The organism is Marinobacter lacisalsi (assembly GCF_042651045.1).
Lineage (GTDB): Bacteria > Pseudomonadota > Gammaproteobacteria > Pseudomonadales > Oleiphilaceae > Marinobacter > Marinobacter lacisalsi.
The window spans coordinates 55,426-136,908 of sequence record NZ_JBHSDI010000063.1 but is presented as its reverse complement, the minus strand read 5'-3'; the positions used below and the strand labels follow the sequence as shown (position 1 = coordinate 136,908).

70 protein-coding genes, 1 tRNA gene and 1 pseudogene (1 of these 72 only partly in view) are annotated in these 81,483 nt (G+C 59.6%); 24 read left to right on the top strand and 48 right to left on the bottom strand.

Annotated features, from left to right (window positions below; all coding sequences use genetic code 11):
• Nucleotides 1-226 precede the first annotated feature (226 nt).
• A complete protein-coding gene (locus ACFOZ5_RS19035) occupies nucleotides 227-922 on the top strand; it encodes a TetR/AcrR family transcriptional regulator (protein ID WP_379890338.1) in 696 nt (231 codons plus the stop codon).
• 82 nt (nucleotides 923-1,004) lie between these two features.
• Here the strand turns inward: ACFOZ5_RS19035 and ACFOZ5_RS19030 are convergent, their stop codons facing one another.
• From ACFOZ5_RS19030 to ACFOZ5_RS19020, 3 genes are all read right to left on the bottom strand, one after another.
• Nucleotides 1,005-2,186 carry a TAXI family TRAP transporter solute-binding subunit gene (locus ACFOZ5_RS19030; protein WP_379890336.1) on the bottom strand — a complete coding sequence of 394 codons (1,182 nt, stop codon included), beginning with the start codon at nucleotides 2,184-2,186 and terminating at the stop codon, nucleotides 1,005-1,007.
• 82 nt (nucleotides 2,187-2,268) lie between these two features.
• Nucleotides 2,269-4,197 (bottom strand): TRAP transporter permease, encoded by a 1,929-nt coding sequence (locus ACFOZ5_RS19025; RefSeq protein ID WP_379890334.1) that lies wholly within the window; start codon nucleotides 4,195-4,197, stop codon nucleotides 2,269-2,271.
• Between the two features lie 93 nt (nucleotides 4,198-4,290).
• Nucleotides 4,291-5,493 carry a TAXI family TRAP transporter solute-binding subunit gene (locus ACFOZ5_RS19020; protein WP_379890332.1) on the bottom strand — a complete coding sequence of 401 codons (1,203 nt, stop codon included), beginning with the start codon at nucleotides 5,491-5,493 and terminating at the stop codon, nucleotides 4,291-4,293.
• A gap of 324 nt (nucleotides 5,494-5,817) precedes the next feature.
• On the opposite strand from ACFOZ5_RS19020, the gene ACFOZ5_RS19015 reads away from it, so the two are divergent.
• Both ACFOZ5_RS19015 and ACFOZ5_RS19010 read left to right on the top strand, forming a co-directional pair.
• Complete coding sequence (locus tag ACFOZ5_RS19015; protein ID WP_379890330.1) at nucleotides 5,818-7,542, top strand: class I adenylate-forming enzyme family protein; 1,725 nt, start codon at nucleotides 5,818-5,820, stop codon at nucleotides 7,540-7,542.
• 107 nt (nucleotides 7,543-7,649) lie between these two features.
• Nucleotides 7,650-8,894 carry an acyl-CoA dehydrogenase family protein gene (locus ACFOZ5_RS19010; RefSeq protein WP_379890346.1) on the top strand — a complete coding sequence of 415 codons (1,245 nt, stop codon included), beginning with the start codon at nucleotides 7,650-7,652 and terminating at the stop codon, nucleotides 8,892-8,894.
• Nucleotides 8,895-8,932: 38 nt separating this feature from the next.
• Here ACFOZ5_RS19010 and ACFOZ5_RS19005 read toward each other — a convergent pair whose 3' ends face one another.
• The 4 genes from ACFOZ5_RS19005 to ACFOZ5_RS18990 all read right to left on the bottom strand — a co-directional run bounded on the left by ACFOZ5_RS19005 (nucleotide 8,933) and on the right by ACFOZ5_RS18990 (nucleotide 13,224).
• On the bottom strand, nucleotides 8,933-9,532 hold the full coding sequence (locus ACFOZ5_RS19005) for a cytochrome b/b6 domain-containing protein (RefSeq protein WP_379890328.1): 600 nt from the start codon (nucleotides 9,530-9,532) through the stop codon (nucleotides 8,933-8,935).
• Nucleotides 9,529-11,133 (bottom strand): tetrathionate reductase family octaheme c-type cytochrome, encoded by a 1,605-nt coding sequence (locus tag ACFOZ5_RS19000; protein ID WP_379890326.1) that lies wholly within the window; start codon nucleotides 11,131-11,133, stop codon nucleotides 9,529-9,531. The genes ACFOZ5_RS19005 and ACFOZ5_RS19000 overlap by 4 nt, the downstream gene beginning before the upstream one ends.
• 111 nt (nucleotides 11,134-11,244) lie before the next feature.
• Nucleotides 11,245-12,459 (bottom strand): TsoY family (seleno)protein, encoded by a 1,215-nt coding sequence (locus tag ACFOZ5_RS18995; protein ID WP_379890324.1) that lies wholly within the window; start codon nucleotides 12,457-12,459, stop codon nucleotides 11,245-11,247.
• Nucleotides 12,460-12,489: 30 nt separating this feature from the next.
• Nucleotides 12,490-13,224, bottom strand: coding sequence for a ZIP family metal transporter (locus tag ACFOZ5_RS18990; protein WP_379890322.1), 735 nt, complete (start codon nucleotides 13,222-13,224; stop codon nucleotides 12,490-12,492).
• 295 nt (nucleotides 13,225-13,519) lie between these two features.
• Between ACFOZ5_RS18990 and ACFOZ5_RS18985 the strand changes: the two genes are divergently transcribed.
• Together ACFOZ5_RS18985 and ACFOZ5_RS18980 are read left to right on the top strand one after the other, a co-directional pair.
• Nucleotides 13,520-14,173 (top strand): peroxiredoxin, encoded by a 654-nt coding sequence (locus ACFOZ5_RS18985; protein ID WP_379890320.1) that lies wholly within the window; start codon nucleotides 13,520-13,522, stop codon nucleotides 14,171-14,173.
• Between the two features lie 100 nt (nucleotides 14,174-14,273).
• Nucleotides 14,274-14,654, top strand: a complete 381-nt coding sequence (locus ACFOZ5_RS18980) for a rhodanese-like domain-containing protein (protein WP_379890318.1) — start codon at nucleotides 14,274-14,276, stop codon at nucleotides 14,652-14,654.
• 54 nt (nucleotides 14,655-14,708) lie between these two features.
• On the opposite strand, the gene ACFOZ5_RS18975 is transcribed toward ACFOZ5_RS18980, so the two are convergent.
• Genes ACFOZ5_RS18975 through ACFOZ5_RS18960 form a run of 4 tightly spaced genes read right to left on the bottom strand, consistent with a single transcriptional unit; the run spans nucleotide 14,709 to nucleotide 19,014 of the window.
• Nucleotides 14,709-15,341: a tetratricopeptide repeat protein gene (locus ACFOZ5_RS18975; RefSeq protein WP_379890315.1), complete on the bottom strand. Its 633-nt coding sequence runs from the start codon at nucleotides 15,339-15,341 to the stop codon at nucleotides 14,709-14,711.
• Nucleotides 15,338-16,120, bottom strand: coding sequence for an SDR family oxidoreductase (locus ACFOZ5_RS18970; protein ID WP_379890312.1), 783 nt, complete (start codon nucleotides 16,118-16,120; stop codon nucleotides 15,338-15,340). The genes ACFOZ5_RS18975 and ACFOZ5_RS18970 overlap by 4 nt, the downstream gene beginning before the upstream one ends.
• The gene (locus tag ACFOZ5_RS18965) at nucleotides 16,107-18,311 is read right to left on the bottom strand and encodes an AMP-binding protein (protein ID WP_379890310.1); all 2,205 of its coding nucleotides are present in this window, start codon (nucleotides 18,309-18,311) and stop codon (nucleotides 16,107-16,109) included. Before ACFOZ5_RS18965 ends, ACFOZ5_RS18970 begins: the two co-directional genes overlap by 14 nt.
• Entirely contained in the window at nucleotides 18,295-19,014 is a 720-nt protein-coding gene (locus ACFOZ5_RS18960; protein ID WP_379890307.1) for a thermostable hemolysin, read from the bottom strand. The genes ACFOZ5_RS18965 and ACFOZ5_RS18960 overlap by 17 nt, the downstream gene beginning before the upstream one ends.
• A gap of 137 nt (nucleotides 19,015-19,151) precedes the next feature.
• Between ACFOZ5_RS18960 and ACFOZ5_RS18955 the strand changes: the two genes are divergently transcribed.
• Together ACFOZ5_RS18955 and ACFOZ5_RS18950 are read left to right on the top strand one after the other, a co-directional pair.
• A complete protein-coding gene (locus tag ACFOZ5_RS18955; protein WP_379890304.1) occupies nucleotides 19,152-19,844 on the top strand; it encodes a response regulator transcription factor in 693 nt (230 codons plus the stop codon).
• Nucleotides 19,835-21,229, top strand: coding sequence for an ATP-binding protein (locus tag ACFOZ5_RS18950; protein ID WP_379890302.1), 1,395 nt, complete (start codon nucleotides 19,835-19,837; stop codon nucleotides 21,227-21,229). The genes ACFOZ5_RS18955 and ACFOZ5_RS18950 overlap by 10 nt, the downstream gene beginning before the upstream one ends.
• A gap of 12 nt (nucleotides 21,230-21,241) precedes the next feature.
• Here ACFOZ5_RS18950 and ACFOZ5_RS18945 read toward each other — a convergent pair whose 3' ends face one another.
• Together ACFOZ5_RS18945 and djlA are read right to left on the bottom strand one after the other, a co-directional pair.
• The gene (locus ACFOZ5_RS18945; protein WP_379890300.1) at nucleotides 21,242-22,456 is read right to left on the bottom strand and encodes an MFS transporter; all 1,215 of its coding nucleotides are present in this window, start codon (nucleotides 22,454-22,456) and stop codon (nucleotides 21,242-21,244) included.
• Nucleotides 22,449-23,222: a co-chaperone DjlA gene (gene djlA, locus ACFOZ5_RS18940; RefSeq protein WP_379890298.1), complete on the bottom strand. Its 774-nt coding sequence runs from the start codon at nucleotides 23,220-23,222 to the stop codon at nucleotides 22,449-22,451. The genes ACFOZ5_RS18945 and djlA overlap by 8 nt, the downstream gene beginning before the upstream one ends.
• A gap of 157 nt (nucleotides 23,223-23,379) precedes the next feature.
• Here djlA and ACFOZ5_RS18935 point away from each other — a divergent pair, with 157 nt between their 5' ends.
• On the top strand, nucleotides 23,380-24,399 hold the full coding sequence (locus tag ACFOZ5_RS18935) for a CNNM domain-containing protein (protein ID WP_379890296.1): 1,020 nt from the start codon (nucleotides 23,380-23,382) through the stop codon (nucleotides 24,397-24,399).
• Nucleotides 24,400-24,535: 136 nt separating this feature from the next.
• On the opposite strand, the gene ACFOZ5_RS18930 is transcribed toward ACFOZ5_RS18935, so the two are convergent.
• The 24 genes from ACFOZ5_RS18930 to ACFOZ5_RS18815 form a co-directional block, all read right to left on the bottom strand.
• Nucleotides 24,536-25,141, bottom strand: coding sequence for a DUF938 domain-containing protein (locus ACFOZ5_RS18930; RefSeq protein ID WP_379890294.1), 606 nt, complete (start codon nucleotides 25,139-25,141; stop codon nucleotides 24,536-24,538).
• A 90-nt stretch (nucleotides 25,142-25,231) separates the two neighbouring features.
• Nucleotides 25,232-25,669: a hypothetical protein gene (locus ACFOZ5_RS18925; RefSeq protein WP_379890292.1), complete on the bottom strand. Its 438-nt coding sequence runs from the start codon at nucleotides 25,667-25,669 to the stop codon at nucleotides 25,232-25,234.
• Nucleotides 25,670-25,859: 190 nt separating this feature from the next.
• Nucleotides 25,860-26,225 carry a MerR family transcriptional regulator gene (locus ACFOZ5_RS18920; protein WP_379890289.1) on the bottom strand — a complete coding sequence of 122 codons (366 nt, stop codon included), beginning with the start codon at nucleotides 26,223-26,225 and terminating at the stop codon, nucleotides 25,860-25,862.
• Complete coding sequence (gene ihfA, locus ACFOZ5_RS18915; protein ID WP_328188909.1) at nucleotides 26,209-26,508, bottom strand: integration host factor subunit alpha; 300 nt, start codon at nucleotides 26,506-26,508, stop codon at nucleotides 26,209-26,211. Before ihfA ends, ACFOZ5_RS18920 begins: the two co-directional genes overlap by 17 nt.
• Nucleotides 26,509-26,510: 2 nt before the next feature.
• Nucleotides 26,511-28,883, bottom strand: a complete 2,373-nt coding sequence (pheT, locus tag ACFOZ5_RS18910; protein WP_379890287.1) for a phenylalanine--tRNA ligase subunit beta — start codon at nucleotides 28,881-28,883, stop codon at nucleotides 26,511-26,513.
• Between the two features lie 48 nt (nucleotides 28,884-28,931).
• A complete protein-coding gene (gene pheS / locus ACFOZ5_RS18905; protein WP_379890285.1) occupies nucleotides 28,932-29,930 on the bottom strand; it encodes a phenylalanine--tRNA ligase subunit alpha in 999 nt (332 codons plus the stop codon).
• A gap of 268 nt (nucleotides 29,931-30,198) precedes the next feature.
• On the bottom strand, nucleotides 30,199-30,552 hold the full coding sequence (gene rplT, locus ACFOZ5_RS18900) for a 50S ribosomal protein L20 (protein ID WP_379890282.1): 354 nt from the start codon (nucleotides 30,550-30,552) through the stop codon (nucleotides 30,199-30,201).
• Between the two features lie 30 nt (nucleotides 30,553-30,582).
• Nucleotides 30,583-30,774 carry a 50S ribosomal protein L35 gene (gene rpmI / locus ACFOZ5_RS18895; protein WP_379890280.1) on the bottom strand — a complete coding sequence of 64 codons (192 nt, stop codon included), beginning with the start codon at nucleotides 30,772-30,774 and terminating at the stop codon, nucleotides 30,583-30,585.
• A gap of 93 nt (nucleotides 30,775-30,867) precedes the next feature.
• Complete coding sequence (infC, locus tag ACFOZ5_RS18890) at nucleotides 30,868-31,413, bottom strand: translation initiation factor IF-3 (RefSeq protein WP_379890344.1); 546 nt, start codon at nucleotides 31,411-31,413, stop codon at nucleotides 30,868-30,870.
• A complete protein-coding gene (thrS, locus tag ACFOZ5_RS18885; protein ID WP_379890278.1) occupies nucleotides 31,410-33,335 on the bottom strand; it encodes a threonine--tRNA ligase in 1,926 nt (641 codons plus the stop codon). The genes infC and thrS overlap by 4 nt, the downstream gene beginning before the upstream one ends.
• A gap of 110 nt (nucleotides 33,336-33,445) precedes the next feature.
• Complete coding sequence (locus ACFOZ5_RS18880; RefSeq protein ID WP_379890275.1) at nucleotides 33,446-36,064, bottom strand: TRAP transporter permease; 2,619 nt, start codon at nucleotides 36,062-36,064, stop codon at nucleotides 33,446-33,448.
• 88 nt (nucleotides 36,065-36,152) lie between these two features.
• Nucleotides 36,153-37,145 carry a TAXI family TRAP transporter solute-binding subunit gene (locus ACFOZ5_RS18875; protein WP_379890273.1) on the bottom strand — a complete coding sequence of 331 codons (993 nt, stop codon included), beginning with the start codon at nucleotides 37,143-37,145 and terminating at the stop codon, nucleotides 36,153-36,155.
• Nucleotides 37,146-37,350: 205 nt separating this feature from the next.
• A complete protein-coding gene (pepN, locus tag ACFOZ5_RS18870) occupies nucleotides 37,351-39,990 on the bottom strand; it encodes an aminopeptidase N (protein WP_379890271.1) in 2,640 nt (879 codons plus the stop codon).
• Nucleotides 39,991-39,997: 7 nt separating this feature from the next.
• Nucleotides 39,998-40,798 carry a DUF2797 domain-containing protein gene (locus ACFOZ5_RS18865; RefSeq protein ID WP_379890342.1) on the bottom strand — a complete coding sequence of 267 codons (801 nt, stop codon included), beginning with the start codon at nucleotides 40,796-40,798 and terminating at the stop codon, nucleotides 39,998-40,000.
• 46 nt (nucleotides 40,799-40,844) lie between these two features.
• Nucleotides 40,845-41,096 (bottom strand): YeaC family protein, encoded by a 252-nt coding sequence (locus ACFOZ5_RS18860; protein WP_379890269.1) that lies wholly within the window; start codon nucleotides 41,094-41,096, stop codon nucleotides 40,845-40,847.
• Nucleotides 41,097-41,262: 166 nt separating this feature from the next.
• Nucleotides 41,263-42,126, bottom strand: coding sequence for a rhomboid family intramembrane serine protease (locus tag ACFOZ5_RS18855; protein WP_379890266.1), 864 nt, complete (start codon nucleotides 42,124-42,126; stop codon nucleotides 41,263-41,265).
• A gap of 5 nt (nucleotides 42,127-42,131) precedes the next feature.
• Nucleotides 42,132-43,142, bottom strand: a complete 1,011-nt coding sequence (locus tag ACFOZ5_RS18850; RefSeq protein WP_379890263.1) for a metallophosphoesterase — start codon at nucleotides 43,140-43,142, stop codon at nucleotides 42,132-42,134.
• 2 nt (nucleotides 43,143-43,144) lie between these two features.
• On the bottom strand, nucleotides 43,145-44,029 hold the full coding sequence (locus ACFOZ5_RS18845) for an NAD(+) kinase (protein ID WP_379890262.1): 885 nt from the start codon (nucleotides 44,027-44,029) through the stop codon (nucleotides 43,145-43,147).
• 90 nt (nucleotides 44,030-44,119) lie between these two features.
• Nucleotides 44,120-45,388 carry a DNA repair protein gene (locus ACFOZ5_RS18840; protein ID WP_379890260.1) on the bottom strand — a complete coding sequence of 423 codons (1,269 nt, stop codon included), beginning with the start codon at nucleotides 45,386-45,388 and terminating at the stop codon, nucleotides 44,120-44,122.
• A gap of 214 nt (nucleotides 45,389-45,602) precedes the next feature.
• Complete coding sequence (locus ACFOZ5_RS18835; RefSeq protein ID WP_379890257.1) at nucleotides 45,603-47,669, bottom strand: oxidoreductase; 2,067 nt, start codon at nucleotides 47,667-47,669, stop codon at nucleotides 45,603-45,605.
• 419 nt (nucleotides 47,670-48,088) lie between these two features.
• Nucleotides 48,089-48,165, bottom strand: a tRNA-Asp gene (locus tag ACFOZ5_RS18830).
• A 197-nt stretch (nucleotides 48,166-48,362) separates the two neighbouring features.
• Nucleotides 48,363-49,964 carry an ATP-binding response regulator gene (locus ACFOZ5_RS18825; RefSeq protein ID WP_379890255.1) on the bottom strand — a complete coding sequence of 534 codons (1,602 nt, stop codon included), beginning with the start codon at nucleotides 49,962-49,964 and terminating at the stop codon, nucleotides 48,363-48,365.
• Nucleotides 49,965-50,008: 44 nt separating this feature from the next.
• Nucleotides 50,009-50,635 (bottom strand): response regulator FixJ, encoded by a 627-nt coding sequence (gene fixJ, locus ACFOZ5_RS18820; RefSeq protein ID WP_379890252.1) that lies wholly within the window; start codon nucleotides 50,633-50,635, stop codon nucleotides 50,009-50,011.
• A gap of 84 nt (nucleotides 50,636-50,719) precedes the next feature.
• On the bottom strand, nucleotides 50,720-53,131 hold the full coding sequence (locus ACFOZ5_RS18815) for a Lon protease family protein (RefSeq protein ID WP_379890249.1): 2,412 nt from the start codon (nucleotides 53,129-53,131) through the stop codon (nucleotides 50,720-50,722).
• Between the two features lie 273 nt (nucleotides 53,132-53,404).
• Here ACFOZ5_RS18815 and ACFOZ5_RS18810 point away from each other — a divergent pair, with 273 nt between their 5' ends.
• A complete protein-coding gene (locus tag ACFOZ5_RS18810) occupies nucleotides 53,405-53,689 on the top strand; it encodes a hypothetical protein (protein ID WP_379890247.1) in 285 nt (94 codons plus the stop codon).
• Between the two features lie 41 nt (nucleotides 53,690-53,730).
• Here the strand turns inward: ACFOZ5_RS18810 and ACFOZ5_RS18805 are convergent, their stop codons facing one another.
• The 3 genes from ACFOZ5_RS18805 to ACFOZ5_RS18795 form a co-directional block, all read right to left on the bottom strand.
• Entirely contained in the window at nucleotides 53,731-54,201 is a 471-nt protein-coding gene (locus tag ACFOZ5_RS18805; RefSeq protein WP_379890245.1) for a flavodoxin family protein, read from the bottom strand.
• A 21-nt stretch (nucleotides 54,202-54,222) separates the two neighbouring features.
• The gene (gene recA / locus ACFOZ5_RS18800) at nucleotides 54,223-55,269 is read right to left on the bottom strand and encodes a recombinase RecA (protein ID WP_379890243.1); all 1,047 of its coding nucleotides are present in this window, start codon (nucleotides 55,267-55,269) and stop codon (nucleotides 54,223-54,225) included.
• Between the two features lie 126 nt (nucleotides 55,270-55,395).
• Nucleotides 55,396-55,893 carry a CinA family protein gene (locus ACFOZ5_RS18795; protein WP_379890241.1) on the bottom strand — a complete coding sequence of 166 codons (498 nt, stop codon included), beginning with the start codon at nucleotides 55,891-55,893 and terminating at the stop codon, nucleotides 55,396-55,398.
• Nucleotides 55,894-56,049: 156 nt separating this feature from the next.
• Here ACFOZ5_RS18795 and mutS point away from each other — a divergent pair, with 156 nt between their 5' ends.
• The gene (gene mutS, locus ACFOZ5_RS18790; protein ID WP_379890239.1) at nucleotides 56,050-58,671 is read left to right on the top strand and encodes a DNA mismatch repair protein MutS; all 2,622 of its coding nucleotides are present in this window, start codon (nucleotides 56,050-56,052) and stop codon (nucleotides 58,669-58,671) included.
• A gap of 212 nt (nucleotides 58,672-58,883) precedes the next feature.
• Entirely contained in the window at nucleotides 58,884-59,207 is a 324-nt protein-coding gene (gene fdxA, locus ACFOZ5_RS18785) for a ferredoxin FdxA (protein WP_379890237.1), read from the top strand.
• 103 nt (nucleotides 59,208-59,310) lie between these two features.
• Here the strand turns inward: fdxA and ACFOZ5_RS18780 are convergent, their stop codons facing one another.
• Nucleotides 59,311-60,255 carry a DegV family protein gene (locus tag ACFOZ5_RS18780; protein WP_379890235.1) on the bottom strand — a complete coding sequence of 315 codons (945 nt, stop codon included), beginning with the start codon at nucleotides 60,253-60,255 and terminating at the stop codon, nucleotides 59,311-59,313.
• A gap of 268 nt (nucleotides 60,256-60,523) precedes the next feature.
• On the opposite strand from ACFOZ5_RS18780, the gene ACFOZ5_RS18775 reads away from it, so the two are divergent.
• The 4 genes from ACFOZ5_RS18775 to ACFOZ5_RS18760 all read left to right on the top strand — a co-directional run bounded on the left by ACFOZ5_RS18775 (nucleotide 60,524) and on the right by ACFOZ5_RS18760 (nucleotide 64,858).
• On the top strand, nucleotides 60,524-61,705 hold the full coding sequence (locus ACFOZ5_RS18775) for a BaiN/RdsA family NAD(P)/FAD-dependent oxidoreductase (RefSeq protein WP_379890233.1): 1,182 nt from the start codon (nucleotides 60,524-60,526) through the stop codon (nucleotides 61,703-61,705).
• Between the two features lie 214 nt (nucleotides 61,706-61,919).
• Nucleotides 61,920-62,744, top strand: a complete 825-nt coding sequence (locus tag ACFOZ5_RS18770) for an alpha/beta hydrolase family protein (RefSeq protein WP_379890231.1) — start codon at nucleotides 61,920-61,922, stop codon at nucleotides 62,742-62,744.
• Nucleotides 62,745-62,927: 183 nt separating this feature from the next.
• Nucleotides 62,928-63,992, top strand: a complete 1,065-nt coding sequence (locus ACFOZ5_RS18765) for an AraC family transcriptional regulator (protein ID WP_379890229.1) — start codon at nucleotides 62,928-62,930, stop codon at nucleotides 63,990-63,992.
• Nucleotides 63,989-64,858 carry a lipase secretion chaperone gene (locus tag ACFOZ5_RS18760; protein ID WP_379890227.1) on the top strand — a complete coding sequence of 290 codons (870 nt, stop codon included), beginning with the start codon at nucleotides 63,989-63,991 and terminating at the stop codon, nucleotides 64,856-64,858. Before ACFOZ5_RS18765 ends, ACFOZ5_RS18760 begins: the two co-directional genes overlap by 4 nt.
• Before the next feature lie 72 nt (nucleotides 64,859-64,930).
• Here the strand turns inward: ACFOZ5_RS18760 and ACFOZ5_RS18755 are convergent, their stop codons facing one another.
• Complete coding sequence (locus ACFOZ5_RS18755; protein ID WP_379890225.1) at nucleotides 64,931-68,005, bottom strand: efflux RND transporter permease subunit; 3,075 nt, start codon at nucleotides 68,003-68,005, stop codon at nucleotides 64,931-64,933.
• A 3-nt stretch (nucleotides 68,006-68,008) separates the two neighbouring features.
• Complete coding sequence (locus tag ACFOZ5_RS18750) at nucleotides 68,009-69,088, bottom strand: efflux RND transporter periplasmic adaptor subunit (RefSeq protein WP_379890223.1); 1,080 nt, start codon at nucleotides 69,086-69,088, stop codon at nucleotides 68,009-68,011.
• A gap of 267 nt (nucleotides 69,089-69,355) precedes the next feature.
• On the opposite strand from ACFOZ5_RS18750, the gene ACFOZ5_RS18745 reads away from it, so the two are divergent.
• Nucleotides 69,356-70,657, top strand: a complete 1,302-nt coding sequence (locus ACFOZ5_RS18745) for a nitrate- and nitrite sensing domain-containing protein (RefSeq protein ID WP_379890221.1) — start codon at nucleotides 69,356-69,358, stop codon at nucleotides 70,655-70,657.
• Nucleotides 70,658-70,743: 86 nt separating this feature from the next.
• Here the strand turns inward: ACFOZ5_RS18745 and ACFOZ5_RS18740 are convergent, their stop codons facing one another.
• Both ACFOZ5_RS18740 and ACFOZ5_RS18735 read right to left on the bottom strand, forming a co-directional pair.
• Nucleotides 70,744-71,814: a proline racemase family protein gene (locus ACFOZ5_RS18740; protein ID WP_379890219.1), complete on the bottom strand. Its 1,071-nt coding sequence runs from the start codon at nucleotides 71,812-71,814 to the stop codon at nucleotides 70,744-70,746.
• A 186-nt stretch (nucleotides 71,815-72,000) separates the two neighbouring features.
• Nucleotides 72,001-72,219, bottom strand: a pseudogene (locus tag ACFOZ5_RS18735) (AI-2E family transporter); the annotation flags it as partial.
• A 156-nt stretch (nucleotides 72,220-72,375) separates the two neighbouring features.
• Here ACFOZ5_RS18735 and ACFOZ5_RS18730 point away from each other — a divergent pair.
• The 4 genes from ACFOZ5_RS18730 (at nucleotide 72,376) to ACFOZ5_RS18715 (ending at nucleotide 75,892) form a co-directional block, all read left to right on the top strand.
• Entirely contained in the window at nucleotides 72,376-72,819 is a 444-nt protein-coding gene (locus ACFOZ5_RS18730; protein WP_379890217.1) for an SRPBCC family protein, read from the top strand.
• A gap of 98 nt (nucleotides 72,820-72,917) precedes the next feature.
• The gene (locus ACFOZ5_RS18725) at nucleotides 72,918-73,718 is read left to right on the top strand and encodes an MBL fold metallo-hydrolase (RefSeq protein WP_379890216.1); all 801 of its coding nucleotides are present in this window, start codon (nucleotides 72,918-72,920) and stop codon (nucleotides 73,716-73,718) included.
• Nucleotides 73,719-73,950: 232 nt separating this feature from the next.
• Nucleotides 73,951-75,057 carry a GGDEF domain-containing protein gene (locus ACFOZ5_RS18720; protein ID WP_379890214.1) on the top strand — a complete coding sequence of 369 codons (1,107 nt, stop codon included), beginning with the start codon at nucleotides 73,951-73,953 and terminating at the stop codon, nucleotides 75,055-75,057.
• Nucleotides 75,058-75,175: 118 nt separating this feature from the next.
• Nucleotides 75,176-75,892 carry a YebC/PmpR family DNA-binding transcriptional regulator gene (locus tag ACFOZ5_RS18715; RefSeq protein WP_379890212.1) on the top strand — a complete coding sequence of 239 codons (717 nt, stop codon included), beginning with the start codon at nucleotides 75,176-75,178 and terminating at the stop codon, nucleotides 75,890-75,892.
• 330 nt (nucleotides 75,893-76,222) lie between these two features.
• Here the strand turns inward: ACFOZ5_RS18715 and ACFOZ5_RS18710 are convergent, their stop codons facing one another.
• On the bottom strand, nucleotides 76,223-77,248 hold the full coding sequence (locus tag ACFOZ5_RS18710; protein WP_379890210.1) for an NADP-dependent oxidoreductase: 1,026 nt from the start codon (nucleotides 77,246-77,248) through the stop codon (nucleotides 76,223-76,225).
• A gap of 265 nt (nucleotides 77,249-77,513) precedes the next feature.
• Here ACFOZ5_RS18710 and ACFOZ5_RS18705 point away from each other — a divergent pair, with 265 nt between their 5' ends.
• From ACFOZ5_RS18705 to ACFOZ5_RS18695, 3 genes are all read left to right on the top strand, one after another.
• A complete protein-coding gene (locus ACFOZ5_RS18705; protein ID WP_379890209.1) occupies nucleotides 77,514-78,335 on the top strand; it encodes a hypothetical protein in 822 nt (273 codons plus the stop codon).
• A 91-nt stretch (nucleotides 78,336-78,426) separates the two neighbouring features.
• On the top strand, nucleotides 78,427-79,026 hold the full coding sequence (locus ACFOZ5_RS18700) for a TetR/AcrR family transcriptional regulator (RefSeq protein ID WP_379890207.1): 600 nt from the start codon (nucleotides 78,427-78,429) through the stop codon (nucleotides 79,024-79,026).
• Nucleotides 79,027-79,142: 116 nt separating this feature from the next.
• Nucleotides 79,143-80,030: a VOC family protein gene (locus tag ACFOZ5_RS18695; protein WP_379890206.1), complete on the top strand. Its 888-nt coding sequence runs from the start codon at nucleotides 79,143-79,145 to the stop codon at nucleotides 80,028-80,030.
• Between the two features lie 10 nt (nucleotides 80,031-80,040).
• On the opposite strand, the gene ACFOZ5_RS18690 is transcribed toward ACFOZ5_RS18695, so the two are convergent.
• Together ACFOZ5_RS18690 and ACFOZ5_RS18685 are read right to left on the bottom strand one after the other, a co-directional pair.
• Nucleotides 80,041-80,409, bottom strand: coding sequence for a YidH family protein (locus tag ACFOZ5_RS18690; protein ID WP_379890205.1), 369 nt, complete (start codon nucleotides 80,407-80,409; stop codon nucleotides 80,041-80,043).
• A gap of 8 nt (nucleotides 80,410-80,417) precedes the next feature.
• Nucleotides 80,418-80,789, bottom strand: coding sequence for a VOC family protein (locus ACFOZ5_RS18685; RefSeq protein ID WP_379890204.1), 372 nt, complete (start codon nucleotides 80,787-80,789; stop codon nucleotides 80,418-80,420).
• A gap of 79 nt (nucleotides 80,790-80,868) precedes the next feature.
• Here ACFOZ5_RS18685 and ACFOZ5_RS18680 point away from each other — a divergent pair, with 79 nt between their 5' ends.
• Nucleotides 80,869-81,483, top strand: the 5' portion of a protein-coding gene (locus tag ACFOZ5_RS18680; protein WP_379890202.1) for a phospholipase D family protein. 828 nt of this gene lie beyond the right edge of the window; 615 of the gene's 1,443 nt are visible here — the first part of the coding sequence; its start codon is at nucleotides 80,869-80,871; the stop codon falls past the right edge of the window.

Sequence of the window (81,483 nt, the reverse complement as noted above, 5' to 3'; positions counted from 1 at the left end):
TTAAAGCCCAGGTTGTAATCACGCTGCGTGCGCTTCTTCCGGGTGGGAGTATCGTTGCCCATCTGCTCATTCTCCAGATGACAACGTATTTCAGGACGGGACAGAAAATCAAAAAAGGCCAACCTTTCGGGGTTGGCCTTTTTTGGTTTCGGGGGTGCCGCCTGTGGTAAGCTGACACTTGTCAGGATTTGAAAGTGCTCACCAAAATTACCGCTACAGGCAGCCAATGAATAATAAAAAAACCGACAAGCATGCCATCAGGAAACTCCCGGAAGAACTGGTCGAAGCCCCGGTCGACGGCATCCAGAACACGTCACTGGTAGAACAGCGTCGTGACCAGATCTGCGACGCCGCCCTTGAGCTTTTCCTGCAGAAGGGTTTCGCCTCTACCACGATTCGCGACATCTGTGCCCGCTCCGGGGTCAACCAGGCCAGCATCTACGACTACATTGCCAACAAGAACGACATCCTGCGGCGGCTGCTGAACAAGCTCTGGTTTCGCTCCGGGGCACCAAACCTGGATGAGTTACTGGAAAACCAGCCGGAAAGCGCCACCTTTGAACAGCTGGTCGCGCTCTATCTGACAGAATCCTGGAGCAAGAAGCGCAAGGGCACCCTGCTTGCCTACCGAACCGTGCCTCACTTGCAGAAGGCAGACCGCAAAGCCATGCGACGGCGGGATGAAATGGTCATCCACGCGCTTGCCGACAAGCTACGCATACGTACGGCGCTGCCGGCGGACGACTACCGTGTTGACGTGATTGCCAACCTGATTATCTATCTGGCCGGCTTTGGCCCCATGCGGGACTGGCTTCATCAGGACCTGACCCAGGAGCAGATCGTCAGTGCCGTGGCGGCGGGCGTCAATGCGATGGTCGAACAACTGGCCAGTTCTAACACGGAGGGCGCTTCGTCGACGTAGCGGGGTAGCTTGGCGGGCGGGGAAACGAAATGGGGCCGCTGCGAACCCCCGCCCAGAGGCGGAGGCTCGCGACACTACCGACTTAAAGCCGGGAACTGAAGCCTTCCAGACCTTCCGTGTGCCTATTGAAGATTGCCATGAACTCTTCATTGTCGGCATCAGGAACAATCCTCTTGTCCCTGGCTTCTTCCAGGGCCGCCTTGCGGGCCTCGATCCACCGATCCATTTTCTCGATGGATGCCTGGTTGGCCGCTTCGTCCTCTTCCGTCCATTCGCCGATTTCTTTCAGGTAGCGGACGGTACCTTCATGCACAGGAACGGATGACCGGTCCATATAATCCCTGAACACATCGAGACTCATGCGGGTTGCCAGCGGATGGGTACCCTTATAATCGTCATAGGACTCATGGAACCACTTGGCCAGGGTGTAGGCGAAGTCCGCATCGGCATCAGCCGGTGATGCGTAGATGAAGTTGGAGGTCAGACCATCCACCCCCTTGGCCGTGGAAACCCCGAAGGTGATTTCGGCAGGAATGGACATCGGGGAATACTCCATAAAACCTTCCCAGCCCTCTTGGTTATCCAGGTCCATAGGCAGCCAGCGGATGCCGCCCGGGGCGCCTTCCATTTCGGACAGGACCGAACTGATCGGCGAGCACCAGGCGACATCCGCCTTGCCCTCAACCACGGAACGGCAATTCTCCACGTAACTGCTGGCCGGTACGTAATCGAAGGTTTCCTCCGCTTCCTCCGGGCTCAGCCCCAGGAACGCAGGCATGGCCTTGCGCACCGTGGTGGTCATGGGGGGAGAGAAGACCCCCTGGGCAACCTTGACGTCGCCGGACTTGAGATCCTCCATGGTTTCCAGGTCTGAATCGCCCGACACCACGAAGCCCCAGGGCGTGTCATTGTGGTGCCATATCATGCGCTGGGCCACGGGTTTGGTGCTCGCGTAGCCGTCGATACCCTCAATCTGGTAACGCATTTCGGCGGCGGTGACCGAGCTCAGGGTAATGTCCCGACGTTCGGTCAGGCGCTTGTAGCGCTGCATTTCGCTGTCTTCCGGCACAATGCGGGCCGCCTTGTCGGTCTGGTCCTGGTAGATGGCAGCCCAGCCATTGGTAGACGCGAAACTGCCGGTCTGGGTGCCGGGGGTGCCGATCACCAGAAGCCGGGGCAACGCATCGTTGTTGGCCTGGACTCCGGCTGACCCCATCGCCACGCCAAGACTCAGCAATGCGGGCGCAAGAAAACGACGTTTCATAGTTGTTCCTCCACAGTGTGTGTTGTTCTTATTGGTTTATTGAAAGGGGCGACAGCGCTCTCCTGAGCTGCCGCCCCGCCCTTCAGGCTAAGACCGGGCCGTTACGGTTCTCCTTCCAGACATAAGCCACCAGCAGTATCGCCAGGGCGCCACTGATGATCGTGGTCCAGAAACCCGGGAAGCTGAAGGCGAAGCCCACCGCCAGCAGCGGCATACGAGCCAGCCCGGGCACTTTACCGGCCCCCAGCAGGTAACCTTCGAGCCCACCGGAGATCATCATGATGCCAATGATGATTGACGGCAGCACATACAGCAGCGGCGTCAGGTCCCCCTGGAGCACCAGCGCTGGCTGGAACAGGAAGAACAGCGGGATGAAGTAGATCACCACACCCAGGCGCATGGCGGTGAAGCATGTCCTCATGGGTTTGGCGCCGGCGATGGTGCCGGCCAGGAATGCCGCTGCGCCCACCGGCGGGGTGATGGCAGACAACATGGCATAGTAGATAATGAAGAAATGCACCGCGATGGTATCAAGGCCACCCACCTTGATAATGGCTGGTGCCAGGGTGACCGCCAGGAAGATATAGGCCACGATGGCCAGCCCCGCCATGCCCATGATGAAACAGGCCAGAACCCCGAAGAAAATAATCAGGTAAAGGTTGCCGCCACCGAGTGTAACCAGACCGGAGGTTACCGAGCCGGTTACGCCGGTAATCGTGAGAGCACTGACCACGAAGGCAATAGGCAGGATGATGGCTGCGGTCTGGGTGACCAGAACACCAATCTGCCGGGTGGCATCAAAAAGCCTGCTCGGGGTCATCCGGGTACCCTTCTGCAGGAAGGACAGCCCGATCATCAGCAGGCAGGCATACCAGGGGGTGTAATACTCCCAGCGCATATACAGCAGCCCCCAGATCAGGAAGACCATGACCGACAGGAACGGCCAGCCCTTCATCAGCACCTTGCGGACAGAAGGCAACTGGTCTTTCGGCAGGCCCTCCATGCCCGTGCGGGCCGCGTAGGCATCTACCTGCAGGAGCAGGCCGAAATAGAACAGCAGCGACGGCAGGATGGCCGCGATCATGATGGTGGCGTAGTCCACGCCGATGGTGATCGCCATGACGAAAGCGATGGCACCCATGACCGGCGGCATCACGGCACCCCCCATGGAAGCGCAGGCCTCGATAGCGCCGGCATAGTGGGCCGGATAGCCCACACGTTTCATGGTCGGAATGGTGATGGACCCGGTGCCCGCAATGTTGGAAAACACAGAGCCCGACAGGCTGCCCATGAAGCCGCTGGCCACCACGGCCACCTTGGCCGGCCCGCCCCGGTAACGACCGAAACTGGCGTTGGCGAGGTCAATAAAGAAATTCCCGGCACCCGTGGTCAGCAACACGCCGGCAAACACCAGGAAGCCCAGAATGATTTCGGCCACGATCTTGGTGGTAATCCCCATCATGCCTTCTGCCCGGAAGACGTGGGCCTCGATCATGTACTCGAACTCGTAGGGAATGCCCATCAACAGACCCGGGAAGTAGTCAGCCACCAGCGGATAGGTACCCAGCAACAGCACCACCAGCAGGAAGGGTATACCGCCACTGCGACGGGCCAGTTCCATCATCAGCAACCAGACCACAATCCCCAGGTAGAGGTTGCTCCAGCCGGCCTGCACCATGTCCCAGGCATTCATGGCAAAGTAGAAACTGATGGCCAGCACCACGACCACGGCGATCATGTCGTAGAACGGGATTTTCGTCTGACCCTTGCGGGCCGGAAGTGCTATGAAGGCCGCGGCAGCAAAAAAGCCGATAAAGGCCCAGTAATACTCGCCTTCCAGTAGTCGTGTACCATTCCATGTGAAGCCGAAGATGTAGGCCAGCCCGGCCAGCAATCCGCAGATACTGAGAACGACGAAGACAATGCTTTGCCAGGAATACTTGTCGCCAAGACGGGTGACTTCAGAGCCAGCCGCCGGAGACGTATTGTCCACCGCTGATGAATGAGTCATACGAATCGGTTCTTGTGGGTCTCAAGGGTATATGTAAGCCGATGCGGCCCGGGGCGGAAAACAAGCTCCCGCCCCGGCTCGACACGAAAGTAATTACAGGCGTGAACGGAAGCTTTCCAGACCTTCGGTGTGCTTGTTGAAGATCGCCATGAATTCCTCATTGTTATGACTGGCCTCTACCCGCTTGTCCCGGGCCTCTTTCAGGGCAGCCTGACGCGCCTCGATCCACCGGTCCATTTTGGCAATGGCTTCCTGGTTCCAGGCTTCATCCTGCTCGGTCCAGACGTCGATTTCCTTCAGGTAACGAACGGTTCCGGCATGAACGGGCAGCGGTGACCGGTCGAGATAGTCACGGAAGATTTCCACGTCCATGCGGGTTGCCAGCCCATGGGTGTCCTTGTAGTCGTCGAAGCTCTTGTGGAACCACTTTGCCATGTTGTAGGCAAAATCCTCATCGGCATCGGCGGGAGCGGCGTACAGGAAGTTCGAGGCCAGGCCGTCTACACCTTTGGCGGTTGAGACGCCCATACTGATTTCGGTAGGAACCACCATTGGCCGGTATTCAAGGAATCCGTCCCAGGCTTCCTTGTTGTCGAGATCCATGTTCAGCCAACGGATACCGCCAGGGGCACCCTCCATTTCCGACAGCACGGAACTGATCGGGGCGCAGTAGGCGACGTCGGCCTTACCTTCCACCACAGAGCGACAGTTCTCGACGTAACTGCTGGCGGGAACAAACTCCAGCAGCTCATCGGTCTGTTGATCCGAGAGCCCCAGGTAGGCCGGCAAGGCTTCCTGAACCGCAGTGGTCATGGGCGGAGAGAATGCACCCTGGGCAACCCGTACCCCGCCCTTCTTGAGATCCTCCATGGTTTTAATGTCAGAGTCGCCGGCGACCACAAAGCCCCAGGGCGTGTCGTTGTGATGCCAGACCACACGCTGGGCCACGGGTTTCGCGCCCGCGTAGGCGCCGATACCTTCCACCTGGAATCGCATTTCAGCAGCCGAGACCGAACTCATGGTGATGTCCCGGCGATCAGTGAGCCGGCGGTACCGCTGGGTTTCGCTGTCTTCAGGCACTATACGGGCCACAGTGCCGGTTTCGTTCTGGAGCACGGGCGCCCAGCCATTGGTGGAAGCAAAGCTGCCACTGGACGTTCCTGGCGTACCGATAACCAGAAGACGCGGCAGGTCATAGTCTTCGGCCTGGACCGCACTGGCAGTGAAGCCAATGGCCAGAGCTGTTGCCATGGAAAGCATTGAACGGGGAAAACGGGGAGTGCTAAAGCTACGCATGATTGGGTCTCCGTAGGACTCTTGTTGTTATCTCAACGAATGAAAAACTTCTCAACCGGTTGTTATTAAATGCATATTCCGGATTTTTCCTGAACCTTTGTCAGCACCGGAACGACGCCACGGCATTTTTTGCCAATGGCATCTTTTCACATCCTGACAGGTGTCAGGCTAGAAGATCACCCTATATTGGTCAATACTCAATGTGACCTCAATTCGCCTTATCCGTTCCTCAAGTTATAAATCTTGACAGGAGGGCCGCGCGCGACTTAGCGTTCCCTGACAAGCGTCAGGATAATAACCAATGAAAAGCCGGGTGTTCCCATAATGACTCCGAACAGCAAGCCGATGGCTTCGACCTCTCTCACATCTCCCATGTCACGGGATGAAGCCATCAATCACGTCGTCAACACCGACCCTCGCTTCGCGATCGCCCAGACTACCTTGTGGGGAACCCCATTCACGGTTTTTGCCAATGCACCGGACAATCTGCGCACGTTGCTGCAGGAGGCGGCAGGCAACTATCCGGATCGGGAGTTGCTGGTCTACGGTGAGCAACGGTGGAGCGCCAGTCAGTTCGCCTCTGAGGTGAACCGCACCGCCCATATGCTGGTGTCGGAACTGTCTGTCCAGCCCGGTGATCGGGTTGCCCTTGCCATGAGGAACTACCCGGAAATGCCGGTCCTGTTGATGGCCATCGTGTCCGTCGGTGCGGTCGTCGTGCCACTGAACGCCTGGTGGTCCGGCGAGGAACTGGCCTTTGCCATCAGCGACAGTGATGTTCACCTGGTGTTCGCCGACGGCGACCGGTACCTGGCACTATGCCCCCACATCGACGAGCGATCCGTCACCCTGGTCGGCGTTCGCGACGCGAACAGCCCTCTGCAGTACGCCGAACTGCTCAGCCGGTCCCTCGACGACAGCTGGCCGGATGTTTCCATCGCCCCGGACGATGACTTCGCGGTGATGTACTCATCCGGCTCCTCGGGTCGCCCCAAAGGCGTGCTACTCACTCATCGCGGTGCCATTTCGTCGGTACACTCCTGGAGAATGGGCAAAGAAGTGGCCGCTCTCATGGACCCCCAGGCTGCCGCGGACCAGGCCGAGGTCCCGGCTTTTCTGGTGGTTACTCCCCTGTTCCATGTGACCGCCCTGCATTCCGTGTTCCTGCAGGGTCTGGCTCTGGGCGCCAAGCTGGTGTTGATGTACAAGTGGAACGCCGAAGAGGCTGCGGGGATTATTCAACGGGAGCAGATCACTCGTTTTGTGGGCGTACCCACCCAGTCGGCCGAGCTGATCCAGGCGGCCGAGAAGCTGGAGTATTCCCTGGATTCACTGGAAACCATTGGTGCGGGCGGTGCCAAACGCCCTGCTACCCAGGTATTGCAGCTCGCCAGCCAGTTCCCGAAGGCGAGCATCGCCACCGGCTGGGGCATGACCGAGACCAACTCACTGGGAATACTGCTGTCCGGGCCTGAATATGTGGACAACCCGGATGCCGCCGGCCGGCTGACCCCACCCCTTCAGGAGATGCGGATTGTCGATGCCACCGGCAACCAAGTGTCCACGGGTGAGGTTGGCGAGCTGACGGTTCGCAGTCCTGCCAACATGCGGGGCTACCTGAACCTGCCGGAAGAGACCCGTGACACCCTCAAGGATGGCTGGCTGTATACCGGCGATCTGGCCCGTGTGGAAGAGTCCGGCCTGATCTATATTGTGGATCGCAAGAAAAGCATCATTATCCGGGGCGGTGAAAACATCTCCTGTCTGGAGGTGGAAGGCGCCCTGCACCAGCACCCGGCTATCGCCGAGGCCTGCGTCTTCCCCGTGCCTGATGAACGCCTGGGTGAAACGGTGGGCGCCGCTGTTTACCTGCACGAGGACAGCCACGCCGACCAGACCGACATCAGCGCCTTCCTGAAGCAACGCCTGGCAGCTTTCAAGGTGCCGGACCGGATCTGGTTCTGGCACGACCCATTGCCCCGTGGCGGAACCGACAAACTGGACCGCAAGACACTCCAGCGGCTCTGCCAGAACCTGGACGAAGAATAACAGCCGGCAATCCGTCGACTGTCGGAAAGTACCCTCAACCCCCGAGTCTGGAAAGCTCACTACAACAAGGAGAAGCCCACGTGGACAGCACTACCACGCCAGCAGAAATGAACGACCTCACCATGTCGGAAAAATCCCGGCCATTGCTGGAGGCCGTCAAGCAACATATCCGTGACAACGTCGATCCCATCCTGGAAGAATTCGAACGCCTCGGCGAAGGCCGCGCAGACCGCTTCAGCTACGTCCCCGGTCAGCTTGAGCTGCTCGAGGGCGCCAAGCAGAAAGCCAAGGAGGCGGGGTTGTGGAACTTCTTCCTGCCCAACGCCGAAACCGGTGAAGGTCTGTCCAACCTGGACTACGCCTACCTGGCGGTGGAACTGGGCAAGAACCCCCTGGCCTCGGAGACCCTCAACTGCTCCGCGCCGGACACCGGCAACATGGAAGTACTGGAACGGGTCGGTACCCCCGAGCAGAAAGAGCAGTGGCTTAAACCCCTGCTGGAAGGCAAGATCCGCTCTTGCTTCGGTATGACCGAGCCCCATGTGGCCTCTTCGGACGCTCGCAATATTGAAACCAGCGCGGTACTGGAAGGCGACGAGTGGGTCATCAACGGCGAAAAGTACTACATTTCCGGCGCCGGTGATCCCCGCTGCAAGATCATGATCTGTATGGTCAAGACCAGTCCGGATGCCGAAGCCTGGCGTCAGCAGTCCCAGATCCTGGTGCCCATGGATGCTCCGGGCCTGACCGTCGTCGGCCCCATGCACGTGTTCGGCCACGACGATGCCCCCCATGGCCACATGCACATCAAACTGGACAATGTGCGGGTCCCGAAAGAGAACATCCTGTGGGGTGAAGGCCGCGGTTTCGAGATTTCACAGCTGCGTCTGGGCCCGGGCCGCATCCACCACTGTATGCGCTCCATCGGCGCCGCCGAGAAAGCGCTGGACATGATGATCGAACGCGGCCAGAGCCGTGAAGCCTTCGGTCGCCCGATCCTGGACCTGGGCAAGAACATGGAAACCATTTCCCGAGCGCGGATCGAGATCGAAGCCATGCGCATGATGGTCCTCAAGGCCGCCAAGGCGATGGACGTGCTTGGCAACAAGGAAGCCCGCATCTGGGTCTCCATGGTCAAGGCCATGGTGCCGGAGAAGGTCTGCAAGATTATCGACGAGGCTATCCAGATCCACGGCGCCACCGGCGTCAGCCAGTGGTCAGCACTGCCGGATATGTATACCAAGCAGCGCACCCTGAGACTGGCGGACGGGCCGGATGAAGTTCACCATAACGTGGTCGCCCGGGCCGAGGTAAAGGCCTATAACCAGGACCCCTACCGCCGCCTCGAGTAACGCCATCCACCTGGCGCCCCGGCCGCTTGCCGGGGCCTTCAGCTATCATCAATATCGTCATATCCGGTCACCATCGGCCGGATATGACTGGTCAGGGTGTGTCCCATGGTAGTCATGTACACATGGGCAATAATGAACACCAGCATGGCAAAGGCCGCCGCAGTGTGGATCAGTGCAATCCATTCCAGCTCCAGTGTACCCGCCAGCATCCCGGGCCAGTCAGCGTAGAAGAGATACAGTAGCCCCGAACCCCAGATCACCGGTGATATCACCAGCTTGAAGAACAGGTAGGCCAGCCGCTGCAACGGGTTATGCTTTGCCCGGGTGGTTTTCCGATAGGGATGCTCCGCTCCCGTGAACGTGCCGACCAGGTAGTAATGGATCACCGCAAACAGGCCGTTGCGGGTCGGGATGTACTGCCGCCACTCGCCGGTGGTGAAGTGCCAGAAAATGGCAAACAGCCACATTACGATCAACGCCCAGGCTGCCAGTGTATGCACCTGTGTTGCATCACCGAATCCCAGTACCGAGTAACTGCCGTGAATCTCGAAACCGGTGAACAGCAGCGTGAAGATCAGTAATGCCTGACACCAGTGCCAGAAGCGTTCGAAGCGTTTGTAGATCATCACCCGGCTCATGAGTGCTTCCTCCCCCTGAAGATAACCCTGGCAAGGATGTGTGCCAGTACTCCCAGCAGCGTTACCACCACCGCCAGCCAGCCGACACGGTCAAGCCATACATTACCGCTGTGCCCGGGCATGTAGATGCCACCAATGCCGGCCAGGCGACTTTCCGTGCCATGGCAGGAACCACAACTCAGGGCCTGTTCAGTGGGCGCCACCATGTGGGTTATGGGCCAGTACATCCTGGTTTCCACAAAATCGTATTCACCGCTGAAAGGACGACCGGACATCTCACTGCCCGCTTCAAGCGCGTTAGGCCAGTTGAAATTACTCCATAACGAGCTGTCATCCGCACCGAATACATGGGTGACCAGTAATGTATTGAGCTGAGTATCGAATGGCTGCTTGCCCCGCATCAGCTTGAAGGGCCAGATGCGGGAAGCAGGGTCGTCGGGACTGCCGTCAATGCGATTGATCTCGATGGGCTCACTGTAAAGATCCAACTCATCTTCCAGCAGCGTGTACTCCACGGTGCCATCGAACCACGCGTAATGGGGCACCACGTTTTCCTCGTGGCGAAAATCACCCTTGGTGCTGAGATAGCTGACATGGCCGCTGTCGTCATACTCGGTGATGGGCTTGCCGTCATCGTCCAGCCGCCCGGCCGTTGACCAGTCCCACCACATCTTGGTGGGTACACCGCCCCGGGCGAACTCGGGTACGTGGCAGGTCTGACAGGCCAGCGTATCGACATGGTCGTTAAGCTTGGGCTGGTCATGGGGTTCAAAGCCATGGCAGGACTCGCAGCTCGCACGGCTGAGGTCAGTATGGCCCGGCACATCAATGCCGAGCGTATCCTTCGCGTTAACCTGATACCGGCTACCGGAGACATTGTGTCCCCAGGTGGAGTGACAATCGGCACAAGCGAAGTCCAGCCCGTCCGGAGACATATGCACATCCAGCGAGCGCGGCGGATTCACCAGGGACGAATCCAGGTCGCCGTGTTTCACGCCGTCACCGCCACCACCATAGAAGTGGCAGCTGCCACAATTCTGGCGGTCACTGGCACCCACGTTCTGGGCAATGTGGGGCAAGTCCGGGGGGTTCACCATCTTGCCGCTGCCGCTGGGCCACTCCCTGGGCTTGTCAGTAGGCAGGCCCGCAAGGGTGGGAAACTTCCAGTAGTCCCCGGTGGTGTCATGGCAGATCAGGCAGTCAACTGCAGCATCTTCAGACGGCGGCGGCTGGTTCATATCAGTCCAGCCATAGCCGACGTGACAGGAGGTACAGCGGGGCTCATTGGTCACCACCATGCCACAGAAACTGTTGATCACGTTCCGCTTGCCCAGTTCCTGGCCGGTTTCCGGGTGTTCGTAGGTCCAGGTCCAGTGGGTGGTTTCGCGGATCTGATTGGCGGCCTGGTTATGGCAGCCCAGGCAGGCTTCCGTCACTTCCTGCGCACTGCTGAAAGGCCCCTGCAGGGCCTCGAACTTGCTATGGTCTGCGGTGGGAGGCGACCGCTCCGCCCCTATTGCCAAGGGGCTTGCCGTTACCACGAGCAAAACCAGTAGCATAGAAAGCGAGCCCTTGCAGACCCCCGATTTGCGAGATTCCATGACGCCCTCCTTCAAGCTGCTGATTTCTCCGGTGCGACTACCTTATGCCCCGTCTGTCATTCTTTCACGCAAGGCAGGTCTGACGTTGACACGGGTCAACCTGTCTACTGATCATAGCGGTTCTTCCGTTCGATCACGCTCAAAATCACCAAAATGCAGCCGGTTGAGCCGAAGAACCAGCCAGATCGTGACGCCTTGCAGCCCGAGTGCAATGATCGTCAACGCCCAGTAACCAGTACTGAAACGGTCGAGGACACCGAACCCCACAAGACCGACATTGATAAAGAAGTGCAACATCACCGTGAGTGCCACCCCAGGACAGACCAGTGCATAGGCACCCGCGGACTTTTCTGGCCCTGTTACAAATCGGGAAAAGTAACCGTACCGGGACAGCACTACCCAACCCAGTAATCCGAACACCAGCTGGGCACAGAGGAAGATAATCAACATGGTCATGGCTTCTACCCCACCGGCCCCGGATTCGAAATGACCATGCAGCCCATGGGTCTGCCGTAACAGTGTGATACTCAGGGTGGTCAGAATGGGCACAACAATCCACAGGCTGGGTGCAGTCGACGGATCCGCCCCCTGCTCCAGCATGGCACGGAACCCGAGCACTATCTGTATGCCACCAATAATAAACGCGAGCACCATAAAGAAGCTGGAAAGCACCAGGCTGAAGGCGACGGTAACGGTGTTCTGGCTCATGGCGGCCGGTGCCGCAAGCCCTACCGCGATCATGGCACTGGCAAATGCGGGCATCAGTTGCCCCAGGTTGTTGTTACGCACGCAGTCGAAACCACCACCCACCAGCACCCGGCCCCAGAAATCCCTCAGCAGCGCCAGCGCCCAGTAACCCACCAGCACAAAGGCAAGCAGGGCCAGCGGGAACAGCCACTCAACCACCGACCACAAGCCCGGCACAAAGGTAAGGCCGACGACAAATCCCACGTTGATACTCATGGCCACCGTCAGGGGTCCTGCCAGGAGCTGGGTTTCCGAGTTACTGTTGCGCAACTCCCGGTAGTCCGCCGTGCTGCGAAACCGGGCATACTGCCGCAGGTTCCAGACAAGGAGATGAATGTGAAGCACCGAAAACATCGCGATCCCTACCCAGGCGCCGACAACCGCCAGCTTGATCAGCAGCCCTTCACCGACCAGCGCCGACAGAGCATCCCCGAATAACGGTACCGGAGCCCCCGGGTGCGGTAACCAGAACATCAGCCACATAAAAAAAGAGACAGCCAGCCCCCCGGCCCCGAGCGCCGCGAGGAAATACGTGGGCGCCCAACTGGCGTCGTCACCTCGCGATAAACGGTAAAACATTGCGATTTCCTCAAGTTTCTGACCTGCTGATCAGGCCTTGGACAGAACAATCACCACCGCTACAAGAACACCCCCGGCGAGGGCCACCAGGCTGAATCTCCCATGCTCTCGCTCTGCCCGTGGGAGCAGATGCGTAGCACCGACATACACCAGCGCACCCGCTGACAATGCCAGCAGGGCACCCAGCGCCTGGTCACTGATACTGCTGACCATTGGCCAGGCTACCAGCATGCCCAACGGCGTTGTCGCTGCTGCTGCCAGGAACGCCAGTACCATGGAGGTACCTGCCCGGAAACCTCCCCTTACCAGCAGCAGGTAGGTGATAATGCCCTCCGGAAATTCATGGAGCACCATACCTACTGTTGCCAGGTATCCGGTAAAAATACTCACCGAAAACGAAATCGAGTAAATGAAACCGTCGATAAACGAATGAAAGCCAATCCCCAGCATGGGAACAAGGCCGATAACGTAGTCCCTGGCAGCCGGGTCTTTCTCACAGACAAACGCGGTCACGAACCGGTTGAACAGGTGAAGCCCCATAAACCCGGCCAATAGCCAGGCTGGCGCTTGTGTTTGCATGGAGAAGGCTGTCGGGATCATGTGCAGAAAAGACGCGCTGATCAGCACTCCCGCAGCAAAACAGATGAAATAAGACGTATTGCGCTGTCCCCATGCCTCAAAATGCCGGATGGTGAAAATTCCGGCAGAGGTAACCAGCGCGGCCAGCACCGTTGTCATCAGTGTCAGCCAGAAAGCACTGCCCATTCTGTCCCCGAATAGCCCCGTAGGGCAGACAATCAGTGGAAGGTTCGCTGCTCCCCGGAATCCGACGACCAGGCCTGTCTCGCATCCCGTGACACATACAAACTTATCGTCTATACCAGCAGTATAGAAGCAAGCCTGTGGAAGGCCATTATGACCAGCACCCGGCAGGTGCGACCAACTGTCGCTGCGATAAACTTAATATATCACATCGATATATCGATATATCTTTCAAAAATATGTGGGTCGAGCTAATCTGGAACAGTCGCAAGGCAACCCAACTCAAAAGGTGATCAATATGGAAACCCAAGCAACTCCCGTAGCCGGACTGCCCCGCATCAATGAGCCTGCACCGGACTTCAAGGCACTCACCACGGACGGCGAAAAGTCCCTGAGTGATTACAAAGGCAAGTGGCTGGTACTGTTCTCTCACCCGGCGGATTTCACCCCAGTCTGCACCACTGAATTCATGGCCTTTGCCCAGGCTGCCCCGGAATTCAACAAGATGAACTGTGAACTGCTGGGCCTGTCCATCGACAGCATTCACTCCCACATTGCGTGGATGCGTAATATCAAGGAAAACTGGGGTGTGGAGATTCCGTTCCCTATCATCGAAGACCTGAAAATGGATGTGGCCAAGGCTTACGGCATGATCCATCCAGGCGCCGGTGACACTTCCGCAGTACGCGCCACCTTCATTATTGACCCGAACGGTATCCTGCGGGCGATGGTCTATTACCCCATGGCCAACGGCCGCTCCATCCCCGAGTTCCTGCGTCTGCTGGAAGCTCTGCAGACCAGTGACGAGCATGGTGTAGCGACACCGGAAGGCTGGAAGAAAGGTGACAAGGTAATCGTACCGCCGGCCAAGACCGCAGCAGACGCCAACGAGCGGGTTGAATCCGGTGACTATGAGTGCAAAGACTTCTACTTCTGCACCAAGTCGCTTTAAAGTACCTGCCAGGCTTCAAACCTGCGTGACCCAGCCACTATCGCTCCAGGCGATAGTGGCTTTCTGGTAGCGCACCCGTTAACAAAAGGACCCGACTACCATGAAAACTGCTCACGACCTGGTTGAGGCGGCGAGATCCGAGATCACGGAAATCCCCCTGGACCATTCTGAAGATGCGATCCGGCAGGCTGACCTGCTGATCGATGTACGGGAACCCGAGGAATACCATGCTGGCCACCTGCCGGGCGCCATTAACATTCCGAGGGGCCTGCTGGAATTCAAACTGAGCAATGACCCGGCACTGGAAGACCGAAACCTGAACCTGGTTATTTACTGTAAAAACAGCGGCCGCTCCGCGCTTTCTGCGAAGGTCATGAAGGAAATGGGCTACATCCATGTACAGTCCATTGCCGGCGGTATCGAAGCCTGGGAGGCAGAGGGGATGCCCCTGGTCAAACCGGAGCTTCCCGAATTTGACTGACCGGTCCAGGATGGGTTTGGCAGCGCCTCGATACCGGGGAGCAATGATTGACAGTCAGCGGGATGTGGCCAGTTTGGCACGGCGATCCCGGACCTCCTGTCGCCGGCCCTCGTCCGCCAGTGAACGTCCGGGACGATCCGGCGCTGACAACGCCCGTTCCAGGTACTGTCGGGCGCGTTCCTCCTCCCCCTGTTCAATCAGGTAATCCGCAAAAAAGAAGTTGGGATCGATACCATCCGGGTTAATGGCCAGGGCTTTCTGCAGATACCGGCGGGCCTTGTCGTCATCGCCAAAGCCGATGGGCCAGCCGGGAACCTGATAGTAAAGGCTGCCCAGCGAGGTATAAGCCGAGCCATCCAGGGCCTGATCATCGATTTCAATCGCTTTTTCAAGATGCTGGCGGGCTTCCTTCACCAGCCCGAGGGCACCAAGGCCGCCTTTCTCACCGGCCCAGGTGCTGAGCACGATGGCCCTCCAGATCAGGGGCTCAGCCCGGCCCGGATAGCTGGCTGTAAGCTCTTCCGCATCACCCGCCAGAACCTCGAAAGCCTTCTCCTTGTCGTCCTCTGCTACCTGATACTGTATTTCGGCCCATCGCTGCTGGATGGCAGCCAGATCCGTTTCCAGGGTATCGGCCCATACCGGCTGCACCAGCAGCGAAGCCACCAACAGAATCATCCACTTCATAACTGAACTCCTGAATCCAGAAAGCGCCGTATCACCGGCAGTTGTTTCAGCATGGCCCTGTCCACCAGCCGTGGCAGAACACCGTTAATGGCCACAAAAAGTTTTTCCGGCCAACCCAGGTAGCAGCGACGCTGATCCCGTTTCATGGCCGAAACCAGCTGAGCCGCCACCTGTCCGGGCGGGTCCATGGTGTTGCCCAGGGCCCGGTTCAGCTGATTGACCGGCTCCGGGTTCATGTCGGTGACCGTGGCCCGGGGCGCGAAATACTGTACCTGTACCAGGCTGTCGGCCAGTTCCCGCCTCAGGGCCTCGGTAAACCCGCGCAGACCAAACTTTGTGGCGCAATAGGCGGAGTAGCCGGGATAACCGATACTGCCAAAGGTGGAACCGACGAACACCAGCGCACCCCCGTCCAGTGCCTTGAACACAGGAACAAAATGACGGGCGACAACCATGGCGCTACGGAGGTTGACCATCAACTGACCGTCGATGTCCGCCATCGTCGATTGCTCAATGGATGCAAACCGGTTCTGCCCGGCACAATGAATAACGCCATACACATCCGGCCATTCGTCCGTCAGGGCCTGCAGCTGCTCATCAAGATTGGGAGCGGCGAGATCCAGCTTTACCGCCGTTACCCCCTCGGGCAGCGTGACGCTATCCGGTCGACGAGTGGCTACCAGCAGACGGGCTCCCTCCGACAGCAACTGCGGTATCAGCGCCTGTCCGATGCCCCCGGTCCCACCCAGCAGCAGGAAGCGGCGGTCACGCAGCTGCATGGTCAGACTCCCGGGAGATATCGTCAGCGGCGGCCGGCAAGGGAATCCGGTGGAGCATATCGCCGTACAGGCGATAGACCACCCTGGCCGACTCGATAATGGCTTTCTGGTCACCCGGGTCGGTGATGCTGTTCATCAGGTCCTGGAAGAACCTGAAATGATCCTGGTCCAGCTCACCGTGGGAATAGAGATAACTGAACCCCTCGTCCGGCAGCCCCAGGTGAGCCTGGATCTGTCGGGCCAGGGGTGTTGCCAGCTCGATGGACGTCCCCTCAAGCACCTGCACCATACCGAAAAACGCGGCCGGGTTACCCCGGTCAATCTGGTGATAGAGGTAAGCCACCATCAGTTCGATGGACAGGTCCGGCTGGCTGGCACGGCGCTCTTCCCGATCTTCGCCACAGGCCTGGAGGTCATTGAGGATCCACTCGTGGTGCCCATACTCCTCATCGATATACTCGACCATCGCCTCACGGACACCTTCGAGCCGCTCCGGCAGGCGTCCACCGCAGGCCATCATCAGCGGTACCGTGTGTTTGACGTGGTGGAAGGCCTGGGTCAGAAACCAGGTATAACTCTCCAGATTCACCTGCCCCCGCTGAACAGCCTGTATGACGGGTGCACGGGTGACATGGGCGCGGGCCTCGGCGGTTTCCGCCTGCAGTTGGTCAAAAAATTCCATGGGTGCTTCCTCTTTTACTTCCGGATAAACAGGGAGACTGCCAGCCATCAGAACAGGCAGGTCCGACTGAATGCGATTGCGCACAGGCCGGCCGTTGGCGGTCAGGTAGCCGGCGGCGACCGACAGGGGTTGCTCAAGGCAATACACCACTCCCAGCCGGGCATAATCCGGCAGAGACTGATTGAGTTGGTAAATAGCGGGGGCCAGGTTCGCGGTTGGCTGATCCGGGAGCGGGTAAACCAGTGCCGACAAACGAGGTTCGCCATCTCCGAAGACCACTGCCTGCCGGGCGCCCACGGCCTGAACCAGTTCAGCCTCCAGCCATTCGGGACTGATATTGCGCCCGAAGCTGGTGATCAGCAGGTTCTTGGAACGACCATCCACCTGCAAAAAGCCATCGCTGTTCAGTTGGCCCAGATCCCCCGTATCCAGCCATTCATCCGGGGCCACGGCCGGCGTTTCTGCCAGCGGACCTGCGCCAGAACCTGCCTCGCCCAGGTAGCCAAGGTGGGTATTGCCCCGTACGAGTATGTGGCGACGCTCGTCAACACGAACGTCAACATGCTCCAGTGGCCTGCCTCCGAAACCGGGCTGGTCGTCCCCGGGGGTATTCAGGGCCACCACCGAGCCACATTCCGACAGGCCATAGCCTTCATACAGGGGCAGGCCGAGCGCCCGGCCACGGGTCAGCAGTTCCGGGGCGACCTTCCCGCCGCCTACCGCAAGGAACCGGTACTGGTCCGTTTTCAGCAGGCCCGCATCGGCGGCTTCCACCAGCAACCGGGCCAGTTCCGGCACCAGGATGAGGGATTCGGGCTGCCAGTGGTTCAGGGCACCAACCAGGACACGGGGGGCGACGCCACTGCTGCCGGAAAGCCCGACAGACGCCAGGGGTTCGACCCGGACCGTCGCGCCCATCAGCAACGGCAGATACACCCCCGCGATGTTCTCCAGCAGGGTCGCCAGGGGCAGGATGCACAGATGACGGGCCGGACCGACAGGGGTCAGCCTTGCCCGCAGTGCTTCCACCGTGGCCAGCAACTGGTCCCGGGACAGGCAGACCCCCTTGGGCGTGCCGGTGCTTCCGGACGTAAAGGTGATTTTTGCGGTACCTGGCGGCAATGTAACCCGGGTCGCATCTTCGGCCAGATAACTGACCCAGACGCCGTTGCCCAGCGGCTCCCGATCAGGGCCCTGATCCGACCAGAGCAGGGCCTGCAGACCAGCAGTGGCGACCAGGTGCTCCGTCTGGGCCGTCGAGAAGAACACCGGCACCGGCACGCAAACCACATCGGCCAGCAGGCAGGCCAGGTCGGCAATGACCCAGGCCGGAGAGTTGTCGCCACACAGCCCCACACGCTGGAGACCGCGCTCGCGGAGTTGGCCAGCCAAGCTTTCCGAGGCCTCCAGCAATTCACGAAAAGTTAGAGTCTGATCATCGGACAGCAGTGCCGGCCGATCCGCATACGCTGTCACCGCCTCCCGCAAACGCTCAGGCAATGTAGCCATAACGACCCTCCGTGCATTGGGACGTGATTGCTTTCTCCGGCCCCTCCGCTGAAACCAGCGCCACCTTCTCCATCAGCCCCCGGTAGCGAAGGCTGGCCAGGCCCTCGGTAACATTCATGGCCATGACTCTGGGGTTATGCTGGTAATAACATCCCCAGTCATCCCCTCCGGCGGCCAGTCGTTCAGGCCTCGCGCTGCCGAGGTCCTCGACATGAATCCCCATACGCTGAAATCCGTTGCGCAACTGGTCTGTACCGGTGCAGACCACCCAGTCCAGCCTATGCTGCTCAAGCCAGAGCGCCATGGCCGCGAACAGCACGCGACTGACTCCGGCCTCGACACCTGCCAGGTGGGCAATTTCCAGAACCTTGTCGCGACAACAACCCGGTGCCGGCAGAGTGCGCTCGATGGGATGATCAAGATAATCTTCAAGAAACAGCCGGTCGGAAGCGGCCCAGCGCACTCCAACGGCAGCCAGCAAGGTGCCATGGGCGTTGACGAGCACCATCAGGGGCAGTGGCCGGATATCGGGACGGGCGCCGTACGCCTGGAGGAACCGGCGCCGGATAAAATCCATGACTCGCCGGGAGGCCTCGGTGCCGGGGCGCACCTGACACAATCGGTGGTGGCCGCAGCGAGCCACTGCCAACACCTCATCGGAAGCGAGGTTCAGGCTGGTGGGCATGATCAAAGGGTCTTTCATAAGCTATCTCCCTGTTACCACGAAACATTAAGGCGGCAGCCTTAACTCCGCCTTAAAGGAGACAGGGGGTTTTCTTAAGCAGCCCTTAAGATTTCTGTGCCAGAATGGACCAATGACTCAGATAAGGATGGTTCTCCATGCGCATTCTCCTTGTGGAAGACGACCACATGCTGGCCAACACCATGCTTGCCATGCTGAGGGAAGATCAGCACACCGTAGACTGGCTGGACGATGGCCAGCAGGCACTCAATGCCCTCGGGGACAGCCATTTTGACCTGGCCATCCTGGACCTGACGCTGCCCCGGCTGGATGGGCTGGAGGTGCTGGCCCGCAGCCGCAGCAACGGTGTAAAGACCCCGGTAATTATCCTGACAGCCCGCTCGGACCTGGATGAGAAGTTACAGGGGCTGGACGCCGGGGCCGACGACTACCTGACCAAGCCCTTCGCCATGGCGGAGCTGAAGGCCCGCATCCGTGCGGTAACCCGGCGGGGCAGCGCTGCGCCGACCACGGGCATGACGGTCGGCGCCTTACACCTGAACCCGGATTCGGGACAATTGACCTTCGGGGACCAGGCAATCACCCTCCCCCGCAGCGAATTGCAGATTCTCCAGTACCTGATGCGGCATCCGGACCAGGTGGCAACCCGCCGCCGACTGGAGGAGCAGCTTTACGGCTGGGACCAGGGCGTGGAAAGCAACGCCCTGGAAGTGCATATCCACCACCTCCGGCGACGACTGGGTAAAACGGTGATCCGCACCATTCGAGGTGTCGGCTACCTTCTGGACAGCCAGGAGGCAGCAAGCTGCGGGGCCGCCGCATGTCCCTGACCCGCACCCTGATTGCGCTGGTTGCGTCCACCGTCATGCTGATTGCCGCTGTTGCAGCCATCTGGAGCTACGTTGAGAGCAATCACGAACTGGAGGAACTGTTCGACGCGGAACTGGCCCAAAGCACCCGGATCATTCAGGGCCTGGTCCACCACCTGGCCGGCACCGGCTCCCCGGAACAGTTGGCGGGCATTCTTCAGCAAACACTGCAGCTGCCGGAAGGCGCACTGGATGAGGGGGACTATGACGAGGTGCTCCCGGACGGTGCCGGCCACAAATACGAGAAAAAACTGGCCTTCGAAGTCTGGACCCCGAACGGAACCCCGCTGCTGGATACCCTCGCCGCTAACGACGACCTGATGCTGAAGCCCGGCTATGACTGGGCCGAAGCCACCGGGTTCCAGTGGCGCACGTTCACCTTGCAGGACCCCCAGACCGGTTACTGGATACGTACGGCACAACGGGAGGACATTCGCCAGGAACTCAGTCAGGAACTGGCCATGGGCAACATCTTCCCCTTGCTGATCGCCCTGCCACTGCTTGTTCTGGCCGTTGCGGTCGCCATTCAGCTTGGCTTCCGGCCCCTGCGAAAGCTGGAACAGCCTGTGAGACACATGGCCCCGGAGCGGATACACCCCCTCGACACCCAGCACGCCCCGAAAGAAGTCAGCGGGCTGGTGATGGCGGTTAACGGTTTGCTTGGGCGCCTGGACGACGCCCTGGAACGCGAGCGGCGTTTCTCTGCCGATGCCGCCCACGAGCTGCGCACCCCCCTGACCGCGTTACGCCTCAACCTGGAAAAGCTGGAGTCAACCGACCCGGCGAAGTTCCGGGAGCTGACCGCCGCCGTGGACAGAATGGGACACCTGGTGGAGCAGATGCTGCTACTGAGCCGGGTCGACGCCGGTGTCGGATTCAGCCCCGAGTACGTCAACCTGTCGGATATCGTCGCCCAGAGTATTGCCGACGTGTCTCCCCTGGCTTTGCGCAAAGGCATCGAACCCTCCCTGGAAGACCCGATCGGGCAGGCCATGGTCAATGGTCAGGCCACCCTGCTCAACACCCTTATGCGGTCCCTGTTGGCCAACGCCATTCAATACAGTCCAGCAGACACCCGGATAGAGACTCTCCTGGAAGCGGAAGGCGACGGATTCCGCATACGCATCTGTGATCAGGGCCCTGGCATACCTGCCGATCAGCGGGAAAAAGCCCTGGGGCGCTTCGGGCGACTGGACCAGCGCCTGGGCTCCGGAGCAGGCCTCGGCCTGGCAATCTCCCGTCGGATTGCTGAACTCCACGGCGGCGAATTGACCCTCGAGGACCGTCCCGACGGGCGCCAAGGGTTATGCGTGTGCATCTGGCTCCCGGCGCAAAACCTCAGGTAAGTGATTCCGCCCTCACCGCGACGCCTGGTGGCCCACCTTCAACATGCTCCGCATTCCAACCAGAGCCACTGCGACAGCAAGCCCGGACAACCCGAAGGCCAGCATGAAACCACCAAGCTCCAACAACAGGCCGAACATCAGGGGGGCGAGGAAGTGAATTGCCCGGTTGGCCATTAATCGCATACCCAGGGCGCCGGAGCGTTTCTCCCGATCTACCGATTCCGCCAGAATAACCATGGACAAGGGCTGGGTGAGGCCGGATCCGATCCCCACCAGAACGGCCAGCATACCGATGACAACAATATGCTCGGAGAACCCCAGGAAGGTAAGGCCGGCGGACAGGGTGCCCAGTGCCAGCATCACCGCTGGCCCTCGCCCACCCACCAGGGCGATCATGCGGGCCATAAAGGGGCGAATCAGCATGGAGACGCCAGCACGGAGGCTGACCAGCACACCAATCACCACCGGGCTCATTGCCAGGCTTTCCAGATAAACCGGCAGATAACTCCCGTACACACCCAGGGCGAACATGCCGACGGCTGTGACCAGCACCGACAGCTGCACGCCTCGGCTGGTTTTCATCAACGCCCATTGCGCCCGGAAACCGGTTTCCCGACGTTTTATGACCAGACGCTCCCTGGCCTGGCCGGTCAGCCAGAGCCCGGAGAGACCTCCCAACAGTGCAAACAGCGCCATCACCAGGAAAACCTGGCCTGTACCCTGCTGTGCGGTGAGTAGCACACCCGCCAGCAACGGACCCACCACCTGCCCGCCCGACAGCCAGGTGGAATACCAGCCAAAATACTGCTCCAGTTTTGGGCCGGTGCCCAGGTTGGAAATAATGGTCTGGGCCGAGAGCACCATCTGCAGGTGCGCCAGCCCCACCAGCAGCTGACCGATAACCAGCCCCGTGTAGCCATACCAGAAGTGCATGGCCAACAGGCCGGCCACCATTATGAAGGCGCCGGCAACCAGGGTCGCCCGACCACCGTAACGGGTGACGATACCGCCAAGGGGAATGGCCAGAATCAGGGGCAGCAGGTACTGGCTGCTGAGGATGGCACCCAGTACCAGCGGCGAGGCCCCCAATCGCAGACCGTACACCGGCACGGCCACGATCAGCATGGAATAGACGACAAAGCAGAAAGTCAGGGCCAGGCAGACCAGGAAGAAGTTTCTGCGGGCCTCCGCCGCGGGGATGGCGGCGGGTCCGGAAGCATCAGGCACTCTGTTTGCGAGCCTCCTTGATCACATCGTAGGCGTGGCTGATTTCCCCGGTCCGCTCCTCGGCCATCTCCCGCATGCTTTCCGGCAGGCCCCTGCCGGCCAGTTTGTCCGGGTGGTTCTCACTCATCAGCTTGCGATAGGTTCGCTTGATTTCAGTATCGCTGGCCGATGGACTGACCCCGAGGGTCTTGTAGGCGTTGTCGATCTGCTGGCTGGTGGAATACTTGTTGGATCCTCCAGCCTGGGCCCCACGAAGCGTCGCCTCCAGCTGCTCCACCAGGCTTTCGGACAGCCCCAGACCGCGGGCGATACGCACCAGCATCTCGTGTTCGGCCGGGTGTACCTCGCCATCGGCTGCGACTGCAGACACTTGCACCTGCAGGAACATCTGCAGCAGCGCGGACTGCCCGCTGCATACGCGCCGGAACCGCTCAAGCTCAGCGTCGAGATCAAAGTCAGGAGCCTTGCCACGGTTGAAAGCCTCCTTGGCGCTCGCCCGCTGATCGGGACTGAGGTGGAACCGCTCGAACATGGACTCGGCCATGCGGATCTCGTCACTGGTGACCACGCCATCCGCTTTGCTGACCGCCCCCATCACGGCGAACACCGACTCCACAAATCCGGATTGCATATCCCGCAGCCGGCCCACCAGCTTTTTCTTCAACCGGTTGAGCAGGAACGCACCCAGGGCGCCGCCGATGAACAGGCCGGGCACCTTGCCGAAGGCATAGCCAATGGCGGCACCGAGCAATATCGCAAACAACATGGTTTTTTCCCGTAACGTAGACTTTGCTGCACTATACCGATTTTTGGGCCATTTCTCCCGGTGCCCAGGGGCAGCCCCGGGAAATCGTTGCTCCCGCGCTTCACATGAAAGAATCAGAGCGATACCATTCAGCCTTATTCACCTGGACCGGGCCTGCATGACGCTCCTGATTCTGTTTGCCGTTCTCTCCATCGGTTTTTCTTTTCTGTGTTCCATCCTCGAAGCGGCGCTGCTATCAATTACTCCCAGCTATATCGCCTCACTGAGGAAAGAGCGGCCCGATCTGTTCGTTCACCTCCGCAAGCTCAAGGACGATATTGATGACCCGCTGTCGGCCATTCTTACCCTGAACACCATCGCCCATACCGTTGGCGCCACGGGCGTCGGCGCCCAGGTCGCCGTGGTGTTTGGTGAAGCCTGGCTCGGGGCGGCCTCTGCGGTCATGACCCTGGCCATTCTGATTCTGTCCGAGATCATTCCCAAAACCATCGGCGCCAGGTACTGGCGGGGAATTGCACCTGCGCTGCCGCCGATCCTCGGTTTTCTGGTCAAGGCGTTGCTGCCATTCGTCTGGCTGTCAAAACAGGTTACCCGCCGGCTTACGTCCACTGACGATGGAACCGATGTGCGTGGCGAAATCAGCGCCCTGGCGGAGATCGGCCGCGACCAGCAGGCCCTGGACGAAGATGAGCGGCGGATTATCCAGAACGTACTGCGGTTTCACGAGATCAAGGTCAGCGCGGTCATGACTCCCCGCACCGTCTGCAAGGTACTGGCACCGGATACCACGCTGGACGAATTTCTCCAGAAGGTCCGCAGCACACCCTTCTCCCGTTTCCCGGTACTGGATGAGGAAGGAGAGGCCCTGGGCTATATCCACAAGGCGGATGTGATCACCCTTGACGCCGATACCCCGCTGATGGATAGCATGCGCCTGATCAAACGGGTAAAAGCCAACACCAATATCGAATTCCTGTTTTCTGAAATGCTCAGGGAGCGGCAACACATGGCGATTGTCTACGATGAGCTGGGCACCTGGCTTGGCATCGTGACCCTGGAAGACATACTCGAAACCCTGCTGGGCACCGAAATCATGGACGAAACCGACAACGTGTCCAACCTGCGCCGATACGCCAAGCAGCGCTGGAGCCGCAAACTACGCCAGCGCGCCAGGTAACCGGCACTGCCCGGTCACCCCATTTTAGCTACCTGAGGCGAACGACCAGGTCACGGCCAGCAAGTCCCGCCACCACCAGCACCACCAGAGGTATCGGGCCGTATCCACGTCATCATTTTCTATCGCCTCCGATCCGTCAGGAAGCCGTCTTCCTGAACAAAAGCAGGCGATTATTGGCCGGCATCTCCAGGTTGCGATATAGGGACATTCCAAGGTTGGCCGCCAGCGCCTCCAGGTCCTGCAGGTTTCTCAGACCCATGTGGGGGAGCCTGGCCCGCAGATGCTGGTCGAACCGCCGGTTACTCTCGCTGGTGAACTCACCATGATCATTGAAGGGCCCATACAGGCAGAAACATCCATCCTTATCCAGGCCCTCCGCCACTCCACCAAACATCTCACACACCTCCTCCCACGCCATGATGTGGGCGGTATTGGCAGAATAGACGTGATCGAATGCAGGCAACGTCCAGGGCCGTTCGCTGACATCCAGGGCCACGGGCGCTTCAACGTTGGGCAGATCTGCCAGCTCCAGACGCTGCCGGCACATCCACACATTGTCCGGATGATCCGTGGGCAACCAGCGCAGGTGAGGAAGCTGCCCGGCAAAGTACTCCGCGTGCTGGCCAGTACCGGTGCCGATTTCCAGCACGGCAGCGGGCCGGGGCAGCAACCTGGTGAGTTGTTCCAGAATCGGTTGGCGATTGTTTTCACAGGCTTGGGAGAAAGGCAGGGGATCAGACACTGACGGTTCCTATGGACGTGGGGATATAGGCGGAAAGGCCAGACGCTACCGGACCGGCCCCGGCCAATCGACAGGCAGGGCTTGTTGCGATCAGGCGGCCTGACGGGCCCGGTTGCCGAAGGCGTGGGGAATCTGCGAAGCCGGATCGGTCAGGGCCGGGTTCATCATGAAGACCAGTTGCCAGCCGGGGAACTGGAGCTGATGCTGGAAGGTAAACCGGAACAGATCCGCCATGGGCGAGCCACCAGTCCTGACCTGACCGGACGCAAAGGCCAGACAGCTGATAACGCCGGCAGTATAGGCACGGGCGTTATAGTTGGCTGCCACCATCAGCTTCTCAAGGCCAAGAGTTCGCCGGACCAACTCGGTCACCGAAGACTGATCACCCAGCAACCCCACCACGGCGGCCATTTGCGAGGCATTGGAAACAGCCTGCGAGAAATGCTCGAAGGGCTCTGGCGCAACGGGCAAACCCAGCGCTTGCATACGTTCACTGAAAGCATGGCTGAAAGAAGTGGCTGACGTCATGGCCTGTACCTCTTATTGAGCATTCTGCCTTCCAATTTAGCCAAGGACGGCAGCCGGTTCAACGAGCCTGACCAATCCTTCACCCAACAAACTCGCTGTGGACCGCCCGGTAAAACCGGGCCTCCACCAGACAAACACAAAAAAAACCGGCTACTTCGAGCCGGTTTTATACGGGATACAGTACGCGGCATTACCTGACCGGAGAGTTGAGCACATCCAGGACGTCCTCCAGCTCGGTAATCATCTGCCGGATCAGTTGCTTGTACTGGCTGGTGTCTTCCTTGATTTCGTGACTACTCAGCTTCTGCTTGGCCCCGCCGATGGTATAACCCTGGTCATAGAGCAGGCTGCGAATCTGACGGATGGTGATCACATCAGCCCGCTGGTAATAGCGGCGGTTGCCACGACGCTTGACCGGAGACAACTGCGGGAACTCCTGCTCCCAGTACCGCAACACGTGGGCCTTGACCTGGCAAAGGTCCGCTACCTCACCAATGGTGAAGTACCGCTTGCCAGGGATGGCCGGTAATTCGTTGTTATTACTGGCTTCCAGCATAGGTCTCTACTTTCTGTTTCAACTTCTGGCCCGGCCGGAAAGTCACCACACGACGTGCGCTGATGGGAATCTCTTCCCCGGTTTTCGGGTTCCGTCCCGGTCGCTGCTTCTTGTCACGCAAATCAAAATTGCCAAAACCCGACAGCTTGACCTGCTCGTTATGGCTGAGTGCGTCTCTGATTTCATCGAAAAAGGCCTCCACCATTTCCTTGGCTTCCCGCTTGTTCAGACCAAGTTCCTCGTAAAGCCTCTCCGCCATTTCCGCCTTCGTCAAAGCCGCCATGTCTAGCTCCTCAGTGTCGCCCCCAGCTCTTCCTGCAGGGCATTGGTTACCCTGTCGAAGAACTCATGCACTTCGTCATCATTGAGTGTGCGCTCGGAATGTTGCCAGAACAGGCTAAGAGCCAGGCTTCGTTTACCTTCGCCCAGTTTTTCACCTTCATAGACATCAAACGCACGCAACGCGGTCAGACGATCACCTGCATTGTTGCGAACAACCTGGTCAACGTCTGCAAACGCAATCTCATTTCCGACAATAATAGCCAAATCCCGTCTAACTTCCGGGTATTTTGAAAATTCTTTGAAATTAGGCACATATCCGGAAACGATTGGATTCAAGAATAGCTCAAACATCAGGATCGTGCCATTCACATCCAGTTTTTTCTGAACCTGTGGATGCATGGCACCCAGCCAGCCCACCGACTGATCACCAAGGAACAGTTGCGCCGTCTGGCCCGGATGCAGCGCGGGGTGCTGGCCGGAGGCGAAACGAACCTCCACACCCAGCAGACTGAACAGGGATTCCAGCTCGCCCTTGACGTCGAAGAAATCTGCATCGCGGCGACCATTGGCCCAATTTTCAGGCAGTTGCCCGCCGGTCACGATACCCGCCAGCATCGGCTGTTGGTCAATCCGGTCACCCTCCTTGACGAAGCGCAGCCCGGTTTCGAACAGCCGAATGCGGGGCTGCTGACGCTTCTGGTTGTATTCCAGGGTCTTGACCAGGCCACTCCACAGGGTAGTGCGCATGACCGCCAGGTCTGCGGAAATCGGATTGGCCAGGGCAATGCCTTCCCGCTCAGGATCGAGTATTTCCTGCACCTTCGGGTCCACGAAGCTATAGGTAATGGCTTCCTGATAACCGCAGGATACGAAGAAGTTGCGCACGGCAGACACCGGCCGTATCGCTTCCTTTACCGGCCGCATGGCCAATGAACCAACCGGCTCGGTCACCGGCAGGTTGTTGTAGCCGTAGATACGCCCCACTTCCTCGATGAGGTCTTCCTCGATGCTGATATCGGGACGATAACTGGGCACGCGGACCGTCCAGCGATCGCCGGTCTGGTCTATGACCTCCAGCCCCAGTCGGGTCAGGATATCTTCCACCCGGGCGGCATCAATGGTCATGCCCAGCACCGCATTCAAACGATCGGCGCGCAGGGTGACCTGCCCGGCCTTCGGCAGGTGCTCATCACTGGCGACTTCCACAATGTCGCCGGCCTCACCGCCGGTGATTTCCAGCAGCAAAGCGGTGGCACGCTCCATGGCGGTACGGGCCAGTTCATAATCCACGCCCCGCTCGAAACGATGGGACGCGTCGGTATGCAGGCCATATTCCCGGGCCTTGCCGGCCATGGCAATAGGCTCGAACCAGGCTGCTTCCAGAATCAGGTCCCGGGTCTTGCCGGTCACCCCGGAATGCTCGCCGCCCATAACGCCGGCAATGGCCAGGGGCTTGGCGTGATCGGCAATGACCAGGGTATCCGGTGTCAGCTTGACGGTCTGGCCATCCAGCAGCACCAGCTCTTCCTCCGGCCTGGCCATGCGCACCACAATGCCACCCTCGATTTCGGCGCGGTCAAAGGCATGCAGGGGCTGGCCCAGCTCCAGCATTACGTAGTTGGTGATATCCACCGCCGGGTCGATGGAGCGGATACCACTGCGACGCAGCTTTTCCACCATCCACAGCGGTGTGGATACGGACAGGTCGACGTTGCGGACAATGCGCCCCAGGTAGCGGGGGCAGGCAGCCGGCGCTTCGACGGCTACAGAGGGCTTCTCATTGTGACTGGCGGGCACCGGCGTCAGTTCCGGCTCTCGGACAGACTCACCGGTCAGCACGCCCACTTCCCTGGCCATCCCGCGCAGGGACAGGCAGTCGGCACGGTTCGGGGTCAGGTCCACATCAATGGTGATATCGTCAAGACCGAGATAACCGGCAATTGCCTCGCCCACCGGTGCATCTTCAGGCAGTTCCATCAGGCCGGCGTGATCATCTGAAAGGCCCAGTTCGGACTCGGAACACAGCATGCCGTTGGACGGCTGACCACGGAGCTTGGCTTTCTTGATCGTGAAGTCACCAGGCAACACGGCACCTACGGTGGCGAAAGGCACTTTCAGCCCTTCCCTCACATTGGGGGCGCCGCACACCACCGCTACCGTCTCGTCACCGCTGCTAACCTGGCACACACGCAGTTTGTCGGCATCCGGGTGAGGAGCCACCGATTTGACTTCACCTACGACCACACCGGTAAATTTACCGGCAACCGACTCAAAACCGTCCACTTCCAGACCCGCCATGGTGATCTGGTCCATCAGTTCCTGTGAGCCAATGGCCGGGTTAACCCATTCGCGCAGCCACTTTTCGCTAAATTTCATGGTAAATGCCTTTATCCTGATGCGATGTTGTCTGGAACGGTTATTGACTTAACGGAACTGACGCAGGAAGCGCAGGTCGTTTTCGAAAAACATCCGAAGATCGGTTCCGCCGTAACGAAGCAGGGTCAGCCGTTCAACGCCCAGGCCAAAGGCAAAACCGCGGTATTCTTCGGGGTCGATACCGCAGTGTTCGAAGACCTTGGGGTGCACCATGCCGCAGCCCATCACTTCCAGCCACTTGATGCTGCCGTCGTCTTCCCGGCCCCACTCGATGTCCACCTCAGCGGATGGCTCGGTGAAGGGGAAATAGGACGGGCGGAACCGCACCTGCAGATCCCGTTCGAAAAACACCCGCAGGAACTCCTCGATGGTGCTCTTGAGGTCGGCGAAGCTGACATTCTTCTCCACCAGAAGCCCCTCCACCTGGTGGAACATGGGGGTATGGGTCATGTCGGAATCACAGCGGTAGACACGGCCCGGGCAGATCATACGAAACGGCGGCTTGCCGGCTTCCATGGTGCGGATCTGCACCGGCGAGGTATGGGTGCGCAGCAACGTGCCCGGGTTGAAATAGAAGGTATCGTGCATTGCCCGCGCCGGGTGATGGCCAGGAATGTTGAGGGCCTCGAAGTTGTGGTAGTCGTCCTCGATTTCCGGGCCCTGCTCCACCGTGTAACCGGCATTGCCGAAGAACTGCTCGATGCGCTGCAGGGTACGGGTTACCGGGTGCAGGCCACCCAGGTCCTGGCCGCGGCCCGGCAGGGTCACGTCGATGGATTCACGGGCCAGCCGGTCGGCGATGGCCGCATCCTCCAGGCTGACGCGGCGGGCGTTGATGGCCTGCTCCACCTGCCCCTTGGCTTCGTTGATCTTCTGGCCGGCCGCAGGCCGTTCTTCAGCGCTGAGCTTGCCGAGGGTTTTGGCCTGCTGGGTAATAACCCCTTTCTTGCCCAGGTACTCCACACGGATTTGATCCAGTGCCTGCAAATTCTCCGCGTTCTTGACGGCCGTCAGCCCGTCCTGAACAAGTTGCTCCAGGTTTTCCATTGATGCCTGCTCCAAACCAGAATTGAGGCCAGGGAGTTTCCGAAAAGGCCGGCTAGTGATCACCACCTGAAATACAGCGTTTCAGACGGTCGCCTGCGGCGCTTTTCGGAAGCTCCCTCAATTTTTTTAGACTAGGATTCTGCCGTTGTGGCTGGCTGAATGTTGCTGCCACAAAACGAAAACAGGGGAAGAGCGCGCCCTTCCCCTGTCAGGGGCGGCCGTTGTCACGGCCACCCATCGATCGAAACTCGTCGAAAGAGCCCGGCGATCAGAGCGCCGCTTTTGCTTTTTCCACAACAGCAGAAAACGCCTGCTGCTCATTCATGGCCAGATCGGCCAGAACCTTACGATCGATTTCTACTTCAGCCTTCTTCAGACCGGCAATCAGCCGGCTGTAGGACAGGCCATTGGCGCGGGCGCCAGCGTTGATCCGTGCGATCCACAGGGCGCGGAAGGCGCGCTTGCGGTTGCGACGGTCACGGTAGGCATACTGATGCGCCTTGATAACCGCCTGTTTGGCTACACGGAAAACACGACTGCGGGCACCGTAGTAACCCTTGGCCTGCTTCAAAATCTTCTTGTGACGACGGCGTGCTACCACGCCACGCTTAACACGTGCCATAAACTGTATCCTTCTTGAGAGACCGGTTGATTAGCTGGCGATCATACGCTTGATGGAAGCAACGTCTGATTTTGCAATCATCTTGGTGCCTCGCAGCTGACGCTTACGCTTGGGGCTCTTCTTGGTCAGGATATGACTGGTGAAGGACTGTTTATGCTTGAAGCCAGTCGCGGTTTTCTTGAACCGCTTGGTGGCCCCACTCTTGGTTTTCATCTTGGACATTTCTGAAACTCCGCATTCGTTTTTTCAATAAATAAATGCAATCCTGAACGACAAATCCCCCGCCACAGCGGGGGACCTCACTTGTGTTCGGAATTACTTCTTTTTACGGGGCGACACCACCATGGTCATCTGGCGGCCTTCCATCTTGGGCCGTTGCTCTACCTGGGCCAGCTCTTCAATGTCCTGCTCAATGCGGTTCATGAGCTGCATACCGATTTCCTGGTGTGCCATCTCACGGCCACGGAAGCGAACAGTGATTTTGCCGCGGTCCCCGTTTTCAAGGAAACGTACCAGGTTGCGTAGTTTGACCTGATAATCCCCTTCTTCCGTCCCTGGTCTGAATTTCACTTCTTTAACCTGGACCTGCTTCTGCTTCTTCTTCGCAGCGGCCTTGGCCTTCTTCTCCTCGAAGACCTTCTTGCCGTAGTCCATTATCTTACAAACGACCGGATCGGAATCCGTAACCTGAACCAGGTCCAGAGACGCTTCTTCAGCTGCTTTGAGGGCGTCCGCCATGGGAACAACGCCTACCTGGTTGCCCTCAGCATCAATAAGTCGTACTTCAGTTGCGTCAATGTTGTCATTAATAGGTGCGCGTGGTGCGCGACCACCCCGATTCGCTCGCTGTTTGATAATCAGTTCTCCGTCTTGGTTCTGCCTTTGCGTGCGATTTCTGCTGCCAGCAGGGCCTCGAACGCTTCCGGCGACATGGTTCCGAGATCTTCCCCCTTGCGGGTTCTCACCGCAACGGCACCGTCATCGACTTCCTTATCGCCGATCACGATCAGATAGGGAACCTTGTTTAAAGTATGCTCGCGGATTTTAAAGCCGATCTTCTCGTTTCTCAAGTCAGCATTTACCCGATAGCCCGCATTTTGCCATTTTTCTGCGAGTTTATTGCAATAATCCGCCTGACGATCGGTAATATTGAGGATCGCAACCTGGGTGGGAGCCAGCCAGGTCGGAAAAGCGCCCTCATATTCCTCGATCAGGATACCGATAAACCGCTCGAAGGAACCCAGTACCGCCCGATGCAACATGACCGGTGTCCGGCGCTCGGAATTATCGGCCACATACTGGGCACCGAGGCGACCCGGCATCGAGAAGTCCACCTGTATGGTACCGCACTGCCAGACCCGGCCGATACAGTCTTTCAGGGAGAACTCGATCTTGGGCCCGTAGAAGGCGCCCTCACCCGGCAGCAGTTCCCAGTCCACCCCTTCACGGTTCAGCGCTTCCTCCAGGGCGGCCTCGGCCTTGTCCCAGACCTCGTCGGAGCCTACCCGCTTCTCGGGGCGGGTGGAGAGTTTGTACAGAATCTGGTTGAAGCCGAAATCCTCATACACCTCGTGCAACATGGCAATGAAGCTGGACACCTCTTTCTGGATGGCATCCTCTTCGCAGAAAATATGCGCATCATCCTGGGTAAAGCCTCGCACCCGCATCAGCCCGTGCAGTGCCCCGGACGCCTCGTTGCGGTGGCAGGAACCGAATTCCGCCAGCCGCAGGGGCAGATCCTTGTAGCTCTTCAGGCCCTGGTTGAACACCTGGATATGACAGGGGCAGTTCATGGGCTTGATGGCGAAGTCGTGTTTCTCCGACTCGGTGGTGAACATGTCGTCCTGGAACTTGTCCCAGTGACCGGAGCGTTCCCACAGGGTACGCGACACCACCTGGGGCGTCTTGATTTCCTGGTAGCCATGGCGACGCTGCATCTCGCGCATGTACTGCTCGATTTCCTGGTACAGCGACCAGCCGTCCGGGTGCCAGAACACCATGCCCGGGGCTTCTTCCTGCATGTGGAACAGGTCCAGTTTCTTGCCGATCTTGCGGTGGTCCCGCTTTTCGGCTTCTTCCAGGCGCTGCAAGTAAGCCTTCAACTCCTTCTTGTTGCCCCAAGCGGTGCCGTAGACCCGCTGCAACTGCTCGTTACCGGTGTCACCACGCCAGTAGGCGCCGGCCACCTTGGTCAGTTTGAAGGCCTTGAGCTTGCCGGTACTGGGCACGTGGGGACCACGACACAGGTCGATGAAATCGCCCTGGCGGTAAAATGAGAGGTCCTCGTCACCGGGGATGTCCTCGATGATGCGTACCTTGTATTCCTCGCCCATCTCGCGGAAGAGCCTGACGGCCTCCTCCCGGGACATAACAGAGCGGGCTACCGGAATGTCCTGGCTAGCGAGTTCACCCATGCGTTTCTCGATCCGCTCCAGATCCTCGTTGGTGAACGGGCGGTCGAACTTGAAATCGTAGTAGAAGCCGTTGTCGATAACGGGGCCGATGGTCACCTGGGCTTCCGGGAACAGCTCCTTTACCGCCATTGCCAGCAGATGGGCGGTGGAGTGGCGGATAACATCAACGCCATCCTCGTCGCGTTCGGTGACGATGGCCAGGTCGGTGTCCTGGTCAATCTCATAGCTGGTGTCCACCAGCTTGCCGTTGACCCGGCCCGCCAGGGCGGCCTTGGCCAGGCCCGCACCAATGTCGGCGGCCACATCATGAACGGTGACAGGGTTGGGGAAACTGCGATGACTGCCGTCAGGCAGGGTGACTACCGGCATGGGAAAACTCCTCTCAGCGGTGATCCGTACCAAAGACCACGTGTTAACGGGAGCCGCGCTACCAGTGCGGCTCGATCGGGGCGGAGTTTAACAGGAAATCTGCCGGCCTGTCAGGTGGCTGGCTCCGCTTCCGGCGGCTTTTCCTGGCGCCGTCGACGTACCTGCAGCCAGCCAACCAGAAGCAACAGAATGACCGCCGGAATATACACCAGCTCCCTGGGCGGACGGTCCTGGGGCACGCGGATGGTATTAATGGTCCAGCCAAAATCCAGCCCGGCGTCTTTAGCCGCACTATCGAAACCGACAAAGTCGACGGTGTAGACATCGCCATCCTGGCTTCCCTCGATACCCATGTTCAACAGGCGCTCCCCGCCACTTTCACCTTCGGCCAGCGGCAGTTTCATCCAGGTGGTGCGTTCCTCGTCGCCGGTCATCGACAGCCCCCCGGCCTGTATCATGATCGACTCGGTGTCAGGCATATCGGCCAGTACCTCGACCTGTTGCACCAGCTCCGCCCCCGGACGCTCCTCATATTCAGGATAGATCCGGTCCCACCAGAAGCCGGGACGGAACAGGGTGAACGCGATAAGGATCAGCAGGGCCGACTCCCAACGGTAGCTTCTCGTCAGCCAGTAGCCCTGGGTGGCCGCCGAAAACGCCAGAATCGCGACCACGGCGCTGACGATGGTAATGATCAGGTCCACCGGTCCGGTGAGCCCGATCAGCAACAGCTGGGTGTTGAAGATAAACATGAACGGCAGCACGGCGGTGCGGATGTCATAGGCGAAGCCCTGGATGCCGGTACGTATCGGATCCGCGCCCGATATGGCTGCGGCCGCATAGGCTGCAAGCCCGACCGGCGGTGTGTCGTCGGCCAGTATGCCGAAGTAGAACACGAACAGGTGCACCGCAATCAGCGGTACCAGCAGGCCATTCTCCGCCCCCAGGGTCACGATCACCGGAGCCATCAACGTGGATACCACGATATAGTTGGCGGTGGTGGGAAGGCCCATGCCCAGCAACAGGCTGATCAGGGCCGTAAAGATAAGGATCAGCATCAGGTTGCCGCCGGATATGAATTCCACAAACTCGGTCATGACCAGCCCGATGCCTGTCAGGGTCACGGTACCCACCACAATGCCGGCGGTGGCAGTGGCCACACCAATACCCACCATATTACGCCCGCCGGTAGCCAGGGCATGGATCAGTTCAGACCAGCCGTTGCTGACGGCACGACCGAGTTCGCCACGCTTGCGGAAAAATGCCTGCAACGGGCGCTGGGTCAGTACGATAAAGATCATGAAGATCGTCGCCCAGAATGCGGACAACTGGGGGGAGAAACGCTCAACGGTCAGGCACCAGACCAGAACCACCACCGGCAGGAGGAAGAACAGGCCACTCTTGACGGTTGGCCCCACCTCAGGCAACTGGGTCATGTCCGAGGTGCCGTCGTCCACTTCCAGCGCCGGAAATCGGGTCCCGTAGGCGACCAGGCCGATATAGGTCAGCAGCAGCAGCGGGCCCAGCACCCAGACGGCGGCGTCCCCCATCAGGGTCTTGGTCCAGCCGATACCGTAGTAGACCACCAGAGTCAGGATAATCAGACCCAGCAGCAGGACCACCCAGGTGAGCATCCGCTGGGCAAGGGTGGGTTTGTTCAGGCGCTCAATGCCCTTCATGCCCAGCTTGCACGCTTCCAGATGCACGATGTAGAGCAGCGCAATGTAGGAAATCATGGCCGGCAGGATGGCGTGTTTGATCACCTCCAGGTAAGAAATGCCCACGTACTCGACCATCAGGAAGGCTGCCGCACCCATGATGGGCGGTGTCAGCTGGCCATTGGTGGACGCAGCCACCTCCACCGCCCCGGACTTGGTGGCAGGGAACCCCACCCGCTTCATAAGCGGAATGGTAAAGGTGCCGGTGGTCACCACGTTGGCAATGGACGAGCCGGAAATTACGCCTGAAAGCCCACTGGAGACAACCGCGGCCTTCGCCGGCCCGCCTCTCATATGGCCAAGCAGCGCGTAGGCTACCTTGATGAAATAGTTACCGGCGCCCGCTTTCTCCAGCAGTGCGCCAAACAGTACGAACAGGAACACGAAGGTGGTGGACACGCCAAGAGCCACGCCAAACACACCCTCGGTGCCCAGCCATTGATGAGACGCCAGCTTCTGCAGGCTCGCTCCCTTATGGGCAATCACATCCGGCATCCAGGGGCCGGCCAGGGAATAGGTGATGAACACCGCGGCGACAACCGTCAGTGGCAGACCAAGCGCCCTGCGCGTCGCCTCCAGCAGGAGCACCAGACCAGTCAGTGCGACGATCAGGTCCTGCAGTATAGGCGCACCGGGGCGTTCAGAGAGTTCGTCATAGAACAGGAACAGGTAGGCGGAGGCAAACGACGCTGCCAGCGCCAGAATCCAGTCAAACCAGGGAATATGGGTATTGTGCCGGCCCCGGAACATGGGGAAGGCCGTGAAGGCCAGAAACGTCGCAAACGCCAGGTGGATGGAGCGGGCTTCCGTGGAGTTGAAGATGCCGAAGTTGACGATGAACGGCAGCGGGGAAGCAATCCACAACTGGAACAGCGACCACACCACCGGAACGATAAACAACAGAACCGATGCGGGGCCGGTCAGCGCCCTGCCCCCGGTTTCCGTCTGCAGTACTTCATGAATCCTGGAGACATCTACGTTATCGGAAGCAGACGGGTCGCGCTTGCTCATGGGCCGGTTCCATCGGATATTGGGTGGTCAGATACAAATCGCCGGAGGACTCAGCCTCCGGCGATGATGCTACCTAAAGGTCTGGCTATTACTCGATCAGGCCAGCCTCCCGGTAATATTTCTCAGCGCCTTTGTGCAACGGTGCGCTCAGGGCGTCAGATACCATCTCTTCCTTGTTGAGGTTGCTGAACGCCGGGTGCAGGCGCTTGAAGCTGTCAAAGTTCTCGAACACGGCCTTGACCACTTCGTATACCACTTCCTCATCCACGTCAGAGGAGGTCACAAAGGTGGCTGCCACACCGAAGGTTTTCACATCTTCGTCATTGCCGCGGTACATGCCGCCCGGAATGGTGGCAACCCGGTAATACGGGTTATCGTCAACCAGGGCCTGGGTAGCCTCGTTGTCCACCGCAACGATGGTGCTGTCACAGGAGGTGGTTGCTTCCTTGATGGCTCCGGAGGGGTGGCCCACGGTGTAGAAGAAGGCGTCGATATTGCCATCACACAGCGCCTGGGACTGTTCCGCTGCCTTCAGTTCCGCTGCCAGGGAGAACTTGTCCATGGTCCAGCCCATTTCGTCCATCAGGACTTCCGCCGTGGCCCGCTGGCCGGAGCCGGGGTTACCCACCGATACACGCTTGCCTTCCAGGTCTTCAAAGGTCTTGATGCCGGAGCCCTTGCTGGCAACCACGGTGAACGGCTCGGGATGCAGCGAAAAGACCGCACGCAGCTTCTCGTTCTTGTCGCCGTCGAATTCGCTGGTGCCGTTATAGGCGCGGTACTGCCAGTCTGACTGGGCCACCGCCAGATCCAGCTCGCCCTGGCTGATTGCATTGAGGTTGTAGACAGAACCACCGGTGCTTTCCACCGAGCAACGGATACCATGCTCCTTACGGTCCATGTTGACCAGACGGCAGATAGCGCCGCCGGCAGGATAGTAGACGCCGGTCACACCGCCGGTGCCGATGGTCACGAAGCGCTGTTCCTGTGCCGATACCGACATGGAGCCCGCAGCCAGGCCCACGGAGGCCGCCAGGGCCAGGGTGGAGGCTTTGAGTCGCAGTGCTGTTCGGATTGCCATAGACGATTCCTTCTTCATTCGTGTTATTGGTGGAGCCCGGAAACCCTGCCTGCTCATGAACAGAGGACAACTTCCAGAGACTCATCAGCCGGACGTTACAATACGTCACATACTCAGCTTGTTAGAAAATAGCCCACATCGGCTTCAAAATAAAGCCGGGGTATGAACTAACCTTCTGAGTATTCAGTCTTTATCCTCCACCGTCTCACTCAGCCAGGCTCTTGTGGACGATCTCGTACACATCCCGCGAGAGCCCGTCCTTGTCACGCACGGACTCCAGCGCCTTGCGCATGCCCTCGCTGTAGACATGGGCAAACTTGCGCCAGCGGGTCAGAGGCGCCGTCAGCCGGGCGGCAATCTGGGGATTGCTGTCATCAAGCCTGCGGATGGTGTCCGCCAGGAACTGGTATCCGGATCCATCCTGATCATGGAAATGGACCAGGTTCTGGCCGGCAAACGCGCCGACGACATGACGGATCTTGTTCGGATTCTTCCAGTCGAAGGCCTCGTGTTCCAGCAACCGGCGGACTGCTGCCAGATCGCCGGAAACCGGGCTGGATGCCTGGATGGAGAACCACTGCTCCACCACTTGCGGGTCCCTGTGCCACTGCTGGTAGAAGGCATCGAGCGCACGACTGCGCTCTTCCTCGAAGGGCGAATTCACCAGCGCCCGCAGGGCCCCGGACTGGTCGGTCATGTTGGTAGCCGACTGGAACTGCGCCAGGGCCAGGTCCCGCGCCTCTTCGTCACCGATATGCAGCAGCCAGGCCAGCGCCATATTGCGCAGGCTGCGGCTGGCCACGTCCTCCGGGGTTACCTGATAGCTTTCCGCCGGCTGCTGGCGCTGATAGCAGGCCATCAGGTCATCTCGCAACGCGGTCGCCAGCGCTTTCAGTACCCGTTCACGGGCGTGGTGGATGGTCTGCACATCGGCCTGCTCCGCCAGCTCGATCAGGTAGGCTTCGGAGGGCAGTTGCAGCATCTTCGCCACCAGCGCCTGGTCCGCGTCCCTGTCATCGAGCAGGGTGCGGCTGGCGTTGATCAGCCGCGGATCCACTTCTGTCTCGGCATGCCCGGAGACCTCATGTATCACGTCCACCGCCAGGCGCTGGCCGGCATCCCAGCGGTTGAAACCATCGCTGTCATGGCTCATCAGGAACATCAGCTGATCGCGATTCCAGGGGTAGTTCACCCGTACCGGTGCCGAGAAGTTCCGCAACAGAGAAGGCACCGGGCGACTGCCAACACCGGTAAACTCGAAGACATGCTCCCGCTCCGTCAGCTCCAGCACACGGGTGGGCTCACCAGATCCGCTTTCGCCGGCCAGGGTCAGCGGAATGTCATTGCCTTCGGTGTCCAGCAGGCCCACGGCGAACGGAATATGCTGGGGTTTCTTGTCGGTCTGTCCCGGTGTGTCGGGAATGCTCTGGCGGATCGTCAGACGGTAGACCTGTTCTGCCTTGTCGTAGTCATCCTCCACAACCAGCTCCGGTGTACCGGCCTGCTCATACCACAGGCGGAACTGCCCCAGGTCTTTGGCACTGGCATCCTCCATGGCTTTGACGAAGTCATCGGTAGTGACCGCCTCACCGTCGTGGCGCTGGAAGTAGAGGTCGCTGCCCTGGCGGAACAGCTCTGGCCCCAGCAGGGTATGGATCATGCGCACCACTTCGGCACCCTTCTCGTAAATGGTGAGGGTATAGAAGTTGGAGATTTCCATGTAGGAGGCGGGCCGCACCGGATGCGCCATGGGGCCACCATCTTCGGCAAACTGGGCGGTACGCAGCAGGGTCGCGTTCTCGATGCGATTAACGGTGGGCGAGCCCATATCCGCGGAGAACTGGGAATCCCGGAACACGGTGAAGCCTTCTTTCAGGCTGAGCTGGAACCAGTCGCGGCAGGTTACCCGGTTGCCGGACCAGTTGTGGAAGTACTCATGGGCAACAATGGACTCGATACGCTGGAAGGCCATGTCGGTTTCCGACTCGGGCCGGGCCAGCACACAGGAGGAATTGAAGATGTTCAGGCCCTTGTTTTCCATGGCCCCCATGTTGAAGTCGTCCACCGCCACGATCATGAAGATATCCAGATCGTATTCGCGGCCATAAACCTCCTCATCCCAGCGCATGGCCCGTTTCAGGGAGTCCATGGCGTGGTCTGTCTTCTCGGCGTTACGGGGTTCGATATAGATACGCAGGTCGATGTCGCGGCCGGATAGGGTGGTAAAGCTGTCCCTCTGCTCCACCAGATCTCCTGCCACCAGGGCAAACAGGTAACTGGGCTTGGGGAACGGATCCTCCCAGGTGACATAGTGGCGGCCGCCGTCGAGATCGCCCCGGTCCACGTCGTTGCCGTTGGACAGCAGGATCGGGTAGGCCGCCTTGTCTGCCTCAATGCGGGTGCGATAGCGGGCCATGACATCCGGACGATCCGGGAAGTAGGTAATACACCGGAAGCCCTCTGCCTCGCACTGGGTGCAGAACATGCCGGATGACTTGTAAAGACCTTCCAGCCGGGTGTTGTTCTGGGGCTCAATCCAGGTCACCACCTTCAGCTCGAAAGCGTCCGGTACAGACGGCACCACCAGCCACTCACCGCGATCTTCATACTCACCTGCTTGCAATGCCCGGCCGTCCAGATGAACGGACTCCAGGGTCAGGGAATCACCGTTCAGTTCCAGTTGCTCCCCACTGCCGCTGGCTTCCGGGTTGCGTCGCATGGTCATTGTGCTGTGCACACGGGCGCCTTCTTCAAACAGCTCAAAGCGCAGGTCAACGTGGTCGACCAGGAAGTCCGGTACGCGATATTCACTCAGGTAAATGGTTTTCGGTTGGCTTGTGCGCATGGTGATATTACTCCGACAAAACCCGTACACGAACGTTGTAAGCCGTGTACTTGCGAATGTTGATAACCCCGGTGTCCAGCATCAGATACTGCCCCTTTATTCCCTGGAGCACGCCGGTGGCCACGGGCTGCTTGTCCAGGTTGTGGGTCTTTATCTTTTCCGGCCAGGTGTCCACCGGATAAGCCAGGTGCCAGACCGGATCGTCAGCAATCTCGAGTGTCTCCCGCCCATGCTCGGCGCTCAGTTGCTCGAGCTCTGGCGCAATCTTCTCCAGCAGGGCGCCTCGTTCCGCCAGCAGGTCAATCTCCGGCGCTTCCCCCTTGAGCATGGTACGCCAGTTGGTGCGATCAGCCACATGCTGCTTGCAGGCCACCTCCACCAGCCCGGCCAGGTAACGGGTTGCCACCCGCAACATGGGCACGGCCGCCACAGCCCCCTGGTCCACCCAGCGGGTGGGCACCTGGCTGGCCCGGGTAATACCGACTTTCAGCCCGGAGGAATTCGCCAGGTATACGACGTGACCGGTCATGCAGTGGGTTTCACCCCACTCCGGCTCGCGACAGGTACCCAGGTGATAGTGGCATTTTTCCGGACTCATTATGCAGCTGTCACAGGCCGCCAGCCGCTTGAAACAGGGAAAACAGTACCCCTGACTGAAGCTCTTGCTGGTTTTCCGGTTGCAGTGGATACAACGGATTTCGCCGCTGAACGTGATTTCAACCTGCCTTCCCAGCAGCTCATTCAGGGGCAGACTGTGATCACCTACCCTCAGGGTATAGTTCACCGGCGTATCAGCCGCCACGGGCATTTTTACCAGCCGGCCACTGAGTTCAATCGATTCGCCCAAGACCACCTCAGCTGACAATCCGAATGGTATCTTCGCCGCTATCCTTGCCGGAACCGCAAGACTGGCGCTCAATATAGCCAACGCGCTCTGACTCGGGGATATCATGGGTCTTTTCGTAGTGGATGACGGCTTCCAGGCAAATCTTCCGCTGATCGTCAGAGACCTTGCGGCCATCCGGCCACTTGCCCAGCTCGATGGCCCGGCGCAGGTTCTGGTAAACCGTTGGATCCAGTCGCTCAATTAATTCTTCGTAAGTCATAAAAAACCCCGGAAAAGGTTTGACACCCTTAAACGTAAATGATTATCATTAACTCACCAAATGACGCGGTCGTTTCATTTGGTCTCTCTCATCAGGAGCTTCCGAGCTCATTTACGCCCCACCTTTTGGTGGGGCTTTTTTTGTCTGCCTATCAGGAAATCACTCTTCAGGCTGCCTGGCGACGCCGGGGCGGCGGCATGATGAGCGCCATCAGCAGGCCACCAAGGAAGCCGCCCAGGTGTGCCTCGTTCGCCATACGACCTATACCCAGCCAGACCGGCAAGGGTGTGAAGCCGATGATCATCCAGACCAGGGCAAAGGAGACCAGCGCTGGCGGAAACTGGAAGCGGGGCAGCCGTTGCTGGCTGAGCCAGCAGTAGCCGAGTACACCATAGACCACACCGGACAAGCCGCCGAACAGCGGCCCCGACACCACGTACTGCAGAGTGTTGGAGGCCAGGCTGGTGACCAGGAACAGCGCCACGAACCGGCCGCGCCCGTCCATCCATTCCACCTGGCTGGCCAGGAACCACAGCATGACGGCGTTAAACACGATGTGCATCACGCTGAAATGCAGGAAATCCGGTGAGATCAATCGCCAGAACTGCCCGCTGGCCAGGGTTTCCATCAGTGCGCCCAGTCGCTGATCAAGAGTTGCCCACTCGTGGACCTGGGGATCCACATACATGAACATCAGGGAGATGACATTCTCGCCCAGCCCGGTCAGCCATGCAGCTATGGCCGACACTACGATCACGCCGAACACCAGCGGCGAGTGTCTGGGAGCCGGCTGCCAGCGACCACCGCGCACCGGCGCACGGCTTGCCTGGTTGACCTGATCACGCACCTCATCCCGGGTCATATACTGCTCCAGTGCTGCCAGCACGGGCTCGGTATGTTCCGGATCGGCCAGCCAGAGTACCTGGATCCCGGACTCCCGGGTTATCTGATGCTCTACGCCCTGGTGACCCAGCCACGTGCTGAAGCCGGAAAGATCTTCGCCGGTCTGCAGTTCCTTGATTCGATACAAACCGGTTACCTCGCCACGCTGTCTTCGGCCTGGGGACTACCGGACAGTTCCGGACGCTCCACATTCACGTAGACGAACTTTTCCGGCAACAGTTCTGGTTCGTCGTCCAGTCGATAGGCCACCAGTTTGCCGTATTTCACGGCACTGAAATCCAGGCAGGCGACATTGGGTTTCAATGGGGCAGGCTCGCCTTCCATCCAGTAGTGGCCGACAAAAACGGGGCGTTCGCCGCTCGGGTACTGGATAATTTCCGAACGCTCCCGGGCGGACAGCTCAAGACGGGCCACCTCCTCCGGCAGTGGATCGGGCTGGAATACCACATCGCCATAGGTTTTCGGATTGTCGGCCCAGAATTTGGTACGGAAGAACTTGCGGGTGTATCCATCCCTGCCGGTAATGGTCATGCCATTCGGCAGCGGCATATCGGTGCCTCGCAACAGGGTATCCATGACCTGGCCGGCGAAGGATTCAATGGCTGCCGAGGCGTGCAGGAAATCATCATCGATACAGGCACTGCCCTGGCTTTCCAGGAACTGGCGAATGAGTCGTTCATCCCAGCAGGCATGAACGGCCCGGAAGTGATCTTCCTCGATGAACAGGGGCAAGGTGTAGAACCACTCCAGAAACTCGTTCCACTCCTGGGGGTAGTGATCAAACTGCTCCAGCGTTTCACGGATCAGGCGGTCATGGCGGGCATTGTGCTCCCGCAGAAATTCCTTGCCGCTGCCCGGCCGTGCCCGGGTGCAGTAGCCCAGGGCGTTGTACTCATGGTTGCCCATGACGATCCGGGCAGAGCCATGTTCCACCATGTCGCGCACCAGGTGCAGGGCCTCGCGGATACGCGGGCCCCGGTCAATGATGTCGCCGATAAAAATCGCCTGCCGGGTCGGGTGCTGATAGATACCATTGCGCTTCTTGTAGCCCATCTGCTCCAGCAGGTGCTCGAGCGTGCGGGCGCAACCATGGATATCGCCAATGATGTCGTAGCCCCGTGAGGCCTTTCTTGCACTTGCCATGATCAACTCGCTGCTATCTCGCTGGCCCAACCGAGTTTCTCGCGGCAGGTGGCGTAGAAATTGTGATCCCTGGGATGGATCAGGCGGATCTTGAAGGGTTTCTTGGTGATGCGAATGATATCGCCAGGTGCACAGGCGATATCCATCTGACCGTCAAAGCTGACCTGGGGATAGGTTTCGTTGGTGTCACCAATCACCAGTTTGATTTCGCTCTTGCCATCCACCACGATTGGCCGGCTGCTGAGGGTATGAGGAAACATCGGCACCAGGACGATGGCGTCCAGCTTGGGGTGCATGATCGGCCCCCCGGCCGACAGCGAATAGGCGGTGGAACCGGTGGGCGTGGACACGATCAGACCATCGGAGCGCTGACTGTAGACAAAGTGACCGTCGATGTAGAGGTCAAAGCCGATCATCCGCGTGGATTTACCCGGGTGCAGCACCACATCGTTCAGGGCGCTGCCGAACCCCAGTGGCTGCCCGTCGCGCTCCAGGTTGCCATCCAGCAGGAAGCGGTTCTCTTCGATGTAATCTCCCTGGAGTACACTTGCCAGCCGTTCCTCCAGGTCAGACGGTGTTATATCGGTGAGAAAGCCCAGGCGGCCCCGGTTGACCCCCAGAATAGGGATTTTGGACTTGGCCAGTTCGCGGGCGGCACCCAGCAGGCTGCCATCACCGCCAACCACGATCACCAGGTCACAGATTTCCCCCAACAGCTTTTTGCTGGCCACCTGAAGGCCGTGGCCCGGCAGCATGCTCGCCGTATCCTGCTCCAGGATAACCTGGTAGTTCTCGCTCAGCAGGTAGGTCTTTAGGGACCGCAGTGTCTCGACCACCTTGACACTGCCCATGCGGCCGATAACCCCGATATTCCTGAATTGATCCATTAAATCTCTCAGTCTGTCAGTGGCGCGTTACTTGTCCGCCCATCTTAACGAATTACGGATCAATTCTGAAAAAGATTGTCCGGCGTCTGTCTATTCGGCACTCGCGTGCTGATCACAACGATCGTGGACGCCGGGCTCGAAGTCAGCCGGCTGACTGACCCGCATCACCGGTCTGCCACAGGTCTGGCCTTTTTTCTTGCCGGGGGCACGACAGACAGGATTCTCGTAGTGTTCAAGCCAGCGGCGATAGGCCGGCTCGGAGATACCGCATTTCTCGGCGGCGTAACCGGTCGGGTTGTCAAAATAGCGCCTTAGGTCATTGAACGGCAGGGTAATATGGCCAACGCCGGCATGATAGCCAACGAGAAAGACTTTCTGGTCCTTAAGGTGCCCGATCAGGCTGTCCTCGTCCGGAGCCCGGTCCCGTGTTTCATCCAGCGACAGCTCAAGGTCACGGATCACCTTGCCCAGATTGTCCACCTCCCGCTGCTTTCGCTCCAGCTGTTCACGCAGCAGTACGACTTCCGCCTGGGCGGCCTCTTCCAGGCCCTGCGGGGCCTCCTGAACTGACGCCCGTGCGGCTTCCAGTTGCTTGCGCAACTCTTTCACCTGCAGATCGCGGCGTTCCAGGCGCTTCCTGGCCTTGCTGGAGTCGAGCCGGGCTCGCTCCATCGACCGCTCCAGCTCGGCTTTTTCCTCCTGCCAGGCGCGGTATTCCAGGCGGTGTTCGCGCTGTATTGCAGACATTGAGTCCTTGTGGGCGCTCTGTAGGGTCTTGATGCGCAGGCGTTGCTCACGAATCATGTGAGCCAGCCGGTTCCGCTGGGCAGTGGCCTCCTGGGCGGCCACCTCCGCATCCGGCTTGCCCAGGGCAGTACGCAACACCGGAATCTGATCCTCAGAGGAGTCCTTGCGCCTGAACTTGAGATGGTTGGCCGTCACGGCCTTGCGAATGGTCTGGAAATGGTTGGAGCCCGGCGTCATGTCCGGATCCCACAGATCGGACTTGTAACGCTTCTCGGGGCAAAGGCTGCGGCAGACCAGCCTGATGGGACCGGCGCCCATGTCCGGCCCGGCGGACCCCTTGCCTGCCAGCGTTTCTACCGGAATATTCCAGTGGCTGTCGGCCCGCCCTTGCTCATCAAAATAGATACGGAAGAACACCAGGCCACGTACCAGCAGGTCCGTGCCGATCTGCACGAACACCGCCCGAACCTCGGTATCAGCCAGGTCTGACAGGCCCACATAGCCGTCCAGAAAGGCGTCGAACTCGGTTGCCCGCATTTGACGTGAAACGTCGATCCCATCCATGAAGAAAACCGCAGAATACCCTTCAGCGGATGGATCGGCTAAAGCCATTCAATGCCTCCCGGCCAGACAAAACCTGAGTTACCAAATGCCATGACACTTAATTAGTCACAACATTGCATCCGAACTAATCAGTGTGAAGGCAAGTAGGCATTTTAGCCAGTGTGAGCCACCACCGGGAACAAAGAACTGTGAGGAATTGTGATTGACTACCGCCAGAACGGGTCGGCTGGAACACCGACCCGTCGCTATTGGCTTCAGGTTTTCAGACAGCAGCTGCGAGCCTGCTACCCTGATCAATGGCCCGTTTTGCGTCCAGTTCCGCTGCCACATCAGCACCACCGATCAGGTGCACCGCCAGGCCACTGGCCTCCAGCCCCGCCTGCAATTCCCGCAGGGGTTCCTGGCCGGTGCACAGAACAATGCTGTCCACCTCCAGCACCCGGTCTTCGGTGCCACCGTCCTTGCCGGCAAGCGTTACGTGCAGGCCGTCATCGTCGATACGTCGGTAGGTCACACCCGGCACCATATGCACCCCTTTCATCTTGAGTGCCGACCGGTGGATCCAGCCGGTGGTCTTGCCCAGCCCCTTGCCGACCTTGGAGGTCTTGCGTTGCAGCAGCCAGATCTCCCGGGCCGGTGGCGTGACATCCGCGGTAACGCCCTCGATGCCACCACGATGCTCAACAGTCAGGTCCACGCCCCACTCCTTCATGAACGCCTGCTTGTCCAGAGACACAGACTCGCCCTGGTGCACCAGCAATTCGGACACATCAAAACCGATACCACCGGCACCCATCACGGCAACGCGCTTGCCAACGGGCTTGTTACCCCTGATGGCATCGATGTAGCCAACCACACTGGGGTGATCGATACCTTCGATGTCCGGTATCCTGGGGATGACCCCGGTAGCCAGGATCACCTCATCAAAACCTCCCGCCTTCAGGGCATCGGCGTCCACCCGCGTACCCAGGCGTACATCCACGTTCAGCTTTTCGAGCATCACCCGGTAATAGCGAAGTGTCTCGTGGAACTCCTCCTTACCCGGAATGCGCTTGGCCAGGTTGAACTGGCCGCCGATCTCGTCCGCGGAATCGAACAGGGTAACCCGGTGGCCTCGCTGGGCCGCCACCGTGGCAAAGGCCAGTCCTGCGGGGCCCGCACCCACCACCGCCAGGGCCTTCGGCTGCCCGGCGGGGGTGTAATTCAGCTCGGTTTCGTAGCAGGCCCTGGGGTTAACCAGACAGCTGGTCAGCTTGCCGCTGAAGGTATGGTCCAGGCAGGCCTGGTTACACCCGATACAGGTATTGATTTCTTCAGCACGGTCCTCCGCCGCCTTGTTAACCAGATCTGCGTCCGCCAGGAACGGGCGGGCCATGGAAACCATGTCCGCCTCGCCGGAGGCCAGGATCTCTTCGGCAACATCCGGCATATTGATGCGGTTGGTGGTGACCAGCGGAATGCTGACTTCTTTCTTCATTCGCGCAGTGACTTCGGTAAAGGCGCCCCGGGGTACCGAGGTGGCAATAGTCGGCACCCGTGCCTCGTGCCAGCCGATGCCGGTATTGATAATGGTGGCCCCGGCCTTTTCGATGGCCTTGCCCAGCTGAACCACCTCATCCCAGGTGCTGCCCTCTTCCACCAGGTCGAGCATGGACAGGCGGTAGATGATGATGAAGTTCGGCCCGACCTTCTCTCGCACCCGGCGAACAATTTCCAGAGGCAGGCGGATACGGTTCTCGTAGCTGCCACCCCAGCGGTCGGTGCGCTTGTTGGTGCGCTCGACAATGAACTGGTTAATGAAGTAGCCCTCGGAGCCCATGATCTCGACCCCGTCATAACCTGCACGTTGTGCGAGCGCGGAGGCTAAGACGTAATCCTCGATCTGCTTCTCGATACCCGTCTCGTCCAGCTCATTGGGCTTGAAGGGGTTGATGGGCGCCTGCACCGCTGACGGCGCCACCAGCTGGGGCTGGTAGGCGTAGCGGCCGGCATGGAGAATCTGCATGCAGATGGTGCCTTCCGCCTGGTGTACGGCCTCGGTGATCACCTTGTGCTGGTCAGATTCTTCTTCCGTGGTCATCTTGGCGGCACCGGGGCCCACGCTGCCTTCCACATTGGGGCCGATACCACCGGTCACAATCAGGCCTGCCCCGCCACGGGCCCGCTCGGCATAGAACGCCGCCAGCCGTTCAAAACCCTTGGGCCGCTCTTCCAGCCCCAGGTGCATGGAGCCCATCAGGGTTCGGTTGCGGAGGGTGGTGAAGCCCAGGTCCAGGGGTTCCAGTAGATGTGGGTAGCGGGATTTGCCCGGTTGCGGGGATACGGTCATTTTGCGGTCTCTCTAATCAGTTTTTAGTTATCTAGCGGCACCACCAGAGTTCGAGGGGCGGTGCCGGGGGCGGTTTTCCGGGACCTTCAAAAACAGGGACGTTTTTGAAGATCTACGACCGCCACGGATGGCGGAAGTGCAGATTTTGCAGGAGCAGAAATCTGCCAGGGATGTATTTACGGCGTGTCCCGGAAAAATGCACCCGGTGCCGAACCATGCACTGGAGTCGCAATCAGGGTTGCTTCGACCGGCACGATCCCAGGCAGATACTCGGGTTCGATTAAAGTAGAGGTTAGTGGAACTCAGCTCAAGACTTACGGGGCAGTTTTTACGACAGTTAAACACAAAGAAACACGCGCACCCTCATGGGCACAATGCAGAAACAAGATAGAAAGATAGGTACACAAGAGAGGAAAAAATGGCGGAGCGGACGGGACTCGAACCCGCGACCCCCGGCGTGACAGGCCGGTATTCTAACCAACTGAACTACCGCTCCGCGCGGCGTTGCCATCAACCCTGAAACCGAAGGAGAGGAAACAGTTGAGCCAGTCAGCGTGACTGCTCTGTGACAACGAGGGCGCATTATAAAGATGGCACCGGCCATGTCAACGCTTTGCGAAAAACTTTTTCCGGGACACCCCAAGAATAACCCTCAGAGCAATCCGGGGTGCCTGGCTGAAGGACGATGAGGGCCTATTCCGGTACCGAATCAGCCGTGACCGGAGCCACCGGCAGCGTAAAGAAAAACACGGCACCCGGGCCCGACGGGCGCTCGAATCCGATTTCACCACCCTGGGCCTGAATCAGCGACCGGCACAGGGTCAGACCTATCCCCATGCCCTGCTCCTTGGTGGTGAAAAACGGCAGGAACAGCTTCTGTTCGGCATCTTCCGGCAGCCCTTCACCATGGTCACGCACCTCAATGCGCACCATGGTGTCGCTGAGCATGCTGGCCGTGACTTCCACGGGATCATGGGAACCCGCTGCCCGGGTGGATTCGAGGGCATTGCGGATCAGGTTCAGAGCCACCTGCTGCACCTGGATCGGATCCGCCAGCACGTCCGGTACATTGTCGGTCACCCGTACCTCGACGCCGCCGTCATTGTTACGGGCGTCCACCTCAGCAAACTGGCGGGTTTCGTCCAGCAGGCTGGCCACAGACAGCACCTCCTTGCCCATTGCCGGCTTGCGCACGAAGCCACGGATACGGCGGACCACTTCACTGGCGCGATGAGACTGGGCTTCAATCTTTTCCAGGGTCTGGGACAGCAGTTCGGGGTCCGGGTCGTCCGTGCGAAGCATGCGCTGGGTTACCCGGGCGTAATTGGTGATGGCCGTCAGGGGCTGGTTAACCTCATGGGCAAAACCCGCAGCCATTTCGCCCATGGTGGCCAGTCGCGAGGCGTGGGCAAGCTGATCCCGTTGCTCCTGCACCAGGTCGCGGGCATCCTCCAGGGCCTGGTCGTTTTCCAGTTCGGTGGTGATGTCCCGGAACACCACCACGGCGCCGGTAAGGTGATCGCCTTCCTTTTTCGGGGTAGCCCGATATTCAGCGGGAAAGCCGGAGCCATCAGCCCGGTACATGGTAACGTCCCGCTGATGCTCAGCGATCCCCTGGCTGCAGGTTGCCTGAACCGGAAGCCCGGGTGCCGATTCATTGCCCCCGGCCTCGTCTTCCTGCCAGAGGGTGCCGGAACAGGGCCGTGGCTGGCGAAAGTGAAGTTCGAAGAAGTTCTTTCCGATCAGTTCTTCCACGCTGCAACCGGTGATCATCGCCGCCGCCGGATTGGCAAAAGCGATGTCGCCCTCCGCGTCCAGCCCGTAGATGCCTTCACTGATCGCATTGAGGATACGGGTCTGGTCGCTCTCCAGCTCACGATTACGTTCTTGCAGCGCCCGTTCCAGGCGAATGACACGAGCGTGGGTGCTGACCCGGGCAATGACTTCCTGGGCCTGGAACGGCTTGGAGATATAGTCGGCGCCACCCAGGGAGAACCCCTTAAGCTTGGCGTCCACGTCGTCCAGAGCGGAAAGGAATACGACAGCGGAATCTGCAGTGACAGGATCCGACTTCAGGCGCTCGCACACCTGGTATCCATCCAGGTCGGGCATCATGATGTCCAGCAGGATCACTTCAGGCTTGTGACGATACGCCAGGGTCAGCGCCTTCTCGCCGTCGTTGGCAATCAGAAGGTGATAGCCACGGTCCTTGAGGGTTTCGTACAGGACCTTGAGGTTCTGGGCATTATCGTCAACAAGTAGCACCGTCGGATCAGTGCTCGCCTGGTCAGTCATAGGTTACAGCCGGTTAAGAGAATACGGGCATAATGAGCCGTGCATCACCCGACGTCGATAAGGTCCTTTACGGACAGCACCATACGAACCAGGTGCGCCAGGGAATGGGTGCCCATCTTGTGCATGACCCGTGATCGATGAATTTCCACCGTGCGCTGACTGATCTCCAACTCGATGGCAATCACCTTGTTGGCCTGGCCGGCAATCATGCGCTCCATGATTTCCGTTTCCCGGGGAGTCAGGGTCTTGATGCGGCGAACAATTTCCTGGCGCTCACCCAGTGTCTTGCGCTGTTCACGGTCCTGCTCCAGGGCGGACTCGATTTTTTCCAGCAGGGCTTCCTCCCGGTACGGCTTCTGGATGAAGTCCACCGCACCTTCCTTCATGGCGTCCACTGCCAGCGGCACATCACCGTGGCCGGTCACGAAGATGATGGGCAACAGGGAATGCTTTGCATTGAGCTTTTTCTGAAGCTCCATGCCATCCATACCCGGCATGCGGATATCCAGCACAATGCAGCCGGCCATATCCTCTGAGTAGTCACCGAGAAAATCCGTGGCGCTGGGGTAGGTCTTAACCGACTTGCCATCGGATTTAAGCAGCAACTCCAGGGAGTCACGTACCGCTTCATCGTCCTCAACCACATAAACGGTTTGCTGGATATCGGTCATTCTTATCGCTCCTGTCGTTATTCTTGCCCTGACCAGAAAAAACTGAGTGCCGGAGTCCTGCCAGCACCAGCGATTTCCATGAGGTTAATGGATCGTGGAATCCTTTGCAGCCCCCGGGTGGCCTTCACCCTCTTGCCGCTCCTGCTCACGCAGGTCCGCCAGACGCCGTGCAATGGCACCAAATACCGTGCCACGGGGGTAGTGCCCCTTGCGGTCCGCACGGCCTGCTGGTTTGCCCAACATCAGTTCAATCGCCTCTTCCACAGTGGTGACCGCGAAAATATGGAAGCGCTCTGCCCGGACAGCATCCACCACCCGGCTGTCCAGCATCAGGTTCTGCACGTTGGTCCTGGGCATGACAACGCCCTGCGTACCGGTAAAGCCCTTGATGTTACAGGTCTCGAAGAAGCCCTCTATTTTCTCGTTGGCCCCACCAATGGGTTGTACCTCACCAAACTGATTCAGGGAACCGGTAATAGCCAGGTCCTGGCGCACCGGGATACCGGACAGGGCAGACACCAGGGCACAAAGTTCGGCCACCGATGCGCTGTCGCCATCCACCTCACCGTAATTCTGCTCGAAGGTCAGGCTGGCCGACAGATGCATCGGATCTTTCGCGGCAAACCGCGACGAGAGCCAGGCACTGAGGATCATCACGCCCTTGGAGTGGATGTTGCCGCCAAGCTTGGCGTCGCGCTCGATGTCCAGCACATCCCCGTCGCCGTAGTAACAGGTAGCGGTGACACGGTTCGACAGCCCGAACTCGAACCCGCCGGTGGACAGCACCGATAAGGCATTGACCTGGCCGACACGCTTGCCCTCGGTACTGACCAGCGTTGAGCCATCACGGATCGAATCGTAGAACTGGTCGCGGATACGGCTGCTGCGGTAGCGGGCACTGTCCAGCGCCTGCTCAACGTGGCTGGCATGGATCAGCCGTGCTTTTGCCTGACGGGCCCAGTAGTCGGATTCCCTCAGCAGGTTGGCGATGTCGGCCGCATGCAGCGACAACCGTGCCTGGTGCTCAGCGGCGCGGGCGCTGTATTCGATGATCCGCGCTACCGCCTTGCGGTCACAGTGCAACAGGCCTTTCTCGTACACCAGGCTGGCGATGAACTTGGCATAAAGCAGCTGGCTTTCCGGGGTCCGCAGCATTTCGTTCTCGAAATCCGCCGTTACCCGGAAGAGTTCGGCGAATTCGGGGTCGTAGTCCTGCAGCAGCATCCAGGTTTCCCGGTCACCAAACAGCACAATCTTCACATCCAGCGGGATGGCCTCCGGCTCCAGGGAAATAGTGCCGGACAGGGTCAGTTCCCGCTCCAGGGAGTTGATGGTGATGGACTTGCTGCGCAGCGCTCGCTTGAGGCCGTCCCAGACGAAGGGCTGCTCCAGAACCTTGATGGCATCCATCAGCAGGTAGCCGCCGTTGGCCTTGTGCAGGCTGCCGGGGCGGATCAGGGAATAATCCGTAAACACGGTACCCTTGAAGGTGACGTTCTCCACATAACCAAACAGGTTGTGATAAGTGGGATTATCTTCCACCACCACCGGCACTTCATCGGTTTTCTGGTGCACCAGCAGGTTCACCAGGTAACGACGGGGCATTTTCTTGTCGAGGGAGGCGTAGGCGATGGCTGCCTGCTCCTCGTTATCGTCCAGGAAGATATCGAGGTTCTCCGCCAGATCCTCGCGGACGGACTCCAGGTACGCAACCACGTCCGGCTCCTTCGCATAGCGCCTGGCCAGTTCATCAAACTGGTGGCCGGAGATGGATTCCAGAGTTTCCTGATTCAGTGCCTGCTGCTTTTCGGCATATTCCTGTTCCCAGTCCGCAATCTTGCGCACGGCCTGCCGCAGCCTCTTTTCAAGCTTGTTGATATCGTCTTCAAACTTGTCCCGCTGGCTATCAGTCAGCTCGGCAAAACTTTCAGCGGTATGGGGCTCATCACCATTCATAGCCACCAACCGGTAGCCGCCGGGTGTGGTCAGGGTCAGGCTGACTTTCTTGCGCTTTGCCTGGTTTGCCACCTTTTCCAGTTCGTCTTCCTGTTTCTTGCCATACTCCGCCTTGAGCTGCTCGGCCCGCTCCAGAAAGGTGTCGCTGTCAAAGGTCTGGGGAATCATCTTGACCAGGCGGGCCATGAGTTTTTCCATGTCCTGCCTGAGATTGCCACCCTCACCCGCCGGCAGCCGGATCATCCGTGGCACCCTGGGGTCCTCGAAGTTGGCCACATAACACCAGTCAAAGGTCTTGTGCTCGTCGTCAGCGTGATGCTCCAGATATCGCAACATCATGGTGCGTTTGCCTAGGCCGTTACGGCCGACGGCATAAACGTTGTAGCCACCATGGGGCATGGAGAGCGCGAAACGAACCGCCTCCTGGGCGCGATTCTGCCCGACAATTTCAGCCAGGGGGTCCAACTGCCGGGTGGTCTTGAAGGGGAGGTCCTTGAGAACACATGCCTTGTAAAGCTGATTCAGGGGCAAAGCCTTCAATGTGATGTCCTGTTATGGTTTCCGGGTGGATGATAATGAGTGGCGCAAGGGAAAACCGACATTGTAGGGTGTTCGGGAACAACTGTCGCCTGTGGTTTGGTTGACTGACCGGAATGCGGACCAGTGCACGTTTCTTGCTTGGCACTGATTAAAGATTGACCCGATATGGCCGATAAATTGGAAAACGCTTTATCCCGAGACTCGGTTGTCACAACCACGATTCCGCAGTCGACCAGGGTGGTCAGGGAACCATTTTTCAGGGAGGTCAATGACGTGGAAATACTCAAGACACTGACCCATTCATTGTCGGCGCTTGATCGACCGGCAAAAACGCCAGCCAAGGAAGTGGTCAGGGTAGACGATACCCGGCCAGCGCCTGCCGAACCGGTAAGAGATCGCCGGATGCAGCCGGACCGGCGTCGACGGCAGCTGCCTTTCAAGGGCCCGGACCGGCGAAAGAAATCCAGCCGCAGGCGCGCGATGCTGCTACATCCGAGAACCGGCAAGGAAACCAGCCTTGAAGACCGGCGGGGTCGTAACATTCGAACCAGCGCCTGATACTGGCCGAAGCCGCCCCATCAGCAGAAGCAGGCTGCTATTTACAGCAGCCCGGCATCAAGACTGGCCGCCACGGTCATACCAAGGTCTCGACACTGGTCCTCGAAAGCATCCTGGTACTCGCCCCGGCACAACAGGGGCTCCTGCACCTGGCGCCAGCGCAGACCGGTAATGATGCTGTCGATGGCCCGATGGGTGCCGGTGCCATCACGGCCGGCGCGGATGTAGAACGTAAAGGGAAGACCCTGGGTTTCCTCCAGACAGGGGTAGTAACTGCGGTCGAAGAAGTCTTTCAGGGCACCACTCATGTAGCCCAGGTTCTCGGTAGTACCCAGCACGATAGCATCACACCACAGCACATCGTCAGGGCCTGCATCCAGCGGCGCCAGCACCCGGACTTCAACGTTCTCGATGTCCGGATGGCGAGCGCCGTCGGCAACCGCATCCCTGAGTTTGAGCGTGTTGGGCGAGGGTGCATGAGCGACGATCAGAAGTTTCTTCGCGTTTGCCATGGCTCAGCTCCCTCAGATGCCTCAGAGCAGTTCGTCGTTGGTTTCCTCCGCCTTCGCAGGCGCCTGCTCTTTCGACGCCGGCTTCGGCATCAGCTTATCACGAATGGCGGCCTCAATTTCATTGGCAACCTCAGGGTTCTCTTCCAGGTACTTGGCGGCGTTAGCCTTGCCCTGCCCGATCTTGTCACCCTTGTAGGCGTACCAGGCGCCGGACTTGTCCACGAAGCCTTCCTTGACACCCATGTCCACGACTTCCGCCATGTGGTAGATACCCTTGCCGTACATGATCTGGAACTCGGCCTGCCTGAAGGGTGGCGACACCTTGTTCTTGACCACCTTGACCCGGGTATCATTGCCCACCACTTCGTCACCTTCCTTGACGGAACCGATGCGACGGATATCCAGACGCACCGAGGAGTAGAACTTGAGGGCATTACCCCCGGTGGTGGTTTCCGGGCTGCCGAACATCACCCCGATCTTCATACGGATCTGGTTGATGAAGATAAGCAGGCAATTGGCGTGTTTGATGTTACCGGTCAGTTTCCGCAGCGCCTGGGACATCAGGCGGGCCTGCAGGCCCACATGACTGTCGCCCATTTCGCCCTCGATTTCCGCTTTCGGTGTCAGCGCGGCGACGGAGTCGACGATGATGACGTCTACCGCATTGGAGCGCACCAGCATGTCCGCGATTTCCAGGGCCTGCTCACCCGTATCCGGCTGGGAGACGAGCAGTTCGTCCACGTTCACGCCCAGCTTCTCGGCGTAGATGGGATCCAGGGCGTGCTCTGCGTCAATAAAGGCGCAGGTTTTGCCGTCTTTCTGGGCTTCGGCAATCACCTGAAGGGTCAGGGTGGTTTTACCGGAGCTTTCCGGACCGTAGATTTCACAGATCCGGCCATAGGGCAGCCCGCCAATGCCCAGAGCCACATCCAGCCCGAGCGAACCGGTGGACACCGCGGGAATGGCTTCCCGGGGCTGGTCGCCCATTTTCATGACGGCGCCCTTGCCGAACTGGCGTTCAATCTGGCTCAGTGCTGCGCTCAGTGCTTTATTGCGATTGTCTTCCATCAGTGCAAACCCCTCAATGTTCCCGGCCAGGCATCCAGACCGTTTACTGTATACTTGAACAGTATTAGATCACAGTCCCGATGCCAGACCAACCCCCATTTTTTCAAAACAGCCGCTGGCATCGCGTCACAACTTCTGAACGTAGTCGGCCAGACCCTGAAGGGCATAAACCACGCTCTGCCGCCGGACCGCATCCCGGTCACCGTCAAAATGGCAGCGATGAGCAACGATGCCAGTGGCCGGCGAACCCCAGGCAAACCACACGGTGCCCACCGGTTTGTCACCGCTACCGCCGTCCGGGCCGGCTACGCCACTGATGGCAACAGCAAAATCGGCTTCAGTCACTTTGACGGCCCCGGCCACCATCTGGCGAACCACGGATTCACTCACCGCTCCGTCCCGTTCAAGGTTTTCTGCAGAAACGTGCAAAAGTTCACGTTTCATGGCATTGCTGTAGGTCACCAGGCCACCCAGAACATACACGGAGGAACCCGGCCGGTCGGTAAGAGCCTTGACCACCCAGCCGCCAGTGCAGCTTTCCGCCGTCACCATGGTCTGCCCCCGCAGGGAGAGCAGATCCCCCAGATGGGCAGCGGCCTGTTCCATGGTTGAGTCTCTCAGCATCCGAAGCCTCCTCGTTTCATCCAGCGTCATATTTTCTTACAATCCGGTGGCCCCGGAGGTCGGTATGGAATTTACCGTTCCAACGACGGGGGACACCGGCATTTTTCGCCGATTCTACACCGGGATTCCGCAGACTCCACCAACTGGGCGCACAACATGTCGGCAGCGCAGAAAGATCTATCCAGCCATACCCCGATGATCAGACAGTACCTGAAGATCAAGGGGGAGCATCCGAACGAGCTGTTGTTCTACCGGATGGGCGATTTTTACGAACTGTTCTACGACGACGCAAAGAAAACCGCCGAACTGATCGACATCACCCTGACCGCCCGCGGGCAGTCCGGAGGCAGCCCGATTCCCATGGCCGGGGTACCCTATCATGCCGCCGAGAACTACATTGCCCGACTGGTAAGGGCAGGCCAGTCCATTGCCATCTGCGAGCAGATTGGCGATCCGGCCACCGCCAAGGGCCCGGTAGAGCGCAAGGTGGTGCGCATCATCACCCCCGGTACCCTGAGCGACGAAGCGTTTCTGGAAGACCGCCGGGATAACCTGCTGCTGGCGATTTTCAATCACCGGGAATGCTTCGGCATTGCCACCCTGGATATTTCCAGTGGCCGCTTTGCGGTTTCGGAAATCGAGGGCGTCGATGCCCTGCAGGAAGAAATCCAGCGCCTCCAGCCAGCCGAGGTGCTGATCAGCGAAGACTTCCCCTACGAGGACATCCTCAGTGGCCGCAGCGGCATCCGCCGCCAGGGGCCGTGGCTGTTCGAGGCCGACACCGCCCACCGCCTGCTCACCCAGCAACTGCAGGTGCGCGACCTGACGGGCTTTGGCTGCGAGGACCTGACCCTGGCCATCTGCGCCGCCGGCTGCCTGCTCCAGTACGCCCGGGAAACCCAGCGCACGGCGCTGCCCCATATCCGCAAACTCACCCGCGAACGGCGGGAAGATGCCGTGGTACTGGACGCCACCAGCCGCCGCAACCTGGAAATCGACACCAATCTGCTGGGCGGCCACCAGCACACCCTGGCCTGGGTTATGGACCGCACGGCCACCGCCATGGGTGCCCGCCAACTGAGGCGCTGGCTCAACCGCCCGCTGCGGGATTCCGAACAGGTCTACCAGCGCCAGCATGCCGTAGCCGCCCTGCTGGACGGATTCCACTACGAGCCGGTGCACGACCTGCTCAAGCGCGTGGGTGATATCGAGCGCATCCTGGCTCGGGTCGCCCTGCGCTCCGCCCGTCCCCGGGACCTGGCCCGGTTGCGGGATGCTTTTGCCGCCCTGCCCGACCTGCAGCAGGCCCTGAAGCCGGTCAGTTCCCATCATGTGGTCAGACTGGCCACCCTGATCAGCGAATACCCCGAGCTTGCGGACCTGCTGGAGCGGGCGGTCGTGGACAACCCGCCGGTGGTCATCCGGGACGGCGGCGTGATCCGCGAGGGCTTTGATGAAGAGCTGGATGAGCTGCGCAACATCAGCGAAAACGCCGGCCAGTACTTGCTGGACGTGGAAACCCGGGAACGGGAACGCACTGGCATCAGCACCTTGAAGGTGGGCTATAACCGGGTACACGGTTACTACATCGAGATCAGTCGGGCGCAATCGGATCAGGCCCCGGTGGACTATATCCGTCGGCAGACCCTGAAGAATGCCGAGCGATTCATTACCCCGGAACTCAAGGAATTCGAAGACAAGGCCCTGAGTGCCAAAAGCCGTGCCCTGGCACGGGAAAAGGGGCTGTACGACGACCTGCTGGAAGCTCTGGCGGAACAACTGGCACAGTTGCAGGACAGCGCCCAGGCCCTGGCCGAGCTTGACGTGCTGACCAACTTCGCCGAGCGTGCCACCAGCCTGCGCTTTACCGCCCCGGCGTTCCGCGAGGAGCCTGGGTTGGATATTGATGCCGGTCGACACCCGGTGGTAGAGCAATTGCTGGACGAGCCATTCGTACCCAATAACGTGCTGATGGACGAGCAGCGCCGGATGCTGGTGATAACCGGCCCCAATATGGGGGGTAAATCCACCTATATGCGACAGACCGCACTCATCGCCCTGCTCGCCTACTGCGGCAGCTTCGTGCCCGCGGACCGGGCGATACTGGGGCCGGTGGACCGCATCTTCACCCGCATGGGGTCGTCCGACGACATCGCCGGTGGCCGCTCCACGTTCATGGTGGAAATGACCGAGACCGCCAACATCCTCCACAATGCCAGCCGCCACAGCCTGGTATTGATGGATGAGGTTGGCCGCGGCACCAGTACCTTCGACGGGTTGTCGCTGGCCTGGGCCACCGCGGAGCACCTGGCCCGTGAAATCGGCTGCTATACCCTGTTCGCCACCCACTATTTCGAACTGACCCAGTTGGCTGACCAGCTCGACCATGCGGTGAACGTACACCTGACCGCCACCGAGCATGATGACAGCATCGTTTTCCTGCACACGGTGCACGATGGCCCGGCCAGCCAGAGTTACGGCCTTCAGGTCGCCCAGCTGGCGGGTGTACCCCAGTCGGTGATCGCCCAGGCACGTTCACAGCTGCACCGGCTGGAAGGTGAAAACAGCGAGCCGGTCACGCTGTCGGCTTCCCCTGCTCCGGAGCGCCAGGCAGCAAGCCCGGGGCGGCACGAGGCGTTCCAGGGCGACATGTTTGCCAGCCTGGAGCCCGGGCCGGTGGAGAAGGCACTGGCGGAACTGGATCCGGATGACATGACACCCAGACAGGCACTGGAGCGACTGTACGAACTCCGTCAGCTGATGGCCGATAAGGGCTGATGCCCCGACCATTGATACAGCTCATAAGGATATAGCGCTCTGGCGCTTGCGGGGCGGGCGGGGGCTCCCTACAATATCGACCTCAAAATATTGACGATCAGAATGAAGGGTGGCCGCACGCTGCCGCGGCGGGTTGGCGCACAGCTGGCCGTCGGGGAGTGCACCAGAACCACCCCACTGATGAGACAGACCACCAGACCAGGAATCTGACTATGACGTTTGTGGTTACCGACAACTGCATCAAGTGCAAGTACACGGACTGCGTGGAAGTATGTCCGGTGGACTGCTTTTACGAAGGCCCCAACTTTCTGGTGATTGACCCGGACGAGTGCATCGATTGCGCCCTGTGTGAGCCGGAGTGCCCGGCCGAGGCCATATTCTCGGAGGATGAGCTGCCTGCGGGTCAGGAGCCCTTTGTCGAGATCAACGCGGACCTCGCCGGCAAGTGGCCCAATATCACCGAAAAGAAAGACCCGCTTCCCGACGCGGAAGAATGGGATGGCAAGCCGGACAAGCTTCAGTACCTGGAGCGCTGAGCCGTCAGCAATCGGTTTCCGGATGACCTACAGCCACGCGCCATCCGGGAACGGAAGCCGTGAAATAAGAAAGGGGAGCGTCGGCTCCCCTTTTTCGTGGCTGTCAGGCCTCAAACTCATGATCTTCCGCTGCCAGCGACAGGCAGATGCTGCCAGGGCCGATGTAGATGCTGCTGGTAATGCCCATACGCGAGAGTAACAGTTCCACGCCATGCTCCTTGCAGGTCTCACGCAGGCGCTCCAGACCCGGCAGGGCCTCGATTTCCTCCCAACTCATACCACAGGAGATGGAAACAAACGGCGCCAGCAATCCGGCTTCCACCCGGGAGACGGCGTAGTTCATCACCTTTTCCACCGCCGCATCCATGGACCGGGTCTTCGCCGCCGGCTTGGCAACAACGCCCTTACCCCAGATAATCGGCGTGATGTTAAGGGCCTTGCCCAGGAAGGCCACAAGGCCCGATACACTTTTGTCACCCCGACGCCGGGCGCGCTCACGAATGTAACTCAGATCCTTCGGCACCACACAGATCCAGACGTTTTGGGCAAACTTTTCCACTTCGTGACGCAGGGCATTCTTCGAAAGGCCCTTGCCCAGGATGCTCATGGTGTAGGCCGCAAGCAGCCCCTGGCCGGCAAACAGCTGGCCGCTGTCGATAACCCGCATTGTGAAGTTGCCCTCAATACCAGCGTTTTCGCGAACCGCTCTGGCCTGGGCCATGACCATGTTCATGGCTTCCGAGGCATTGTTGTAAATCTCGCTGCGGGAACGGTCTACCGTCTCACAGATGGCAACATCGTAGTTAGGTACAACCTTTTCAAGGAACAGGTCCCGGATCTGTTCGGCAGAGAATGCCTCTGTCTCAGCATGATGCCCCTTCCCCAGCAACCCCTGCTGATAGAAGTTCTCCGTGGTCTCCGGATTATGGTCATCGACGAACGTCTGGTTATCGATCCTTGCGGTCAGCGGCAAGGTGAAAATGCCATGCTTGCGAATGAAATCAGGGGGAAGGTCGCACGCGGAATCCACAATCAGGCCAACTTTCATTTTATCCTCCAGTATGCTGGGCCGGCCGGATACTCGAAGTATCAGCCAGGCTCTTGTTTTTATATGTATCAAACATACACGTTTGCATAAAATAGTCGACTCTGGCCAGGATAAACCGTGCACTGGCGGATCACTTTTTACACTCGATGACATTCGATACCTGCCAGCGGGCTTACCAATATGGACAGCCGCTGCTGCGCGGTATCACGAAGCCCACGCGGCCCGGTATACTCCGCACAAATCGTGACAGGACAGGATCTTCGAAAGCATGGCCCAGACCTATGATGTGGTGATTATCGGCGCCGGGGCGGCGGGACTGATGTGTGCGGCCACCGCCGGTTACCGTGGGCGCCGGGTGCTGATCATCGATCATGCGAATAAGCCGGGCAAGAAGATCCTGATGTCCGGTGGGGGGCGCTGTAATTTCACCAACCTCAACAGCACACCGGCCAATTTCCTGTCGGACAACCCCCACTTCTGTATCTCGGCCCTCAAGCGATACACGCCCCAGGACTTCCTGGAGCTGGTTGAACGCCACGGCATTGAGCACGAGGAGAAAGCCGCCGGGCAACTGTTCTGCCACCAAAGCGCCAAAGACCTGCTGGACATGCTGCTGACGGAATGCGAGTGGGCCGGCGCTGATCTGCGCCTCAAAACCAGCGTTGAGTCAGTACGGTCACAGGCCGGGGGTTATCACCTGAAGACCAGTAGCGGCGCCATAGAATGCGAAGCGCTGGTTATTGCAACCGGCGGGCTGTCCATACCCACCATGGGCGCCACCGGGTTCGGTTATGATATTGCCCGCCAGTTCGGGCTGTCGATACTGCCTACCCGTGCCGGCCTGGTGCCCTTTACGCTGCATGCGGAGCTGAAACAACAACTGGCGCCGATGGCAGGGATCAGTTGCCCGGTGGACGTTCACTGCAACGGCGAGCATTTTCGTGAACCCATGCTGGTCACCCACCGTGGCCTGAGCGGCCCGGCCATGCTGCAGATATCAAGTTTCTGGCACCCTGGCGACCCTCTGTCCATTAATCTGGTTCCGGGACAGGATCCACTGGCCGAACTGCAAGCGCTGAAACAGCAACAGCCCTCCCTGAGCCTGGAACGCTACCTGACCCGGACCCTGCCAAAACGGTTTGCCCAGTCTTTCGCAACCATGAACAACTGGCAGGGGCCCCTGCAGGAATACCGTAACAGTGATCTGGAAGCCGCGGCAGACACCCTGTCACGCTGGACAATACGGCCGGCGGGCACCGAGGGCTACCGCACTGCGGAAGTTACCCTGGGGGGCGTGGATACCCGGCAGCTGTCTTCCAGGTCCATGGCGGCGCGTGACGTTCCGGGGCTATACTTCATTGGTGAAGTCGTCGATGTAACGGGGCATCTGGGCGGTCACAATTTCCAGTGGGCCTGGGCCTCAGGTGTCGCCGCCGGCAACATTGCCTGACCATTAAACACCTTGACAATGCAGATCGTCATCACAGGCTTCGTACCTCACCTCCCCCAAAAGACCAATATTTGCACATGCGGTTATGGGTTAGACCGATCGCAACCCCCTACCATCGAGTTCAGGCTTACTCAGCGGGTAGTCAGCTGATCCGGTTCTGACAATGGCCAGCAACATCCGACAACCAAGTTCTGACGCTCAGGAATATAACAATATGAAACTCGCAACACTAAAACAGTCAGTCCTTACCAACTCAGCAGCTGCTGCCGGCGCATTGCTGATCTCCAGTGCCGCCCTGGCGACAGGCGGCGGTGGCATTGGTGGCGACCCCACCGACGAATACGCGTCTTCGGGCTCCTACGCCACCACCTCCGATAGCGCGGGCATGAATTGCACGGTCTATCGTCCGCGCGATGTTCCAGACGGTGCGCCACTGATTCTCTGGGGCAACGGTACCGGCGGCAGCCCGTCCACCTACGGTGAAGGCCTGGAACACTGGGCGTCCTATGGCTTTGTCGTGGCCGCCGCCAACACCTCCAATGCCGGTTCCGGTGAGGAAATGCTGGATTGCATCGACGCTGTTCGCGGCTCCAGCTACGGCAGCAATGTCGATTTCTCGGAGATCGGTGCTTCCGGCCACTCCCAGGGTGGCGGCGGCACCATCATGGCAGCGCGCGACAGCCGCATTACCGCTACTGTGCCTTTCCAGCCTTACATTCGGGGCCTCGGGCACGACCCCAGCTCACAGGATCAGCAGACTGCGCCCATGCTGCTGCTCTCCGGCAGTTCCGACAACCTTGCAGGCCCGGCTCAGAATCAGCGCCCGGTATTCGATCGTGTTGATGTACCGGTTTTCTGGGCCACTCTCGACGGCGCAGGCCACTTCGAGCCCACGGGAGACTTTGGTGATTTCCGCGGCATCAGCACCGCCTGGTGGCTGTTCCAGCTGCAGGGCGACGATAAGGCTGCCGAGCTGTTCACAGGGCCTTGCAGCGCCTGTGATCTCAGTGGTTGGGATATGCAGCGCAAGGGTCTGTAACCCAGGCAGGCGTATAGCGCAGACCACGGGCCGGGCCTTGTGCCCGGCTTTTTTCATTGAAGGTGTAAACATCGGTTTTTGTTAAGGGGTTCCTGTTACACCGGCGCGATTCAGGGCACACTGAAAACAATTGTTACAACACCACCACAACAACGACATTGACAATTCAAGGGGGCTCGCACCATGGACTTCAACGCCAGAGTGATCCCGCTACACCTGCATCCTCTCGGATTCATCGAAGTTTTTGTCCGCCACGGGGCCAATCTAAGCGATCTCCTCAGAGGTACCGGTATTTCACCGGCGATGTTCGACATGCAGGACATCCGTATCAGCTACATGCAACAGCAGACCCTGGTCCGCAATGGCATCCAGCACTGCCGCAAACCGGGGCTTGGCCTGATTGTTGGCATGGAAATGGACTGGAGCTTCTGGGGCACCCTCGGGTATATCATCCATTCCAGCCCCAGCCTGAAAGAGGCCGGGGAGGCGTTCCGTCGTTACCTGGTTATTGCACAGCCCTATTACGCAATGATGGTGTCACAGCCGACCACCTTTATCGACTGCAATCGCAGAGTGGTGGATCCGCTGACCTACTCTGCGGATGACATCTACGACGAAGACGTACGCATGTTTACCCTGGAATTCCGCGTCGCCATTACAGCGCGGGTCTGGACCCTGTGCGGCAACCCGGATGCCCGCGATTCCGAAGTGCATGTGACACTGGACTATCCGGAGCCTGCCCACGTTGACCTGTACAGCGAGCTGCCCTGCAAGTCGGTCACTTTCGGCACCGACCAGACGGCCATCTCGGCAGACTACAACTATGTTATCAAGCCATTCCGGCCCTATCGCCGCCGGGCTTACCGCAAACTGATCCAGCAATGTGAGCAGGAGCTGAACCAGGCACCGGTGGACATCACATTTACTGACCGGGTGCGCTGGCACATCCGCTCGCACTTCAACCCGGCTATCGATCTGGAGCAGGTGGCCCAGGGCATGCAGATGCCCCCGCGCTCCCTGACCCGACGCCTGGCGGCGGAGAAGACCTCCTTCCGCAAGCTGCTCCACTCCGTCAGGATGGAGATTGCCACCCATCAGCTTCGGTCATCCGGCCTGAGCGTTGACGAAGTGGCCGAAATTGTCGGCTTCTCCTGCGCGTCCAGCCTGCGCAGGGCGATGAAGAAGTGGTCAGGAACCACCATATCCCATATTCGTGAGCAACAGGGTATTGAGGAGCTGACTCCGTGAGCACCCGCGTCAACCGTCCGAAAAAAAATACACCCCCTTCGCGCCCGAACAACCGGACCGCACTGTTTGCTACCGGCGCAGTGGTGCTGGGTGGGGTCGCCGTTGCCATCTGGGCGGGGGGCAAGGCTCTGATTCCCGACGCTCCGCCGGCAGAGCAGGCCGTCGAGCAGCCGGCACAACCAGTGCAACCTGCTGCCCCCCGGGAGCAGGCGCCGCCTACTGAACCGGAAACCCAGTTGTTTTCCGACTCCATGCTCGCTGCTGAGGAAGAGGAACCTGAAGAGCCGGCGCAACCTGAGCAGGCTGAAAATGAAACAAACATTCCCTTCAAGCTGGAGGAGGTGGCCTCTGCCCTGAGCCATATCGAGCTGGACGAGAACGGTGATATCGTACTCAACGAAACCGTCCAGACCGTACTGGAGCGGGCTTTCCTCGATGCCCGCGCCACCATGAACGAAGAACAGCTGGCGGAACTGAAAGCCATGATTGAAGCCGGCCTTGGCGGTCAGGCTGGCGAGCAGGCCGTGCAGATCGCAGACAAGTTCTATCGATACAGCAATGCGTTCCAGGAAATATCAGACACCCTGGCAGTACGAAGTGACCCCCAGTCGCTGCGTCAGGATTACGAGCAGATTACCCGGCTGCGCCGCGCCCATCTTGGCCCCGAACTCGCTGACCAGCTATACGCCCGCGAGGAACAGATGACCCGGTACACCCTTGAGGTCATGGAAATCCAGGCCGACCCGGACCTGACGCCGGAACAGCGCACGGAAAAGCAACAGGAGCTGGCCGCCCGTTACCCGGAAGTGATGCCCAACGGCGGCGAGACTGACGAAGACCCGTCCGACGAACAGATCACCAACTGATTCCCCGTTTGCAGGCCTGACGTCAATATCGGCTGGCGTCAGGCCTGGACCCTCTGCCCGCCCCCATTCCGTTCAGACCTGAGCCCGGGACTGCTTTGGCTCTGGCCCGAACCTGGCGCCCACCAGCAGCAGTACCGGCGTCAAAAGCAGCGTCAGGAAGGTCGCAAAGGCCAGCCCTCCGGCTATGGCGCTGGATAGCTGTGTCCACCACTGGGTGGAAGGCGCGTTAATTCCGAGGGCCGGTGTCAGCAGGTCCACGTTCACGCTGAGCACCATGGGCATCAGCCCCAGGATGGTGGTAATCGCCGTCAGCAATACCGGCCGCAGGCGCAGGCAGCCGGTTTCCAGGGCAGCCTCCAGCGGCGCGGTCCCCTCAGCCCGCATCTGATTGAACGTGTCGATCAGGATGATGTTGTTATTGACCACAATGCCCGCCAGCGCAATGATCCCCATGCCCACCATGACCACCCCGAAGGCCTGGCCGTTCAGCAACAGCCCCAGCAATACGCCGGCGGTCGACAATACGATGGCGGACAGGATCAGCAGCGTCTGGTAAAGGGAGTTGAACTGAGTCACCAGGATGAGAGTCATCAGCCCGATCGCGACCATAAAAGCGGTCCCCAGGAAGGACATGGTGCGTCGCTGTTCCTCGTCTTCTCCGCCGTACAGTACATTGACACCGGCTGGCGGCTCCGGCAGACGCTCCCGTAGCTGGTTCAGCTGCGCGTTGGCATTGGCGTCAGGCCCAACGTCCGACTTCACGGTGACGGCCCGCTCGCCGTCAAGACGGGCAATGGTGCCGGTCTTGGGCGACGGTTGCAGGCTGACAAACTGAGACAGGGGCACCTGACCCCGGGAGGTATTCAGGGTCTGGCGCTCGAACTGGTCCAGCTCCCGCCAGGCTGCCGGCACCCGCACCGCAATATCCACCTCGTCGCGCACTTCCGCAGGCCGATAGGTAGCCAGCACCAGGCCATTCGTCACCAGCCTCACGGAACTGCCAATACTGACTACATCAGTGCCGAAACGCGCGGCAGCCTCACGATCCACTTCCAGGCGCCACTCAATACCCGGCAAGCTGCGATTGTCTTCCACATCACTGAAACCGCCGATGTCCCGCATAATGTCCCGGACCTGACCGGCATAAGCTTCAAGGGCCTCGTAATCATCGCCGGTAATCATGACCTCAATCGGCTTGCCGCCGCCAGGTCCCTCTTCCTGCTGACGGAATTCCAGCACGATACCTGGTATGTCCCGGGTCATTTCCCGGAACTGGGACAGGATCTCCGATGCCGGCCGGCGCTGGTCCCAGTCCGCGAACTGGAACTGGAGCGTGCCAATGACGTCCGGCGCCATCTGCTGATCAGGGCTGACCATCGACCGTGCATATAACGACGCCACTTCGGGCATGCCGGACAGGCGCTGCTCCACCTGACGGACAATGGCATCGCGTTCATGGATGGACAGGTCACCCCTGGCCCGCACATGGACCTGGGCGGACTCGGGTTCCACCTCGGGGAAGAACTCCAGGCCATGGTGGAATACCTTGTAACTCCAGCCGATGGCAGCAATGATCAGCAGCGCTCCCAGCAGGGTCAGCCAGGGAGCGTGCAGCAGGCTCCCGAGTACACGCCGGTAGCCTTTTACAAAGGCGCCCTCCCCCCTGGTCGCCTTGACACGCTGACCACCGCTGACACCCCCCATAACCGGCAGGAACACCAGCGCCATGGCCAGGGAAGCCGTCAGACAGACTATCACCGTCGCAGGCAGGTACTTCATGAACTCGCCAACTGTGTCCGGCCAGAACAATAGCGGCACGAACACCGCCAGCGTGGTGGCTGTCGACGCAATCACCGGCCAGGCCATGCGGCTTGCCGCCTCGGCCCAGGCTGTTGGTGCCGGCATGCCCTCCGAGAGGTTCCGGTCCGCCAGTTCCGATACCACGATAGCCCCATCCACCAGCATCCCGGCCACCAGGATCAGACTGAACAGGACCACAATGTTGAGGGTATAGCCGATACCCCATATCAGCAGGATACCGCTGAGAAACGCGCCCGGAATGGTAATACCCACCAGGGCGGCTGAACGCGGGCCCATGGCCGCGATAACCACGATCACCACCAGCACGATGGCGGTCAGCACATTGTTGAGCAGGTCCGACAGGATGTTCCGCACATCGTCCGACTGGTCCATGGTGTAGCGGACCTCAAGGTCCTCCGGCAGACGGGGTCCGGCAGCATCCATCAGCCCGCGCACCTTTGCCACCGTCTCCAGGATGTTGGCACCGGCGCGCTTGGAAACTTCCAGCACCACCGCCGGTTCACCGTTTATGCGGGCGAAGCCGGTCGGATCCTTGAAGGTCCGCTGTAACATGGCCACGTCGCCGAAGGTCACCACCCGGTCACCGCTGACCTTGACCGGCATGGCCATGACGTCTTCGACATCCTCCACCACGCCGGGCACCTTGATGGCCAGACGGCCCTGCCCGTTGTCCAGGCTGCCCGCGGCGACCAGCTGATTGTTGCGACGCACCAGGCTGGCCAGCTGATCGTAGTCGACACCATAGCTCTCCAGTACCTGGGGGTTCACCACGATTTCCAGCAGGTCTTCACGGTCGCCACCGATTTCCACCTCCAGCACCTCCGGAATGGCCTCAATGGCGTCCTGCAGCTCCCGCGCAACGGTAATCAGTTCCCGTTCCGAGAGTGGTCCGGAAAGGCCAATGGAGAGGATCGGAAACAGCGACACATTGATCTCGTGAACCCGGGGCTCATCCGCTTCCGATGGCAGCTCCGCTCTGGCGGTATCCACTTTCTCACGCACGTCCTGGAGCGCCTGGTCCGGATTGAAACCGGCGTCGAACTCCAGTATCACGGCGGCGTAGCCTTCCGCGGCGTTACTGCGCATCTCCTTGATGCCCTCAAGGGAACGCAGCTCCTGCTCCAGCGGGCGCACCAGCAAACGCTCCCCGTCCTCAGGGCTGATGCCCTCAAGGGTGACCGACACATAGATGGTGGGAATGGTAACGTCGGGGTTGGATTCCTTGGGGATGGTTATGAAGGCCGCCGCGCCCCCCAGCAACAGAAACAGCAGGAGCAGCAAGGTGGTGCGGCTTCGGTCCATGGCCGCATAGATGAGTGTCCGCATGCCTCAGCCCCCGCTTTTTGCAGAAACGGGACGGACCTTCTGGCCCCGGGCCACAAAGCCACCACCACGGGTGATCAGCCGCACCGGGAATCTGACACCGGACACCCAGGCACCCTCAGTGCCCACACTGAGCAGGCTTACCCGGGTAAACTCTACCGTATCATCGCCTGTGACATGCAGGACACCCGGGCGCCCGTCAGGCCCCAGGGTAAGCAGAGCCGGTGACAGGAACAGCGCCTCCACCGGCGGCTGCTCGATGCTTATGGAGGCACTGCCGCCAGCAATGCGGTAGCCTTCGGGGTTGTCCAGCCGGGCCTCGATCCTGAAGCTACGGGTCTCCGGGTCGGCGGCACTGGCGACGAAGGTCAGCTCGCCCTCCAGTTCACGGCCATCCAGCAGGCTGACGGTCACGGCCTGACCCGGGGCAATCTGACCGGCCTGGTGTTGCGGTACAAACCCGGTCACTTTCAGCACATCCACCTGAACCAGCTCAACCAGCGGCTCGCCCGCCTGGACAAAGGTGCCGGTTTCCACATGGCGAGCGTTGATGACGCCGTCGAAGGGCGCCTCCGGCGTGAGGTAGGTCAGTGCCAGGTTGGCCTGACGGAGCTCAGCCCGGGCCGCCGCCAGCTCCGATTCCAGGCGCATCTGTTCGGTTTCGGACACCAGCCTCTGCGACCGCAGCCGGTTTGCCGCCGCCAGGTCTGCCTCCAGTTGCCGGACCCGGGCCCGGGCGCCGGCAGCCGCTGCCGGCCGGTCGTCACCGGACAGGTTCAGCAGGGTATCGCCGGCACTGACTTTATCCCCGAGAGAGACAGCAAGGTCTTCCACCACACCCCCGAGACGGGCACTCACTTCCAGCCTGCGCCAGGGCTCCACCTGCCCCTGGAGACGAATGTCGGGACGAAAGGTTTCCGCCCGGCGCAGATCTATCTCCACCGATGGCAGCTCAGCGCTGCTCCCTTCGGGTCGGTCGGGCGCCTCGTCTGTGGCCGATCGAATGTCACCTGTAGCCAGCCAGATAACAAGTCCCACCAACAGCACCAGAGAAAGGCCAATGGAACTCCATTTTATTCTCGACATACCGGCAATCGCTCCCTCTAGCGTCTGGTGTTCCATGTGGTGTCAGCAAACCCCGAAGGCAGAGCGTCCACGGTTTTCCCCACAAATTCAATCATTTTTACAGAAAGCCAGGCCTGCCTCAAACGGACGTTTAGACAACGCAGCCGGGGTCGGAGTCAATTCACTGGCCTGGTAATTGCAGCGCCCATGGCAGCCATGCCAGTCGTCCGGATACGGCATTCGGCCCTATGACTCCAACCCTCAAAGGACTGATTCCAGGGAGGCACCATGATGTCAGCAGCCAAGCAGTCACCTAACCCCTCGCAAAGGCCCCGCGCGACCGATTATCTGATCGCCTCAAAACGATGCGAACTCAGAAATCTGGAACGCTTCCTTCAGATGGGCAAACTGGTGCTCAGCGTTGGCAACCTGATCCATGAACTGCAGCGGGAACGGGGCGCTTCCAATGTGTTCCTTGGCTCCGGTGGTCGTCGATTCTCCGGGGAGCTGGCGGACATGATCGACAGTACCCTGCGCCAGCAGGAGGCCTTCGAGCATGAACTGATGGAAATCCAGTGCGAGCTGACCCAGGACCCTGCCAGCACCAGCCTTCTCAACAGTCTTGCTGCGGCCCTGCACGGACTGGAGTCGCTGCCGGCGCTGCGCCAGCAGGTCCGCCGCCAGTCCATTTCGGCCGAGGCCGCCATTGATGCCTATATTGACCGCATCAGGCACTTGCTGACAGTGGTGTTCGAGGCAGCGGAAACGGTGGTTGACCCCACCATCGCCGGCATGATGGTGGCCATGGTAAATCTGATGCAGGGCAAGGAAATGGCCGGGCAGGAACGGGCTGTCGGATCCTTGGGTTTCTCCCGCGGGCACTTTGATCACGCACTGTCACAGCGCATCATGCACCTTATTGACGCACAGGAGCGCGCATTCCCGGTGTTCGAGCGCTTCGCCGATGAGGAGATACGGGCGCTCTGGAAACGGCACAACCGGGAAGATTTCTGGCAGGAGTTGAAACATCTGCGGGGCCTGGCCTGTTCTGTAGGTCGCTACAGGGAACTGGATACTGATCTGGCCGACCAGTGGTTCGACCTGATGACCGCGCGCATCGACGAACTCAAGAAAATCGAAGGGGTACTGGAGGACCATTTTCACCGTCGCTGCATTGCCCGTTACACCGAAGCCCGTAACGCCCTCACCCATGAACAGAACCTGATGGAAAGCCTGGATGACAGCGGGCACGCGCCTGACCCGGTACTCGTGGTCTGCTCCAGCGAGAGCGGAGGTGAAACCAGCCAGTACCGCAGTGATGGCATGGGCCAGAAGCTCGGTCGATCGGTTTTTGACCTGGTCCAGCAACAGGCACTGCGCCTTGAGCAGCTCAGTGGTGAACTGCGCGTCGCCCGGGACGCCCTGGAGGACCGGCGAACCCTGGAAAAAGCCGTGCTGTTGCTGATGAAGCACCATCAGATTTCCGATGACGAAGCCCACAAACAACTGCGCAAAGTGGCTATGGACCAGGGCCGCAAACTGACCGAGGTGGCCCGGTCGGTGCTGGAAATGACCGACCTGCTGCGTTGACTCGCCGCTGCCATAGTTCCGATTCAGAACCATGACAGCTTGGCAGGTCCCCAACCGATCCCGCCAGAGCGTCGTTCAACCAGCAGTCAGGCCGCCGGGCCGGAGTTCAGCACGCCCTCCAGGTCGGATACATCCACCAGCGGATCATCCAGGTCGAGCAGGACCTCCGACCGGGCCAGGGTCCAGGCACGCCCCGTGATGTCGGTGCTGACAGCCCGGTAATGGCTCACCGTCGTCTCCCCCAGCAGCCGCCCGAGGAACGAGCTGCCCTTGGGCGACACAGTCTCCAGGGTTTCCCCCACCTGCAGCTCACCGTTCTCGTACATCACCGCCATCCGTGCCGTGGTGCCGGTGCCGGTGGGGCTGCGGCAGATAACGCCGGGGTGTACGTAGGTGGCGGATCGGGAACGGTACCCACCCTCCACGGGTTCCAGTGGCCCCATGAAGTGGGCGAACGGCAAGGGCCCCACATCACCCAGTTCAGGGTGCTGGTCAGTGACCACCGGTCGCGCAGCCTCCACCAGGGCCATGCCGAATTCCTCCATACGTCTTACTTCCCCGGGCATCAATCCAAACCCCAGAGACTCGGCATCCACCAGGGCGAAATAGGCGCCGCTCCAGACCAGGTCAAAACGGACCTCGCCCCACCCGGGCACCTCGACTTTCATGTTCTGTTCACACACGAACGCGGGTTCGCTGCGAGTGGTCACCGACTGCACCCGGCCATTCACATTATGGGCGGTCACCCAGGCCAGGCCGGCAGGTGACTCCAGCACCAGCGTCTGCTCGCCATCTTCCATGGGCACCACACCGTTCTCCAGTATGGCGGCCGCCGTGCAGATCGTGTTGGAGCCGGAATACAGCGGGTAGCCCATGGCCTCCATGATGATATAGCCAGCCTGGGCCTGCGGGTGGTCCGGTGGCACGATCAGGTCCACCGACATGAAAGGATCGCCGTAGGGTTCATTCAGCAGCCAGCGGCGAAAGCCATCGCCATACTTCTGGATATAGCGCATCTGCTCCAGAACCGAGCCACCGGGCAGGTGCCCGACGCCCCGGGTTATGATGCGGCTGACATCACCACCGGACTGCATATCCACCAACTCAATGGCGCGGGTGCGATGATGAGGTGTCCTGCGAAGTTCAGACACCGGCATAGGCAACTCCTCTTATCTCACACAGACTGTCGGGAACACCCACCAGCCTGGCAATGGTCTGCTTGGTCACGAACCCGGTCCGGGCCCGTTGAACATCCGACCGCCGGAATGGCCGGCACGACAAGCACCGACTCTGTTCTTCACTGTAGTTCAGACGACGACACACGTCTTTCCTCGGGCCCGGCATTATCGGGCAATCACCCGGTACACCGGCCGAAGCCTGGGAATCTGTTTGAGCACCACCTGGATGACCGTCATCAACGGCACGGCCAGGAGCACTCCGACAGGTCCCCACAGCCACCCCCAGAAAAAGATGGCTACGAAAATGATAACGGGATTGATTGCCATCCTGAAACCGTGAATCCAGGGTTCAATGAAGAACCCCACCAGCGACGTGAGTACGAGATTCCGCCGTTGGCCGGTGAGTACTGGCATCTTCCTGAGTCATGGGCGCGTCCGGGCTGTGGGCTTGATGTTGGATGCGACTTTTTATGATGTCGCGAACGGGTTAGTCTAGTTGCTCCAACATCCGTCAAACAATAACAATGATAGTCGCTGCCGATGCCGAAATTTCGTATTGAACTCACGGAACAGATTCCGTTTCCCAGGGAAAGGGTGTTTGAACTGCTGGCCGACCATAACCAGCTGGGCAGCCTGGTGGGCTTGCCCATCAAACGCATCCGCGACAGTGACCAGGCCGACCCGAACGGAACCGGATCAGTCCGATGGATCGGCATCGGGCCTGTCGGCTTCGAGGAAACCATTCTTACCTTTGAGCCCGACTACCTGATCGAATACTCAGTGACCAGCCTCAGTGCCTTTCGCAATCATGTGGCGAGGATACGCCTGTCGGAATTGCCCGGTATTGGCACGAGGATTCACTACATGGTGGAATTTGACGAAACCATCCCCTTTTCCGGCCGCAGTCTGGAAGTGGCCACAAAGCGTGTCATCAAACGCGGCATCAGAAACCTGAATAAAGCTCTGTCCGCGCCAGAAGCTTGATAAAAGTCAGTCCGCTTGACCTGGCGCAAGACGTCCCCTGAGCTGGACACTTACCCTCCCCGCGATCTGTTACCCCAACGCTTCACGAGGAGTACGAGATGGCGGCCGAACCCATCGTCCTGTTTGATAATGGCCATCACAAATGCCTGATGTTCGATTCACTGGTTACCGGCGAGGGTGTCCAGTCCAATCAGTTCCTGATTGTTGACGGCAGTCAGGAGGCACTGATTGATCCCGGCGGTGACCTGACCTATACGCCCCTGTCCGTGGCGGCTTCCCGTTACATGAATATCCGCGACATGTCCTACGTCTTCGCCTCCCACCAGGACCCGGACATCATCGGTGCCATTGACCGCTGGCTGGTCCATACCCGTGCCAACATTGTTACCTCAAAACTCTGGGCACGCTTCCTGCCACACCTGGCCTCCGGCTATGTCACCACCCAGCTCGAAAGCAGTGTTTTCGACCGGATCATTGCCATCCCCGACCGCGGCGCCAGGGTGCGCTTCGGTGACACCCATATCGAGTGCCTGCCGGCCCATTTCATGCACTCTGTAGGCAACCTGCAGTTTTATGATCCGGTATCACGCATACTGTTCTCCGGCGACCTGGGGGCTTCCATGGGCGCGGTCGAGGACCATAAACCGGTGACTGACTTTGACCAGCACATTCCCTTCATGGAAGGCTTCCACCGTCGTTATATCGCCTCCCGCAAGGTATGTGAACTGTGGGCCAACATGGTTCGGGGCATGGATGTCAGCATGATCGTGCCGCAGCATGGTAAGCGCTTCGAGGGCCCGCAGATGATCAGCCGGTTCCTGGACTGGGTATCTTCCGTTGATTGCGGAATCGATTTGATGGGCCAGGAAAACTACCGCCAGCCCAGGGAATTTGTCTAGGCGCCCCGTACCGGCCACCAAACCAGAAACGCCGCCTTTCCAGCCCCGGGAAGGCGGCGTTTTTTTATGGGAGCCGGATAGAATGTGACAAATTGCAATATCAGCGATGAATATTCATTCCCGCGTATTACATCCCGTTCATTATCCGTACAATCGATAACCACGTCACATTTTGACAATGAAGAAATTCTTCAGTTACGAAACTGAAGCGAGAATGAGAATATCACGTCCCATGTTCGCACCCGCCAGCATCCCCCCACGCTTCCGCGATGCCTACGCCCGCGCAGAGCGACGACTGATCCATGAAGTGATGGTCAAGAGCGCCTGGGTGGTGCTCTTTGTCAGTGCCATCACCAACGGCTCCGTGCTGATACGTGGCAACTCGCTTATCGAGACGGACCCTGCCTGGGGCTATGGCCTTCGGCTGCCACCACTGCTCGTTTCCATCTTCGCACTGATCATGCATTACAGGCGCATCCCGGGGTTCGACTGGCCCCTTGTCATGCTGCGCCTGATCTCCCTGAGCGCCATGTGGAGCGTATTCGGAACACTGGTCTTCGCCTACGACCAGGGCGGCGACGCATTCCGGATGATGATGGAACTGTCCATTGTATCGATCTTCTGCGCCTCGCTGGTCAGTCTGCGGGGCCTTCGCGGCTGTCTGTTCCCGCTGTTCGTGCCCCTGAGCAGTTTCCTTGGGGTCATGCTCTATCGGGGCCACCCGCCGGCCGAGCTGCTACTGAACCTGCTCAGTTTTGTGTCCGCCAGCAGCATTGCCGTGCTGATCACTCATGTGCTGTATCGCTGGCGAGTCAGTGAATTCATTTCCCGCCAACAGCTCAACGAAATGTCCACCGTCGATCCTCTGACCGGGCTTATGAACCGCCGTGCAATGGCCGAACGGCTGGAGTCGGAGCGGGCACGCTACCACCGGCTCAGTCATTCCTTTGCCGTCATCCTGCTGGACCTGGACTATTTCAAGCGGGTCAATGATGAGTTCGGCCACCAGGCTGGCGACAGGGTTCTGCGGGAGATCGCCAACCGCCTGAAGTTGCACACACGGCAACAGGACTGTGTCGCTCGCTGGGGCGGGGAAGAATTTCTGGTACTGTTACCAGACACTGAGGAACAGGGCGCCATGACCACGGCCGAAAAACTCAGGACGGCCCTCCATGAGCACCCGTTCGAAATCGGCAATCGTCCCCCGGTATCCCAGACCGGTAGCTTCGGCATTGCGGTCTACGATGGCCGGGAATCCGCCAGCCGCCTGATTGCCCGGGCCGACCAGGCACTTTACATGGCCAAGGAGTGTGGTCGTAACCGGGTGGTCGTGGCCTGACCGGGCGTTCTTCGGGATCAGGTACCCCTATGTGACACAGGACCGTGACGCAAGTCAGTGGTTCGTTGCAGTGTGTGCGTGTAATATTCGCTTTTCGACGAACCACAGGACCCGAACCATGGGCAGAGCCTACCAGAACCGAAAAGACTCCATGGCCAAGACGGCCGCCGCCAAGACCCGCGTCTACAGCAAGTATGGCCGCGAGATTTACGTCGCCGCCAAGTCCGGCGGCACCGACCCGGATGCCAACCTGACGTTGCGGGGGCTGATCGACCGCGCCAAAAAGGACCAGGTACCAACCCACGTTATCGAGAAGGCCATCGACAAGGCCAGGGGTGGTGCTGGTGAGGATTTTTCCGCAGCCCGCTACGAAGGCTTCGGCCCCGGCAACTGCATGGTTATCGTGGACTGCCTGACCGACAACCCCAACCGCACCTTTGGCGATGTGCGGGTCTGCTTCACCAAGACCAAGTCCAAGATTGGCACCCCCGGCAGCGTCAGCCACATGTTTGACCACTGCGCCATCCTGGCGTTCAAGGGCGACGACGAGGACACGGTGCTGGAAACCCTGATGGAAGCCGACGTGGACGTCACGGACATCGAAAACGAAGAGGGGCTGATCACTGTATTTGCCCCCAACACCGAATACAACAAAGCCAAGCAGGCCCTGACCAGTGCCTTCGAGGGTCTGGAGTTCGAAGTGGACGACATCCAGTTCCTGCCCCAGACAACGACGCCGGTTCAGGGTGAGGATGTGGAGATGTTCGAGAAGTTTCTGGACATGCTCAACGATCTGGATGATGTGCAGAACGTCTATCACAACGCTGAGATTTGATTTCAAATGTTGGCGGGAAGGCGGCAGTTGGGCATCGCTTTCCGGGACACGCCCCGCAAGTACGTCCATGGCCGATTTTTGCTCCTGCAAAATCGGCATTTCCGCCATCCATGGCGGTCATAGATCTCGACGAACGCCCTTTGTTGCTAATCGCTCCTGCGTCGCAACAAAGGTCCAGGCCCGGCCATCCTTGGCCGGCCCGTGAAGAGCTTACGCTCTCCACCCCTGGCGTTCGACGGTCCCGGAAAGCGATCCCCAACCGCCTCTTTCTGACATCGGTGATGCCCTCAGGTCTCCGCCCGTAAAACTTCACGGGCAAAGACAGAAAGATCAGTCGGCTACATGCACCAACTGCTTGCCGAAATTCTTGCCGTTCAGCATGCCCTTGAACGCCTCGGGGGCGCTTTCAAGACCCTCGGCAACTGTCTCGCTATACTTCAGGTCCCCTGAGGCTACACGGTCGGCCAGGATACCGGTGATTTCCTGGTGCTTGTCCTGCCACTCGGTGACCAGGAAGAAGCGGTGCTCCGGTACCGGATCCAGTGCTTTCAGCACGTGGAACGGGGTTTCCACCTTGGTAGGATCCTCGGCGTTATAGGCAGACACGTAGCCACAAATGGGCACACGGGCGCCCTCATTCAGCAGCGGCGCCACGGCACGGGTTACCGCCCCCCCCACGTTCTCGAAGTACACATCAATGCCGTCCGGGCAGGCCGCTTTCAGGTCCTCTTCCAGATTGCCGCCCTTGTAATCAACGCAGGCATCGAAGCCAAGTACTTCCACCACGTAGCGACACTTCTCGGGACCACCGGCCACGCCTACGGCACGACAACCTTCCTTCTTCGCAGTCTGGCCGACTACGGTGCCAACAGGGCCGGAGGCGGCCGCAACCACAACCGTTTCACCGGCTTTCGCCTTGCCCACATACATCAGGCCACAATACCCGGTGCGGCCCGGCATGCCGGCAACACCCAGATACGCCTGCAGCGGCACACCCGGCTTCTCCTGGATCTTGTAGACCATGTCCGCCGTATCCGGGAACACCGCGTATTCCTGCCAGCCGGAATAGCAGGTCACCAGATCACCCACCTGATACTTGTCGGATTTTGACTCCACAATGCGGGCCACCACTTCACCCACGATGGTTTCATCAAGACCAATGGGATCCATGTAGCCCTTGCTGTCGTTCATGCGGGGACGCATATAAGGGTCCAGCGACAGCCACAGCGTCTTGGCCAGCACTTCGCCGTCCTTCAGGTCGCGAACGGACTTCTCGACAATTTCCAGGTCGCCGTCCTGAATCTCACCCTGGGGGCGCTTTTTCAGTACAACAGCACGGTTCTTGTAATCACTCACGGTAGGTTCTCCCGATTTTCGGTTGCGTTACGAAACCGGATTAGGATGAAGCGAAACAACCGCCGGGTCAAATACCTCTTACCAACCCAGCCTGAAAAACTTCAGATCGCGATGCCTTGCGCTTCTCGCAAGCCGCGGCTAGGATAGTGAATGAACGTTCATTCCGATTTCCCTGAATGTTCCCATGCTTGCTGGCCGCAGGTTGTTCGCGGCCGGCGCTTTTTCAGACAGGCACCCACAAACAGGACAACAAGGAGCCCCGATCATGGCCGAGGAAAAAATCGAAATCTACGACATCATGGCCTGCAACGTATTCTGGAACTTCCCCAATACCGGCCTGCCCCAGGAGCAGCACAAATTCCTGGTGGCCTTCCACCCCACCGGTGGTCGCCCGGTACCGGAGCTGATCGAGAGCATCAGGGCCAAAGGCCCTGACGGCTATGAGAAAGAAATCGCCAATCAGACCTTCAAGGCGGAAAACTGCAACGGCCATATCTTTGACCGCACCACCAACAGCCACTGGTACATGCTCAACCTGCCCGAAGGTTTCATGAAAGAAGGCGAGTACACCATCGAGGTGACCGGCAAGGATGGCATTGTCCGCACCATGTCCCGGATCCAGAAGGATGCGCCGGGCCAGGCACTGCTCAAGGCCTATAAACAGGTGGAAAACGAAATCCACGGCTCCTATCGCCCGGCCGATGGCAGTCAGCTGCCCGACGGCACGCCCCTGAAAGATATCGAGGTGACCTGGAAACCTCTCAGCGAACTGGCCGGCCAGGATGCCTACTACATCTTCCGGCTGTCGGAAGGTCGGAACGCCAAGGAATTCGACACCCAGAACCTGGCCTGGTGGGACAATATATTCCTGCAACGCTTTACCACCGACCCCAAGGCAGGCCTGAACCGATCCGGTGTGACCATCACCAACGAGCTGAAAGCGGATACCTCGTACTGTCACTTCACCGAGATCACCGATAGCAACGCCATGGGCGACACCAACATGTGCATTTTCCAGCCTCACCAGACCTTCCGTACGGCCGCAAAAGTCACACAGGGAAGCGAGGCAGAAGCGGCAACAAACTGATAACCTGAGACATCGGATAGGGAGGAACCGGTTTCGTTCCTCCCGGTTTTACCCTGTTCAGGGTTCAGGGAAACCACTTCAGAGGATTGTCATGGCTTCAACCGCCCAACAAGCACAACAAACGGACCCGCAGCCCAAGCGCACGGCCATTCTGGAAGCTGCCCTCGACCGCTTCGCGGAACTGGGCGTGAACGGCGTGGCCGTGCCGGACATCGCCCGGCGCGCGCAGGTGGGCACCGGCACCATCTACCGCTACTTCGAAAACAAGGAAGCGCTGGTCAACGTGCTGTTCCAGGAGGAAAAGGTCCGTTTCGGCAACTACCTCTCGGAAACTGCCGTCAACCATGACGCGCCGCGGGAGCAGTTCAACGACTACTGGCGGCGGATGATCGGCTTTGCCCGCGAATACCCGAAAGCATTCCGCTTCCTGGAGCTGCAGGATCACCTGCCCTATCTGGATGAGGAGTCCCGGGAGCTTGAGCGCGAGGTGCTTCGCCGGCTCGCCAGCCCTACCCGCAGCCTGCAGCAACAAGGGGTTTTCCGGAACGATATTCGCGCGGAAATCATCATGGCAACGGTCTGGGGGGCCTTCGTCAACCTGATGAAAGCGGAGCGCGCCGGCTACTTTGAGCTCTCGGACAAGGATATTACCGACGCCCGTGATGCCTGCTGGCGCATGTGCACACCGTAACCTGACAGCGCCGAACCGCTATGGCGCCACTCCGAGAAAATGACACAATAACGGTTGATAAACCTTCCCGGGCACAGCGTGATGGCCGGGAACTGTAAAAACAAAAGGACCTTGAGATGGCAAATGCAAGTGAAAAGCGGCGGGGCTTCCCCTTTACAGCCGGTCTGGCTTTATTCCTCGTTCTCCTGCTCAGCGGTTGTGAATGGGAGCTCTTCAACGTGGACGATGGCAAGGATGGCGATGACGACGAGGAGCAGGAGCAGGTGACCAGCCAGGTCACTGGCCTGGAACTGGGAGTGAGTGATCTGGACATGTCGTTGCCGGTCTACCAGAACGGACTGGATATGAGGCGCGTGGAGACGGTAACCACCGAAAACAGCATTCGGGTCATCCTGGAATCCCCGGGCAGCCCTTTGCAGGCCACCCTTACGCTGATCGAATACACCGACGGGCTCGGGCGTAACCTTCAGGACAACCCCGGCAAGATCGTCTTCTACACCCCCGATGCGGAGGCTCTGGGCAACCAGTTCAGCACTGCCGGTGGCAATCTGACCCTGCCGCCCACGGAACAGCCCGGATTCGGTGTGGTGGGGTTCGGCCGGGACCCGGATAACAACCTGATTGAGATTGCCGAGACAGACGAGGTCCCCCTCATCATGCTTGGCGCAGTGGGAATCGGTGCCAGCGACCTTGAGGCGGCCAGGGACTTCTACCGTGACCAGGTGGGGCTGACGGAAAAGCGGTTTATCGAGACCGACAGGTACGACGAGTACATTATGGGAACGCCGGAAGGGTTGTCCTCCCTGTCGCTGGTACTGATGCACTGGACGGACGACGTGGAACGTCGGTACCAGGGCAACGAGACCAGCATCCGGTTAATCTCTGAAGACCCGCAGGAAGTCATCGATCGGACCCTTTCAGAGGATGACGAGCACCCCCGGGATCCGGACGGTAACCGCCTCATTATTGATGAGGAACCTGCCGACCTGAGCATTCCCGATTGAGTGTTCAGGTTCAGCGGCCAAATGCCAGAACCATGGCCAGGGCCATACCCAGCGCGGCCACCACCACGTTGACCATAAACCCCCAGGTTACCCGGTAACCTGAGGGGAACTCACTGGGCGACAGGGTTCTCAGCACCACCAGATACTGCCTCGACGAGAAGGCGGCGCTGAAGGCTCCCAGCACGATAAAAGCAATACCCAGCCAGAAGGTCATGGCACTACCCACCGGGTCAGACTGCTCCGGCGCCAGCACCGGCATCAATATGTTGGACCGTTCGACCATGAAGCCGAACGTGATCAGCACCACGCTGGTCCGGTTCCACGCCAGCATGGTCCGCTCCGCCGCAAACAGTACCCTGGGGTCGTCCAGATCGGACATGGTGCCTCCTAGCCAAAGTGAAAAAACGCCACCTTGTTGCCATCCGGATCGCGGATATAGGCGCCATAGAAGCGGTCCGGTATACGTTGCCCGGGCTCACCATCACAGGTGGCCCCGAGCTCGATCGCCTTGTGATAGAGCTTGTCCACCCGTTCCTTGGAACCCGGGTTGAGAGCGACCATGTTGCCGTTGCCCGGATGGTTGGGCTGCTGGTCGTAGGGAATACACACCGCCAGCATGGGCTTGCCCATACTCTGGCCGAAGAAAGCAATGCGCTCCATATCCATCAGGATCCTGGCGTCCAGATCCGCCAGTAGATCGCTGTAGAACGCCTTCGCCCGCTCCATGTCACTGACACCGATGGTCACGTAACCTATCATATCGAAAACCCTTTTTATTTTATCTGTTTATAATGCATGAACAACTAACACAACTATTAGTACAGGAGACCCCGCAGGGATGCACCTGATCTCGTTCAAGGTTATCGCCACCGTTGTCATTGCGCTGATGCTGGCGACGGGTCTTTATAACACGTTCAAACCCATGCCGGCAGGCCTGTCAAAAACCGCGCCAGTCAGGCCGCTGTATGATGTGCGGCTGATCCCGGATATCAGCTGGCGAAGCAGTACCGGCGAGCACTTCCAGAGCCAGGGCATTTTTCAGGAAGTGTTCGCGCTGATCGCCCAGGCCCGCAAGATGATTGTCATCGACATGTTCCTGTTCAATGACAGCGCACCGGATGACAGCTTTGAACCCCTGGCCGCCAAACTGACCCGGGCACTGATCGAACGCAAGCAGGCGGTGCCGGAGCTGGACGTGGTGGTGATCACCGACCCCCTGAACACCGTCTATGGCGGTATGCGTCAGTCAGATTTCGAGCAGCTGCGGGAGGCTGGCATCACCCTGGTGGAAACCGACCTGCGCCCGCTAAGGGATTCCAACCCCACCTGGTCATCCCTCTGGCGACTGTGCTGCCACTGGTTCGGCAACAACCCGGATGGTGGCTGGCTGCCCAATGCCCTGGACGGTGGCAAGATAACCCTGCGCAGCTACCTGGCACTGCTCAATTTCAAG

Excerpts from the sequence above, each read along its gene's own strand:
- ACFOZ5_RS19035 (WP_379890338.1), top strand. The coding sequence starts at position 227 with ATGAATAATAAAAAAACCGACAAGCATGCCATCAGGAAACTCCCGGAA.
- ACFOZ5_RS19030 (WP_379890336.1), bottom strand. The coding sequence starts at position 2,186 with ATGAAACGTCGTTTTCTTGCGCCCGCATTGCTGAGTCTTGGCGTGGCG.
- ACFOZ5_RS19025 (WP_379890334.1), bottom strand. The coding sequence starts at position 4,197 with ATGACTCATTCATCAGCGGTGGACAATACGTCTCCGGCGGCTGGCTCT.
- ACFOZ5_RS19020 (WP_379890332.1), bottom strand. The coding sequence starts at position 5,493 with ATGCGTAGCTTTAGCACTCCCCGTTTTCCCCGTTCAATGCTTTCCATG.
- ACFOZ5_RS19015 (WP_379890330.1), top strand. The coding sequence starts at position 5,818 with ATGACTCCGAACAGCAAGCCGATGGCTTCGACCTCTCTCACATCTCCC.
- ACFOZ5_RS19010 (WP_379890346.1), top strand. The coding sequence starts at position 7,650 with ATGAACGACCTCACCATGTCGGAAAAATCCCGGCCATTGCTGGAGGCC.
- ACFOZ5_RS19005 (WP_379890328.1), bottom strand. The coding sequence starts at position 9,532 with ATGAGCCGGGTGATGATCTACAAACGCTTCGAACGCTTCTGGCACTGG.
- ACFOZ5_RS19000 (WP_379890326.1), bottom strand. The coding sequence starts at position 11,133 with ATGGAATCTCGCAAATCGGGGGTCTGCAAGGGCTCGCTTTCTATGCTA.
- ACFOZ5_RS18995 (WP_379890324.1), bottom strand. The coding sequence starts at position 12,459 with ATGTTTTACCGTTTATCGCGAGGTGACGACGCCAGTTGGGCGCCCACG.
- ACFOZ5_RS18990 (WP_379890322.1), bottom strand. The coding sequence starts at position 13,224 with ATGGGCAGTGCTTTCTGGCTGACACTGATGACAACGGTGCTGGCCGCG.
- ACFOZ5_RS18985 (WP_379890320.1), top strand. The coding sequence starts at position 13,520 with ATGGAAACCCAAGCAACTCCCGTAGCCGGACTGCCCCGCATCAATGAG.
- ACFOZ5_RS18980 (WP_379890318.1), top strand. The coding sequence starts at position 14,274 with ATGAAAACTGCTCACGACCTGGTTGAGGCGGCGAGATCCGAGATCACG.
- ACFOZ5_RS18975 (WP_379890315.1), bottom strand. The coding sequence starts at position 15,341 with ATGAAGTGGATGATTCTGTTGGTGGCTTCGCTGCTGGTGCAGCCGGTA.
- ACFOZ5_RS18970 (WP_379890312.1), bottom strand. The coding sequence starts at position 16,120 with ATGCAGCTGCGTGACCGCCGCTTCCTGCTGCTGGGTGGGACCGGGGGC.
- ACFOZ5_RS18965 (WP_379890310.1), bottom strand. The coding sequence starts at position 18,311 with ATGGCTACATTGCCTGAGCGTTTGCGGGAGGCGGTGACAGCGTATGCG.
- ACFOZ5_RS18960 (WP_379890307.1), bottom strand. The coding sequence starts at position 19,014 with ATGAAAGACCCTTTGATCATGCCCACCAGCCTGAACCTCGCTTCCGAT.
- ACFOZ5_RS18955 (WP_379890304.1), top strand. The coding sequence starts at position 19,152 with ATGCGCATTCTCCTTGTGGAAGACGACCACATGCTGGCCAACACCATG.
- ACFOZ5_RS18950 (WP_379890302.1), top strand. The coding sequence starts at position 19,835 with ATGTCCCTGACCCGCACCCTGATTGCGCTGGTTGCGTCCACCGTCATG.
- djlA (WP_379890298.1), bottom strand. The coding sequence starts at position 23,222 with ATGTTGTTTGCGATATTGCTCGGTGCCGCCATTGGCTATGCCTTCGGC.
- ACFOZ5_RS18935 (WP_379890296.1), top strand. The coding sequence starts at position 23,380 with ATGACGCTCCTGATTCTGTTTGCCGTTCTCTCCATCGGTTTTTCTTTT.
- ACFOZ5_RS18925 (WP_379890292.1), bottom strand. The coding sequence starts at position 25,669 with ATGACGTCAGCCACTTCTTTCAGCCATGCTTTCAGTGAACGTATGCAA.
- ACFOZ5_RS18920 (WP_379890289.1), bottom strand. The coding sequence starts at position 26,225 with ATGCTGGAAGCCAGTAATAACAACGAATTACCGGCCATCCCTGGCAAG.
- ihfA (WP_328188909.1), bottom strand. The coding sequence starts at position 26,508 with ATGGCGGCTTTGACGAAGGCGGAAATGGCGGAGAGGCTTTACGAGGAA.
- pheT (WP_379890287.1), bottom strand. The coding sequence starts at position 28,883 with ATGAAATTTAGCGAAAAGTGGCTGCGCGAATGGGTTAACCCGGCCATT.
- pheS (WP_379890285.1), bottom strand. The coding sequence starts at position 29,930 with ATGGAAAACCTGGAGCAACTTGTTCAGGACGGGCTGACGGCCGTCAAG.
- rplT (WP_379890282.1), bottom strand. The coding sequence starts at position 30,552 with ATGGCACGTGTTAAGCGTGGCGTGGTAGCACGCCGTCGTCACAAGAAG.
- rpmI (WP_379890280.1), bottom strand. The coding sequence starts at position 30,774 with ATGTCCAAGATGAAAACCAAGAGTGGGGCCACCAAGCGGTTCAAGAAA.
- thrS (WP_379890278.1), bottom strand. The coding sequence starts at position 33,335 with ATGCCGGTAGTCACCCTGCCTGACGGCAGTCATCGCAGTTTCCCCAAC.
- ACFOZ5_RS18880 (WP_379890275.1), bottom strand. The coding sequence starts at position 36,064 with ATGAGCAAGCGCGACCCGTCTGCTTCCGATAACGTAGATGTCTCCAGG.
- ACFOZ5_RS18875 (WP_379890273.1), bottom strand. The coding sequence starts at position 37,145 with ATGGCAATCCGAACAGCACTGCGACTCAAAGCCTCCACCCTGGCCCTG.
- pepN (WP_379890271.1), bottom strand. The coding sequence starts at position 39,990 with ATGCGCACAAGCCAACCGAAAACCATTTACCTGAGTGAATATCGCGTA.
- ACFOZ5_RS18865 (WP_379890342.1), bottom strand. The coding sequence starts at position 40,798 with ATGCCCGTGGCGGCTGATACGCCGGTGAACTATACCCTGAGGGTAGGT.
- ACFOZ5_RS18860 (WP_379890269.1), bottom strand. The coding sequence starts at position 41,096 with ATGACTTACGAAGAATTAATTGAGCGACTGGATCCAACGGTTTACCAG.
- ACFOZ5_RS18850 (WP_379890263.1), bottom strand. The coding sequence starts at position 43,142 with ATGGCAAGTGCAAGAAAGGCCTCACGGGGCTACGACATCATTGGCGAT.
- ACFOZ5_RS18845 (WP_379890262.1), bottom strand. The coding sequence starts at position 44,029 with ATGGATCAATTCAGGAATATCGGGGTTATCGGCCGCATGGGCAGTGTC.
- ACFOZ5_RS18840 (WP_379890260.1), bottom strand. The coding sequence starts at position 45,388 with ATGGCTTTAGCCGATCCATCCGCTGAAGGGTATTCTGCGGTTTTCTTC.
- ACFOZ5_RS18835 (WP_379890257.1), bottom strand. The coding sequence starts at position 47,669 with ATGACCGTATCCCCGCAACCGGGCAAATCCCGCTACCCACATCTACTG.
- ACFOZ5_RS18825 (WP_379890255.1), bottom strand. The coding sequence starts at position 49,964 with ATGACTGACCAGGCGAGCACTGATCCGACGGTGCTACTTGTTGACGAT.
- fixJ (WP_379890252.1), bottom strand. The coding sequence starts at position 50,635 with ATGACCGATATCCAGCAAACCGTTTATGTGGTTGAGGACGATGAAGCG.
- ACFOZ5_RS18805 (WP_379890245.1), bottom strand. The coding sequence starts at position 54,201 with ATGGCAAACGCGAAGAAACTTCTGATCGTCGCTCATGCACCCTCGCCC.
- recA (WP_379890243.1), bottom strand. The coding sequence starts at position 55,269 with ATGGAAGACAATCGCAATAAAGCACTGAGCGCAGCACTGAGCCAGATT.
- ACFOZ5_RS18795 (WP_379890241.1), bottom strand. The coding sequence starts at position 55,893 with ATGCTGAGAGACTCAACCATGGAACAGGCCGCTGCCCATCTGGGGGAT.
- mutS (WP_379890239.1), top strand. The coding sequence starts at position 56,050 with ATGTCGGCAGCGCAGAAAGATCTATCCAGCCATACCCCGATGATCAGA.
- fdxA (WP_379890237.1), top strand. The coding sequence starts at position 58,884 with ATGACGTTTGTGGTTACCGACAACTGCATCAAGTGCAAGTACACGGAC.
- ACFOZ5_RS18780 (WP_379890235.1), bottom strand. The coding sequence starts at position 60,255 with ATGAAAGTTGGCCTGATTGTGGATTCCGCGTGCGACCTTCCCCCTGAT.
- ACFOZ5_RS18775 (WP_379890233.1), top strand. The coding sequence starts at position 60,524 with ATGGCCCAGACCTATGATGTGGTGATTATCGGCGCCGGGGCGGCGGGA.
- ACFOZ5_RS18770 (WP_379890231.1), top strand. The coding sequence starts at position 61,920 with ATGAAACTCGCAACACTAAAACAGTCAGTCCTTACCAACTCAGCAGCT.
- ACFOZ5_RS18765 (WP_379890229.1), top strand. The coding sequence starts at position 62,928 with ATGGACTTCAACGCCAGAGTGATCCCGCTACACCTGCATCCTCTCGGA.
- ACFOZ5_RS18755 (WP_379890225.1), bottom strand. The coding sequence starts at position 68,005 with ATGCGGACACTCATCTATGCGGCCATGGACCGAAGCCGCACCACCTTG.
- ACFOZ5_RS18750 (WP_379890223.1), bottom strand. The coding sequence starts at position 69,088 with ATGTCGAGAATAAAATGGAGTTCCATTGGCCTTTCTCTGGTGCTGTTG.
- ACFOZ5_RS18745 (WP_379890221.1), top strand. The coding sequence starts at position 69,356 with ATGATGTCAGCAGCCAAGCAGTCACCTAACCCCTCGCAAAGGCCCCGC.
- ACFOZ5_RS18740 (WP_379890219.1), bottom strand. The coding sequence starts at position 71,814 with ATGCCGGTGTCTGAACTTCGCAGGACACCTCATCATCGCACCCGCGCC.
- ACFOZ5_RS18730 (WP_379890217.1), top strand. The coding sequence starts at position 72,376 with ATGCCGAAATTTCGTATTGAACTCACGGAACAGATTCCGTTTCCCAGG.
- ACFOZ5_RS18725 (WP_379890216.1), top strand. The coding sequence starts at position 72,918 with ATGGCGGCCGAACCCATCGTCCTGTTTGATAATGGCCATCACAAATGC.
- ACFOZ5_RS18720 (WP_379890214.1), top strand. The coding sequence starts at position 73,951 with ATGTTCGCACCCGCCAGCATCCCCCCACGCTTCCGCGATGCCTACGCC.
- ACFOZ5_RS18715 (WP_379890212.1), top strand. The coding sequence starts at position 75,176 with ATGGGCAGAGCCTACCAGAACCGAAAAGACTCCATGGCCAAGACGGCC.
- ACFOZ5_RS18705 (WP_379890209.1), top strand. The coding sequence starts at position 77,514 with ATGGCCGAGGAAAAAATCGAAATCTACGACATCATGGCCTGCAACGTA.
- ACFOZ5_RS18700 (WP_379890207.1), top strand. The coding sequence starts at position 78,427 with ATGGCTTCAACCGCCCAACAAGCACAACAAACGGACCCGCAGCCCAAG.
- ACFOZ5_RS18695 (WP_379890206.1), top strand. The coding sequence starts at position 79,143 with ATGGCAAATGCAAGTGAAAAGCGGCGGGGCTTCCCCTTTACAGCCGGT.
- ACFOZ5_RS18690 (WP_379890205.1), bottom strand. The coding sequence starts at position 80,409 with ATGTCCGATCTGGACGACCCCAGGGTACTGTTTGCGGCGGAGCGGACC.
- ACFOZ5_RS18685 (WP_379890204.1), bottom strand. The coding sequence starts at position 80,789 with ATGATAGGTTACGTGACCATCGGTGTCAGTGACATGGAGCGGGCGAAG.